At 40.1% G+C, this 115,343-nt stretch carries 69 protein-coding genes and 3 pseudogenes (1 of these 72 cut by a window edge); 52 read left to right on the top strand and 20 right to left on the bottom strand.

Annotation, left to right across the window (positions count from 1 at the left end; genetic code table 11):
- The 7 genes and pseudogenes from J4G36_RS10870 to J4G36_RS10840 all read left to right on the top strand — a co-directional run.
- Window positions 1-345: the 3' portion of a sugar transferase gene (locus tag J4G36_RS10870; protein WP_210470016.1), read on the top strand. It extends 330 nt beyond the left edge of the window; 345 of the gene's 675 nt are visible here — the last part of the coding sequence; the start codon falls outside the window, past its left edge; the stop codon is at window positions 343-345.
- Window positions 346-899: 554 nt separating this feature from the next.
- Complete coding sequence (locus J4G36_RS10865) at window positions 900-6,083, top strand: S8 family serine peptidase (protein ID WP_210470015.1); 5,184 nt, start codon at window positions 900-902, stop codon at window positions 6,081-6,083.
- Between the two features lie 101 nt (window positions 6,084-6,184).
- Window positions 6,185-12,091 carry a S8 family serine peptidase gene (locus tag J4G36_RS10860; RefSeq protein ID WP_246880481.1) on the top strand — a complete coding sequence of 1,969 codons (5,907 nt, stop codon included), beginning with the start codon at window positions 6,185-6,187 and terminating at the stop codon, window positions 12,089-12,091.
- Window positions 12,092-12,251: 160 nt separating this feature from the next.
- A pseudogene (locus tag J4G36_RS10855) lies at window positions 12,252-16,175 on the top strand (S8 family serine peptidase); the annotation flags it as partial.
- 256 nt (window positions 16,176-16,431) lie between these two features.
- Window positions 16,432-21,051, top strand: coding sequence for a cell wall-binding repeat-containing protein (locus J4G36_RS10850; protein WP_210470012.1), 4,620 nt, complete (start codon window positions 16,432-16,434; stop codon window positions 21,049-21,051).
- Window positions 21,052-21,129: 78 nt separating this feature from the next.
- Window positions 21,130-21,660 (top strand): BsuPI-related putative proteinase inhibitor, encoded by a 531-nt coding sequence (locus J4G36_RS10845; RefSeq protein WP_210470011.1) that lies wholly within the window; start codon window positions 21,130-21,132, stop codon window positions 21,658-21,660.
- Between the two features lie 194 nt (window positions 21,661-21,854).
- Window positions 21,855-26,450 carry a cell wall-binding repeat-containing protein gene (locus J4G36_RS10840; RefSeq protein WP_246880480.1) on the top strand — a complete coding sequence of 1,532 codons (4,596 nt, stop codon included), beginning with the start codon at window positions 21,855-21,857 and terminating at the stop codon, window positions 26,448-26,450.
- A 555-nt stretch (window positions 26,451-27,005) separates the two neighbouring features.
- On the opposite strand, the gene J4G36_RS10835 is transcribed toward J4G36_RS10840, so the two are convergent.
- Complete coding sequence (locus tag J4G36_RS10835) at window positions 27,006-27,269, bottom strand: hypothetical protein (RefSeq protein WP_210470010.1); 264 nt, start codon at window positions 27,267-27,269, stop codon at window positions 27,006-27,008.
- Window positions 27,270-27,496: 227 nt separating this feature from the next.
- On the opposite strand from J4G36_RS10835, the gene J4G36_RS10830 reads away from it, so the two are divergent.
- The 13 genes from J4G36_RS10830 (at window position 27,497) to J4G36_RS10770 (ending at window position 65,527) form a co-directional block, all read left to right on the top strand.
- A complete protein-coding gene (locus J4G36_RS10830) occupies window positions 27,497-38,341 on the top strand; it encodes a carboxypeptidase regulatory-like domain-containing protein (RefSeq protein WP_210470009.1) in 10,845 nt (3,614 codons plus the stop codon).
- Between the two features lie 83 nt (window positions 38,342-38,424).
- The gene (locus J4G36_RS10825; RefSeq protein ID WP_246880579.1) at window positions 38,425-43,572 is read left to right on the top strand and encodes a cell wall-binding repeat-containing protein; all 5,148 of its coding nucleotides are present in this window, start codon (window positions 38,425-38,427) and stop codon (window positions 43,570-43,572) included.
- Window positions 43,573-44,441: 869 nt separating this feature from the next.
- A complete protein-coding gene (locus tag J4G36_RS10820) occupies window positions 44,442-50,579 on the top strand; it encodes a cell wall-binding repeat-containing protein (RefSeq protein WP_210470007.1) in 6,138 nt (2,045 codons plus the stop codon).
- 80 nt (window positions 50,580-50,659) lie between these two features.
- Entirely contained in the window at window positions 50,660-51,085 is a 426-nt protein-coding gene (locus J4G36_RS10815; protein ID WP_210470006.1) for a hypothetical protein, read from the top strand.
- Between the two features lie 180 nt (window positions 51,086-51,265).
- Entirely contained in the window at window positions 51,266-55,213 is a 3,948-nt protein-coding gene (locus tag J4G36_RS10810; protein WP_210470005.1) for a S8 family serine peptidase, read from the top strand.
- Window positions 55,214-55,808: 595 nt separating this feature from the next.
- On the top strand, window positions 55,809-56,681 hold the full coding sequence (locus tag J4G36_RS10805) for a ComEC/Rec2 family competence protein (RefSeq protein ID WP_210470004.1): 873 nt from the start codon (window positions 55,809-55,811) through the stop codon (window positions 56,679-56,681).
- Between the two features lie 13 nt (window positions 56,682-56,694).
- Window positions 56,695-56,907 carry a DUF3006 domain-containing protein gene (locus J4G36_RS10800; protein WP_210470003.1) on the top strand — a complete coding sequence of 71 codons (213 nt, stop codon included), beginning with the start codon at window positions 56,695-56,697 and terminating at the stop codon, window positions 56,905-56,907.
- Window positions 56,908-57,164: 257 nt separating this feature from the next.
- Window positions 57,165-60,074 carry a S8 family peptidase gene (locus tag J4G36_RS10795; RefSeq protein ID WP_210470002.1) on the top strand — a complete coding sequence of 970 codons (2,910 nt, stop codon included), beginning with the start codon at window positions 57,165-57,167 and terminating at the stop codon, window positions 60,072-60,074.
- A 492-nt stretch (window positions 60,075-60,566) separates the two neighbouring features.
- Window positions 60,567-61,730, top strand: a complete 1,164-nt coding sequence (locus J4G36_RS10790) for a CDP-glycerol glycerophosphotransferase family protein (protein WP_210470001.1) — start codon at window positions 60,567-60,569, stop codon at window positions 61,728-61,730.
- A gap of 65 nt (window positions 61,731-61,795) precedes the next feature.
- A complete protein-coding gene (locus J4G36_RS10785) occupies window positions 61,796-63,502 on the top strand; it encodes a CDP-glycerol glycerophosphotransferase family protein (RefSeq protein ID WP_210470000.1) in 1,707 nt (568 codons plus the stop codon).
- 25 nt (window positions 63,503-63,527) lie between these two features.
- Window positions 63,528-64,217, top strand: a complete 690-nt coding sequence (locus tag J4G36_RS10780; protein ID WP_210469999.1) for an IspD/TarI family cytidylyltransferase — start codon at window positions 63,528-63,530, stop codon at window positions 64,215-64,217.
- Complete coding sequence (locus tag J4G36_RS10775) at window positions 64,214-64,918, top strand: SDR family oxidoreductase (protein WP_210469998.1); 705 nt, start codon at window positions 64,214-64,216, stop codon at window positions 64,916-64,918. Before J4G36_RS10780 ends, J4G36_RS10775 begins: the two co-directional genes overlap by 4 nt.
- Window positions 64,919-64,999: 81 nt before the next feature.
- Window positions 65,000-65,527, top strand: coding sequence for a hypothetical protein (locus J4G36_RS10770; protein ID WP_210469997.1), 528 nt, complete (start codon window positions 65,000-65,002; stop codon window positions 65,525-65,527).
- A gap of 63 nt (window positions 65,528-65,590) precedes the next feature.
- Here J4G36_RS10770 and J4G36_RS10765 read toward each other — a convergent pair whose 3' ends face one another.
- From J4G36_RS10765 to J4G36_RS10745, 5 genes are all read right to left on the bottom strand, one after another.
- On the bottom strand, window positions 65,591-66,931 hold the full coding sequence (locus J4G36_RS10765) for an Ig-like domain-containing protein (RefSeq protein ID WP_210469996.1): 1,341 nt from the start codon (window positions 66,929-66,931) through the stop codon (window positions 65,591-65,593).
- 217 nt (window positions 66,932-67,148) lie between these two features.
- Window positions 67,149-67,874, bottom strand: coding sequence for a WecB/TagA/CpsF family glycosyltransferase (locus J4G36_RS10760; RefSeq protein ID WP_210469995.1), 726 nt, complete (start codon window positions 67,872-67,874; stop codon window positions 67,149-67,151).
- Window positions 67,875-68,064: 190 nt separating this feature from the next.
- Window positions 68,065-68,544 carry a hypothetical protein gene (locus tag J4G36_RS10755; RefSeq protein ID WP_210469994.1) on the bottom strand — a complete coding sequence of 160 codons (480 nt, stop codon included), beginning with the start codon at window positions 68,542-68,544 and terminating at the stop codon, window positions 68,065-68,067.
- A gap of 60 nt (window positions 68,545-68,604) precedes the next feature.
- A complete protein-coding gene (locus J4G36_RS10750; RefSeq protein WP_210469993.1) occupies window positions 68,605-69,375 on the bottom strand; it encodes a hypothetical protein in 771 nt (256 codons plus the stop codon).
- Window positions 69,376-69,402: 27 nt separating this feature from the next.
- On the bottom strand, window positions 69,403-69,903 hold the full coding sequence (locus J4G36_RS10745) for a hypothetical protein (protein ID WP_210469992.1): 501 nt from the start codon (window positions 69,901-69,903) through the stop codon (window positions 69,403-69,405).
- 188 nt (window positions 69,904-70,091) lie between these two features.
- On the opposite strand from J4G36_RS10745, the gene J4G36_RS10740 reads away from it, so the two are divergent.
- Window positions 70,092-71,342, top strand: a complete 1,251-nt coding sequence (locus J4G36_RS10740; RefSeq protein ID WP_210469991.1) for a S1C family serine protease — start codon at window positions 70,092-70,094, stop codon at window positions 71,340-71,342.
- Window positions 71,343-71,387: 45 nt separating this feature from the next.
- Here J4G36_RS10740 and J4G36_RS10735 read toward each other — a convergent pair whose 3' ends face one another.
- The gene (locus J4G36_RS10735) at window positions 71,388-72,425 is read right to left on the bottom strand and encodes a C40 family peptidase (RefSeq protein WP_210469990.1); all 1,038 of its coding nucleotides are present in this window, start codon (window positions 72,423-72,425) and stop codon (window positions 71,388-71,390) included.
- Between the two features lie 320 nt (window positions 72,426-72,745).
- Window positions 72,746-72,931, bottom strand: coding sequence for a hypothetical protein (locus tag J4G36_RS10730; protein WP_210469989.1), 186 nt, complete (start codon window positions 72,929-72,931; stop codon window positions 72,746-72,748).
- A gap of 394 nt (window positions 72,932-73,325) precedes the next feature.
- Here J4G36_RS10730 and J4G36_RS10725 point away from each other — a divergent pair, with 394 nt between their 5' ends.
- From J4G36_RS10725 to J4G36_RS10705, 5 genes are all read left to right on the top strand, one after another.
- A complete protein-coding gene (locus J4G36_RS10725) occupies window positions 73,326-73,916 on the top strand; it encodes a nuclease-related domain-containing protein (RefSeq protein WP_210469988.1) in 591 nt (196 codons plus the stop codon).
- A 578-nt stretch (window positions 73,917-74,494) separates the two neighbouring features.
- The gene (locus tag J4G36_RS10720; protein WP_210469987.1) at window positions 74,495-75,346 is read left to right on the top strand and encodes a MurR/RpiR family transcriptional regulator; all 852 of its coding nucleotides are present in this window, start codon (window positions 74,495-74,497) and stop codon (window positions 75,344-75,346) included.
- Between the two features lie 121 nt (window positions 75,347-75,467).
- Window positions 75,468-76,355, top strand: a complete 888-nt coding sequence (gene murQ / locus J4G36_RS10715; RefSeq protein ID WP_210469986.1) for an N-acetylmuramic acid 6-phosphate etherase — start codon at window positions 75,468-75,470, stop codon at window positions 76,353-76,355.
- Window positions 76,356-76,376: 21 nt separating this feature from the next.
- Window positions 76,377-77,756 carry a PTS transporter subunit EIIC gene (locus J4G36_RS10710; RefSeq protein WP_210469985.1) on the top strand — a complete coding sequence of 460 codons (1,380 nt, stop codon included), beginning with the start codon at window positions 76,377-76,379 and terminating at the stop codon, window positions 77,754-77,756.
- A 57-nt stretch (window positions 77,757-77,813) separates the two neighbouring features.
- Window positions 77,814-78,881 carry a DUF871 domain-containing protein gene (locus tag J4G36_RS10705; protein WP_210469984.1) on the top strand — a complete coding sequence of 356 codons (1,068 nt, stop codon included), beginning with the start codon at window positions 77,814-77,816 and terminating at the stop codon, window positions 78,879-78,881.
- A 376-nt stretch (window positions 78,882-79,257) separates the two neighbouring features.
- Here the strand turns inward: J4G36_RS10705 and J4G36_RS10700 are convergent, their stop codons facing one another.
- The gene (locus J4G36_RS10700) at window positions 79,258-80,136 is read right to left on the bottom strand and encodes a LysR family transcriptional regulator (protein WP_210469983.1); all 879 of its coding nucleotides are present in this window, start codon (window positions 80,134-80,136) and stop codon (window positions 79,258-79,260) included.
- Window positions 80,137-80,285: 149 nt separating this feature from the next.
- Between J4G36_RS10700 and gltS the strand changes: the two genes are divergently transcribed.
- Entirely contained in the window at window positions 80,286-81,479 is a 1,194-nt protein-coding gene (gene gltS, locus J4G36_RS10695) for a sodium/glutamate symporter (RefSeq protein WP_210469982.1), read from the top strand.
- Between the two features lie 413 nt (window positions 81,480-81,892).
- Window positions 81,893-82,204 carry a DUF3784 domain-containing protein gene (locus tag J4G36_RS10690; protein ID WP_210469981.1) on the top strand — a complete coding sequence of 104 codons (312 nt, stop codon included), beginning with the start codon at window positions 81,893-81,895 and terminating at the stop codon, window positions 82,202-82,204.
- 559 nt (window positions 82,205-82,763) lie between these two features.
- Here the strand turns inward: J4G36_RS10690 and tagU are convergent.
- Window positions 82,764-83,693, bottom strand: a complete 930-nt coding sequence (gene tagU / locus J4G36_RS10685) for a polyisoprenyl-teichoic acid--peptidoglycan teichoic acid transferase TagU (protein WP_210469980.1) — start codon at window positions 83,691-83,693, stop codon at window positions 82,764-82,766.
- A 22-nt stretch (window positions 83,694-83,715) separates the two neighbouring features.
- On the bottom strand, window positions 83,716-84,534 hold the full coding sequence (locus J4G36_RS10680) for an SGNH/GDSL hydrolase family protein (protein WP_210469979.1): 819 nt from the start codon (window positions 84,532-84,534) through the stop codon (window positions 83,716-83,718).
- Between the two features lie 160 nt (window positions 84,535-84,694).
- Here J4G36_RS10680 and J4G36_RS10675 point away from each other — a divergent pair, with 160 nt between their 5' ends.
- The 18 genes from J4G36_RS10675 to J4G36_RS18945 all read left to right on the top strand — a co-directional run bounded on the left by J4G36_RS10675 (window position 84,695) and on the right by J4G36_RS18945 (window position 103,039).
- Window positions 84,695-85,432: a YveK family protein gene (locus J4G36_RS10675; RefSeq protein ID WP_210469978.1), complete on the top strand. Its 738-nt coding sequence runs from the start codon at window positions 84,695-84,697 to the stop codon at window positions 85,430-85,432.
- A 2-nt stretch (window positions 85,433-85,434) separates the two neighbouring features.
- Window positions 85,435-86,145, top strand: coding sequence for a CpsD/CapB family tyrosine-protein kinase (locus tag J4G36_RS10670; RefSeq protein ID WP_210469977.1), 711 nt, complete (start codon window positions 85,435-85,437; stop codon window positions 86,143-86,145).
- A 64-nt stretch (window positions 86,146-86,209) separates the two neighbouring features.
- Window positions 86,210-86,977 (top strand): tyrosine-protein phosphatase, encoded by a 768-nt coding sequence (locus tag J4G36_RS10665; RefSeq protein WP_210469976.1) that lies wholly within the window; start codon window positions 86,210-86,212, stop codon window positions 86,975-86,977.
- Between the two features lie 100 nt (window positions 86,978-87,077).
- Window positions 87,078-88,907 carry a polysaccharide biosynthesis protein gene (locus J4G36_RS10660; protein ID WP_210469975.1) on the top strand — a complete coding sequence of 610 codons (1,830 nt, stop codon included), beginning with the start codon at window positions 87,078-87,080 and terminating at the stop codon, window positions 88,905-88,907.
- Window positions 88,908-89,077: 170 nt separating this feature from the next.
- Window positions 89,078-89,722, top strand: a complete 645-nt coding sequence (locus J4G36_RS10655; RefSeq protein WP_210469974.1) for a sugar transferase — start codon at window positions 89,078-89,080, stop codon at window positions 89,720-89,722.
- Window positions 89,719-90,576 carry an NAD-dependent epimerase/dehydratase family protein gene (locus J4G36_RS10650; RefSeq protein WP_210469973.1) on the top strand — a complete coding sequence of 286 codons (858 nt, stop codon included), beginning with the start codon at window positions 89,719-89,721 and terminating at the stop codon, window positions 90,574-90,576. The genes J4G36_RS10655 and J4G36_RS10650 overlap by 4 nt, the downstream gene beginning before the upstream one ends.
- Before the next feature lie 21 nt (window positions 90,577-90,597).
- Window positions 90,598-91,809: a glycosyltransferase family 4 protein gene (locus J4G36_RS10645; protein ID WP_210469972.1), complete on the top strand. Its 1,212-nt coding sequence runs from the start codon at window positions 90,598-90,600 to the stop codon at window positions 91,807-91,809.
- Window positions 91,810-91,833: 24 nt separating this feature from the next.
- Window positions 91,834-92,859 (top strand): polysaccharide biosynthesis protein, encoded by a 1,026-nt coding sequence (locus J4G36_RS10640; RefSeq protein WP_210469971.1) that lies wholly within the window; start codon window positions 91,834-91,836, stop codon window positions 92,857-92,859.
- A complete protein-coding gene (locus J4G36_RS10635; protein WP_210469970.1) occupies window positions 92,856-93,719 on the top strand; it encodes an SDR family oxidoreductase in 864 nt (287 codons plus the stop codon). The genes J4G36_RS10640 and J4G36_RS10635 overlap by 4 nt, the downstream gene beginning before the upstream one ends.
- A gap of 16 nt (window positions 93,720-93,735) precedes the next feature.
- Complete coding sequence (gene wecB, locus J4G36_RS10630) at window positions 93,736-94,863, top strand: non-hydrolyzing UDP-N-acetylglucosamine 2-epimerase (protein ID WP_210469969.1); 1,128 nt, start codon at window positions 93,736-93,738, stop codon at window positions 94,861-94,863.
- A 15-nt stretch (window positions 94,864-94,878) separates the two neighbouring features.
- Window positions 94,879-95,904 (top strand): glycosyltransferase, encoded by a 1,026-nt coding sequence (locus J4G36_RS10625; RefSeq protein ID WP_246880575.1) that lies wholly within the window; start codon window positions 94,879-94,881, stop codon window positions 95,902-95,904.
- Window positions 95,894-97,369 (top strand): O-antigen polysaccharide polymerase Wzy, encoded by a 1,476-nt coding sequence (gene wzy / locus J4G36_RS10620; protein ID WP_210469967.1) that lies wholly within the window; start codon window positions 95,894-95,896, stop codon window positions 97,367-97,369. The genes J4G36_RS10625 and wzy overlap by 11 nt, the downstream gene beginning before the upstream one ends.
- Window positions 97,369-98,790 (top strand): lipopolysaccharide biosynthesis protein, encoded by a 1,422-nt coding sequence (locus J4G36_RS10615; protein WP_210469966.1) that lies wholly within the window; start codon window positions 97,369-97,371, stop codon window positions 98,788-98,790. The genes wzy and J4G36_RS10615 overlap by 1 nt, the downstream gene beginning before the upstream one ends.
- Window positions 98,787-100,004, top strand: coding sequence for a glycosyltransferase family protein (locus J4G36_RS10610; RefSeq protein WP_210469965.1), 1,218 nt, complete (start codon window positions 98,787-98,789; stop codon window positions 100,002-100,004). The genes J4G36_RS10615 and J4G36_RS10610 overlap by 4 nt, the downstream gene beginning before the upstream one ends.
- 32 nt (window positions 100,005-100,036) lie before the next feature.
- Window positions 100,037-100,903, top strand: coding sequence for a LicD family protein (locus tag J4G36_RS10605; protein ID WP_210469964.1), 867 nt, complete (start codon window positions 100,037-100,039; stop codon window positions 100,901-100,903).
- Window positions 100,904-101,518: 615 nt separating this feature from the next.
- A complete protein-coding gene (locus tag J4G36_RS10600; RefSeq protein ID WP_210469963.1) occupies window positions 101,519-101,908 on the top strand; it encodes a transposase in 390 nt (129 codons plus the stop codon).
- Complete coding sequence (locus J4G36_RS10595) at window positions 101,877-102,275, top strand: transposase (protein WP_210469962.1); 399 nt, start codon at window positions 101,877-101,879, stop codon at window positions 102,273-102,275. The genes J4G36_RS10600 and J4G36_RS10595 overlap by 32 nt, the downstream gene beginning before the upstream one ends.
- A 521-nt stretch (window positions 102,276-102,796) precedes the next feature.
- Window positions 102,797-103,039, top strand: coding sequence for a Mu transposase domain-containing protein (locus J4G36_RS18945; protein WP_483315897.1), 243 nt, complete (start codon window positions 102,797-102,799; stop codon window positions 103,037-103,039).
- On the opposite strand, the gene J4G36_RS10590 is transcribed toward J4G36_RS18945, so the two are convergent.
- The 5 genes and pseudogenes from J4G36_RS10590 to J4G36_RS18510 form a co-directional block, all read right to left on the bottom strand.
- The gene (locus J4G36_RS10590) at window positions 103,012-103,551 is read right to left on the bottom strand and encodes a hypothetical protein (protein WP_210469961.1); all 540 of its coding nucleotides are present in this window, start codon (window positions 103,549-103,551) and stop codon (window positions 103,012-103,014) included. The two genes, J4G36_RS18945 and J4G36_RS10590, sit on opposite strands and share 28 nt — an antisense overlap.
- Window positions 103,552-104,142: 591 nt before the next feature.
- Window positions 104,143-104,460: pseudogene (locus J4G36_RS18525) on the bottom strand (transposase).
- Between the two features lie 87 nt (window positions 104,461-104,547).
- Window positions 104,548-104,688 carry a hypothetical protein gene (locus J4G36_RS18520; RefSeq protein WP_246880479.1) on the bottom strand — a complete coding sequence of 47 codons (141 nt, stop codon included), beginning with the start codon at window positions 104,686-104,688 and terminating at the stop codon, window positions 104,548-104,550.
- A gap of 166 nt (window positions 104,689-104,854) precedes the next feature.
- Complete coding sequence (locus J4G36_RS18515; RefSeq protein ID WP_246880478.1) at window positions 104,855-105,076, bottom strand: hypothetical protein; 222 nt, start codon at window positions 105,074-105,076, stop codon at window positions 104,855-104,857.
- A gap of 39 nt (window positions 105,077-105,115) precedes the next feature.
- Entirely contained in the window at window positions 105,116-105,403 is a 288-nt protein-coding gene (locus J4G36_RS18510) for a hypothetical protein (RefSeq protein ID WP_246880477.1), read from the bottom strand.
- A gap of 707 nt (window positions 105,404-106,110) precedes the next feature.
- On the opposite strand from J4G36_RS18510, the gene J4G36_RS10580 reads away from it, so the two are divergent.
- Complete coding sequence (locus J4G36_RS10580; RefSeq protein ID WP_210469960.1) at window positions 106,111-107,307, top strand: DUF4062 domain-containing protein; 1,197 nt, start codon at window positions 106,111-106,113, stop codon at window positions 107,305-107,307.
- Window positions 107,308-107,514: 207 nt separating this feature from the next.
- Here the strand turns inward: J4G36_RS10580 and J4G36_RS10575 are convergent, their stop codons facing one another.
- Both J4G36_RS10575 and J4G36_RS10570 read right to left on the bottom strand, forming a co-directional pair.
- Entirely contained in the window at window positions 107,515-107,739 is a 225-nt protein-coding gene (locus tag J4G36_RS10575; RefSeq protein WP_210469959.1) for a hypothetical protein, read from the bottom strand.
- Window positions 107,740-107,979: 240 nt separating this feature from the next.
- A pseudogene (locus J4G36_RS10570) lies at window positions 107,980-108,147 on the bottom strand (glycine betaine ABC transporter substrate-binding protein); the annotation flags it as partial.
- A 45-nt stretch (window positions 108,148-108,192) separates the two neighbouring features.
- On the opposite strand from J4G36_RS10570, the gene J4G36_RS10565 reads away from it, so the two are divergent.
- Window positions 108,193-108,510 carry a hypothetical protein gene (locus J4G36_RS10565; protein WP_210469958.1) on the top strand — a complete coding sequence of 106 codons (318 nt, stop codon included), beginning with the start codon at window positions 108,193-108,195 and terminating at the stop codon, window positions 108,508-108,510.
- A 490-nt stretch (window positions 108,511-109,000) separates the two neighbouring features.
- Window positions 109,001-109,555 (top strand): competence protein ComK, encoded by a 555-nt coding sequence (locus J4G36_RS10560; RefSeq protein ID WP_210469957.1) that lies wholly within the window; start codon window positions 109,001-109,003, stop codon window positions 109,553-109,555.
- A gap of 187 nt (window positions 109,556-109,742) precedes the next feature.
- On the opposite strand, the gene J4G36_RS10555 is transcribed toward J4G36_RS10560, so the two are convergent.
- Both J4G36_RS10555 and J4G36_RS10550 read right to left on the bottom strand, forming a co-directional pair.
- A complete protein-coding gene (locus tag J4G36_RS10555) occupies window positions 109,743-110,285 on the bottom strand; it encodes a hypothetical protein (protein ID WP_210469956.1) in 543 nt (180 codons plus the stop codon).
- A 200-nt stretch (window positions 110,286-110,485) separates the two neighbouring features.
- Entirely contained in the window at window positions 110,486-111,385 is a 900-nt protein-coding gene (locus tag J4G36_RS10550) for a glycine betaine ABC transporter substrate-binding protein (protein ID WP_210470529.1), read from the bottom strand.
- A 567-nt stretch (window positions 111,386-111,952) separates the two neighbouring features.
- Here J4G36_RS10550 and J4G36_RS10545 point away from each other — a divergent pair.
- The 3 genes from J4G36_RS10545 (at window position 111,953) to J4G36_RS10535 (ending at window position 114,978) form a co-directional block, all read left to right on the top strand.
- Window positions 111,953-112,990 (top strand): hypothetical protein, encoded by a 1,038-nt coding sequence (locus J4G36_RS10545; protein ID WP_210469955.1) that lies wholly within the window; start codon window positions 111,953-111,955, stop codon window positions 112,988-112,990.
- Between the two features lie 192 nt (window positions 112,991-113,182).
- Window positions 113,183-113,359: a hypothetical protein gene (locus J4G36_RS10540; RefSeq protein WP_210469954.1), complete on the top strand. Its 177-nt coding sequence runs from the start codon at window positions 113,183-113,185 to the stop codon at window positions 113,357-113,359.
- Window positions 113,360-113,748: 389 nt separating this feature from the next.
- Window positions 113,749-114,978: a hypothetical protein gene (locus tag J4G36_RS10535; RefSeq protein ID WP_210469953.1), complete on the top strand. Its 1,230-nt coding sequence runs from the start codon at window positions 113,749-113,751 to the stop codon at window positions 114,976-114,978.
- Window positions 114,979-115,343: the final 365 nt, after the last annotated feature.

The raw sequence follows: 115,343 nt of genomic DNA, 5'->3' as shown, positions 1-115,343 counted from the left end.
GATGATTTTGATCCGAATGTAACAAAAATCGGGCGGTTTCTCAGGAAATCGAGCCTGGACGAGTTACCGCAATTTTTTAATGTAGTAACAGGGGAGATGAGCATCGTCGGACCACGCCCTGAAATCATTGAAATCACAAACTGTTACGATGCTGAGCAATTTCATCGTTTACGGGTGAAACCAGGAATTACCGGTTGGGCACAAGTAAATGGTCGTAGCGAGATGAACCACGGTCGAAAAGTGGCATTAGATTTGGAATACATTCAAAATCGAAGCTTCTTACAGGATGTAAAGATAATTATGAAGACGATTAAACAAACGTTTTTTGGTAAAGGTGCTATATAAAAAATGTAAATCCTAAAATAACCTACTGCTCAAAAAGTGGGTTATTTTTTATATTTTAAAATTTTTTCAAGGACTGAATTATAAAGGATACTAGCAATCGTAACGATTCATTAGGCCTAATTATGAGACTAGGTAACATGGCCTGTTATTGCTGTTTTATCGGAAAGAAGATTTGGTTTTCGTGGGGAAACAAATCGTAATAGTGAGTCTAAAAGCCCCTTTGTGTTTAAATTCACTGAAGTCAGACTAGGTAGAATAGGAGGACTAATTTCTTGACAAATTTTTCATAATAATCTAAGGTTTAGTCGTTCCTATATTTCTATGACAACGGGGGGGATTTGATAGTATTCCATACTAGTCGTAATGATAGGGGGGAAAAAAATTAAATAATAGCCAATCGATTGGAACAAACCGACACCTATGAACTTCACTATGGATATAGTATGCTTTTTAGGTTTTTTTGTATGTCAAAAAACACGCATCAGAAGTAGATTTGCACCTACATCACGGCTCGCACACGAAATTACAGTATAAATTCAAGGGAGGAAAATTTATTGAGGAAACAGAAGCAATCACAAAAGAGGGTTTTTAATATATTCGCCTCTTTTCTCATGATTTTTTCACTACTAGCACCTGGACTTGCTGCAGCAGAGTCATCTACCAAAACGCATCATTCAGTGAACGATACTAAAACTAGCGCCAAAGACAAAGTAAGTAAGCGTTTATTGAGTAATTTTGATAACAACGAAAAAGTAACGTTTTTAGTTAAATTCAAAGAAAAGTCAAATCCTGCAAAAGTTGCAAAGGAAGCGAGAACGAGTGCGCAGTCAAGTAAGCTATCTGCACAGGAAGCGAAGTTTCAACAGCGCTCTGCCGTCGTTTCTGATCTAAAATCCGTATCGATTGAATCTCAGCAAAATGTTACGGAATTTCTAGAAAATGAGACGAAGAATGGTCATGTTGAAAGCTTCCATTCGTACTATATCGTCAATGGAATGGCGGTTACAGCTACTAAAGAAGTTGCCCAAAAGATTGCAGCTTTTGCAGAAGTTGAAAAAATATTGCCAAACGAGACACGGGAATTACACGAAGCAACTGTTACAGACGAGGAAGCACCTCAGTCTACATTAGCAAACGTTGAGTGGAATGTTGAACGTGTAAACGCACCAGGAGCTTGGGCGCAAGGTTTTGATGGCACGGGAACTGTAGTTGCCAGCATTGACACGGGCGTTCAGTGGGATCATCCAGCTTTGAAAGAGAAATATCGTGGTTATAATGCAGCAACAGAAGAAGTTGACCATGCATCTAGCTGGTTCGACCCATCCGGAGGAAGCGTTACTCCACTAGATGATCACGGTCACGGAACTCACGTTACCGGAACGATGACAGGAAGCGAACCAGATGGATCCAACCAGGTTGGAGTGGCGCCTGGCGCGAAATGGATTGCTGCCAAAGTATTTGATGAAGCTGGTTTTACAACAGATGATATTTTACTAGATGCGGCGGAATGGATGCTTGCGCCGGGCGGAGATGTGAACAATGCTCCGGATGTCGTAAATAATTCATGGGGCGGTGGACCAGGTCTAGATGAATGGTACCGTGACGCAGTCATAGCTTGGAGAGCAGCTGAAATATTCCCGGAGTTTTCGGCGGGGAATACTACATTTGGTAATCCGGGCGGTCCTGGTTCAGTCGCAGTACCTGCAAACTATCCAGAATCATTTGCCACAGGGGCAACTGATGTCAATAATAAAGTTGCGAATTTCTCATTAAGAGGACCTTCTCCGTACGGCGAAGTTAAACCAGATATTATAGCACCTGGCGTAAATATTCGTTCAAGTGTTCCTGGTGGCGGTTATGAAGGCGGTTGGAATGGGACGTCAATGTCAGGACCAGCAGTAGCTGCGGTCGCGGCACTTTTACGTCAAGTGAATGCTGCAATTACCGTTGATGAAATGGAAGAAATATTGCTAAGCACAACAACACCTTTAACTGACAGTGAATATCCAGAGGTTCCGAACAATGCATACGGTCATGGTCTAGTAGATGCGGTTCTAGCGATTGCGGCACTTCAAGATGGACTCGGTACAGTAAAGGGACAGGTAACTATTGAAGGCGAAGATACTGAAGCACCTACTTTCGAACATAAAGCACCATCAAAAACATATAGAGGAGCAAATTTAAATTTAAACATCGATGTTACTGACAATGTTAGCGTCTCATCTGTCAAAGTTAATTATCAAGTGAATGACGGTGAAGAGAAAACATTGGATGCGAAACGTAAATCCGGGAACTATAAAAACGGAAATTATGTTGTAACCATTCCAGGTGGAGAAATTGACTTAGGTTCAATCACATACGAGTGGAAGATTAACGATTTTGGAAATAATGAAGTTACGAGTGATGAATATGAAGTGCTGGTGGAAACTGGTATTTCAATAGGTTACACGCAGGATTTTGAAGCAACTCCTGATGGATGGTCATCTAACGGAACGAATGATACGTGGGAATGGGGAGTGCCGACCACTGGGCCTGGAAAAGCGTTTTCAGGTGAAAAAGTCTATGCGACAAATCTTGATGGCAACTATGCACCAGAGATGAATGCAACGCTTTCAATGCCACCAGTCGAGCTACCTGCTGATGGAGAAGCTTATTTACAATTTAATCACTGGCATAGTTTTGAATCGTATGGTGGAGATTTTTCCTATGACTTTGGGTATGTTGTTATATCCACAGATCAGGAAAATTGGTCACCACTAATGACGGTAACAGGCTATACGGCCGATTGGGAAAGTGCTGAGATTAACTTGTCAGATTACGCGGGAGAAACAGTATTTATCGGTTTCAAAGCTACATCTGATCCAAGTTTTGAAGAAGAAGGATGGTATATTGATGATATTGCACTAACGAATACATCATTAAATCTTGTCAAAACGACCGATAAGAAAACAAAGGATTTATCAAAAGAACAGGCACTAGCGCTAGCGGAAAAGAAAAAAGCAGAAGAAAATAAAACAGTAAAAGAAGAAACGACAAAAGTAGAAGCCGAAAGAATTAGTCCGTCGGTTCTTCCATTAGGTGCACAAGTAAGTGTGATTGAAACAGGAAAGTCAGTCGCTACAAATCCTGCTGATGGATCCTACAAAATGATTCTCCCAGTTGGGGAATTCACACTAAAAGCAGGCGCTTACGGTTATGAATCTAAACAACAAACGGTAACGATTAAAGATGGCGAAGAAACAAACGCGAATTTCACTCTAGAAGAATCGGTAAAAGGTACCATTGAAGGCCTAGTTACCGATAAGAAAACAGGAAGTGCAATCGAGGGGGCAACGATACTCTTAGTTGAAGATGCAAACATTTTACCAGTAAAGACTGATACAGATGGAAGCTATTCAATTACTGCTTACGAAGGAACATATACCTTAAAAGTATTTGCACTTGGTTACCATGGTGAAGAAGTCGAGGTAACTGTTGATGAAGACGGTCTTGAAATCGACGTTTCGCTTGAGCCGCATTACACCTATCCGGGTGGCGAAATTGGCTATGACGATGGAACAGCCGAGAATGCGCGTGCATTTTACGACGGAGGAAATGGTTGGGCGGTTAAAATGTCTCTACCTGAAGGAAAAAATTCTGCAATCGTAACAGATGGCGTATTCCGTTTCTGGGATACTGAATGGCCAGTACCGGGTGGAACCGAATTTGCAGTCGAAGTTTGGGATGCCGGAGCAAATGGTAACCCAGGGAAGAAACTTGCAGGGCCAATCAATGCAACTGCATTACGAGATGGGACTTGGACAGTTGTTGACCTAATGGAACACAATATCGTCGTCGACGGTGATTTCTATATGGTTTATATCCAAACCAAATCAGATCCAAATGCACCTGGTTTGGGAACCGATGAAAACGGTCCGAATGCAGGGAGAAGCTACCAATATATTGACGGACAGTGGGAGAAAACACCAGCCGATGAAGGAAACTATATGATTCGTGCACGCGTGTCATATGAAATCGGTGCACCTACTATTACTTCACCAGTTGAGGGATTAATCACAAATGAAGCAGACATTACTGTCCAAGGAACAGCTTCACCGACAACGACAGTTAAATTGACGAATAATGGAGAAGCACAAGGTTCAGCCGAAATTGGAGAAGATGGCAAATTTGCGGTAAATGCTAAACTAACTGAAGGCATGAACGAATTGATCGCAATCACATCATCAAAGGGCGAAGATATCACTGAATCTCACCCTGTCGTCGTAACTTTAGATACGGTGTTGCCTGAACTAACGCTTGATAGTCCAGTAGATGGCGACATAACAAATCAACGTACAGTAATCGTCGAAGGAATTGTATCAGATGAACATCTAGATTCGGTTACAGTGAACGGCGAGAAAGCAAGCGTTGAAGAAAACGGTAGCTACGCTAAAGAGATTATCGTTAAAGAAGGCGAAAACGAAATCACAGTAGTTGCCGCTGATTTAGCCGGTAACACAGAAACGAAAACAGTTACAATTACTGTGAATCAGACAGCACCAGTTATTGAAAATCTGCAACCGTCAAAAGACCTGACAGTCAAACCCGGCGATGAAGTCGAAGTTACTTTTGAAAGTTCGTCAAAAGGCGGGGAAGCAAGCTTTACGATACAACTTCCTGGTCAGAAAACACCACAATCTTCAGCAGCAACTGCAATGGAAGAAGTCACACCTGGATTCTACAAAGGGATTTGGACTGTTCCAGAAGCAGCGTTTGATAATGCAGTCGTTATTGTAGAGTTAACAGACATTGCTGGCAATAAATCTACAGAAGAAGCTACAGGAACGATCACGATTGTTTCTGAAGAACTACCGGGCGAAATCGATCGGATATTTGGTCCAGATCGTTACCAAACAGCAATTGAAATCAGCCAAAACGGTTGGGAATCAGCTGATACGGTAATCGTTGCACGCGGCGATAATTTCGCAGATGCACTTGCAGGTGTGCCATTAGCACATTCAGTAGATGCACCGATTTTATTGACGCAAACTAAAAAATTAACAGATGGCGTTCTCGAAGAAATTGAACGTCTAGGTGCAAGTATCGTCATTGTACTTGGGGGCGAGAATGCAGTCAGTGAAATTGTTGAAAACAAGCTAACCAAAGCGAATTTAACAGTAGAACGCGCGGGCGGTGCGAACCGATTCGCAACAGCGGCAGCAATTGCGAACCTAATTGCGCCAAACGGATCCGATGAAGTTGTCATCGCCAACGGCATGGACTTCCCGGATGCACTATCTGTCGCATCACACGCAGCACAAGCAGGCACGCCGATTCTGTTAACGACAACAGATGAAATACCTGCCGAAACACAAGGTGCACTTGATCGTTTAGGTGCAAAGAACACAATCGCAGTCGGCGGAAAAACAGTTATTTCTGAAGCTGTCGAAGCTGAACTACCAAATGCGACTCGCCTAGGCGGAAAAGATCGGTATATCACGAACACGCTAATTGCAGAACATTACAATGTAGATAATGATCATCTCTACGTCGCGACTGGCACAGGATACGCAGATGCACTAACTGGGGCAGCACTAGCAGCCAAAGCGGATAGCGCGGTATTGCTTGTCCACGCAAGAGTTCCAGAAACTGTATCAGCTTATATCACAGATCAAGAAGTCAAAGATTTGACCATCTTCGGTGGAGAAAGCGCGGTAAGCGAAAAAGTATTCAACGAGTTGAAAAGATTGATTGATTGATTGATTGAAGTGAAATGAAGCGTAGAGCCCGTTAATTCGGGCTCTATTTTATGAGAACTTCACGCACGAAATACAGTTTAAATTCAAGGGAGGAAAATTTATTGAGGAAACAGCAGCAATCACAAAAGAGGATATTTAAAATATTCGCCTCTTTTCTCATGATCTTTTCACTACTAGCACCTGGATTTGCTGCAGCAGAGTCATCAAGAAGTAACCTACACGATTCTGTAAATGGCACACAAACTAGTGCCAAAGACAAGGTGAGTAAGCGTTTACTAGCGGAGTTTGAAGATAAGGAGAAAATAAGATTTTTAGTTAAATTTAAAGAGCAATCTGATCCTATGAAAATCGCAAATGATGAAAAAAACAGTGCAAAGTCAAATAAATTATCCGCGCAACAAGCACTGTTTCAACAGCGCTCTGCTGTCTTAGCTGATTTGAAATCAGTCGCTCTGAAATCTCAATATAACGTTGTTGAATTTCTAGAGAAAGAGACAGAACGCGGGAATGTCGACGACTTTGAGTCATTCTATATTGTGAACGGGATGGCAGTGACTGCGACGAAAGATATCGCTGAGAAAATCGCAGCTTTTGCAGAAGTTGATAAAATATTACCAAACGAAGAACGACAATTGCATGAAGCAGTTGTAAATAGGGATGAAGAAGCACCGGAGTCAACCATTGCAAACGTTGAATGGAACGTTGAACGAGTGAAAGCCCCTGATGCTTGGGCGCTCGGAATAGACGGAACTGGTACTGTAGTTGCAAGTCTTGACACGGGTGTCCAGTGGGATCATCCCGGATTAAAAGGAAAATACCGTGGATATGATGCAAGCACAGGTTCAGTAGATCATACCTATAGTTGGTATGACTCTTCAAGTGGACGAGCAGTTCCATATGACGATAACGGACACGGAACGCATGTAACCGGAACAATGGTTGGTGGCGAACCGAATGGTGCGAACCAGGTTGGCGTTGCGCCTGGCGCAAAATGGATTGCGACAAAAGTATTTAACGAGTCGGGTAGCACGACCGATGATATTTTACTGCGGGCTGGACAATGGATTATGTCTCCGGGCGGCGATGTGAACATGGCGCCGGATGTTGTAAATAACTCTTGGGGCGGCGGATCGGGTCTGGATGAATGGTATCTTCCGACGGTTAGAGCTTGGAGAGCGGCAGAAATTTTCCCTGAGTTTTCAGCTGGGAATACAACGTTGACGAATCCAGGTGGGCCGGGATCAGTGGCCGTACCGGCAAACTACCCTGAATCATTCGCAACAGGTGCAGTCGATGTTAATAACCAGGTGCCAGGTTTCTCACTAAGAGGACCATCGCCATACGGAGAAATTAAACCGGATATTACGGCGCCGGGTGTAAATATTCGTTCAACAGTTCCGGGTAGCGGATATGAAGGCGGTTGGAATGGAACATCAATGTCTGGTCCAGCGGTTGCAGCAGTAGCAGCAATGCTTCGACAAGTAAATGCCAACATAACTGTTGATGAAATGGAACAAGTATTATTAACCACAACAACACCTTTAACAGATTCACTGTATCCTATATCTCCAAACCATGGATATGGTTATGGATTGGTTGATGCATATGAAGCAGTTTCCTCCATTTTAGAGGGTTTAGGAACTGTAAATGGACAAGTAATGCAAGATGGAGAAGATATTGAAGCTCCAACATATAAGCATAGTGCTCCTGCAGAAACTTATTCAGGAACGGATTTAAGTTTATCAGTTTTTGCAAGTGATAACATAAGTGTTACAAGCGTCCAAGTGTCTTATAAAGTTAATGACGATTGGACAACAGTTGACGCAACACGTAAATCAGGTGATTATAGATCTGGTGATTACGGAGTAACAATACCAGGTGAAGACATCGTCGGAAGTTCATTTAACTACAAGTGGATTATTAAGGATTATAGTAATAACACTGTAGAAAGTGATGAGTATGTAGTTGAAGTAAAAGCTGGAATAACGACGGGATACTTTGAAAACTTTGAGAGTGAAGAACCAGTAGGTTGGTATTCCATGGGCGAAAATGATAAATGGGAATGGGGTGCACCTACTTCTGGACCAGGAAAAGCGTATTCTGGAGAAAATGTATACGCAACAAATTTATCAGGCAACTATGTTAACGGTATGAATAACATATTAGTTATGCCGCCAGTTGATTTACCAGAAGGACCTTCCTTCTTCCAGTTTAAAAACTGGCATATCTTCGAAGAAGCATCATCTGGAAGAGCGTTCGATTTTGGACATGTTGTTATTTCAAAAGATGGTGTTGAATGGACAGAAGTTCAGAAGTTTCAAGGAACATCTAAAGGATGGTTAAGTACAGAGATAGACTTATCTGAATACAGTGGACGCGTATATCTGGGCTTCAAGGTGTATTCAGATGTTAGTGGTTTAAGAGAGGGTTGGTATCTGGACGATGTTGCGCTTTCTGAAACATCGCAGTATAGCGATGATACTGTAGCGCCGACAATATACCACACTGCACCGACTGAAGTGTATTCTGAAATGGATTTAGTATTGAAAGCTCAAGTTGCTGATAATTTAAGAATATCATACGTGAAACTTAAATATGAAGATACGAATGGGGAATGGCAAGAAGTCCAGGCGACACAAGTCTCTGGCAACAATCGAGAAGGACAATTTAGTGCAAGAATTCCTGGTGACCAAGTATCAAGAGATACAATTACCTATAACTGGGAAGCTGGCGACTACGATGGGAATTTAGTTACTACAGATGATTACGTAGTTGATGTAGTACCAGGCGTAGGTTTGGGTTATTTTGTAGACTTTGAAGGTGACGTTTCAAGTTGGTACTCATTCGGAGCAAACGACACTTGGGAAATGGGCGTACCAACTTCCGGTCCAAATGGAGCAGCTTCCGGAGAAAACGTCTATGCAACAAATCTTTCAGGTTCCTATTCCTCAAATATGGATGCGACACTCGTTATGCCTGCAATTGATTTACCTGAGGGAGAAGCATACTTGAACTTTAAGAGCTGGCATAACTTTGAAGATTCAATATGGGGACAGTCTTATGATTACGGACGTGTAGTAGTTTCAACCGACCAAGTAAATTGGACAAGTCTTAAAATGTTCGAAGGTTTAACAAGCAATTGGACAGATGTATCAATAGACTTATCGGATTATTCCGGTCAACGGATCTATGTTGGTTTCAATGGACAATCCGGTGGTAGTGTTAATTATGATGGTTGGTATATCGATGACGTAGGACTATCAAATTCGCCAACAGTAACAGGCGAAAATGTAACAAATAAAGTTGAAAATATACCTTCAACTCTTCCGTTACGTGCACAAGTAACTATTTTAGAAAATGGAAGATCAGTCATTACAAATCCTGCTGATGGATCTTATTCACTAAGACTTTATGCTGGAGAGTATACAGTTGAAGCAGGTGCTTATGGATTTAAAGCAGCACAACGAATTGTAACAGTTGGGGATGGCGAAGAAACAATCGCCAATTTCAAATTGGAAGAACTGGAACAAGGTACTGTGGCAGGGCATGTCACAAATAAGGAAACTGGTACTACGATTAGCGAAGCAACAATACTGTTAATTGAAGATGCAAATATTGAACCAGTAGAGACGGATGAGAACGGAAACTTTACTCTGTCGGCGTATGAAGGAACATATACGCTAAAAGTAATGGCACAAAATTTCCACAGCCAAGAAATCGAAATTACAATTGGTTCTGATCCGATTGAGGTCAATATTGAACTCGATCCAATGTACACATATCCAGGCGGGGAAATCGGCTATGACGATGGAACAGCTGAAAACGCACTTGTTTTTCATGAAGGAGGAAATGGTTGGGCAGTTAAAATGTCTCTACCTGAAGGAAAAAATTCTGCAATCGTAACAGATGGCGTATTCCGTTTCTGGGATAGAGAATGGCCAGTACCAGGTGGAACTGAATTTGCAGTTGAAGTATGGGATGCAGGTGCGGATGGCATGCCGAGCACAAAATTAGCAGGTCCAATCGACGGCACGGCATTACGTGACGGCACATGGACGACTGTAAATCTAAGGGATCAAAACATCGTTGTCGATGGCGATTTTTACATGGTTTATATTCAAACGAAGTCAAATCCGAACGCACCAGGTCTCGCAACTGATCAAAGTAGTGCAAGTTCGGGAAGAAATTACCAATACGTTGGCGGAGCATTTACAGCATCCCCGGCAGAAGAAGGTAACTACATGATCCGTGCAATAGTTGATTACGAAATCGGAAAACCAACGATTACTGCGCCGGATGGAGATTTTCTGACAAATGAAAAGAATATTTCGATTGAAGGAACTGCATCACCAGCAACTACAATTCGGCTCAGCAATAATGGTGAAGAAGTTGGTACAGCTGAAATTGGTGATGATGGTGCATTTAGTTTTACAACTGACCTAACTGAAGGCGCTAACGAATTTGTTGCGGTCACACTAGTAGACGGCGATGCAGCTAGTTCGTCAGAAAAAGTGACAGTAACATTGGATACAGAAGCACCGGAATTGACAATTGATAGTCCGGTAGATGGGGATATAACAAATGAGAATACAGTTGGAGTTGAAGGAACTGTATCCGATGCACATCTTGATTCTGTAACGGTAAACGGTGAAGAAGCGGAAATCGAAGAGGATGGAAGCTACTTTAAACGTATTTCGATTGAAGAAGGCGCAAATGAAATCACTGTAGTCGCGACTGACCTTGCCGGTAACTCGGAAACGAAATCGGTCACAATTACAGTAAGTCAAGATGCTCCAGTACTCGAAAATCTACAACCTTCGGAAGATATAACGGTAGAAGCTGGCGATGAAGTAGAAATCTCCTTTACAAGCGAAACTGTAGGTGGGGAAGCAAGCTTCGCAATTCAGCTACCAGGACAAAAAGAGCTACAATCCGCCGGTGACAATCCGATGGTTGAAGTAGAACCTGGTATTTATGAAGGGACTTGGACCGCCCCGGATTTGGCAGTGGAAGATTTAATCGTCGTAGCTAAATTAATTGACGCTAACGGAAAAAGCAGTACAAAAGACGCTTCAGGAACAATCACCATCATTCCCAAAGAAGTCGAAGAACCAGCACTACCGGGAGAAATCGACCGGATATTTGGTTCAGATCGTTTCCAAACAGCGATTGAAATCAGCCGAAACGGTTGGGAATCAGCGGATACGGTAATCCTTGCACGCGGCGATAACTTTGCTGATGCACTTGCGGGTGTGCCACTAGCACATTCAGTAGATGCACCGATTTTATTGACGCAAACTAAAAAATTAACAGAGGGCGTTCTCGAAGAAATCGAACGTCTAGGTGCAAGTATCGTCATCGTACTTGGTGGCGAGAGTGCAGTCAGTGAAACTGTTGAAAACAAGCTATCCAAAGCGAATTTAACAGTAGAACGCGCGAGCGGTGCGAACCGATTCGCAACAGCGGCAGCAATTGCGAACCTAATTGCGCCAAACGGATCCGATGAAGTTGTCATCGCCAACGGCATGGACTTCCCGGATGCACTATCTGTCGCATCACACGCAGCACAAGCAGGCACGCCGATTCTGTTAACGACAACAGATGAAATACCTGCCGAAACACAAGGTGCACTTGATCGTTTAGGTGCAAAGAACACAATCGCAGTCGGCGGAAAAACAGTTATTTCTGAAGCTGTCGAAGCCGAACTACCAAATGCGACTCGCCTAGGCGGAGATGACCGTTATATTACGAACACGCTAATTGCAGAACATTACAATGTAGATACTGATCATCTCTACGTCGCGACTGGCACAGGATACGCAGATGCACTAACTGGGGCAGCACTAGCAGCCAAAGCGGATAGCGCAGTGCTACTCGTCCATGCAAAAGTTCCAGAAACTGTATCAGCTTATATCACTGATCAAGAAGTCAAAGACCTAACCATCTTCGGTGGAGAAGGCGCGGTAAGCGCAAAAGTATTCAACGAGTTGAATAGATTGATTGATTGAAGTGAAATGAAGCGTAGAGCCCGTTAATTCGGGCTCTATTTTTAATTCTAAGGCAATCGTGCTTATCGCCGCCTATTGACGAATTATGGAAATATTATTACCATAGAAACTATAGTCTCAATTATGGGAAAATAAAGCTGGATGCCAAGGGGGAAATGAAATGCAGAAAAGGCAACGCCGTCAAAAACAGTTTTTTAGTATCATAGCTTCATTACTAATGGTATTTTCATTGTTAACACCTGGATTTGCAAGTGAAAAGTCACTTGATACATACTTTCGCTACAATCAAACAAGCGACTCAGAGAAAATTAGCAATCGCTTAGCCGATGAATTTACGGAGGATGATAAAGTATCCTTTCTGATAAAATTCAAAGAAAAGGCAGACACGAAAAAAGTGGTGCAACAAGTTAAAGCGAATGCGAAAAAAAGAAAGCTTTCATCGCATAATGAACAGTTCCTTCAACGTTCAGCAGTCGTTACTGAATTGAAGGCGACAGCGCAGACGGAACAAGAAACTGTCCTTAAATATTTAGAGCAAGAAGAAGCAAATGGGAATGCCGAATCGATTAAACCATTTTTCATCGTAAATGGTATCTCGGTTACGGCAACGAAAGAAGTAGCAGATAAATTAGCAGCTTTTCCCGAAGTCGAGAAACTACTTCCAAACGAAAAGCGCCAATTGATAAAAACAACTGATAAAAGCCCTGTCACAGCTCAGGAAAACGTCGAGTGGAATGTCGAAAAAGTCGGCGCACCATCCGTTTGGGATATGGGAATCGACGGAAAAGGCGTCGTTATCGCAACAATCGATTCAGGCGTACAATGGGATCACCCAGCGATAAAAGACAAATACCGCGGCTACAACACGGAAACCGGGGAAGTCGATCATAACTTCAACTGGTTTGATGCAGTAACGGGTCAAACAACACCCTTTGACGACATTGCGCATGGAACGCATGTAACAGGAACAATGGTCGGAAGTGAAACGAATGGAACCAATGCAATAGGTGTCGCACCTGGTGCAAAGTGGATTGCTGTTAAAGCATTTTCAGCAGACGGTGGAGAAGATGCGGATTTATTAGAAGCGGCAGAATGGATTTTAGCGCCGAGAGATAAAAACGGAAATACACGTGTCGACATGGCGCCGGATATTGTAAATAACTCATGGAGCGGTGGTCCCGGGCTTGATGAATGGTACCGCGATGTCGTAACCGAATGGAGAAATGCAAATATTTTTCCGCTTTTTGCTGCCGGAAATACAACGATGTTCAATCCAGGGGGACCGGAATCGATTTCAAATCCCGCAAACTATCCTGAATCCTTCGCAGTAGGCGCCACAAATGTCAATAATTCGATCGCGAACTTCTCGCTGCGTGGACCTTCGCCCTACGGAGAAATTAAACCCGATATTTCAGCACCCGGCGTAAATATTCGCTCATCGATTCCAGGTGGAAAATATGAAGGTGGCTGGAATGGTACATCGATGGCTGCTCCAGCGGTCGCGGGAGTTATTGCGTTATTATATGAAGTCAATAATAGCCTAACAATTGACGAGGTAGAGCAGACATTGAAGGGCACTGCAACGCCGCTAACCGACAAAAACTACCCTGAAACGCCAAATAATGCCTATGGATATGGATTAGTAAATGCATACAAAGCGGTTTCATCCATTAAAGAAGGTCTTGGTACAGTTGCAGGAACAGTTTTAAAAACGGGTGATTCTGCGCTTAGCGGAAAAGTGAGTGTCCTAGAAAGCAGACAATCCGTCAATACAAATCCTGATGACGGTTCCTATTCACTTTCACACCGAACAGGAAAATTCACGATCCAGGCAGAAGCCTATGGATATTATCCGAAACAGCAAGCAGTTGTTATTAAAAAAGATGATTCTGTTGAAGCAAACTTTACATTAGATGAAATTCCGAAAGTTGCAATTAATGGAATTATTTCCAACGAAATAACAGGCGAAGCCATTGAAGGGGTTATGTTGCAACTCGTCGATGACGCTAATGTAACGCCCGTTGTCACAAATGCTGATGGCATGTACAGTCTCACTGCTTACGAAGGGAAATATACGCTAAAAGCGACAAAAAGTGGCTATCATAGTAAGGAAGTGGAGGTTACAGTTGCCACTAACCAAGTGGTTGATATCTCACTAAGTCCTATTTTCACCTATCCGGGCGATGAAATTGGCTACGACAACGGCAATATCGATAATGCCAGCATGTATTACGGAGGGGGTGCTGGATGGGCAGTGAAAATGTCCTTGCCTGACGACAAAAAGACTGCATTTGTCACGGAAGGCCTCTTTCATTTCTTGGATAAGGGATTTTCAGACACAATCGGTACAGAATTTAACGTTGAAGTTTGGGATGCAAAAGGGCAAGACGGACTTCCGGGTGAAAAAATTGCCGGGCCGTTTGACGCCGATGCGGTCCTTGATGGTTGGACAAGCGTTGATTTATCAGATTACGAAATCCAAGTAGACGGCGACTTTTATATGGTATACGTCCAAACTTTGGCGTATCCAGTCGCTGCGGGTCTAGGAACTGACAATGGAAATCCATATACAGAAAGAAGCTATCAATACCTTGACGGCGAATTCTATCCAGCATTTGTTGAAGATGGCAACTATATGATTCGGGCACGGGTAAGTTATGAAGTAGGCGATCCAGTCATTGATTCGCCGAAACAGCACGAAGCATTCGATGAGAAAAACATCACAGTCGAAGGAACTGCTTCACCGACGACGAAAATTCAATTATTGAACAATGAAGATGTGGTGGGATCTACCATAGTCGGGGAAGCCGGAACCTTTTCAATCCCTGCGGCATTAACAACAGGAGAAAATAAGCTTGTTGCAGTGTCCACATTAGACGGGAAATTAACGGGGAAATCTAATCTAGTAACCGCGATTCATATTACAGAAGAACCGAAAATCGAACAAATAACGCCATCTGAAAATCAATACGTATTGCCAGGCGAAAAAGTGAAAGTTTCAGTAAAAACTAATGTTTTGCACGGAGATGCCAATTTCGAAGTGAAGTTCCCGACGCAACAAACCGGCCAATTATTCAGTGGGAATAAGATGGTAGAAGTAGAACCCGGGATTTATGAGGGCTCATGGACCGTACCAGGAAACATTAACCTTCAAAATGTAAGTGTCGGGATTACGGTTACCGATTTACTCGGTAATCAAACAACAAAAGATGCAAAAGGAAAGCTTATGATTTCCCAACAGAAATTAGCACGAATTTCAGGGAAAGATCGCTATTTAACAGCAATCGAAATCAGTCAACAAGGTTGGACAAAATCCGACAAAGTCGTTCTAGCACGAGGTGATGGTTTTGCGGATGCTTTAGCGGGTGTGCCACTTGCGCATGAATTGAATGCACCAATTTTGTTGACCGTAAGTAGCAAACTGTATAAAGAAACATTGGATGAGATCAAGCGTCTAGGTGCCAAAGAAATTGTGGTTTTAGGAGGCGCGACCGCAATTAGCGAAACTGCTGTTAAAGAACTTGAAAAAGCAGGATTAAAAGTCGGGCGGATAGCTGGTAGTGACCGTTTCGAAACAGCTGCCAAAATTGCTTCATTCGTTTCGCCAAATGGAACAGCCGAAGCAGTGATTGTAAATGGAATGGATTTTCCAGACGCATTATCTGTTGCTTCGCATGCTGCAAAGAACGGATTACCGATCCTATTGACCCAAGCAACGAAACTACCAAAAGCAACAACAGACAAAATGGCTGAACTTAATACATCAAAAACAATCATCGTAGGTGGCCAAACTGTTGTATCGAATAAGGTTGCAGCCCAGTTGCCTCAAGTGACTCGATTGGCTGGAAAGGACCGATACGAAACCAACAACCAAGTCGCCAATTATTTCGGCGGGCAAGGTAAAAATGTCTACATTGCAACTGGAAAAGGCTATGCAGACGCACTAACTGGCGCAGTACTCGCCGCGAAAAACGACAGCGCAGTCCTGCTCGTCCACGACAGAATTCCAGAAGTTGTGACTGACTATTTAACAGAAAACGCCACAAAACGACTAACAATTCTTGGCGGTGAATCAGCAGTTAGTAAAAAAGTGGAAAATGATTTAAAGAAATTGCTTCAGTGAATAAATGTAACCCATCTTCGGAATATGGAGATGGGTTTTATATTACCTACGAAACAACTATTCTTAACAAATATTTACGAAAAATGGCAATAAGTCAGAATTTATATGGTATAGTAGTTTTGGTTTGTGAACTTTCATGCAAGTGTGCAAAGTCTGGGGGAAATTTAAAAAGGAAACTCATAAAACCAGTACTGCTACTAAATAAGGGGGATGTAAATTGATTAGAAAACTTAAAAGTATTTTTGCAATGGTCCTTGTCATAATGATTGCGCTACCAAATGTAATGATTGCGGCGCCCATTGAAGCTGAACTACCAAATTTACAAAAGGCTTTACTAGAAAGAGCAGAACAAATTGCCAAATCGGATGAATATCAAAAGTCGCTTATTAAACCCGAGACGGAAATAGACTTTGATAGCGAGAAAAAAGATGAGAAAGTTCGAGTGATTATTGAACTCGATTCCGATCCTGGTCTCGTTTATGCGAAAGCCAATAACATAACGCTAGATAAAGCGTTGAGTAAAATCGAAACAAAATTGGTGAATGAGCAACAAAAAGTACAAAATAATATCTCGAAGGCAGGAATTAACCTAAAATTCCTCTCAAATTATACCGCCACTATTAACGGGTTCAGTGGTGAAGTAAAAAACTCAGAAATCGAAAAGATAAAAAAACTAACGAATGTAAAAAATGTATATATTTCCAATGAATACGAAAGACCAGCACCATTAATGACGGATTCACATGGTTTAATAGGAAGCCAAGAAACGTGGGATATTGGCTATAAAGGGGAAGGCATGGTCGTTGCAGTCATTGACTCTGGCTATGATATCTATCACGATGATTTCAAACTTAGTGAAGAAACCGCTACAACACTTAGTGAAGCAGATATCAAAGAGCTAGATGTAGATGGGAAATACTATACCGAAAAAGTACCATATGCATATAACTACTATGATAAGAACCACACAATTAAAGAACCATTAGGCGCGAGCCATGGGCAGCATGTTGCAGGTACTGTCACAGCAAATGGAACAATTAAAGGTGTGGCCCCGGAATCACAATTATTGGCAATGAGAGTATTTTCAAATGATCCTTTTTACGCAACAACATTTTCTGATATTTATATCAAAGCGATTGATGATGCAATTAAGCTAGGTGCAGATTCATTGAACATGAGTCTTGGATCACCAGCAGGATTTACTCGTGAAAACAGCGCAGAAGATATAGCAATCAAAAATGCTGTCGAAAGCGGTATTGTTGCGGCAATTGCTGCAGGAAATGACCGAAATATCGTCTATAACAAATCAACAAAAGCATTGGCTTCTAATCCTGACGTTGGCGTAGTTGGGTCTCCAGGTCTAAATGAAGCAAGTTTTTCAGTAGCTTCTATAGACAATGTCGATGAAAATAGTGTGCTATTCTTAACCTATTTAGTGAATGGTGAAAAGAAAGAAGCTGAAATTCTTGTCGCATCTGAAAGCCCAAGTCCAAAAACTTTGCCGGCAAATAGTGAATTTGTTTTTGCTGGATTAGGTAAAGTAGAGGACTTTGGTAAGGTAGATGTAAATGGAAAGATTGCGCTCATAGAGAGAGGCGAACTTGACTTTACCGCGAAACTAGCAAATGCACAGGATGCAGGTGCAAGTGGGGTTGTAGTCTTTAATCACAGTTCGGGTGGAGAAGAGTTAATTAATATGGCTGGCGGCGAAAATGCTGAGGTTCCGTTCTTATTTATCGGAAATCGCGCAGGCGCAGAGTTGGCGAAAAGTGTGAATACAGAAACGAAGATTTCTTTCGAGAAAAGTGAAGATGCATATAATGGCCCGAAAATTAGTTCATTCTCATCATGGGGTGTAACGCCAGACTTGAGATTGAAACCTGAAATCTCGGCACCTGGTGGCGGGATTTATTCCACACAGAATGATAATACGTACGGCACAATGAGTGGTACTTCCATGGCAACACCGCATGTTGCGGGCGGTGCGGCATTAGTACAACAATATATTTCCGGGAATGATAAGTTCTCGAATCTAACAGTTGGAGAACGAACGGATCTTGCAAAAGTACTCATGATGAACACGGCGTATATCATTAAAGATGAACACGACAATGTCTATTCGCCTAGAATTCAAGGCGCAGGTGTTATGGACTTGGAGAACGCAGTTGAAACGACTGTTAAAGTTGTGAATACGAAGACAAACGAAGCTAAAGTTGAACTAAAAGAGCTTCAGTCCAAAAGCTTTACACTAAATTTAGCTGTGACGAATTTTGGTGACAAGGCAGTAGAATATGACGTTTCTTCTGTATTATTAGCCGATCAAGTAGAAAATGGTTATTTAGTAGAAACATCAAGAGAAGTTACACATACAACAACCGGTGCCGAAAGTTTCACAATCGAGCCAGGTGAGGTTGTCGAATTGTCTACGACGATTAATTTTGAAGAAGATGAACTGCCACTTAATAGTTTCGTAGAAGGGTTTTTAGTGTTAACAGGTAATGATTCAATCGATCTTTCAATACCGTTTACAGGGTTTTACGGTGACTGGACAAGCCAAAAAGTTCTGGACAACTTTATCGTCAATGATCCAGATGGTCCCACATTTTTCAATTTCGCAGGGATGATGGGAATCGGTGAACTTTGGTTTCCAGGCATGCCTTATCCGTTTCCGGAGTATTTCTTCTATGATACAGCGCGAATGGATATGAACCCAGGCGTTGAAATTGCTAAATCAGCAGGTACTGATGTAGTCGTACCTCATCTAACATTTATGAGAAATGCTGAAAAAGTTGAGTTTAATATTTTGGATGAAAATAAAAAGGTCTTAAGAACAATTGGATCAGAGGCGAATATTAGGAAGTATGCTGGTGCTGGCAGAGCGACAGCAGATACCTACGGATCAGGATTATGGGACGGCATGATTAATGGAAAACCGGCTGAAGAAGGCCACTACTTCTATGAAATCAAATCGACCATCAATTATCCTGGAGCACAGCCACAATCAAAAACAATGCCAATTTTAATCGACAAAACCGCACCAGAAGTATCAAATATCGAATATGACAAAGAAACAAAAACACTTTCATGGGATGCCATCGACAATGGTTATCCAACTGATAGTGTAGGAATAAGCTCATTTACAATCTCTAATTCAATTGAATCGGGAGATGGGGAAATCACAGTTGAAGCTCAAAAGAATGAAACTTCCTTCACGGTGGACGTTTCTTCATTAGTCGGTGACAATCCAGAAAACCTTTACATTTGGAGTTACGATAATTTATTAAACTCAGCCGTAGAAACAGTTAATGTGGAAGAGATTCCAACTGAAGCTGGAGAGCCGTTCATCTTCTTAAATTCACCTGGATTACTAGATTTTTATGGTGAAAAAGTGAACGTGCAAGGATATGTCGCAGGCTATGAGGGATTAGACAAAGTACTACTGGGTAAAGACGAAATCGAGGCAAACCTTGAATACAAAGAGTCTGTCACGATTTACTTTGGTAGTTGGGTTTACGAAGGACCAGCATATGAATTTACAAAAGAATTGACGCTGGAAGATGGCTATCATGAGCTATCCGTAAAAGCCATTGCCAAAGACGGTAGCGAAGACAGCATCATGAGAAGAATGTACGTAGACACGACAGCGCCAACGCTTGAAGTAACAGTTGAAGATCGTGATTTAGCTTCAAACAAAGCAACGCTTAAATTTGTGATGAAAGATAACTTCCCATTCTTTAAATTAACAGAGAATGGCAACGAGTTATATAAGTTTAACGGGTTCAATGATAGCATCATCGCAGGTCCAGATGAAAAAACAATTGAAAAAGAAATGTCCTTGGATGTTGGTGAAAATTCATTTACTTTCGTTTTAAGTGATATTCTCGGTCAAACTTCAGAAGTGACCTTAAATGTAAATCGAGGCAGCGTGGATGATTTATCCGAATCATATTCTGGCAGCGATCGTTATGGAACAGCGGTTGAAATAAGTCAGGCTGAATTCGAAAATGCGGATACAGTTGTATTAGCCAGTGGTGTGAATTTCCCAGATGCATTAGCGGGAGGACCACTTGCAACCGTATTAAATGCACCATTACTCTTGACGGGAGAAAAGAAAATTCCTGAAATCGTAATGGATGAAATCACTCGATTAGATGCGAAAAATGTCATCCTACTTGGCGGAGAAAATAGTGTTTCCGGACAAGTTCAAAAGTCAATCGAATCTCTCGGACTAAAAGTTGAGCGGATTTCCGGAGCGAATCGATACGAAACAGCGACATTAATTGCCCAAGAAATTAAAGCGATTAACGGTAGCAAGGAAGCTTTCGTCGTAAATGGAAGTAACTTCGCGGATGCACTAGCAATTAGTTCAGTAGCAGGTAGAGACGGTGTTCCAATTTTGTTAACTCAAAAAGATGTCTTAACAAAAGAAACATCTGACGCGATTAAGAAATGGAAAATTAAAGAGTTGACGGTCGTCGGCGGTGAAGCTGCTGTGAGTGCGGATGCATTACTCAATATTATTGGTTGGGGCGCATCTATTGACAGAGTTTACGGTGCAGATCGTTTTGAAACGGCATTAGAAATTGCGGAAACATTCTATCCGGATGCGACAAAAGCTGTATTCACAAATGGTTTAGATTTCCCTGACGCATTATCCGGCGCACCACTTGCGGCGAGAAACGATGCACCAGTCATTTTAACAAGAAGTACTGTTTTGGAAAAACCAATTACACCTTACCTAAAGGATAGTTCAGTAGAAGATGCAATATTCCTAGGCGGTAAAAATGCACTAAGTGATGATGTTAGACAAGAAATTGTCAATGTGTTGAAGAAGTAAACTATAGGGGTGCCTCGGCACTCCTATTTTGTTATTGCTTAACCTGCACTTACTGATAGAAAATTGGCGGTGAGTACGATGAAAAGAAGAGGATTACTAGTCCTTTCATTAGTAATGATTACGATATTGTTAACTTGGCTAGCCGTAAATAATGGTCAGCAAAAGACTGAGATAAATGGTGAGGGGGAAGAGAAGTTGAAAGAAGAAATTGTTAAAGTTCACAAGTTCGATCCAAATCAATCACAAACTAAAGGGAGCAAAAACGACCTCGTTTTTTCACTTGTCGAAGCGAAGGATTCTACAAATGCCAACAAAAAGGTGACCTATACTGTTAAAAATGAAGGAACTCGTAACCAGAAACTTTCATTTACGACAAGTCAAAGATACGACTATGAATTGAGCAGTAAAGAAAAGGGATTGATAGAACGTTTTTCAGATGGCAAAAACTTTCTGCAAGTATTAGGAGATGTAACGCTCGCTCCTGGAGAAGAAGTAAGCTATGACATTAAGCTTCCTGCATTAGAGAAAGGAAACTACATTTTAACGGTTTATTTAGCTGCATCTGGTATCAATTACGCTCACGAAACCCTTTTATTTACAATCGAGTGATACTAAACACATTCGTTTTTCAATAAGTATAAACTCATAAAATAATTTGACTATTCTAGGTATTAATACTACACTATTAATTGGGACAAGATTAAACTGATAGATTAGGAGGAGATGTGATAAAAAATCTAGCCTTACTCCGATAATATTGGAGAGTTTTGTCAGAAGAACACTATACTTAAGGGGGAAATTGATTGAGAATCCGAAGAGGTCTTGCCTTACTATTGACGTTTTTACTAGTTTTTTCAAGTAGTGCGATGGCGGCTGCCGGTCCAGTTCAATTGAAAGATGAACGGACAAAACCGGTAACATCGCAAGAGAAAATTAGCAAAGAAGACGAACAAACGTATAAAGCAACTGATAAAGTAAGAGTAGTTGTTGAAGTGAAAGGTGATCCTGCGATTACCTACGCGACAAACCAAGGGAAGAAGTTCAGTGATTTAGCTGAATCTAAAAAAGCAGCGTTACAAAAAACTGCACTAAATTCTCAAGAAAAAGTAAAAAAACAACTCTCTAGTAAAAATATAAATATGGAGTTTAAAGAAAACTTCACAACTGTATTCAACGGTTTTAGTGGAATCGTGGAATACGGTGAAATCGAGAAAATCACGAAAATCTCCGGTGTCACGAACGTTACGATTTCAACAGAATATGAGCGTCCAGATGCTGAACCTGAGATGAAATACAGTAAGGAATTAGTTGAAGCGCAAAGAGCATGGGATGAATACGGTTACAATGGCGAGGGTATGGTTGTTGGAATCATAGATACGGGTGTTGACCCAAGTCATAAAGATATGATTCTATCTGATGATGAGAAAGCCGCTCTATCAGAAACCGAAACCAATGCAACAATCGGTGAAAATGGCCTTCCAGGAACTTTCCATACTGCAAAAGTTCCATATGGTTATAACTATATGGATGAAAACCAAGAAATCCTTGACCTAGGACCTGGAGCATCAATGCACGGTATGCACGTAGCCGGTACAGTTGGTGCAAATGGTGATGAAGAAAATGGCGGCATTAAAGGTGTTTCTCCTGAAGCACAATTATTAGCGCTAAAAGTTTTCGGAAACGATCCGGGAATGGGTTCAACTTGGGGCGATATTTATGTTAAAGCAATTGACGATGCAATTATTTTAGGTGTAGATGTTCTTAACTTAAGCCTAGGATCGACTGCATCTTTCGTATCTCCAGAAGATCCAGAACAAAAAGCTATCGAGAGAGCAGTTGAAAATGGCGTGCTAATGTCCATTTCTGCTGGGAACTCAGCTAACTTTGGAAATGGATTCCATAATCCTTATGCATCGAATCCAGATATTGGTGTAGTAGGATCACCTGGTCTATCAGTCGATTCACTACAAGTTGCATCATTAGAAAACAGTTTTATGGATATGGATGCAGTAAACTATTCGTTTGACGGTCAAGAAGGGCAAGCTCCTTTCTTGTCAGCAGGTAGTGTCCATCCAGAAGATTTGGATGTAACAACATTTGGTGTTGAATATGCAGGACTTGGTGGAACCGAGGCAGACTTTGCTGGTAAGGATTTCACTGGGAAATTTGCATTAATTCAACGTGGAGAATTTGACTTTGTTACTAAAACTAGAAACGCACAAGCAGCTGGCGCTTCCGGGGTTATTATTTATAATAACGCAGACGGTTATGTAAGTATGGCGACAGAGCCAGATATTACAATTCCACAATTATTCATGTTGAAAACAGATGGTGATCTGTTAGCGAAACAAATTAAAGATGGCATCGCAGTTACACTTGAGTTCGCGGGCGAGAAAGCGACATCCGCAAACCCATTATCAGGTCAAATGTCAGGTTTCACTTCATGGGGTGTAACACCTAACTTGGATTTCAAACCTGAGATTACAGCACCGGGTGGAAATATTTTGTCGACATTCCAAAACGATCAATACGGAACGATGAGTGGTACATCAATGGCAGCACCGCATGTATCGGGTGGATCTGCAATTGTACTCCAACGTGTTGACGAAGATTTCGATTTAGAAGGAAAAGCTCGTGTTGAAATGGCTAAAAACATTTTGATGAATACGAGTCGCCTAGTAGAAGACAAAGGGTTATATAATAACCATTATGGATTGGGTAACCCGTATTCACCACGCCGTCAAGGTGCTGGTTTAATGCAACTTCATGCTGCATTGAGTACGCCTGTAGTTGTTACAGAAGTTGAATCAAATCTAGGAAAAGTTGCCTTAAAAGAAATCGGCGACAACGTTACGTTTACTTTGAAAGCAGAAAACGTGTCTGATAAAGCAGTTACGTATAATGTTGACGGTAACGTACAAACGGACTTTGTAATTGACCAGAAACATAATGAATTAGAAGCTGGCGGTATCTTCAAAGATGGAACAATTGAAGAAGGTTCACCGTGGTTAGGTGAGTTCCCAATTTCATTCAGTACTGATGAAATTACAATTCCTGCAAATGAAAGCGTAACTTTTGAAGTTACTCTTGATCTGACGGATGCAGTGGATTGGGCATACAATGAGCCAATTGATACATTCTTTGAAAATGGATATTTTGTAGAAGGCTTTGTTAAATTAACAGACCCTACAGATACGTATCCAGAACTATCTGTTCCATATGTTGGTTTCAAAGGTGATTGGAACGCAGCACCTGTACTTGACAAACTAGCGTATGACGGAAATGATTCATTCTATGAGCAGGCAGCAATGTTATTTGACTGTGGAGACGGATACTGTTACTTAGGTGTAGATCCATTAACAGGAAAACGCTCAACTTCAAAAATCGCAATTTCACCAAATGGTGACGGTGCGAATGATGAAGTTATTCCACTCTTATCATTCCTGCGTAATGCGAAATTAGCAGAATACAATGTGCTAGACGCAAACAAAAATGTAGTACGCAAGATTAAATCCGAGAACAACATTCGTAAGAACTATTTCGATGGTGGTTCAGGTGGAGCTTTACCATATAGACTGAATCCTTCTGTTGCTTGGGATGGAAAGATTAAAAACAAACCAGCTGCAGACGGCCAATATTACTATGAGATTGCAACAACAATTGACTTACCAGGAAAAGAAGCTCAAAAAGTTCAAATCCCTGTTATTGTTGATACTGTTGCCCCAGTAGTAACTGCAAGTCTAGATGGCAATAAAGTAACATTTGGAGCTACAGATGAGCGTTCAGGCATCGCTTATGCAGAATTACTCGTAAACGGTGAATCTGTTACCGCTACAAACGGTGAAGAGTCTGAACATACATTTGACAAAAAGCTTCCTTCCGGTACTACTATTTCAGTAGTAGCTGAAGACTATGCAGGGAATACAACAGAATATTTAATTAGTGGTGTGAACGATAATACACCACCAGTAATTTCGCCTACAACACCAGGAACTGGTGAAGTCTTTAACACAAATGAGGTTCAAGTAACTGGTACTGTTTCAGATAACTCTAAAGTTGTTGAGTTTAAAGTGAACGGTCAAGACGTTGAACTAGTTTGGAATAAAGAAAAAGGCAATTACAGTTACGATACAACAGTTACTTTTGATGAAGATGGATCGCACATCATTTCTCTTTACGCGAAAGATGTTGCAGGCAACGAAGCATCATTATCGAACAGCCGATTTGTAATTATTGACACAACAGCTCCAGGGCTTGAAGCCGATGCACCAGCTGTCGTAAATAGTGATACAACAAAAGTGAATCTAGTCGCACACTTGACGGATAACTTTGACGAAATCAGCTACTATGTTGATGGAAGTGAAGCATTCGCTCAAGATCAATCAGGCTACGACATGGTCGCATTCGACAAAGAAGTAACAACTGAAGTTTCCGTAGAACCAGGCAAAAACGTCTTTGAACTTAAAGTGATTGACATTGCTGGTAATACAACGATTAAGGAAGTAGAAGTTTACCGCGAAAGTGTTTCACGCGTTTCTGGAAGCGACCGTTTTGATACTTCAGTTGAAGTAAGTAAAAAAGGTTGGGAATCAGCAGAAACAGTAGTTCTTGCACGCGGAGATGACTACGCAGATGCTTTAGCGGGCGTCCCTTATGCGCATAAATTGAATGCTCCTATTCTTTTAACAGGAAGCAAAAAGGTTTATGACTCAACATTGGATGAACTTAAACGCCTTGGCACAAAGAAAGTTGTTCTATTAGGTGGAGAATCCGCCATCAGTAAAGCGGTAGAGACTCAGCTTGCAGCAGACTTTGAAGTAGAAAGAGTTGCAGGGAAGAACCGTTTCGATACAGCAGCGAAAATCGCTACCAAAGTTTCTCCAGAAGGAACAGATAAAGTAGTTGTTGTAAACGGCATGAACTTCCCGGATGCATTATCCGTTGCATCACATGCAGCACAAGAAGGCTTGCCAATTCTGTTGACAGAAGCGAAAAAGCTTTCAAAAGAAACTAAAGAAGCAGTCAAAAATCTTAACGCAACAAAAACGTATGTAATTGGTGGAACATCAGCTGTATCACAACTAGTTGAATTGGCTCTACCTAATACAACACGTTTAGCAGGCGAGGATCGTTTCGGAACAAATATCGAAGTTGCAAAACATTTCGGTGTTGAAAGCAACCACGTATATGCTGCGACAGGATTAACTTTCGCAGATGCTTTATCCGGCGCACCTTTAGCAGCTAAAAATGACAGCACAATCATTTTAGTCGGTCACTCCGTACCGAAAGCAGCGTCCAAGTTCATCACAGATCAAGACTTTGAACGCGTCACAATTTTCGGCGGCGAATCCGCAGTAAGTAAAAAAGTATCCGACGAGCTGACAAAACTAGTACAGTAAGTCAAAGTTTAATAAAGCTAGAATCCATTAGGAACATCTAATGGATTCTAGTTTTTTTGAATTCAATTAACTGCTGGCGAATTGCGCGCGATTGGGTGGGAAGTCCTCTCCCTGGTTCGTGAATTCCGCGTGATTGGGGTTGATGTCCTCTGTATTTTCGAATTGCGCGCAATTGCTTTTGAATTCCTCTCCCTGGTTCGTGAAGTCCTCGCAATCTAGGTTGAAGTCCTCTCCATTTTCGAATTCCGCGCAATCGGCTTTGAATTCCTCTCCCTGGTTCGAGAAGTCCTCGCAATCGGGGTTGAAGTCCTCTCCATTTTCGAATTCCGCGCAATCGGCTTTGAAGTCCTCTCCCTGGTTCGAGAAGTCCTCGCAATCGGGGTTGAAGTCCTCTCCATTTTCGAATTCCGCGCAATTGGGTGGGAAGTCCTCTCCCTGGTCCGTGAATTCCGCGCAATCGGCTTTGAAGTCCTCTCCCTAGTTTGCGAAGTCCGCCCAATCTCAACAAACCCCGACCCCGAATTACCCAAGCCCACTAAGTGCAAAAACCAAAACCTAAATCCCTTCTCCGCGCAATTCAGCATTATCTCCCCTTAATCTCAAGAAACCGCCAATTATGTCCGTTCTTTCCTCAAAGATGTCCGCGCAATCGCCGGCCCGCGCCCGGTTGTCCGCCCAATCTATCATTATGTCCACCCAATTAGCTAAAATCACGCATGATGTCCGCGCAATCGCCAAATATCTCCGCCCAATTTCAACAAACCCCGAATTACCCAAGCCCACTAAGTGCAAAAACCAAAACCGGAACTCATTCTCCACTCAATCCCCTCCAAAGCTAGATAATAATACACCCATCCCCAAAAAAACTAGGTAAAGTCACCTAAATATAGTAAACTAATATAAATATTCAAACATCTCGTAGATTAATAGGCAGAACTTTGTTACAATTATGACGGTTCCTGTAATAGGGAGAATATGACACAAGGGGGATTGTTTTTTTCGGTTCAATGGTAAGCGAACAAAAAGCATAGGGGGGATCATTGACAATGCATGAATCAAAAGCTGCAAAGAAAATGTTTTCAATCTTTATGATTTTATTGCTACTTGTACCTTTAATATTTCCACAACAAGCGGCAGCACAAACGGCTGGCACTTCGGACTTAACGTTTGATGAAGAAGTGAAGTTGGAAAAAGTGAAAGAAAAAGACATTGAATTAGAAAAACAACCAAATAACGATAACAAAGTAAACGAGTATAAAATACCAAGTTTACTTGATGATTTGTCTTCGGAAGAAAAACCAGCTGAAGACTTATTTGTGATGGATGGGAAAGTAGAAGCGACAGTCATGACAGTGCTGGAAAAAGAAGAAACAGTAGATGTCATTATCAAAATGAAAGATGCTGTTGATTTAACCAAACTGTCTAAATCACTATCCGCTAAAAGTAAAATAGACAAAGCGGAAACTGTCGTCGACCAACTTCAAACAGTTGCAAAATCATCTCAAGCTGACATGGTGAAACATCTGAAAACTTTAGAGAAATCTAAAGAAGTCAGTAATATTCAGCAGCTATGGGTGATTAATGGTATTGCAGCAACGGTTACGAAGGACGCACTAGAAAAACTTGCGAAGAGAAAAGATATAAAGAGCATTACTGAAGATATTGAAATTCTAATGCCAGAATTTGAAGCGGAGGAAACAAAACCGCGTCTGCCAGAGTGGGGGTTAGAGAAAATATTTGCACCGAGAGTATGGGGTGAATATGACCTGCAAGGTAAAGGAATCGTCGTCGGGATTATGGATACAGGCGTTACCGAAAAGCATGAAGCCTTGCGACATAATTACCGGGGACGTGATGGACAACATCAATATTCATGGATAGATGTATCGGGTAGTGGGTACCAAACGCCAAATGATGGGCACGGGCACGGCACGCATGTCGCCGGATCCGCAGTTGGTGGCGGAAATGGTGAACCGATAGGTGTGGCACCAGACGCAGACTGGATTGCTGCAAAAATATTCGATGATAACGGAAGAGCGACAGCATCCGGTATTCACCAAGCTTTCGAATGGTTTCTAGCGCCAGGTGGAGATCCAAGTAAAGCGCCAGATGTAGTCAATAACTCATGGGGAAGTGCCGATTCATATCGTACAGAATTTTTGCCAGGTGTACAAGCTTGGGTAGCGGCAGGAATTTTCCCATTATTCGCAGCTGGAAATGATGGGCCAGGACCGCAAACGGTTGGATCGCCAGGAAGCTTTATCGAATCGTTTTCAATTGGCGCGACCGATCGTCATGACCAAATCGCTTCATTTTCGAGTAGAGGGCCCGTATTCTGGCCAGATGAAAATGGTGAACGCGTTCGTCATGTGAAACCCGAAGTTTCCGCACCGGGACATCAAATTTATTCGGCAGTGCCAAATGGCGGATACGGTGTAAAAAGCGGAACGTCAATGGCTACACCGCATGTTGCCGGCGCAATCGCTTTAATCTTGCAAAGTCAACCGAATCTATCCATTGATGAAGTAGCTGACTTATTGGAAAACACAGCTAGAACTGAAAGTCATATGGGCAATTTACCAAACGACAGTTATGGTAAGGGGATAGTCAACGTTTATCAAGCAGTCACGGAAGCTTCATTCGCGGGGACGCTTGATGGAACATTGAAAGATGAAAAAGGAAATCCGATTCCTGGGGAACTATATTTTCCAGAAGAAGACCTTCGCGTATCGATAAAAGACGATGGTTTATTCAACTTCAAAATCCGGGAAGGGACGCACAAAGTCGAAATACAATCATTTGGTTACCAATTACTAAAGGAAACAGTCGAAGTGATAAAAGGTGAAGTATCAACGAAAAATTGGACTTTACAACAATCTGAAGTCGTTGATGTTACAGGAACAGTCACGTATGAAAATGGTGACCCAGTTCCACATGCATACGTTCGAATTAAAAACACGCCTATAAATACAGTACGCACAGATGATCAAGGTAAATTCAAATTAACGGATATTCCGATTGATGAATATACGTTTGTCATCAGTGGATCTGGTATCAAGCAAAAAACAGTTTCGATACCGGTAAATCAAGAAAACAAAACAATTTCAATCGTAGTCGAATCCATTTCGATTGATTCAGCAGAAGGTTGGGCAACCGCTCGAAATAACTATTCGAGAAACGCAGTAAGCAACGCGGAGATTGATGCAGAAAGTCTCACAGCTTCTTGGAGTTATGCATCTCCAGGCGCGATGGTGTTTTCTTCGCCAGTCGTATCGGACGGGAAAGTCGTGTTTACGACGGACCGCGGATATATTGTTGCAATCGATCAAGACAGCGGTGAAGAACTATGGGCTATCGGGACGGGGAATATGAACCGGTCCACTCCGACAATCGTAAATGGCGTTGTCTATGTAGCGGGCGGAGGAGATTATCAAGTCCACGCAATCGACCTGAATTCAGGCATGAAAAAATGGTCGACACGCTTAGCTTATCCAGCTATTTACGAATCGCCAATTTATCATGACGGTGTTTTGTACATCACATCTCATGCGCAACCAAATGCAAAAGTCATTGCATTAAATGCAAATACGGGTGGTGAAATCTGGTCGAAAGAAGTCGGTAACACAACTTATTTCGGAGGGGCGTTAGGCCAAGATTCACTATTTGTCGGAACCTATCAATCTAGAACATTAACTTCATTATCGCTTGAAAACGGAGAAGAACAGTGGAAAAAGACTGTCCAAAATGAAGGATTTGCTGCAAATCCAGTTTACGAAGACGGCGTTGTTTATGCGGTTTCCACCAATTTAGACGGGGGAAGAGGAACGTTACGCGCATTCGATGCAAATGACGGGACCGAGCTATGGACTGTTCCCAACATCGGAAATACCGAAGCGGGAAGTCCGATTGTTTACGATAATCTAGTCATAGTCGGTTCAGCAGATACGCCAATCATTAAAGCGTTTAACAAATCGAATGGAAAACTCGTTTGGGAAACGGATAATGGCAGTCTCATGCTGAATAGCGGATCGATATCCGGAAACGGAAATCTTTATATAACCGACCTTTCGTCTAACTTGAAAATCTATGACGTTTATTCGGGAGAGCTTCTCCGCATGATTAGCTTGAATTATTCAAGCACAAATGGTGTTGCCTTAGCGGAAGGACAAGTTATCGCCGCAGATGACACGGGTATTTTCAGCTTCGTTTCTGAAGGAACAATTTCCGGAAAGATTACGAATCGTGAAGGCGAGCCTGTGGCAGCAAAAGTTTCTGTAGTTGATTCGGAAAAATTCACAGAAGCCGACGAAAAAGGTGAATATGCCCTTTCAATGAGGCCGGGAACGTATACGGTGAAAATTGCAGCTTATGGCTACAAACAAATCACTGAGGAAATCACATTTATCTCAGGATTTAGCGAAATTAACAATTACGAAATGGAAGTTGCGGGCTATGGTTCAGCATCAGGAGAAGTAACTGATAAACGAACTGGAAACCCATTGGAAAACGTTTCGATTACAATGCTTGATTCACCCATTAAGACGAATACCGATGAATCCGGTGCATACACGTTTTCAGAAGTATCAGAAGGAACATTCGATGTATTATTCTCGCTTGCAGGATATGTCGATACAATCGTCCCAATGACAATCACGGCAGGTAAAAACACGGTCCTAAATTTTGAACTGCCGCCAGTAGACGTAGCCGTATTAGATGATTTGAACGGAGAAATCGTCCGTTTCTTAACAGCTAATGATATTGCCGCGGAAGAACGCGGTTGGGATATTATTGACGAGATTGGCAGTTATCAAGTGCTTTACCTAAACGGAGCGTATACTTCCAGCGGGAAAAAACCAACCGAAGCTGCGCTGGAGGAATTAATTAATGCCGCGGCAGAGAATGATGTCAGTCTAATATTTGCTGATACATGGGGGCCGAGCTATGGTAGTTTGCGCCAACTATGGGAATACCGTGGCGACCCGGCGAAATATGGCTCAGATACTGCAAACACGCATGTTCGTCTGAGAGCGGACGTTGATCATCCGATTTTTGAAGGAATCGAAAAAGGCGTCGGTTTAACGACAATTGAAAATGGTCACTTAGCTTGGTTCAACCAATATTCCGGCCGCCATCTTGCAACAGTCGGTACGGTCAAGGATGGCTATGAAGGGACCGGAATTTCGTATAAAGGCGTATCAGAAGCGAGTGGGCACTTGCTATTATCGACACATGCCGCATCACCATGGGCATCGCCGTTCAACGGATGGACATTCGCACAACAAAAAATATTGTTGAATGGTATTGAGTACATCCAGGACGTTCAATTCGGAAAGGTGTCTGGCTCCATTGAAGATTCTGATGGAAATCCACTCCAAGCGAAAGTCGAAGTAGCCGATACAGGCGTTTATACAAAATCAGCTTCAGATGGAAACTATGAACTTTTCCACGATGAAGGGTCTTACAAATTATTAGTCAGTAAAGAAGGATACGCAACGAAAGAAGTGACGGTTGAGTTTATCAACGGAGAACCAGTCGTTGAGAAAATCGTGTTAGAGGTTTCAGATAGCGGAACCATTTCAGGAACCATTACAAATAAACTCACAGGACAAGAAATCACTGAGGCTAAACTTCAGTTATTCGATGAAGAGGAAAACTTGATCGATGAAGCAGTCAGTAAAATCAATGGCAGTTACGAAATTACGGGGCTGAATGAAGGCAATTACGTACTAGAAATTACCCTGGATGATTTCGTGACACAAAGATTAGATGTTGATGTCAAGGCACACCCAGTAACGGTAGACGTTGAACTGTACCCTGCACCATCTGTAGGGATTATCGGCGATGGTTCTTCAAAAAATCTACGGGAGATATTAAGGGAAGTCGGAATTGATGATGCAGAAAATCACACATCCATTAATTCAATCCTACCAAAAATTGAAAACCTAGATGTTATCTTCTTCCTAACGCAGTCAACCAGCAGCGTGACATTACCAGTACTGCAGTCACTATTGGATGAAGCCGATAAACATGGCGTGAGTATCATTTTCGGCGATGACTATTACACGGGTTCGGGCATCAACCACCTCGTGAATAGATTAGGAGATCCTGAAGCAAGAACGCAGCATAGCAACACGACGAATTCGGCCGGGTATGTCGTCATTGAAGAAAACCCGATCTTTGGAAAGGCTGAAGTCGACGAATTCATTAACCTGCTTGTGCCAGCAAGAAGTAGCGTAGCTTCATTCGACGGCTATTCAGGTTATCCACTAGCGTATATAAAACATGAAAATAACGACAGAGTTCACGGTTTAGGTGCTGCTTATAAGCCGAGAACCGCTGACAGCATGGAACTTTTACTAAGTGGTCATGCGCTCGGACTTCTGAGAAATTCAGATGCTTATACAAAAGAAGGGAAGGAGATATTTGTAAATTCCATCCTTTGGGCATCGTATATCGAATTCAATGAAGTTCAAGGAACAGTGACAAATGAAGAAGGCGAGCCGCTTTTGGCTTATGTAGAAATGCCGAGCGAAGGCCTAGGAGAGTGGACGGATCCAGAAACAGGCGCATATAACTTCGGAAGCATCGACGGTGAATTCGAACTTATCGTGAACGCCTTTGGATACGAGACATATTCACAAGAAGTTACAGTCGATGAAAATTTAGAAGCGCTCAACATCGTCATGAACGTAAAAGACGACAATGGCTCCATCAATGGTACGTTCATCGATGAAAACACGCTGGAAGGGATTCATGAAGCACAAATCGAGGTCGTCGACTATCCACGGAGTGCGACAACATCGGTTAGTGGACAATTTACAATCGACCGCTTAGAACCAGGAACCTACACGCTACTGGTTGAAAAAGAAGGTTACGTCCTTCAAGAATTCGATGTCGAAGTGAAAGCCAGCGAAGAAAAAGTATTCGAACGAACAATGAAACCAACCCCTAAAATCGGCGTCGTCGTGGATGCTCAAGGTACTTCAACCCTTTCATTGAAGACATATTTAACTTCAAGGGGCTATGAAGTGGAGCAAATCCTTTATACAGATGTCGAGCGAATTCAAGAGTTCGATTTAATCTTTGCGAACTCAGATTACAACAATAGCTTGATGCCAGATAAAGAACAGTTTGCAAGCTTTATAAACGAACTAGATCGCACTGAAACATCCGTCATTTGGACGGGTAGTCACGGTCCAAGAGGGAGTATTCCTTTCTTGATCGAACATATGGGAATGCCAACTTCAGATGTGAAAGGGAACTTACCTTCAGCATCCAGGGAATTAACAGCAACCATTCTCGAAGACCACCCGATCCTTGAAGGTGTCGTTGTCGATGAAAACAATGCCTTCACATTCCCGACAACGTATTATTACGGATTCGAAGGTTATACAGGAAAGACCATTGCAGAAGCATCGCATGTCACACTTGGCGAATTGGGATCTTTCATTGCATACGGCGGACGTACGTTGAACAGTTCTGAAGTGCTCCTATCCACAATGGTATTCGGATCTGGATTTAGTACAGATGCCTATTTCGATAAAAATCGTGAAAGAATCGTCAACAACGCCATAACCTGGGCGCTGGACAATGAAGAACAGTATGTCGGTGAATTGCACGGAACGATTAAAAACAATATGGATCGAGGCGTTCAATCTACAATCACCGTCGAAGAAACAGGATACACATTTGAAACTGAATCCGACGGCTCATTCTTCTTTGCTGAAGATACAGGTACTTATACGCTGAAGATCAAAGCGTTTGGGCACCAAACAGAAAGCTTTGAAGTCGATATCGTGCGCGGAGAACAAACAGAAAAAACGTTAGTCATTACTTCAGGCGAAGCTGGCATCATAAAAGGCCAAGTGAAAGCTGAAGATACGAACAGCGGCATTGAAGGCGCGACGATCCAAGTACTTGGAACACCGTTAAAAACAACGACGGACACAAAAGGGAATTATGAAGTTCAAGTACCAGTCGGAGAGTACCAAGTACGCGTGACAGCGGCTGGTTATTCACCGCAAATCGTCACAGCATCAGTTGCAAATAACAAAGAAGTGACAGTGAACTTTACAGTAACCGTCTCAGAAAAAATCGCTTTCGTTGGTTCGACAGCAAATGGCAATCGAATGCTGCCATTCCTAGAAGCTGAAGGCTATGATGCAGACTTTTGGTTGAATTCAACGATTGACGCGTTAATGGCCGAGCTAGATAATTACAGATTGGTCATTCTAAACGACCGTCACAGCAGCTCCATGCCAGAAGCAAAATTTAAAGAGTTCATAGAACTGGCGGATGATTTGGGCGTCAGTATAATCTTTACAGGACAATACGCGAACGGGACAATTGTTGATTTACACAATTTCTACAATGATCCTGGGGCGCAAGCGAGCGGCTATGTACCAACTGCCTATGACTATGAAGTATTGGAAGAACACCCAATCTTCTTAGGGTATGAAGTAGGCGACAAAATAACTGTTCTCCAACATTCAAACCCAGCGTCAAACGTTCAATACAATGTATTCGAATCGTACAGCGGGACGACAATCGGAGATATTGTTCATGATGAACGCGGCAGAATCGGCGGCGGTGTTGCGTATGATTTCCGAACAACGTCAAACGTCCACATATTATTAGGTGGACTGCACGTAGGTTCTTACGGCCACCCTGAAGATCGTTGGGCTGAAGGCGGCAAACGGATCTTTACAAACGCGATTGACTGGGCATTGAATGCAAGCCTCGGCGAAGTGAACGGAACAGTTACAGACGCTGAAGGAAATCCAATTGAAGGCGCGACGATTACGATTCCAAGCCAAAGCTTGACGACAAAAACCAATTCAGAAGGTACGTACCGATTAGGCGTTGGAATTGGCGAGCATGAAGTTCGCGTTCAAGCACTAGGCTATATTTCCCAAACTGAAGTGGCGCATGTCGAGCAACTCGGAGATGTCGTCGAACTCAATTTCGAAATGGCCAAAACAGATCGAATGTCCGTATTCGGAAAAGTAGCAGATATGAACAAAAAAGGCATTGCGGACGCAAGCCTGACGTTAATTTCTCCGGAAAATAAGTTCGAAAAAGTGGAGATGACAAACAAAGAAGGAACCTATCAATTTGACCAATTGCTGGCAGGAGACTATGAAATCACACTCGAAGCAAATGGTTATCAAACAGTAAAACGGACTTTCATGCTTGAAGCCGGCGAAGAACTAGAACTAGACTTTACGCTAAGCGAATTCAATATCGCTGTATTGGGCGATATAAACAACGACTTAGAAAAATTCTTCGCGGACAATGAATTCCCAGCCCAAAGCCGTGCGTGGGACATCGTTGACGACGTCTACAATTACGACGTAATCGTCGTGAACTCCGGTAAAGGGACAACCGAACAAGTCAACAAACTTATCGCAGAAAGTGATAAACACGAAACAAGTCTTATCTTCGTCGACACTTGGGGCCCGGATGGATCCATGAAACTGCTTGAAAAAGCGACTGGAAATCCAACCCGCGCAAAACAAGGATACAACGAAGGCGCTGTATTCATTGAGGTAGAAAACCAACACGAAATTTTCGCAGGATTAAAAGACAACGTCAAAATTCATAGCGAAAAGAGTCCATACGCAACATTCGAAAACTATGAAGGAATCGAACTCGCATCGATGATTGTGGACGATGAAAACAAAGGAGCGGCAATTGCATATGACTTCAAAGGGAAAAATCACATGCAAGTTTTACTGTCTTCCTATGCAGTAACCAATATCATCGGACCAAATCGAGGATGGACAGAAGACGGGAAACAGCTATTCCTACAAACCGTTGAATGGGCGAGAGACGGCGTTCAACAACTTCCAGAGGTTCCAGCATGGACAGTTGAAAACGACATTCTGACAGACGGCGATTTCGAAGTTTCCGGAACTGCCGAATACAGAAGCACAGTCACGATTCTTCATGGCGAAGAAGTTCTCGCGACAATCGAACCAACAAAAGACAACACATTCGAAACGGAAATCACAGGTCTCGACCACGGTCAGTACGAATTAACCCTAAAGGCAAGCAACTTTGCCGGTGAAGTGACAAGCGAAGAAGTGCTTCACGTCTTTGTCGACACAAAATCACCAGAGCTAGAGGTTAGTTCGCCGACGGACAACTTCGTGACTGGAAAAGAAGTCGTTGAAGTAAAAGGAACCGTATTCGACGACAACTTGGATCGGCTGCTCGTAAATGATGAAGCGCTAGAAGTGAAAAATGGCGAATTCCTTAAGAAATTAATTCTTGAAGAAGGAACCCATACAATCACCGTAACTGCGCATGACGCACTTGGCCACGAAACAACGATTGAACGCCAAGTGACCGTGAAGCTAAGCGCGCCGATCATTACAGATATAGAACCAGCAACAGATCAAACCGTAAAACCGGGCGATCAAGTTGAAATTTCATTCCGTAGTGAAACAGAGGGCGGAGAAGCAAGCTTTACTGTACAACTTCCTGGCCAATCACAAACACAGGCCACATCAAGCAACGCCATGGAAGAAGTCTCCCCTGGGGTTTACAAGGGAACTTGGAATGCACCGGACATAAATCTAAAAGATGCCGTAGTGATTGTAGAGCTAATCGATACTGCTGGCAATAAAACATCCGAAGAGGCAACCGGTAAAATCACAATTATTACAGAAGAAGAAGTTCCAGAACTACCAATTATCAAAGATGTTCAACCAGCTACAGACATGACTATCGAGGCCGGTACAGAGATTGAGGTTTCATTCCGCAGCGAATCAGAAGGCGGAGAAGCCAAGTTCTCAGTTCAACTTCCGAGTCAAGCAAATGTCCCATCATCCTCGAAAAATCCAATGGTTGAAGTGGAACCAGGATTGTACAAAGGAACATGGACAGCGCCGAACATTGCACTAGAAAGCGCAGTCATCGAAGTTGAGTTAACTGACACTAACGGCAATAAAGTCACGCAAGAAGCTAAAGGTAAAGTAACAATTTTACCAGATGAAGTCGAAGAGCCAACTGGCGTAGATCGCATATCAGACGCGAACCGCTACCTGACCGCCATCGAAATCAGTCAAGAAGGCTGGACAAAGTCAGACACAATCGTTCTCGCAAGAGGCGATAATTACGCGGATGCCCTAGCCGGAGTGCCATTTGCGCACCAGCTAAACGCACCGATATTATTGACGCTACCGAATGATTTATACGAAGAAACCCTAGCAGAAATCGCTAGACTCGGCGCCAAGAAAGTTGTCATCCTAGGTGGCGAAAGCGCGATTAGTGCTAAAGTTGCAGGCGAATTAAAAGCCGCGGGACTTACAGTCGAACGTATCTCAGGCAGCGATCGCTTCGAAACAGCAGCAAAAATCGCATCTGAAATGGAAAGTTCCGATAAAGTCATCATCGCAAACGGCATGGACTTCCCAGACGCACTATCCGTCGCCGCACACGCAGCGAAATCAGGCATGCCAATACTATTGACGCAAGCTGATAAACTACCTGTGAAAACAGTGGAAGCACTCGAAAGACTAGGCGCAACCAAAACAATCGTAGTCGGCGGCAAAACTGTCGTGTCCGAAAAAGTAGTGAAACAACTACCAAAACCAACGACACTATCAGGCGCTGACCGTTACGAAACCAATATTGCAATCGCTGAACACTTCAACGTAACAAGTAAACACATGTACGTCGCAACCGGCCAAAACTACGCTGATGCACTAACAGGCGCAGTATTAGCCGCGAAAAACGACAGTGCAGTCCTACTCGTACACGCTAGAATACCTGATGTCGTGACAACGTATATTTCTGACCAAGATCTAAAACGTCTAACGATTTTTGGTGGAGAATCAGCGGTGAGTAAGAAAGTTGCAAATGAGTTGGAAGAGTTGCTTCAGTAAAGATATAATACTAGCTTTCCGATAGAGGAGGGGCACCATGCCTCCTCTATTGGTGGTTAGTTAATTAAGGGGGATTTTTATTGATGGAGAAGAAGGCAATTGTTATATCAAGTCTAATTCGTATTTCAATTATTGCTGTGTTATTGCTACAAATTATTCCATACCTTAATGTCTCAGCTCAAGCACCAAAACTAAGTTTCACTGCAAAAGATGGCAACCAAATTGAACAAAAGGTCGACAATGAATTATCAACCCAGTTCGAAAAGAATAAACAAGTGACGTATTTAGTGAAATTGAAAGAACAAGCAGATACAAAAGCTGCAGCTGAAGAAGCTGAAATGAAATTACAACAGAACAAAGGGGCAGTGTCCTCACAGCAAATAAAACGCGCTAAAGCATCGGCAGTCGTATCAAGTTTGCGTACAACAGCATATGAAACCCAGTCAAACATTGAAAACTTACTTAAAAAAGAATCAAAGACGGGTGCAGTGTCTGACTATCAATCATTTTACATCGTGAATGCATTCGCGATTACGAGCGATGAAAAAACAATGAAGCAAATCGCGGAACTTCCTGAGGTTGATAAAGTATTACCGAACCGAATCCGTCAACTTAATGTAAATGACGAAGTCGACAAAGAGATAGAATTAGCTTCAAATAATTTGGAGTGGAATATTGAAAAAATCGGCGCAGACGCGGTGTGGGACCAATACGATATTGACGGTACCGGCGTTGTCGTTGCTAATATCGACTCCGGTGTACAATGGGATCACCCAGCGTTAAAAAGTCAGTACCGCGGATACAAAGCTGATGGTACCGTTTCGCATGAATTAAATTGGTACGATGCTACAAATGGAAATTCAGTGCCATACGATGATATTGATCATGGAACACATGTAATGGGTTCCATGGTCGGCGCAGATGCAGCTAATGAAAATCAGATTGGCGTTGCGCCAGGCGCAAAATGGATCGCTGTAAAAGCATTCACGGCCTTTGGAGGGACTGATGTAGACTTACTTGCAGCAGGTGAATGGGTACTAGCACCAAAAGATCGGAACGGAACGCCGCATCCCGAAGCGGCTCCTGATATTGTCAATAACTCATGGGGGGGCGGAAAAGGGTTGAAGGAATGGTATCGTCCAATGGTTCAAAACTGGGCAGAGTCCGGTATTATTCCAGTATTTGCGGCTGGAAATGATGGACCCGAGGCAGGAACTATTAACTCGCCTGGGAATTATCCAGAAACAATCGCGGTCGCATCAATAAATCGAAGCGATGATTTAGCAACAACCTCATCCCGAGGACCAAGCCCATATCCGGGTGATATCAAACCAAATATTTCTGCACCGGGCGTTTATATTCGTTCTGCAGTCCCAAATAACAAATACGTGCCAAATAACGGGACATCAATGGCTGCGCCGCATATAACAGGAACCATTGCTTTATTGCTACAAGCAAACCCTTCATTGAAAATGAATGAAATTAAGAAAATACTTCACGAAACCGCAACACCGGCAACAAATGCGGACTTTACAAGTTCGCCAAACGATGGTTTTGGCTACGGAATCGTCGACGCCTTTAATGCAGTATCTTCCGTAACAACCGGAGTAGGAAAGTTAACCGGAATTGTTTTCAAAGAAGGTGATGGAGAGGATACACAAGCCCCATCAATCCAAGAAAATCATGTGACCGAGACGTACGAAGGTGTCCAACTGAAACTCACCGCAGAAGTAAATGATGACGTTAGCGTCGATACAGTTACGTTAACCTATCAAATTGACGGTCAAGAATCTCAAACAATCCATGCAGATTTGATTGCCGGAAATTATGAAAGCGGAACATATCAAGCCGTCATTGATGGAAATAAGATAGTTGGAAGTCAGCTGACCTACCAATGGAATGCAGTCGATTTCGGTACCAATGAAACAGAATCAGCGCAGTTTGAAATCGATATAATTAGTCCGCTGACAGTTGGTTATAAGGAAGATTTTGAAACAAAACCCGAAGGCTGGTTTTCATTCGGGAATAATAATTCATGGGAATGGGGAGAAGTCGAATATGGGCCGCTTCCATATTCGGGAGAGCATCTCTATGGAACAAATTTATCCGGTAACTATGACAACGATGCCAATATGACATTGGTGACTCCCGCGATTAAAATACCGGAAGGCAACACTTACTTACAATTTGCTTCCTGGTACATGATTGAAACATATTACGATTTTGGTCATGTAGTTGTTTCAAGGGATTTAGAGAACTGGGAACAGCTCGCCCGATACGACGGTAACGCGAATTACTGGCAAATAGAAGAAGTCGATTTATCCGACTATGCAGGTGAAGTCATCTATATCGGCTTTAATCTACTTACCGATGACGGTTTGACAAGAGTTGGCTGGTATATTGACGATGTTGAAATCACCGACCAATCAATCGGCGCTTCCAACGTAAAACAAACCTTAGATTCATCCGAATTAGTTCAAAAGAAAAAAGCAGTGAATCCTGATAAAATCAAACCAATTATTGAGGATATGCCAACAATCGACAATAACAGGATTAATTCACTGGTACTTCCAATCGAAGCATCAGTAACGGTACTAGAAACAAGCCGTTCAGGAAGAACGAATCCCGCGAATGGAAGGTACAATTTATTCCATAAAGCCGGAGAATATACAGTGGTCGCAGAATCATACGGCTATTATCCAAATCAAAAAACAGTAAATATACCGGAGAATGGGTCGCTAAGCGAAAACTTTAAATTAGATCCGATTCCAATCGGCGAACTTAGCGGAAAAATTATCAACGAACAAACGGGAGATCCGGTGGAATTGGCGAATGTTTTACTCGTCGAAGACGCCGCAATCGCACCAGTGAAAACCAATGCGAAAGGCGAGTATACATTGGATGTATTTGACGGTGAGTACACACTTCGCATCATGGCAAAAGATTTCTATTCCAAAGACGTGGAAATTACAGTCGTCGGCAATGAAATTACAGAAGTTGATATCGAACTTCAACCATACGTCGGTTACGAAGGCGAAATCGGTTATGACAATGGCATCCCGGTAAACGCCAGAGCATTCTATGACGCAGGTTATGGATGGGCAGTAAAAATGTCCCTGAAAGAAGGTCAAAATGCCGCCATGGTAACAGGTGGGCTATTCAATTTTTGGACAGCCGATTTCCCAACACCGGGAGGGACAGATTTTCAAGTAGCCGTCTATGATGCAACCGGCGTTGATGGATCTCCAGGGAACAAACTTGCGGGACCGATTGAAGCTACAGCACTGAGAACAGGAGACTGGACGCATATCGATTTGAGGTCCGAAGGGATTATCGTAAATGACGATTTCTTCATGGTCTATATTCAACCGAATCGTGGGGAAGAATCTTCTGGCTTATCATACGAAAATGAAGCACATACAGGACGAAGCTGGCAATTAATCGACGGCCAATTTAGTCGAACGCCTGCATCCGAAGGAAATTACATGATCCGTGCAGTCGTCAACTATGAAATAGAAAAACCGATCATCACAACACCAAATGAAGACTTGGTTACAAAAACGCCACATCAGCACGTAAAAGGAACTGCGACGCCAACGACAACCGTTCAACTCAAGAATAACGGGGAAACGTTCGACTCCGTCAAAATCGGAGAAGATGGGACATTCTCCTTCTTAGCCGATTTAACCGAAGGCGTAAATAGCTTAACAGTAGCTTCAACATATGATGGAGATAATTCAGTAGAGTCCGAACCAGTTACTGTAATTTTGGATACAATAAAACCTGAATTACACATCGAAAGTCCAAAAGACGGCGATATCTTAAATGAAAAAATAGTCATAGTAGAAGGTACGGCTAGCGACGAAAATCTCGATTCTGTTGAGATAAACGGCGAGATCGCATCCACAACTGACGAAGGAAATTTTTCGCAAGAACTGCAATTGAAAAAAGGAACGAATCGAATCGACGTATCCGCAGTTGACACAGTAGGAAATACCGAAACCAAAATCATCGTAGTGACCGTCGAAGAAGAAGTAGTGTTACCAGTGATCGAAAATTTACTTCCATCAACAGATCAAGCACTAACTCCTGGCGATAAAGTGAAAATTTCTTTCAAAAGCAACGCCTTGGGAGGCGAAGCCTATTACGAAATCAAACTTCCCGCAAACATCTCGACACAATCATCAACAAAGGTACCGATGAAAGAAGTAGAAGATGGAAAATACGAAGGAACCTGGACTGCGCCAAATTTAAACCTTAAGGGAGCAGTAATTGAAGTCGGGTTAACAGATGCTAACGGGAACAAAGTCGTGCAAGAAGCAACCGGAAAACTGTTTATCGCACCCGAGCCAACTGGCGTAGATCGCATATCAGACGTAAACCGCTACCTGACTGCCATCGAAATCAGTAAAGAAGGCTGGACAAAGTCCGACACAATCGTACTCGCGCGCGGCGATAATTACGCGGATGCCCTAGCCGGCGTACCATTTGCGCACCAGCTAAACGCACCGATATTATTGACGCTGCCGAATGACTTATACAAAGAAACCCTAGCGGAAATGGCTAGACTTGGCGCCAAGAAAGTAGTAATTCTAGGCGGCGAAAGTGCAATCAGTGCTAAAGTAGCAGGCCAATTAAAAGCCGCGGGACTTACAGTCGAACGTATCTCAGGCAGCGATCGCTTCGAAACAGCAGCGAAAATCGCATCTGAAATGGAAAGTTCCGACAAAGTCGTAATCGCAAACGGCATGGACTTCCCAGACGCACTATCCGTCGCCGCACACGCTGCGAAATCAGGCATGCCAATACTATTGACGCAAGCTGACAAACTACCTGTGAAAACAGCGGAAGCACTCGAAACACTAGGCGCAACCAAAACAATCGTAGTCGGCGGCAAAACTGTTGTGTCCGACAAAGTAGTGAAACAACTACCAAAACCAACGACACTATCAGGCGATGACCGTTACGAAACCAATATTCGGGTCGCTGAATACTTCGGCGTAACAAGTAAACACATGTACATCGCAACCGGCCAAAACTACGCCGACGCCCTAACCGGCGCAGTACTAGCCGCCAAAAACGACAGTGCAGTCCTACTTGTACACGCTAGAATTCCTGAAGTTGTGACAACGTATATTTCTGACCAAGATCTAAAACGTCTAACAATTTTTGGTGGAGAATCAGCGGTGAGTGAGAAAGTAGCAGACGAGCTGACAAAACTAATCCAGTAAGTAAAAGTGTAAAAGCTAGAATCCATTGGGTTACATCTAATGGATTCTAGCTTTTTTGACGTCTATAGTAACTGGCGAATTCCGCGCAATGAAGATTGAACTCCTCTCCATTTTCGAACTCCGCGCAATCGGCTTTGAAGTCCTTTCCCTCGTTCGTGAAATCCTCGCAATCTAGGTTGAAGTCCTCTCCATTTCCGAATTCCGTGCAATCGGCTTTGAAGTCCTCTCCCTGGTTCGTGAATTCCGCTCAATCTCCGATAATGTCCTCCGAATCCAATAAATTCGTCGATTATGTCCGCCCAATCCAGTATTATCTCCGCTCAAATCAAGTATGTCCGCGCAATCCACAATGATGTCCTCTCAATCGGCTAATTTCACCGATTATGTCCGCTCAATCCCACATTATCTCCGCTCAATTCAATGATGTCCCCGCAATCCGCAATGATGTCCTCTCAATCGTATAATTCCATCGATTATGTCTGCCCAATCCAGCATTATCTCCGCTCAAATCAAAGATCTCCGCCCAATCCGAACAACCCTCCAATTACAAAGCCCACCAAGTGCAAAAACCAAAACCTAGCCCCCTCCGAATCACCCCAACAAATCCTGCGTAATCCACCACCCACCACTAGTTTAAAAGACCTCTAATTACAAAAGCCCACTAAGGGCAAAGAACTATCCCATAAGCAATGTTAATAGTCCAAACCACCCTTGTTAATCAAACTAGTATAAATATTCACGCAACTCATAGATTCAGATGGAATTCTTTGTTACAATTATTGCGGAAGCAATTATATAAAGACAAACATATTACGACACAAGGAGGATCGTACCGACAAGTAAACTACCATAAAAATAGGAGCGTGCAAATGAAGAAAAAACAGGGGAAATTGATGTCGCATATTTCAAAATTACTTGCATTTTTAATGGTATTTACACTCATCGCACCTGCCACTGGATCCGCTTCATATAATGATAAAAAATCTCCAACAACCAACAACATCCACGAAGATCTTTCACAAGCATTTAAAGAAGAGGAATTCGTCAAATTCCTCGTATTATTAGAAGAACAAACCGACACAAAAAGCGTAGCGCTTCAAGCAGAAAAGAGCGCGAAAAAACAAAGTCTATCCAAAGTCGACACGAAAAAAATGAAACAAGAAGCTGTCGTCTCACAATTACTCAAAACTGCAGAAAAATCACAAAAGGACATTTCGACTGTATTAACTAAAGAACAAAAGTCCGGACAAGTAAAAGACTTTCAAAGCTACTATATCGTTAACGGTTTTGCCGTAACTGGAAACAAGAAAACTGCCGAAAAACTCGCCAGTTTACCAGGTGTGAAATCCGTTACGCTAGACGAGAAACATAAACTTTTACCAACGGACGAAAAAGATTTCACTATCAATAAAGCAGATCCACTTTCAGAAGAAGTAGAATGGAATATTGACAGAATTAAAGCTACTGACGTTTGGGAAAAAGGCTTTAAGGGAGAGGGCACTGTCATCGCGAGTATTGACAGCGGTGTAGACGGAAACCATCCCGCGCTTAAAAACCAGTATCGCGGCTATAACCCGGATGATCCAAACAATCCTTCACACGAATTCAACTGGTATGACGCCGTTTCAGGCAGACTCAGCCCAATGGATTCTGACGGTCATGGTACGCATACAATGGGAACGATGATTGGACAAGAGCCAGATGGGTCCAATAAAATCGGCGTTGCACCTGGCGCAAAATGGATTTCAACGAGGGCTTTTTTCCTTGGTGAAACACATGACTCCTATTTACTAAACGCAGCGGAATGGGTACTCGCGCCAAAAGATGAAAACGGCGTTCCACATCCGGAAATGGCTCCGGATGTTGTCAATAACTCATGGGGAGGCGGTCCGTTAAATAACGATTGGTTCCGTCCAGCTGTACAAGCTTGGCGTGCTGTGGAAATCGTACCGATATTCTCAGTCGGAAACGCAGGGTTATTTACAGATGCATCGCCTGGATCCGCGTCAGCACCAGCGAACTATCCAGAATCAATCGCAGTCGGTGCAACTGATGAAACTGATGATTTAGCATGGTTTTCACTTCGCGGTCCAAGTGAAAGAGGAGATTTAAAGCCGGATATTTCGGCACCGGGTGTTGCGATTCGCTCTTCGATTCCAGGTCCGACTTGGGACACATTCGACTATGGGCTTTTAAACGGGACATCAATGGCAGCCCCGCAAGTTGCCGCGACCGCATTATTTTTGCGCCAAGTCGATCCGACATTAACCGTTGATCAAATTGAAGCGATCTTGAAAATGACAGCGACGACAAAAGTCGATGACGAATATCCGACAGCACCGAATAATGGCTACGGATTCGGTTTTATTAATGCAAAAGCGGCAGTAGAAGCTGCCCAGCAAGGAATCGCAACAATTAATGGACAAGTGGTTGGAACAGGAACCGACGACGAAGCGCCAACATATAACCATGAACCGCGCGAAGTCATTTATGAAAGCGAAGATGCGCACTTTTCGATGCAAGCAATGGATAACACCAGCGTCGACAATGTAACGCTCACGATTCTATCCGATAACGATACAGAAAAAACTTATGAAACAAAACGCATTAACGGTGACCATAAAAATGGCACATACGAAGTAATCGTTCCTCCAACGGGCATAACAGGGGATTCATTAAAATATTGGTGGACCATCACAGATTTCAGTGGAACAACAACGGAAAGTGATCAATACGAAGTCACCATCGAACAAGGCGTGACAGATGGATACGTCGAGAATTTCGAAAGCTACCCAGATGGTTGGCATTCATTCGGGATAAACAACTCTTGGGAATGGGGCGTTCCAAAATTCGGTCCGCCAGGCGCTGTATCCGGTGAAAAAGTAATGGGAACGAACTTGCGCGGCCAATACGAGATGAACTCCGACATGACATTAGTCATGCCGCCCGTATTTCCAGAAGCGAACACAATTCTCCGTTTCAACCAATGGTACAGCCTAAGCTGGTTTGGTGAAGATATGGGCACGATTTACGCATCCACCGACGGCGAAACATGGGAACAACTTCACCGTATTACAAAAGATAACAAACAATGGCATGAAGTCGGTATTAATTTATCAAAATATGCCGGTCAAAAAATCTATATCGCTTTCAACCTGACTTCCCAGGTGAATCAATTCGAAGGCTGGTATATCGACGATGTTCGATTAATTAATTCAGAAGCGGCGTCTACTGAAGAATTAAGCAAGACAAGCGAGAAACGTAAACTCGCAACATCTGAAAAAATTTCATTCCCACAATCAACACAAGTCAAAAGAAAAGTTGCAGAAACAGATTTATTACCAGTCGACGCGAAAATTGAAGTCGTTGAAACCGGTTGGAAAACAACAACAAACGAACAAAACGGGAAATTCACGATTCACCATCCACCAGGCGACTACTCGCTCAAAGTCGATGCCTATGGGTTCGAATCGAAAATAGAACAAGTCACACTTACCGAAAAAGGAATAATCACGCCGAAGATCACGCTGGACGCATCACCAATCCAAACAGTGTCCGGAACAGTAAAAGACAGTTTCGGCGGAGCAATCAAAGACGCGACAATCTTTTTACTAGATGAAGAAAACGCACCACCGGTCAAATCGCAAGCAAACGGACAGTATAACTTGAATGTCTATGAAGGAACTTACACGCTGAAAGTCCATGCACCGGGCTACTACAGCGAATCCAAAAAAATTACAGTAAATGAAGGAGAAGACATCGATTTAAATATCGAACTTCGGACATTTATTGGCCATGAACCATCGGAAATTAAATATGACAATGGCCGATACAGTAAAAACTTAGCATTCGGCATGAAAGGCAATGGCTTTGCGGTCAAAATGTCAATCGATGAAAACGAATCTTCCGCAATGCTAACAGGCGCGAAGCTTCAATTCTGGGCAGGGCACGTACCGGTTCCAGGCGGTACTGATATTCATATCGCCGTTTACGATGCTACCGGTAAAGACGGGTCCCCGGGTAATAAAATTGCCGGGCCGATCAATGCGAAAGCAGATCGAAATCTATCCAGATGGACACAAGTCGATTTATCCAACCTAGGCATTGTCGTCGAAGATGATTTTTATATCGTCTATCTCCAAGCGGATGATTATCCATATGTTCCAGGATTTGTCGCAGACGGCGATCAAAACAATTGGGCAGCGAGAAGTTGGGATTATATTGGCGGCCAATGGGTTCAATCAACGAAAAGCCTTGGAAACTACATGATTCGTGCAGTCGTTGACTATGGTCAAGATTTGCCCGACCTAGTCAAGCCAGTCATTAACGAACCAGAAGAAGACATTACAAATGAAAAAGCAATTACAATAGAAGGAACAGCGACACCTTCAAGCACGATTCGTTTGCTTAACAACGGAATTGAAGCTGAAGTTGTCGAAGTCGGAGAAAATGGAAACTTCACGATTCCAACAACGCTAACTGAAGGCGACAACGAATTCAAAGCGGTAACTTTACACGAAGGCTCACCGGTAATTGCATCCGACACAGTCACAGTCGTGCTCGACACGATCAAACCGGTAATCACAATAACGAATCCTAAAGACGGAGACGTTACTGACCAAGAAACCATCACAGTCGAAGGAACCGTCGATGACGAAAACCTCGACACCGTAAAAGTGAACGGTCAAAAAGCAACAGTAACTGAAGGCAACTTGGCGCATGAAGTACAACTAGCGCTCGGTTTCAATGAAATCGAAGTAGTTGCCGAGGATTTAGCTGGCAATAAAGAGACAAAAATCATCACAATCGAGTTCAACGAAGATACGTATCCATTCGAAGAAATCGGATACGACGATGGAACAGCCGAAATGGCGCGCGTATTCTTAGGCGAAGGAAATGGCTGGGCAGTGAAAATGTCCTTACCAGAAGACGAAGAATCCGCCACGATTACGAACGGGCTTTTCCATATCGGTGATATCGCGAACGGCGACGAGTTCATGGTCGAAATATGGGATGCAACGGGCAAATTCAACAAGCCAGGTCAAAAACTAGCCGGCCCATTCGAAGCGATTGCAGATCGTGAAAATGAATGGATTAGTGTCGATTTAGGCGACCAAAACATCACAGTAGAGAGCGACTTTTACATGGTTTACATCCAACCGGAAGTAGGCCGCTACTCACCGTTCTTATCGACCGATTTAAGCAGTCCACACACAGGTAGAAGTTATCAATACATCGGAGGCGCGTGGGAAGAAACGCCTGAAGCAGAAGGAAACTACATGATTCGCACCCGAGTCATTTACAAGGATTCGAAGCCGGTCATAACACTTCCCGAAAATGACCTTGTGACCAATCAACCAAATCTTTCAGTAGAAGGAACAGCGACTCCGGAATCAACCATTAAATTATTCAACAACGACAAAGAAGTCGGCACAGCCGAAGTGGATGAAACCGGAGCATTCACACTGCCAGTTACACTAACTGAAGGCGAAAACAAATTATCAATCACATCAACACTTAACGGAACGCGCATCGGTAAATCTGACCCAATCGTCGTCACACTCGATACGACCAAGCCAGTATTAACCATCGACAATCCGAAAGACGGCGATGTCGTTGACCAACTAAAAGTCACAGTCGAAGGAACAGTTGTCGACGAAAATCTTGCATCACTTACAGTGAATGGTGATTCAGCAACCGTTACGGACGAAAGCTATTCACTAGAAATTAATTTGAAAAACGGTGTCAACGAAATCGAAGTCATTGCCAAAGATTTAGCCGGAAACACAGAAACGAAAACAGTGACAATCGAGGTAGCAGTATCAGCACCAATCGTTACAAATCTTCAACCAGAAAATGACCAACACGTCGGACTTGGAGATGAAATCGAAGTTTCATTCGAAAGTTTGGAAGGCGGAGAAGCCAGCTTCAGCATTACGCTCCCTGCACTTTCAACAGCAGGAGAAACAGCTAATGAAATGGTCGAAGTAGAACCGGGCGTCTACAAAGGAACTTGGACAGTGCCCGCAAACCTAAATCTCCAAAACGCCGTGATCCAAGTACAATTCATGGACACAGTTGGCAATAAAGTCACAGAAACAGCAAAAGGTAAAATAACAGTCTACGAGAACCAAGTAAACCGAATCTCAAACGACAACCGTTATTCGACGGCCATCGAAATCAGTAAAAAAGGATGGGCGAAATCCAATACAGTCATACTCGCACGCGGCGACAACTACGCCGACGCACTTGCGGGCGTACCATACGCACATCAATTGGATGCACCGATTCTCTTAACACTCACGAATGACTTGTACGAAGAAACACTAGCCGAAATCACAAGACTAGGCGCCAAAAAAGTCGTCATTCTAGGCGGCGAAAGTGCGATAAGTGCTAAAGTAGCAGGCGAATTAAAAGCCGCGGGACTTACAGTCGAACGCGTCTCAGGTAGCGATCGCTTCGAAACAGCAGCGAAAATTGCATCTGAAATGGACCGTTCCGACAAAGTCGTCATCGCAAACGGCATGGACTTCCCAGACGCATTATCCGTCGCCGCACACGCTTCGAAAGCTGGCATACCGATATTATTAACACAAGCTGACAAACTACCAGCGAAAACAGCAGAAGCACTCGAAACACTAGGCGCAACCGAAACAATAGTAGTAGGCGGTAAAACTGTCGTTTCGGAAAAGGTAGTGAAACAACTACCAAAACCAAAGACACTAGCAGGCGCTGACCGTTACGAAACAAATATATCGGTCGCTGAACACTTTGGCGTAACAAGTAAACACATGTACGTCGCAACCGGTCAAAACTACGCCGACGCCCTAACCGGCGCCGTCCTAGCTGCCAAAAACGACAGTGCAGTCCTACTCGTACACGCTAGAATACCAGACGTTGTAACAACGTATATCTCTGATAACGACGTCAAACGCCTAACTATTTTTGGTGGCGAATCAGCAGTTAGCAAAAACGTATCCGACGAGCTGACAAAACTAATTCAGTAAGTTAAAGGTAAAAAAAGCTAGAATCCATTGGATACATCTAATGGATTCTAGCTTTTTGATTTCAATTAACTGCTGACGAATTGCGCGCACTCGGTTTTGAAGTCCTCTCCTTGGTTCGTGAAGTCCTCTCAATCAAGGATGATTTCCTCTCCATTTCCGAATTCCGCGCAATCGGCTTTGAAGTCCTCTCCTTGGTTCATGAAGTCCTCGCAATCAAGAATGATCCCCTCTCCATTTCCGAATTCCGCGCAATCCCTTTCGAAGTCCTCCCAATTAAGTTCGAACCCCTCGCCCTCACAGGATGTCCGCTCAATCCAGCATTATCTCCGCTCAAATCAAAGATCTCCGCCCAATTCAGCATTATCTCCCCGCAATCTCAAAAATCCGCCAATTATGTCCGCTCTTTCCCTGAAGATGTCCGCCCATTTCAACAAAACCCTAATTACCAAAGCCCACTAAGTGCAAAAACCAAAACCAATTCCTCTCCCACCTCCATAGTCAATTAGCCCCCTCATCCCCAATATAAACCACCAAATATCATAAAATTGATAGCCAATACTACTCAATTCACCTAAACTAGTGAAAACATTCCGAAAACCGATAGAGTAATAGTAAAAACTTTGGTAAACTTATCAAGTACAAAGGAATCGTAATAATTCAACAACAAGAAAAAAGGAGGAACTCACATGCACAAAAAGCGAAAAATCAACATAAAAATTTTCAGCATTATCGCATCACTACTCATGATTTTTTCACTACTAACACCCAGTTTCACTAACGCAGAATCTACAAAAGTAATCTATGATTCTGAAGCAAACACATTACAAGAAAAGGTAAGCAACCGTTTGCTCACCGATTTCAAAAACAACGAAAAAGTAACATTTCTCGTCAAATTCAAAGACAAAGCAAACACCACGAAAGCCATCCAAGAAGCCACCAAACTTTCCAAAAATCAAACAGCATTCCAATCCAAACTAACAAAGCGATCTGCACAAGTTGCAGAACTTAAAACAGTCGCCGAGCAATCACAACAAGACGTTCTCCATTACCTAACCCAACAATCGAAAAAAGGAAACGTCGATAAAGTCACGCCATATTTCATTGTCAACGGAATGGCGGTAACAGCGACGCAAGAGGTCGCCGAACAAATCGCGACTTTCGATGAAGTAGAAAAAATCCTTAAAAATGAAAAGCGACAACTCGTCACGGAGATAAATCCCAAAACACTCGAAAACAACACAACGGAAGTCTCTAACGTAGAGTGGAACATCGAGCGCGTGAAAGCGCCAGAAGTATGGGATATGGACATTGACGGCACAGGCGTTGTCGTGGCAAGTATCGATACGGGCGTTGAATGGGATCACCCTGCGCTAAAAGAAAAATATCGCGGTTACAACACCGAAACAAACGAAGTGAACCATGACTTCAACTGGTTCGATGCAACAGCGAACCAAAATACGCCATATGACGACAATGGCCACGGCACGCACACCGTCGGAACGATGGTAGGTAGCGAACCGGATGGAACAAACCAAATTGGTGTCGCACCTGGCGCGAAATGGATTGCTGTAAGAGCATTCACGAAAGACGGTGGCACCGATGAAGATTTATTGGCGGCAGCGGACTGGATTTTAGCGCCGACTGACGCGGAAGGAAATACGCGAGTTGACTTGGCTCCAGATATCGTCAATAACTCATGGGGCGGGGGACCGGGACTTGATGAATGGTATCGCGATGTCGTCATCGAGTGGAGAAAAGCCAACATTTTCCCAGAGTTTTCTGCGGGTAATGTTTCAAGTAGCAACCGCGGTGGACCAGAATCGATTGTTTCACCAGCAAACTATCCCGAATCATTTGCAACAGGCGCGACAGATATCGCGAATGACCTAGCAGGTTTTTCACTCAAAGGACCATCCCCTTACGGCGAAATTAAACCGGATATTTCAGCACCGGGACAAGTCATTCGTTCGTCAGTACCAGGGGGGAGTTACTTCGAAAACAGTGGAACATCAATGGCCGGCCCTGCAGTATCAGGCGTGGCGGCATTACTTCGTTCCGTGAACGCAACGATTTCTGTTGATGAAATGGAAGAAATTATACTCGGAACAGCCATTCCATTAACCGATGAAGAATATCCTGAATCACCAAACAACGGCTTCGGGTATGGATTAATTGACGCATACGGCGCTGTATCCGCAGTTACCGAAGGCGTCGGAACTGTAGAAGGAACCATAAAAACGAACGAAATCCCGCTAAATGCGCACGTAAGCATCGAAGGACGCGACCGATCCGTGAACACGAATCCGAATGACGGAACGTATGCGTTAAAATATGCAGGCGGAGATTACACACTCATCGCTGAAGCGTATGGTTACGAGACAAAAGAAGCACCTGTAACAATCGAACGTGACGAAACAACAACCGTTGATTTCACATTGGATGCAATTCCGCAAGCAACCATCAGCGGAAAACTCACCGACAAATCGACGGGCGCACCAATCGAAAATGCGACATTACTATTAAAAGAAGATGCAAATATCGCACCAGTGAAAACCGACGCAAAAGGCCATTATGAATTCACAGCCTACGAAGGAACATACACTGTGAAAATCACGGCCCGAGGCTTCAAGAGCCAAGAAGTCGAAATCACGATCGATGGCGATCAAACCATAAACCACCAATTAACGCCTTTCTACAGTTACGCTGAAGAAGAAATCGCCTACGACGATGGAACTGGCGAAGGCGCAAGCAGATTCAAAGATGCAGGCCACGGGTGGGGAGTCAAAATGTCCCTTGCACCTGGCGAAGAAAAGGCGATGGTAACAGGTGGAAAATTCCTGATAAACGTACGCACAAGCGACCACTTCCAAGTTGAAGTCATGGATGCATCGGGTCCTGGTGGCTCACCAGGCAAGAAAATCGCCGGACCGATTGACGCGAAGGCTTCAGCAACCGGATGGACAACGGTCGATTTACGCGATGAAGGCATCATCGTCGACGGCGACTTTTACATGGTCTACATCCAAACTGAAGACAGCACAACGTCCACATCGCTTCAACAAGACAAAAGCAGTCCATTCCAAAGCCGTAGTTGGGAAATGTACAGCGGTTACTGGTACCAGCTAGAATCCAGTTTCCTTGTGGGCAATAAAAGTATCCGCGCACTTGTCGAATACGAACTCGATCAACCGATTATCACTTCACCAAAAAGTGAGGACGTCACAAATAACGAAGCGATGATTATAGAAGGAACTGCGCCTTCAAATGCAACCGTTAAAATTATAAACAACAGTGAAGAGGCAGGTTTTGGAACAGCCAATGCCGACGGAACTTTCGCAGTCCCAGTCAAATTGTCCAATGGGAAAAACAAACTTGAAGCCTTCGCCATCCTGGACGATAAAACTGTAGGCGAATCAAACCCAATCATCATCACGCTAAATACTGAAAAACCGACAATTGACCAATTAACACCGAAAACCGACCAATATGTAACGCCCGGCGATGAGGTAGTCGTCTCATTCAACAGTAATGTAACCAGCGGGAAAGCAAACTTTGAAGTAAAACTTCCTGGCACATTAAATACGAAATCCACTTCCGAAAACGATATGGAAGAAGTCGAACCAGGGAAATACCAAGGAACTTGGACAGTCCCATCAGCGACCGAACTTCAAGGCGCAACAATCGAAGTTAAAATCACTGACGACGCGGGCAATCAAACAACAGCAGAAGCAAACGGCAAACTATTCGTTTCCCAAAAATCAATCGACCGACTTGCAAACGACAACCGCTACTCAACAGCCAATGAAATTAGCAAAAAAGGCTGGGCACAATCAGACACAGTCGTTCTAGCACGTGGCGATAATTACGCAGATGCACTAGCTGGTGTACCATACGCCCATCAACAAAACGCACCCATTTTATTGTCACTAACGAATGATCTATACGAAGAAACCCTAGCAGAAATCACAAGACTAGGTGCCAAAAAAGTAGTCATCTTAGGCGGCGAAAGCGCGATAAGTGCTAACGTTGCAGGCCAATTAAAAACAGCGGGACTCACAGTCGAACGCATCTCAGGTAGCGACCGTTTCGAAACAGCAGCGAAAATCGCGAGCAATATGGAAGCATCTGATAAAGTCGTCATTGTAAATGGCATGGATTTCCCAGACGCATTATCCGTAGCCGCACACGCAGCAAAAGAAGGACTTCCGATACTATTAACACAGTCCGACAAGCTACCAACGAAAACATCTGATGCACTTGAAACACTCGGCGCAACCGAAACAATCGTCGTCGGCGGAAAAACAGTCGTATCCGAAAAAGTAGTCAACCAACTACCGAATCCAACGACATTAGCAGGCGACGATCGTTACAAAACCAATAGCGCAATCGCCGAACACTTCGGTGTAACAAGTAAACACTTATACATCGCAACCGGCCAAAACTATGCCGATGCCTTAACCGGCGCAGTCTTAGCCGCCAAAAACGACAGCGCAGTCCTACTCGTACACACGCGAGTACCAGAAGTCGTGACTGAATATATCACCGAAAACGGCACCAAACGCCTAACAATCTTCGGCGGCGAATCAGCAGTAAGTAAAAAAGTTGCCAATGATCTTGAAAAGATAATTCAATAAAACAAAGCTAGACTCCGTCAAACGATGGAGTCTAGCTTTTTAATATTGTGCAAAAAAGATGTCCGCGCAATCCAACTTTATCTCCGCCCAAATCAACAACCCCACGCATTCGCTCTCGCAGTCCTCTCATAGAAACAAAACCCCAATTACCAAAACCCACTAAGTGCAAAAAACCACACCCGAACTCCTCTCCAGGCCCCGCGAATTCCGCGCCCTCCACGAACTCCTCGCAACCGCTCCCGAACTCCTCTCTCGCCCCGCCGAATTCCGCGCAATCCACAAATTTCTTCCAATCCCAGCATCCAAACTATTTATATTTTATAAAAAATAGTTCTATAGAATCTTTTAAACACGTGCTACAATATACTTGTATTTAGGTAAAATATGGAGGACTTGGTATCTTCCATATACTCATGCTAAGGGGGTAGTAGACTGAACTATTGAAGAGTTCTCGCGTAGTAATGAGATAAGAAGTCTATCTATTAGCAGTAGTTCGAATAAACTCCAATTAGATTTAGCTCATGGAAAATGGTTGTACGGATAAAACATTTTAATAATAGAGCACGGATTATTTTTATCCTAAAGGAGATAAAAAATGAAACATAAAATTGGGATTTTAGGGATTGTCGCAGCGTTATTCATTTCACTGTTATTTGGAACGCAACACACAAACGCAGCAACAAAGGATTTAGTCGTCCATTTTATTGATGTCGGGCAAGGTGATTCAATCTATATTAAAACGCCTAACGGCAAAAACATCCTGATCGATGGAGGGAACAAAGCCAAAGGACATGACGTAGTCACCTATCTGAAAAAGCAAAAGGTGAAAACGATTGACTTCATGATTGCGACACACCCAGACGCTGATCACATCGGAGGTCTTGATGAAGTACTCGATGCCTTCGTGGTGAAAAATGTATACGCCCCAAAAGTTTCGCACACAACACAAGCCTATAAAGACTTCCTACTGGCTGTAAAAAGAGAGAAATTGAAAATAAAAACTGCGAAAATCGGCGTTGATCTACCAGTAGGCGACAAATTAATCGTCATGAAATTTCTCGCGCCCGTAAAAAGCTATGCCAATAGCGATTTAAACAACTGGAGCGCCGTGCTGCACTTGAAATACAACAAAAATACTTTCCTAATCACCGGCGATGCTGAAACACGATCCGAAAATGACATGATTGCCAAGAAAGTGCTATCAAAAGTTGATGTGTTAAAAGTTAGCCACCATGGCTCGAAAGGATCGACAACAGAAAAGTTTTTAAACGCGGTGAAACCCAAATATGCAGTGATCAGCGTAGGCAAAAGGAATCGATATAAACATCCGACACCAGAAACCCTAAAACGTCTCAAGAAAGTTAATGCACAAGTATATCGCACGGATACACAAGGAACGGTAAAGGCCACTTCCAATGGAAAGACAATAAAATTCCAAGTGACGACCAAACCTAAAAGCGTGAAATAAGGAAGGTGTTTTCATGAAAGGAATCATTGATCGATTCGAACATAAATGGGCAGTTGTTGAAATCGATGGTGAAACTCAAGATTTTGAAAGAGCCATCTTTCCAACAGAAGCAGTTGCCGGAGATGTTGTGAAAATTGAAGGCAATAAAGTAACAATCTTAAAAACCGAAACGAAACGACTTAGAAAAGAAATCGAAGAACTCATGGATGAAGTATGGGATGATTAAGATAGAATTACAAAGACCAACCAGCCAGTAATAATAGCTGGCTGGTCTTTTTTTCCTACAATCCGCTAAGAATCTGCATGTGCCCAATATGTCGAAAAATATATATTCCCACAGTTAAGAATAGCTATTTACTTCCATAAATTACATGCGATAATATTCTAAAGCGTATAAAAAAGAGAGGAGATAGGGTGCGCTACTTTATGATTATTTAAAGCAAAAAAGATTTCGTGTTTTTCCAAAATTAGGGGGTCAGTTGCATGATGAAGAAAAAGATGAATAGGCTTGTTGTAATGCTTCTAGTTTTCACATTATCTTTCAGTTTATTTTTACCCGAAATGAGTTTTGCCCGTAATGTAGTCAGTAATGAGTCGATAGATAATCCTACATTACTAACTCAAGGAGAAACACTGAACCAAACTTTCGATCAAACGGAAGCTGTCCACTGGTATGAAGTCACACCTTCAAATAATGACATTACTGTGAACACGCATATGAGACTGACAGTGTCTGGTGAAGCAGAACTTGAGGTCAAGATTTATCCGAGCAAGGAAAAAGCGAGCCAGGATGACACATTTGCAAGGTATGAGGCATTCAGTGCAGGGGACCAACATGCTCAACTGGATTTTCCATTTGCTTGGGAAGGCCCATACTACATCAAAGTAACGCATCACGGTGAATTGGATCCAGAAGAATTCCAGGAAACAACCGATTACCAAATAAACTTTGAGTCTGTAAATCTTCCACCATCCGGTTTACAAGAGGAGACTTGTCCTGTGGAATTAAGTACTTCCCAGAAAAAGTCTGCCACTGAAATCATAACTGCGCTACATCAAGTCAGGGATGGTTTACTGAAGAAATCAGACAAAGGAAAAGAATTAAGCACGCTGTATTACAATGCCGCGCCATTTTTAGTTGCCGATATGATATTTGATAAAAAGACAAAGGAAGAAGTCTATCAAAATCTCGTTCAATTGAAACCGTTGTTTAATGACTTGGCTAAAAACGGAGAAAAAACAACCTATCGATTAACACTTAAGGATCAGCAAGCAATACAGAACTTATACGACATTACCATAAAATCTGTCCCTAACACTTTGGATAAGAAGATCAACCAGATTGCCACAGAAAAAGAGCTCTCACAGCTTGCAGGAAAAACGCTAAAAAGTATACTGAATGAATTCGGTCTACTCGATACAAGTGCAGAGACAAACAAATTGATTATTAAAATGAAAAAAGGAAAGAGCATCAAATCGCTTTCAAAAATAATAGATGCTGGAAGCTTTGGAACAAAAAATGTATCAGCATTAACATCAAGCACCGAGTTAATTAACGATAGCGATATATATGTGGCTAATTTAAACGCCGGGTCAAACAAGGCTTTAATCGATCAGCTGAATAAGTTACCCGAAGTTGAATTTATCGAGCCTGTCAGAAAGTACCAGGCCTTATCAGATGTACAATATCCGTACCAATGGTCATTGAATAATACGGGGCAAGAGGGCGGAAAAACCGCTGCAGATATCCAACATGCTCCACTGCAAAAATTGTTAAAACAGCAGAATTTAAAAGAAACATTGATTGCGGTGGTTGATACAGGTGTAGACGGCTCCCTAGCGGATTTAAAAGGGAAAGTTCGTACAGACCTAGGGAAAAACTTCGTTGCACGTAATCAGGATGCAAATGACGACCACGGACATGGCACGCATGTTACTGGCATTATCGCAGCGGGTATAGACAACGGCTACTCAATGGCAGGAATCCACCCAAATGCAAAAATAATACCAGTTAAAGTACTGAATGAATCAGGTGAGGGAGAAACAGATCATGTAGCCTTAGGGATTATGCATGCAGCAGATCAAGGTGCAAAAGTGATCAATCTCAGCCTCGGCGGATATTACAGCCGAACGATTGAGTATGCGCTACAATATGCAGCAGCTAAAAACGTCACAATTATTGCAGCCAGCGGAAACGAAGGGATGGGAGGAGAATTATCTTATCCAGCATCCTCTAAGTACGCGATAGCTGTAGGTGCAACAAACAGAATCGACATTGTAGCGGATTATTCCAATTATGGGGATGAACTAGCACTTGTCGCGCCAGGTTCAGAGATTCCAAGCTTACTTCCTGATGGCAATGTCACATACATGTCTGGAACATCTATGGCAGCACCACATGTCGCAGCCGTTGCGGGAATACTATTGTCACAAAATACTAAGTTAAAGCCGCAAGATATCAAGAAAATTTTAGTAGACACAGCAGATGATGTAGCATTTGAAGGAACCGACAATAACGAGAGGGAAGAATGCTACGACGAATACTATGAAGCGATTCCTTGCCCTACACAACCTGGACATGATTATGTATCAGGTGGGGGAAGACTAAATGCCTTCAGCGCAGTCAGTGCCGTTGAATTGCAAGTAAAGGTCAATACGTTAAAGGATAATCAAAATACTGTAACAGGTACTGCTAAAAAAGGTTCACTTATTGAAGTGAAAAAAGGTAAGGTAGTATTAGGCAAGGCCAAAACGGATGCCAACGGTAAATTCACCGTAAAAATCAGCAAAGTACAAAGCGTCGACAGCCTGCTTCACGTAACAGCATCAGATGCGAGCGGAACAGCGAAGACAGCGTTAAAGATTGTTGTGAAAAAAGGAACACCACCATCGGCACCAAAAGTAAATGCCGTGAGCAATAAATCAACAGTTGTCTCAGGGAAAACAGTTGCAGGTTTACAAGTAAAAATAAAAAATAAATCTAATAAAGTCATCGCTTCCGGGACCGCGAACAGCAAAGGTGACTTCAAAATTACCATCAAGAAACAAAAAGCTGGCACAGCACTATATGTCCGGACAACCGATCTAGCGAAGAGAGAAAGCAAAGCCACTAAGATCGTTGTAAAAGACAAAATTGCACCAAATGCACCAAAAGTAAATGCCGTAACAAATAATGATACGGTGGTAAAAGGAAAAACCGAAGCCTATGCGACAGTGTTAGTCACACATAAAGGCAAAAAACTTGGTTCAAAAAAGGCGAACAGCAAAGGCGAATTCAAAGTGACGATTAAGAAACAAAAAGCCGGATCCAAAATTTCGATATCAGCCACAGACAAAGCCGGAAACAAAAGCAAGATAACAAGAGTGACCGTCAAGAAGTATAAAAAGAAATAAGTAATTGCATGAATGCAGGTTGCCACGACACCATATTTAATTGGTGTCACGGCAACCTGATTTTTTAAATGTCCGCGCAATTTCAATTTATGTCCACCCAATCGAATAAAACCACCGATTATGTCCACTCAATCCAGTATTATCTCCTCTCAAATCAAAGATGTCCGCTCAATCGCTCAAGATGTCCGCTCAATCGTTAAAAACGGCCAATTATGTCCACTCAATCCCAAATGATCCACGCCCATTCAATGAAAACCCAATTGCCAAAGCCCACTAAGTGCCAAAACACACACCTGAACGCCTCTCCCGCCCTTACGAATTCCGCGCAATCCACGAACGCTCCTCCATCCATGAAAGAAACCCCAATAAATTGGTTAAACTAACCATAAGTTAAAGGACTTTCCGCCCCCCGCGTCGAAATGAATAACACGAACTAGGAAATAGCCACATCCGTTACAAAAACACCCACATGACAGGAGATAAAAGTGAAAAGTGAAAAGCAAACTTAAACTACTCATAACAATCATGCTGAAATTCACTTCAATAGTGACTTATCGGATCCTGTGTTTTTTAGTTGCTCATAAGAAAAATCGCATTGTCTTCATGACACCGCGCCATGCCGAGTTAAAAGACAATCTCTATTACTTATATAAAGAAATGGTCGCGGAGAAACCAGAATTTGAATATATAATTTTAACAACTGAAAATCGCCAATTGGTGAAGCCCATTCGGAAAATGATCAAAGAGTATTACTACTTGGCGACCGCCAAAGTATTTATTCTAGATGATTATTATTTGCCGCTATACTTAATACGTGTGCGCAAAGAGACAAAAATCGTTCAACTTTGGCATGCATCGGGACCGTTAAAGCGCGTCGGCTATAGTTTGAGAGGCTATCCCGATGGTCCGAACGAGCGTTATACAAAAGTGGTTCCGATTCACAGTAATTATGACGTAGTTGCTGTGAATTCAGATGCTGAAATCGGCTACTATGCAGAAGCATTTGGAATGGAAGCGAATAAAGTTCACGCCATCGGTTCACCAAGGACGGACATCCTTTTTGCGAATCAACACAACAAGACAAAAAAACAACAATTCCTAACAAAATATCCGCAATTTAAAAATAAAGAACTCATTCTTTACGCACCAACTTTTAGAGGAAGAAGCACAGATCCAACCCCATACGTCCCACAACTAGACTTGCTTAAACTTGTTCCACATCTTCAAGCAAAAAATAAGGCATTACTATTAAATCTACATCCCTACATGAATGAAAATGAAGCGTACATGGAAATTTTAGATGAAAATACAGTGTTCTGGAATCGCAACGAATACACCATAGAAGAACTTCTCATGATATCTGATGCACTAATTTCGGATTACTCATCCGTCATTTATGACTTCGCAATTCTAGAAAAACCCATCGCGTTGTATTGCTATGATTATGAGACATACAACAAACAACGAGGATTTTATGTCGATATTAAGCAATTGCTGCCAGCCACTTATTTTGAAAAAGAGAACGATTTAATCGACTGGATTATCTCAGATATCAAAAACACAGCTGAAGTAAAGCGATTAAAAGTGAAAAACTTCAAATACCAGGATGGACAAGCATCGAAGAGAATTATTAAATCAATTTTCCAGGAAAATTGACCAGTCAATTTTTTCAGGGAATTTGACTCATTAACCATCTGGTAAATGAAATGGGGGAAAGGTTTTTGTTCAATCCAGACTATAATCTCGATACGTCTCAATATCCTATGAAACTAGTATCCATTAAATGGGAACGTATTCAACTCAATTTGACATTATCAATAGGAAAAGCACCATCCGACAACTTAGACTTCTACTTATTTCACCCGCAAACAGAAAGGACGGTGTATTTTTCTCAAGTCGAACAGATAGAGGAGTTCATTCACCTACGCATCAATCTATCAGTCGCCTGGGAAAACCAAAAACCAGTCCCTTCAGGAAGATGGTTGATCGTTGCAGAAGACCCTTCCACCGAAACGGTTTCAATCGCGACAACCGCGACTTCACTCATCGATTTCGTCACGACCAATCGTGATCACAATATGAATCATTATCGAAAAACCTTTAATCCAAATTCCGCTAACCATTACAGTGTCCGCCCGATGGCCAACGATGGAAATCAACTATTCTATCTTGCAATCTATAACAAAGCTGAACATCTAAAGACAAAACACGAAATTTCTCGGGAAATATATCGAAAAAAACGGAATGAACAGAGCTTAAAGGTCAGGCGAAGAATCTTCGAGTTAATTTATAAGCTATCAGGGCGAATTTTTGGGATAAAAGACAATCGAATCCTGTTCACATCGGATTCAAGAGCGGTGATAGGGGGGAATCTGAAGTTCGTTTACGATAGGATAATTAAGCGGAAGTTAGACGGAAAGTTTGACCTGAAAATGCTGTTTAAAGAAAATATTACCCGACGACGAAATTTCCTAGACAAGTTCAAGCTTCCTTATTATCTTGCTACATCGAAAACAATTCTGTTGGATGATTTTCACCCGATGCTTTACAACGTGGAATTTGATAAGACGCAAAACATCATCCAATTATGGCATGCATCCGGACCATTTAAAACAGTTGGTTATTCGCGAGTTGGTAAACCAGGGGGACCAAGTATCAATGCCCACTCGCATAAAATATACACAAGTGCAATTGTCGCGTCAGAACATTCGATTCCATTTTATGCAGAAGCTTTCGGCATGCAAGAAGCCGATGTTTATTCGACCGGCATTCCAAGAATCGATCCTTTCTTCGACGAGGCATATAAAGAGAAGATTAGAAGTAAAATGTATAAGGCGTTTCCAAAGGCCAAAAACGCAAATGTGATTTTATTCGCGCCAACATTTCGAGGGAGTGGACCGAAAACTGCTTATTATCCGATGGTTCAAATCCATTTAGAAAGGCTCGCGAAGTATGCCCGGGAAAATAATACAGTCATCATCTTCAAGCTGCACCCTTTCGTCCGGGAAGAAATTGAAATTCCAGAAGAATATGAAGATGTATTTATCGACGCATTTAATTACCGGGAAATAAATGATATTTTACTAATTTCAGATGTTCTCATTACGGATTATTCATCGGTTGTGTTCGAATACGCCTTATTAAATAAACCGATGATCTTCTACGCATTTGATTTCCATCATTATATTTCAAGTCGCGACTTTTACGAAGGGTTTCAAGATTTTGTTCCGGGAAAAATCGTCATGAATTTCAACGAGCTTATGAAAGCATTGGCGGAAAAAGATTATGAGATGGAAAAAGTGCAGCAATTCCGAGACAAGTATTTTAAATACCATGATTCAAATTCGACTGACCGTGTCATTGACTGGTTAATATTAGACGAGTTTCCGGAAGATATACCGAGGGGACCTAGACAAAAGCTTATATGAGGAAAATGAGAAGGGGTGGACATATATGATTTCATTAGTTCTGTTATCCAGTGGATCAGGTTCAAGAATGGAAAATAGTGTTCCGAAACAATATTTAAGCCTAGGCGGTAAACCGATTATCATTCACACATTGGAAAGAGTTGCCCAAGTGAAAGAAATTAATGAAGTGGTGATTTGCTGCACGGAAGAATACATGGAACACATCGCGCAATTGATCAAAAACCATTGCCCGCAGTTGAATTATAAACTTGTCAAAGGGGGCAAAACACGTCAAGAATCGACTTGGAATGGCATACAAGTTTGTGAGAATGCGAGTGTCATGATTCATGAAGCAGCGCGGCCTTTCGTGAAAATTAAAGAATTCGAGCGATTGGCGGCTGATGAAAATGAAAATGCCATTTACGGCATTGAAATTCCATTTACTGTATTAAAAGGCAATGGACAAATCGACGAAACATTAGATCGCGAGCAACTCGTAAATGTTCAACTGCCGCAAAAATTTAATCGAGATAAATTGCTGGATGCTTTTGAGCAAGCACATGTCCAAAACAAAAGTTTTACCGAAGATGCCAGTCTATTTTTCGAATACAATCCAAATGATGCCGTGAAGATATTAGAAGGCACAGTTCATAACTTAAAGCTAACGTACCCAATGGACTTAGTGATTGGGGAAACCATTTACCGTGAATACGTATTGGGGAGTGAGACGAATTGACAACAGCTATCGTAACGGGGGCGAGTCGTGGAATTGGTCGAGCCGCAGCGATTGAGATGAGTAACAATCCAGAGGTAGATAATATCGTATTAATCGCGCGTGATGAAGTAAAACTTTCAGAAACAATCGGCTTATTAAATCCACGGGTACGCGCACGTGCAATTGTCTATGACTTTTCATCGCAAGAAGGAATTCCAACGATGGTGAAAGAAATATACCAAGAATTCGGGTCAATCGATTGGCTGCTCAACATAGCAGGGTATACGGATCCCAAATCCCTTCTAGATACTACGCTAGCAAGCATGGAAAGAACCTATAAAATAAACGTTTTTTCCCTTGTCGAAATGACGAAAGAATGCGTAAAATATATGAAACAAAACGGACAATCAAAAATCCTGAACGTCGCGTCAACAGCAGGCATGACACCGAGGCCTGGATGGCTTTCTTATGCGTCTTCCAAATCAGCAGTCATCAGCATATCAGAAACACTCGCTCAGGAGCTATCGGAGTATAATATCCTCGTGTATTGTATATCACCAGGGCGTGCGGCAACCGATTTGCGAAAAAAGCTAGCACCCGAAGAAGATCCGACTACAATCATGCAACCTGCACATGTTGCCAAAGTAATCGGCAATCTCATGCGAATGACAGAACACTGTTTAGACGGGCAAAATATGGTTGTGCGGAAACAAGTGAAATAGTCAAGCACGCATACTAAATGAATGAAGAAATCAGCATTGCCTACCGCAGTGCTGATTTTATTATCGAAAGAACGGTGAAAAATGGTCATTATTGATCTCGCATTTTTTATGTACATATTGATATCTTTGATATATATACTGGTTAAAAAAGCAAAAAGTGAGGATATTCTGGAACGTTATTTATATTTCATTATGATCACTTCCTTTGCCTTTGTCTTTATCTTCAAAATTGAAATTGAAATTCTATGGATTACGCTTATTTGTGCAATCGGATTACTTTTGCATGCGAAGTCACCAATCAAAAACAAAGTCATTTTGTTGGTGTTTGCGGTTTTTGTTTTTGCAGTATTCCGTGTTCCTACACATCCGTCGGCGGAATTTGAGCAGTACTTAATAGACAAACATGGAATTTATTGTTCAGCTTTGGATTGTGTGGAGGTTGTTGAAGTTGAAGATGAGGACATGCGTCAAATGCAAACGACCAAATATGCAATTCAAGGTTTATCTTCTGACTGGTACTTCATTTATGCACGCAATGAACTCGTATTGGACAATAAAACAATAAAGGTAATCAATATTGCCGGCTTTTGGATACAATTAAATAATTAAACAGCCCGCTAATTCATATGCGAATGAATTAGCGGGCTGTTTTTTATAATATAATCAATTAGATTACTTTACTTTTGTAGTAACTTTTCTCGAATTCTTGGCTTTATCGGAAACAGTTACAGTGATTGTTGTGTTTTTCTTTTGGCGTTTGATGGCGATTTTAAAATCACCTTTAGCGTTTGCTGTTCCGGAACCAATGGTTGTTTTACCGACCTTGAAAGAAACTTTCGCGCCTGCTTCTGTTTTACCTGTAGCTGTTTTGGTAGTGGAGTAGATGTTTTTCACAGTGATGCTCGGTGCAGTCTTATCAACAACAGTAACAGTTTTTACTTTACTTACATTGCCTGCAGCATCTTTGGCAGTGAAGGTCAATTTCGTTCCAGCTTTCACAGATTTGATGGTCAGCTTAAATTTGCCTGATTTATCAACTTTAGGCGAACCCAGTATTTTTTTACCGTTCTTTACAGTAACAGTGGAATTCGCTTCGGCCGTACCAGATACTGTTTTATCATTGTCATCGACAGCTTTCACTTTAGGAGCGCTTGGCGCCGTCTTATCCTTAACTGTGATAGTCGTAGATTTGCTTACATTGCCGGCTGCATCCGTTGCCGTTGCAGTGATTTTGGAACCAGCTTTAATTTTTTTGACGGTCAACTTGAAGTTGCCGCTACGATCGGCTTTCGGCTTGCCCAATACAGTGCTTCCGTTTTTGATGGTGACAGTTGAATTTTTCTCCGCTTTTCCGGAGATGGAAGTATCATTATCATCGATTGCATTAACTGTAGGCGCGGAAGGGGCTTTGGTATCAAGCATCTGTGCCATAAGCATATAAAGCTCATTGCTTCCAAACTCATAATAATCCATTGCAAGGATATAGTAATCACCAGGCTTTACAGGTACAAGCAGATGGTAGATGCCGTCCTCATCGTCATATTCATATAGTTCCGGATCAATAAAGTTTAAGTCGGAATCAAATACGCCATAAGCAAGTTCCATATACGGATAATCGTCAAAAGCGGTGCCTAACACAAGCATATAATCAGTGGTTGTTACTTTCACCTTATAAAAGTCAATATCTTCTTCCCATTGAAAAGCGCCCACCATGCCTTTACCCATTGGTAGGTTATCCGCTAATTCTGGATAATCATTCGGCTCTGCTTCATATAGAATATCACTATCTGCATCGAGGCTGTTAGAGAAGCTGCTTACTCCGTTTTTATTGAGGATTTGAGGCAATTTAAAATTATCAGTGTTGAAGTTGCGGAATTCCTTACTTGGTTCTGCCGTGCCTGGTAATTCGATTTGATTCTTCAAGGTATCATTGGAATCGGCAAAAACGCTTCCTGAGAATGCAGTGGTTATTAATAGGACAGAAGCAAGGACACTAGTAATTTTCTTTTTCAAATAAAACCTTCCTCTCACGCTATATTGGGGTGTTAAGTGGTACTATATTCCTTTAAAAGGGCCGTGTCAATCGGTAAATTGAACTATTCAAAATTCTTTTTCTAGTTTGTGAATGTTGATGCATAAGCAAATTAAGGACCGCTAATCCATTCGCGGATTAGCGGTCTGTGTTATACATAAATTTGCATTTTCTTTCACTAAACTGAATGGTTCTAATTCACCTAGAAAACCGTTCTTTCACAACATGCATCAAAAACTGTGGAATCTTCAGCATCCGCTTTGCTCTAGTAGGCTGCGTGATCAACCGGTAAAACCATTCCAAGTTATTGTTTGTCCAGAACTTCGGCGCTCTCTTCACGTTCCCAGAGAGCACGTCAAAGCTTCCACCTACCCCGACCAATACCGACGTTGGAAATAGATCCTTATACTTCGCAATCCAACGTTCTTGGAGCGGAGCACCCATCGCAACGAAAACGAAATCTGGTTCAGTTACAGCAATTTCATTTGCAACCAACGGCCCTTTATTTGTATAACCGTCCATGAAACCCGCCACTTTCAATCCGCGATATTCAACCTTTGCATTCTTCGCAGCTTGTTCGGCCACGCCAGGTTTCGCCCCGAAAAAATAGACGGTTTTCCCGTGCCGATTCGCATATGCTAGAAAGTCATGCATTAACTCATAACCAGGCAATTTTTCACGAAGGGGAGCGCCAAGTATTTTCGACGCTATCAAGACACCAATCCCGTCGGCAAGAACATAATCTGCAGACGTAATCGCTTCTTTATAAGAATTTGAACTTTTTGTCAGCATAATGATTTCAGGATTTGCCGTAACAAAAAACAAATTCCCACCAGGCGTTTGAAAGTGATCGTCTATATCTTTTAGTAATTCTGCTTTATTTATATTTGAAATTGGAATATCCAATATCTCTATTTCATCCATTGTAAAGATCTCCTTTTAAAGGGAAGTATTAAGCTCCCTATAGTTATAACATATATATGCCTCTCAAATCGACCCTATCTAGTTAAAAAGGCAAGAGAATATTAAGGTGAGTAGGGGAATGTGTTAATGACGAAATAAAAAAAGGCGTACTCAAAATTGCTTTGTGAGTACGTCTTACGTATTTTCAATCCTACTCTTCATCTTCAACCTCAGCCGTATCATCCGGTTCAGCACTTGTGGTTGTCGCAAGCTCATTCATTTGTTCAAGCGCTTGTTCATAAATCGCATTCAAAGCTGCGGAAGTCTTAGCTTGTTCATCGCTATTATCAGTTTCCATATTCATAAGCAGCTCATCTGCATAACTTCGTAGCTCGCCAATACGAAGCGCAATTTCATCCTGTGTAAACTTAGCCAGTTCAGCTTCAGTGAGTTGTATTTCTTCCTGCAATCCTTTTTTCAACTCCACCATCAGTAAATCTTTTTCAATCGTGATAGCCTCGTCAATTTGATTAATCGATTCGGTCTTTTTAGCATTGAACCAATTAGTTAATAAACTATTAATATCTTGACCTGCAAAAGCGGATTTTACGCCGCTGCCAATGCTAACGCTTAAAAATAATGCTCCGAATACCATCAATATTCTTTTAAGTATCGTTAGTTTATCTATCATAACTAATCCTCCATTTAAAAGAATAAGGACCTCTGGAAAATGAGGTCCTTATTGTGTATGTTACTTATTGATTCCATTGATTAAATCATTCATATCCGACTGGGCTTTAGTCAGCTGCGCCGCTGCGGCCGTTTTAATAGAATCTTTCTGTTCATCAACCATTTTTTTTGTTTCAGTATTAATAATCCCACGTAGCTCTCCGACTTTAGCATTGATCAATCCAATAATCTCGGCTCTGGTCGTAACTACTTTTTGGCCAATTTGATTTATAATCTCCGATTTTGCAACTGTTATTGCCTCTTCAATATCAGAAAGGGCTTGCTTAGTCGTATCATTTAATTCCGCGTTTAAATTTTCAAGCGCTTCTTTACCTGCAGAATCTGTGTGTGTACCTAGATCATCCTTAGCGTACGTGAGAGCTGCCTCACCAGCTTCATTAATTCCTTTTTTTGCATTCTTAACAATTTCACTAAATTGCTCATCCATATATTTATTAATTTCTTCATGTTTTTCTTTAATTGCACCGATGTGTTCTCCGGCTTGGTTATTAATTGATTTGCTTGTAGTGCCAGTGGCATCTTTTCCAAACTTATTAATATCTGTTGCAGCAGTATCTTTAATCCCTTGGTATTCATTTCTTAACTTAGGCATTAACCCATCTACATGATCATTAACCCCAGTTTCAACCATTTGAGCATGCTGATTAAAAAGTTTGTTATACCAATCTTGTAGCTTTTCTCCTGCATTTGAAGCACCGAATGCCGTTCCTCCAGCTAGTAATAAAACTGCTGCTACGCCTGCGACTACTTTACCTTTTATAGTTTTCAACATAATAATTTCCCCTTTTTGTGCTTTATTTTATTCACCCAGAATTTCTGCCAAAATAGTTGTAACATCCTGTTCAATTTCATCTTCAATATTCCGGCTGTTAACAATCCCATCAAGACTTTCTTTTTCTAAGTCAGTCACGGTTTGATCGATTTGCTCTTTCAAGCCAGTCACTAATGCCTCAATATTGGCTTTTGATTCGTCTAGCTTTTTTTTACGAGATTCCTCAATTTCAATAGAAGCATCTTTTTTTGCTTCTCCCATGAACGCCCCTAACTGCTTGAAGCTTGTCCAAATCCCAGTCTCTACAGTTGAACTTATTTCTTCCTCCTCCTTTTGAAAATTGTCGGTATACCAATTTGAAAGCGTGGAGGCTGCTTGGACGTTTGCGTAAAGAAATCCTAAACATAATGTGACAGTGATGAGTAGTGAGGTACTGAGCCTTTTTTTTATGAAAACCACTCCAATCGAAATCTTATACGCTATATATACTAATTTAAGTATAAAAGATAGATAGCTATATTTCGTCACTCCAAAGTGGGCTTAAGAAGTAGCGAAAGTCTACTGACCTATACTACTTTCGTCTACTACTCATAGTTTTTTGTTTAAAACATTACCACCAAAAAATCTGCTATACTATTCATATATATTGTTGAAACTAAAGTAGATACTCATACGTCAGTATCATTAGAGAATTCAAGTAGAATTGAGTTGAGATTATGAAAAATAAAAGAACGCTCTTTAAAGGAGTCATATTACTAGTATTAGTCGCAGTTTTATTTAGCCTTTTTGGTCAACTCGGGCAAATTAAAACAGCATCCGAGCCGGTCTTAAAGCCGGATTCTTTTGAGAATATCGCATTAGAAGGTATGGAAATCGATCCAGAATTGATACCTGAAGAAGAAACCGAAACCGAAGAGGGTTCTGTTGAAGTAACAGCAGTTGAAGAAAAGACGGAAGTGATTGTAAAAATAGAAGTTCCGGTTGCTCCTGAAACAGATTTATCGTCAACCATCGCGAATGCGAAATCATTCGTCTACACGATTGACTCTGATTTGCAGCAAGGCTCAGGATTTCTATTTAATGAAAAAGGGGACATCGTAACGAATGCCCATGTCGCCAAAGATGCGGCTTACATAACAGTCACGAATAGTAACGGCCAACAATTTAATGGGCACGTCATCGGGATTTCAGACAAGACAGATATTGCACTTATACGCGTTCTCGATTTAGCAGGGAAACAACCGATGGAAATGGAGCTTTCGAGAGTTCCAGTTGGCACGAAAGTCTTTGCTTTAGGGAGCCCTGAAAACATCGCGAACACGTCAACCGAAGGGAAGATTACAGACTTCGGAAAAAGCTTCTTCGATGACTATGACTACAAAAACCTGTACGAAATGGATGCCACGATCAAGCAAGGCTCCAGCGGTGGTCCATTAATCGATGCGAGCACGGACCGAATCATCGGTATCAACTCGCTAATCCTTGAAAATAATCCAAACATTGGGTACGCGATTCCTATCTACACGGTCATCGATCAATTGAACCAATGGGCAGCAAATGTGAAAGAAATCGTTGATGAACGAGAAGACATTGAAATCGAAGGCGCCTATCTGGACGATGAATTGCTCAGAAGCTTCATCAACAGCTATTACGAATTAATCCCGTACTCACTTAACGACAAAAAGCTAGAATACTACTGGACTTACTTATTACCAGAAAGTCAAGCTGCAAAAGAAGGCGTTCGTCAAGTAGAGGAATTGTACGGGGAACATAAAGTTTATGAAGAAGTAAAATCTGAAATTACCAGCGTTGAGATCGGCGAAAATGAAGCAATCGTAAAAGCGAATGCAACATTTACTTATCACGACACGGAAAGTGATGAAGTCAAAACAATCGATTACGGGGCAACATTCACTGTCGTCATTGACGAATACGGAGATTACGCCATTAAAAATATTGAACAATAAAAAATGCACAGTCGAGTAAATCGACTGTGCATTTTCTAATTCTATTTAGAAGCTTCTGTAACTGTGGAAGTACTTGCTCCAATAAGGATCGCTCATGCTACGAACGTGTACGTTTTTTCCACCAGAATGGATGAACTGGTTATTTCCGATATAAATCCCAACATGCGAAATACCTGCTTTGTAAGTACCAGCAAAGAATACTAAATCGCCTGGTTGAGGATTTGAAACTTTTGTCGTTGCTGCATATTGTCCAGTTGTAGCGCGAGGAATGCTTTTCCCGGATTGCTTGAATGCATATTGAACAAATCCACTGCAGTCAAAACCGCTTGTCGTCGTACCACCGTAACGGTAAGGTACACCGCGAAGTTTCATCGCATTTGCGATTAAGTCCGTAGAGAACGTGCTGTTTGAAGCTTTTTTCGTTTTCTTAGCAGGGGCTTTCGCTTTAGTCGCCTTCGCCAATAAATCACTGGAAACCCAACCTGTCTTACCGTTAGCTTTTACTTTATACCAAGTTGTCTTACCGACTTTCTTCTGTGCAGATACAGTAACCTTAGTACCTTTTTTAGCAGTTGTTACAATTTTATTATTCGTACCCGCATTTGAACGGATATTTGAATTATATTTTGTTGTGTATGAACCACTTGCTGCTTGAGTTGTTGCTTTCGGAGCCGCTTTTTTTGGTGCAGCCTTTTTAGCAGGCGCTTTAGCCGCTGCTTTCGCTGGAGTTAGCAATGTGCTTAGAACCCAACCAGACTTTCCACTAACTTTAACTTTATACCAAGTTTCTTTGCCAACTTTTTTCTGATGAGTTGCAGTTGCAGTCGATCCTTTTTTCGCTGTAATAACAATTTTGTTCTTTGTTCCAGCGTCTCTGCGGACATTCGTATTATACTTTAATTTGAAACTACCAGATTTAGCTGTTGCTTTAGTAGACCCTACTTTCGTTACTGTCTTATATGTGTAAGATGACTCTGATTGAACACTGACTTGTCCAACCGGTTCAGTGGCGTGTGCGTCAATTGTGGCAGTGGTAAATAAAATAGAAGCCGCAGTTACTAGTGAAATGACAACTTTTCTCATTATTTCTCCCCTAACAAAGTTTTGTTTTTTTATATATAATCGTGACTTTACGGTTAATTCTTCCTGCTTATCACTTTATAGGGAATATAACCAGATAACAACGACATTTGCGTTACATATATATTACAGTTGTATTACAAAGGGTGAATTTGGAATGAAATGCGGGGAAGGTACACGGATTTGTGCAACATCCACGCTAGTTCCGCGTAATCACTCATTATGTCCTCTCAATCTCGTAAATCGGCCAATTATGTCCGCTCAAACTCAAATGATCTCCGCCCAATCACACCCGCTGGCCATGATGTCCGCGCAATTCCTCATTATGTCCTCTCAATCTCGCGAATCGGCCAATTATGTCCGCCCAAACTCAAAAGATCTCCGCCCAATTCCTCCCGCTGGCCATGATGTCCGCGCAATCGCTCATTATGTCCTCCCAATCTCGCGAATCGGCCAATTATGTCCGCCCAATTCCGCCCGCTGGCCATGATGTCCGCGCAATCCCTCATTATGTCCTCTCAATCTCGCGAATCGGCCAATTATGTCCGCTCAAACTCAAAACATCTCCACTCAATTACGCCAGCTCGCCATGATGTCCGCGCAATCGCTCATTATGACCTCCCAATCTCACGAATCGGCCAATTATGTCCGCTCAAACTTGAAAGATCTCCGCGCAATCACGCCAGCTGGCCATGATGTCCGTGCAATCCCTCATTATGTCCTCTCAATCTCCCGAATCCACCATTTATCTCCGCTCAATCCCAAAAGATGTCTAACCACCACACCAACTACGCACCCAACAACCCCCTCAAAATTCAATCTTCCCCCACATCTTGTCCCCACACGCAATACCTGCTATATTAAATTTAACAATTCAGAAAGAGGTTGATAGCTATCAAAATAATGCCAAGAAAAGAACCGCCATTATTAAGGGCAATCCCAAGATTAATCGCGCGACTCCCAAAAGATTCACCGCATCTTAAAAAACTTGAAAAACAACTATATAGAGTGAGCGCAGGCTACGCTGGCGAACTCGAAATAGATCAATACTTGGCTACACTTGATATCCCCACATCAATGACGGTACTCAAAGATATCCAACTTTCTCATTCCCCCGGTATGACATTCCAAATCGACACCCTAATTTTGGCCGAGAAATTCATCTTGATAATTGATGTCAAAAATATAACTGACAAACTTCGTTTCAAAACAAATCCAAACCAGCTAGAACAAGAAAAGCAGACAGGCGAAATCATACGAATGGATTGCCCACTCGAGCAACTTCATACGCATATTCACAATCTACAAAATTGGCTTGCCAGAAGGGAACTACAAGTCGACATCATCGGTCGGGTACTTCTATCAAATCCCAATTCCCATGTCATAGAAGAAGCACCGAACGCCCCGATCCTCTATAAAAAAGGGCTGCCCGTCTTATTGCGCAATCTACCAAAAAGCAATCAATGTACAGCACAAAACTTATTAAACGCATAGAAGAACTAATCCAAAAACACCGAATCGACTACGATCCATTCCCACTCTGTAACTACTTTTCAATTGACCCAGATAGCCTAAAGAGGGGACAACTATGTACAAAATGCGGTGATGCCATGCACTACGTGAGCCATAAACAACGCAGATGCATCGAGTGCGATATCACAGCGCCCAATAATTACAGCGAAACATTAATTGATTATTTCACGCTAATTAACACATCAATCTCAAATCGGGAGTGCAGAGGATTTCTACAACTAAAAAACAAAGACGCAGCCCGTTACGCCATTAAATCACTTCCTTTGAATAAAACCGGAAATTCCGTCGCAACGAGATACGTGTGGCGAAAAAACTAACCAAAGCTAAATACCAGAAGAAAAGGGATGCCGCTGGCATTCCTTTTCAAGTGCCCTTAAAAAACCATTTATAAATTTCACAAAATACCAATTGAAGTCCTCTCCCGACACCCGCAATTCCGCGGAAGCCGCAGGCCTCCCTTTGCAACCCCCCACAAAAAACTACCCCAAAAACCCATTCCATGCGATAATCATTTTACAAACCGAGAAAGGGGCCACACCATGCCAACCCTAATAAGATCAATCAAACAACAACTAGAATCCCTATCCGCAGCCGAAAAACAAATCGCCAAATACATCATTCAAAACCCAGACCTAATCCCGAACATGACCACAAAAGAACTATCCGCAAAAACCGGCGTATCCGAAGCGAGCGTCGTCCGTTTCTGCAAATCAATCGGAGTGGGTAGTTTCAAATCATTTAAACTCGCACTCGTCAGAGACCTAACGATTGCTGAAATGAATATTACAGACGTCACAAACTTACAAAAAAACGATTCACCTTACGATCTGTTCCAAAAAGTGATTCAAGTAAACAAATTCGCCATCGACTCTTGCACGGACTCGATGAACAAAAAAGAACTCGATAAAGCTGTCACAACCATCAAATCAGCAAAAAGGATCGTCTTCTTCGGCGTAGGGGGATCATCAATTGCTGCGGTGGATGCGCATTATAAATTTACAAGACTCGGCTATCATTCCATCACAAGCACAGACTTTCACCATTTACTAACCGTGATTCCATACCTAGAAAAAGGGGATGTCTTCATCGCTATCAGTACATCTGGAATGACGAAAGATGTCATAGAGCTTGCGCAGTTCGCACAAAAAACAGGGGCAACCGTCATAGCCATATCCAATCTAGATGACAAATCGACCCTGCATAAACTCGCAGACATCAATCTCTCCACGCCGAATGTCGAACGAGATTTCAGAATCGGAAGTATCCCGTCACGCATGACGCAACTGACAATTATCGACACGTTATACATGAGCGTTTTCCACCAAATCGGTGACAAAGTCATTAAACATTACCACGAAGCAAGAAAAGAGATGGAACAGCTCCGACGCTAATGGAGAAACTCTTTTTTCACTTAAATGAAATTTAGTTTCATGAATAACGGAAACACCATTGACATATAATTTCATAGGGGTACAATAAAACTATAAAAGAGTTTACCAGAGAGGTGATTGAATGCTCGAGAAATTAGCAACCGAAACAAGAAACCCGAACACCATGCAATTAGATGAAATGTCGCCAAGAGAAATTCTGATCGCGATGAACCAAGAAGACAAAACAGTTCCGGAAACAATTGAAAATGAGATCGACAGCATCGAAAAAGTAGTGAAAGCAGTAATTCATTCATTCAATAACGACGGACGTTTAATCTACGTCGGCGCAGGTACAAGTGGCAGACTTGGCATCCTGGACGCAGTCGAATGTGTACCAACTTTCGGCGTTTCACCAAGCAAAGTTCAAGGTTTAATTGCAGGTGGAATGAAAGCGTTTACAGTTGCGGTAGAAGGTGCCGAGGATAGCGCAGCACTAGGCGCAGAAGACTTGAAAGCCATTAACCTGACAGAAAACGACATCGTCATCGGACTCGCTGCAAGCGGCCGAACGCCTTATGTGATCGGTGCACTAAATTACGCGAAAAAACTAAACGTAAAAACAGCATCCATCTCTTGCAATAAAAACGCAGAAATGAGCAAACACGCTGACATGGCTATTGAAATCGAAACCGGTCCAGAAGTCTTAACAGGTTCCACGAGACTCAAAGCAGGTACTGGACAAAAACTCGTCCTCAACATGATCTCAACAGCAGCGATGATCGGCATCGGGAAAGCGTATGAAAACCTGATGGTGGACGTACAAGCGACCAATGAGAAATTAGTAGAACGCTCTAAACGTATCATTATGGAAGCAACCGGAGTTGACTACGAAACGGCCGCAAGTTATTACGAACAAGCACAGCATCACGTCAAAACGGCCATTGTTATGATTCTATTACAATGTTCATATAATGAAGCGGTAGAAAAACTAACAGAATCAAACGGCTTTGTCCGACAATCAATAAAATAACTTACAAAGTGGGGGATTGAAGTGAAGAAAGAAGAACGCATGGCCACCGATATATTTGAACATATTGGCGGCAAAGGGAACATTCAACGACTATCGCATTGCATGACCCGTCTACGCTTGCAACTAAAAGACGACAGCAAAGCGAACATCGATGCACTCAAAAAAATCGACGGCGTCATGGGCGTCATTGATGACGACACGCTACAAATCGTCGTCGGTCCGGGAACGGTCAATCGAGTCGCTGCAGAAATGAGCAAAGTCACGGGACTCGCGATTGGCGAAGAGGCCAATCCAGACGACGATGATCTGACATTCAGCGAAAAAGCGGCGCGCGACAACGCAAAACGAAAAGAGAAGAACAAAACACCATTCAAAATGCTATTACGCAGAATCGGTAACATCTTCATTCCACTCATCCCTGGTCTTGTCGCATCGGGATTACTGAACGGGGCGGCGAACTTCGCCAAAAACGCAGAAGTCGATGTAACAACATCTTGGATGCAAATCCTTCTCGTCCTGGGTAGCGGGGTCTTCATGTACCTAATGATTTTAGTCGGTTGGAACACAGCGAAAGAATTTGGCGGAACCCCGGTTCTCGGTGCCATCGCAGGGGCTACATTATTCCATCCAGGACTCGGGGATATAGTGATTTACGGCGAACCATTAGTCTCAGGTCGCGGCGGATTATTCGGCGTCATTTTTGCAGCATTTCTCATGACTGTCGTTGAAAAACGCGTTCGTAGAGTCATGCCAGCTGCAGTTGATATTATCTTTACACCATTACTCACGTTATTAATTGTTGGATTCTTTTCACTATACGCAATCATGCCAGTTGCTGGCGTACTATCAGATGCCATCACATCAGGCATCAACTCGCTTCTTGATGTAGGGGGAATCGTAGCAGGTGCAGTTCTTGCAGGATTCTTCTTGCCACTCGTTATGGCAGGACTCCACCATGGCCTAACGCCAATTCACTTGGAGTTAATCGAAACGTTAAGCTACACAGCATTATTACCAATTCTCGCAATGGCAGGCGCAGGTCAAGTCGGCGCAGCAATCGCGATCTTCGTGAAAACGAAAAACAAACGCTTACGCAACATTATCAAAGGTGCACTTCCAGTCGGATTCCTCGGAATCGGAGAGCCGCTACTGTACGGGGTCACGCTTCCATTAGGTCGCCCGTTCATCACAGCTTGTATGGGCGCAGCAGTCGGCGGTGCATTCCAAGCCCTGATGAAAGTCGCAGCAACAGGAATCGGCGTTTCCGGGATTTCACTAATCCCACTCATCGCCAACAACCAATACCTATACTATTTCATAGGCTTGGTCATCGCATACACTTTCGGATTCCTATTCACCTATCTATGGGGATTCAAAGAAGAGATGGCAGAAGGCATCTAATGGAGAGGGGGAGGGGAAACCCTCTCCTTTTTAAATTAATTAAGGAGTGACATAAACATGCTAGGCCTATCAGTTTACTTAGGAAACGACAACATCACCGATCTCGAAACATACATAACCAAAATGCAACACGCAGGATTCACAGCCATCTTCACATCGCTACACATCCCAGAAGACGACCCAACAAAATACACAGAACGTCTAAAAGCACTAGGCGCAGTCGCAAAACGCAACAACATGGAACTCATGGCCGACATTTCACCAAAATCCCTCGGCCACCTCGGCTTCACCTGGGAAAACGCCGCAGGACTCCTCGAATGGGGCGTCACTGGACTAAGACTAGACTACGGCATCCCAGAAGAAACAATGATCAAGCTATCTAAAGAATTGAAAATCGCCCTAAACGCCAGCACACTAACAAAAGAAATGCTCGAAAGATTAAAATCAAACGGCCTACAAACCGATTCCGTAGAAGCATGGCATAACTTCTACCCAAGACCAGAAACTGGCCTCGACAAAATTGAGTTCCAAAAAGTGAACAACTGGCTCAAAAAAGAAGGACTAACCGTCATGGCCTTCATCCCAGGCGACGCCGACCTAAGAGGTCCCTTACATGAAGGCCTCCCAACACTAGAAGATCATCGACACAGCGCACCATTCGAAGCCCATCTAGACCTAATCACAAACTGCGCAGTCGAAAAAGTCCTAGTCGGAGACCTAAACCTAACCGAAAAAACCTTAGCACAATTCACAGCCTATCAAGATGGAATCCTAAAACTACAGGCAAAACCGTTCGCCGCGAATCAACAGCTAAGTGATATATTATCCACCATCCAAACCAATCGTTGGGACGCAGCTAGAGACTGCATCAGATCCATGGAGTCAAGAGAATACGGACTAATCGGAACCCGTCCAGTCACAGCACAAAATACTATCGAAAGACCAATTGGCTCGATAACAGTTGATAACGAGAGATATGGACGATACCAAGGTGAGATACAAATTACGAAACGTGATTTGAAAGTGGATGAAAAAGTAAACGTCATTGGTAGAGTTATTGAAGAAGACCAGCCGCTACTGCAATACATAAATGGTGGCATGAAATTTCAGATTGAATTTGTGTAATCAAAAAGGGATGCTGCAGCATCCCTTTTCACTTTCAATAGTACGATGTCCGCGCAATCCTTGATGATGTCCTCTCAATCTAATGAATACACCAATTATGTCCGCCCAATCCCAAAAGATATCCGCCCAATTTCAGGTAGCACGCACGTTGTCCGCGCAATTTATGATTATGTCCTCTCTATCTCATAAATTCGCCAATTATGTCCGCTCAATCCCGAAAGATGTCATCCCAATTTCAGTCGGCACGCACGATGTCCGCGCAATTTATGATTATGTCCTCCCAATCTCATGAATTCGTCAATTATGTCCTCCCAATCCTGAAAGATGTCCGCCCAATTGTCCAGCATCTCACGATGCCCGCCTAATTCCAAAACCGTCAAAAATGCCCCTCAATATCCTCAATCAACTCTCGAATCGCAGCAGGAAAATACCGCTGCTTCATATAAGTCAAATACACCGTCCGCGTCAAATGAGCAGAATCCACTTCCTTAACCACTACCCGAGAACCACGAATATCCTTCACATAACTCTCCGGCAGAAATGCAATCCCCAAATTTTCCTCAACCAGCTTCCAAGCAGTTTCAAAACGTTCGATTTCAAACATAATTGAAGGCTCAACCCCATCAGCTTCAAACGCTTCTAATATATTAACCCTCGTTTGATATCCCTCTTTACTAATGATTAAAGGCTTATCTTTCAAATCCTCTAACGACAAATCCCGCTTCGAAGAAAGCTCATGATCTTCATGCATAATTAACAAAAATCTCTCTGTATAAATGGGAATGAATTCAATATCCTCTTCTTCAACAAGCTGATTCGTAATACTCAAGTGAGTCTCATAACTCCTAAGTGATTGGATCACATGCTTCTTATTCGTAATCTCTGTGAAATGAATTTTCATCGTCGGATACGTTTGTTTAAAATTTTTAATCACTTTGGGAATCCAATTTTGAGTGGACTCAATAATGCTTAAGTGCACCTCGCCTTTACCCGTTGCATTTAATTCTACGATTTCTTTTTCGACAATTGATAAATTTAACAGCAACTTTTTGGCACGATCATACAGAAGTTGTCCACCGTCTGTGATTTGCATTCCGCGTGTATTTCGTTCAAAAAGTTGCGTATTTAATTGTTGTTCGAGCGCTTTTATGGACAGACTTAGCGTCGGTTGAGAAATATGAAGTATTTTGGCAGCCTTTGTAAAACTGTTTTCTTCAACAACAGCGACAAAGTATTTCAATTGCTTAAGATCCATGTCAAAGGCACCCTTTCACTTATTAGTAAAACCAATAAGTATATAGTTTTTCGATATTAGAAATTATAAATCAAGCTCTATATAATGTAAACAATAAGAAATGCACACATATAGCGCTTTCACAGCGTTGACATAAAAGGAGGAACACCATGACAATTGAACTCAACCAAGTTACGACAATATTCTTGTCCGTTGCACTTTTCGTCTTAGGGACATTACTCGTCAAAAGAGTAGGTATATTACAACGTTTTTGTATTCCAGCTCCAGTAGTAGGCGGGCTTTTATTCGCAATTGTTGCGGCACTCCTCAAACAACTGAACTGGGTTGAAGTTGCGCTGGACACTTCCTTGCAGGGCATGTTCATGCTCGCGTTCTTTACGACTGTTGGAATCGGTGCCAGCTTCAAGTTAGTTAAGCTTGGTGGAAAATTATTAATCATATACTGGCTCGCATGTGGATTTTTAGCCTTAGCACAAAACGTCATTGCGATTTCACTGGCAAAAGTATTCGACATTCACCCTTTACTCGGTTTAATGGCTGGGGCAATTTCTATGGAAGGCGGACACGGAGGCGCAACGGCATTCGGTCAAACGATTGAAGGTTTAGGCGTAGCTTCAGCACTTCCAATTGGAATTGCAGCCGCTACTTTCGGCTTGATCGCCGGTGGACTTGTCGGTGGACCCATCGCAAAACATCTCATCACGAAATACAATTTAAAATCTTCGGAAGATGCAGCTGAATCTACAGAAATCGAGGAAGTAGTGAAAAACATCCCAATAGACTCAAATCGCTTTTTCACGCAACTTTTATTAATCACATTTTCAATGGCAGCGGGTTCGTACTTAGCGGAACTGTTCTCCGCGTCAACTGGATTCGTGCTTCCGAGTTACGTCGGGGCGATGTTTGTCGCAGTAATTGTACGAAATGTTGTCGATAAGATTAATCCTGAAATCGTAGACATGAAGAGCGTGGAACTAGTCGGGGATATTACATTAGGCGTATTCCTATCAATGGCGCTTATGAGTATCAAGCTGTGGGAACTGACAGGGTTGGCACTTCCAATCTTAGTCATCGTATTCGTCCAATCACTTTTCATCGTGTTTTTCGGGATTTTCGTTCTCTTCCGTTTACTCGGAAAATCATTCGACGCGGCAGTTATGGTCGGTGGATTTGCAGGTCACGGATTAGGCGCAACGCCAAATGCTATGGCGAATATGGCGGCAATTACAGGGAAGTTCGGCCATTCTAGAAAAGCCTATCTAGTCGTACCAATCGTAGGCGCATTCTTAGTTGATGTCTTTGCTATGCCGATTATTATTACGACAATTAATATCTTTTCCTAAGGCTAATTGAGAGTACTCGGTTGAGCGGTACAAAACATAAATAAAACACACTATTAGAGTCCAAATTCGCATATGAATTGGACTCTTTCCTTTTGCCTATGTATCGGCACCCTACTGACAAGCCTATTAGCAGGATTACAATTTCTATTGTAGGTCAGCTAATGTATGTATTAATACCACTGTTAACTCGTATGTCCAAACGCAATTTTATAAATAGGAGTGATCACATTGAAACTGATTAAATTGTGGGATAAATTAAATATTTCGAAGGTCTCGTTCGGTATCTCTGGTATAATAGAGAGTATGAAATGAATTTGACACTTCTACAAACGGTCGTTTTATCGATTAGCAGTAGCTTTAAAGTGAAATAAAGTCTTTTACGATAGCCAGAAGGAAAGTTAGGTGTTCTGTGTATGAATATAGGTCCAGTAATAGTTTGTCTTTTTACTAGTGCTCTTCTTTTCTTTTTTAGTTACCTGATATGGAAAAAACAAGAATTCACTCTCATTGCAGGTTTTAATGAGAACACTTTTCGGGGAGATAAAAACAAGTTAGCTAATGCAGTAGGTTTATTCCTTATGATTAGTGGGGTACTTATTCTTATTTTGCCGTTAGGTATTGGAAAAATAGGATTAGTAGCAGGACAAGTGATTTCTATTTTGATTATATTAGGCATTGTTATACTCGTATTTTACATTAATCGACTAAGTAAATCGGATGCTTAATAATGTCTACCGTAATTGAGCGCAGTTGTTGAATAAGGACTGTGCCTCAATAGGGCCATTATGGGGGGGGGCAACAAATGGGCAAGCGTAAAAAAAGTAAAGAGTATAGTATCGTTTTAGACGCGGCTGTGGAGATAATGCTAAACGTTCTGCTCTACCTTCCAAGGTTAATTATTAATTTAGTTAGATGGTTATCCTGAAGGTCAAATTTCATCTAATTGATGCTCTAATTGGATGCTATTTGTGGTGATAAATGGTGTGTTAATTCACGTTTTGTACCAGAGAACTCATGGCCACCTGGAACCCCATTTCGATAGGGAGGGGATGCCCCGGCATCCCTTTTTATCAAGAATATCGTCGCAATCGACAAAAATGTCGTCTCAATCTTTCATAATGTCGTCCCAATACGGGAATGTCGTCTCAATCTCTCAAATTGTCATCGCTATAACTCATAATGTTGTCTCTCTCACAAGTAATCTCGTCCCAATCCTCACGGATTCCAAATCTACATAAAAAAAGGTCCCTGTCCGGCACAGCCGGACAGGGACCCACTCACGATTTACAACTCCAAATGCTCTTTCAACTCACTAGTAATTCCATTTAACTCTTCATCATTCATAATGTAATACCAAATATTATTCATCTTCTGGCCTTGTCCTTTTTCAATATACAGCTGATCCACTTTACCAGCTGCATCCTTGTAATTCTTCTGAACCTCAACCATTTCATCAAACGTCATATTCGTCTTCACATTACTACCAATCGCACCGAATATACTCTTATAATTCAACAAACTACTAACTGATGCGCCTTCACGCAACACAGCCTGAATCACTTGCTTCTGACGATCCTGTCTTCCAAAATCTCCACGTGGATCTTCATAACGCATTCTTACAAAGTCAAGCGCCTCGTCACCATTCAATGAAATCTGCCCTTTAGGATACGTATGGCTTCCAACTTTGAAATCCAAAGTGTTATTAATCGTAATCCCGCCAACAGCATCTACAATATCTTTAAAGCTTTCCATATTCACTTGTACTACGTAGTCTATTGGAATGTCTAGTAGATTTTCTACTGTAGCCATCGACATTTCGGTTCCACCGAACGCATATGCGTGGTTAATCTTATCATTAATGCCTTTACCAACAATTTCCGTATACGTATCACGTGGAATACTTACCATTTTCGTAGACTTCGTTTCAGGATTCACCGTCATCACGATCATCGTATCCGAACGGCCGCTATCGCCTTCGCGTTCATCAACACCCAAAACTAACATCGAAAAGGGTTCAGCATCTTTAAACACAACAGGTTCCTCACGCTTTTCAGATACAGCACGCTCAATCGGCTCGTGAATTTCTTTCGCTGTATCTGTTAAATTCTTAACGATCATCGCACCGTAAACAACTACACCTAAAACTAATACGCCTATAACGCCGACAATCCAAGGCCATTTCTTCTTTTTCTTGCGATTTACTCTACTGTCCATCGAATCCTTCTCCTCCATCTATCTATTCAGCTATAAAATACGTAATCAGTGCATTCGCCCAAAGTTCGGCACCTTCGGGATTCGGCCAATTATCTTCATCTAAATACTGAACTAATTCTTCCGAGTTAACTTCTGGCCACTCAGTCCAATGGTCGATATAAGGGATGTTTTCTGAATCAGCATAACCCTTAACGGATTGAACCTGGGCTGGATAGTTCATTGCACGACGTAATAGTTGCGCAGGATGTAGGACAACTACTGCATCATCGACTTCATCTTTCATTCGGTCAATAAACATCCCGATATGTTCGTGTTGCGTTTCTGGAAGAATGACGCCGCTACTGTTAAGTGTTAGTGGTTCGAACAAGACGACATCATAACCAACATCAAAATCTATTACATCATCCATCCCATTGATGATTGAATCCGTTGCCCCATCCAATACAATCGTTGAAACGTTCACTGCCTCGCCATATGACTCTTGCAGTGAAAGCTGCAAACGTTCTGCGTATCCCGGATCGCCATAATTCATCGATTCAGATCCGACAATTAAAAAGTCAACAACCTCATCTGCTTCCAAGCGACTCCGGAATACAGACGATACAACCTTGTCCTGATTAGAAGTCAATGATAGTAGACGTTCAACATCCACATCAGGTTTCACAACTTCTGCCTTTTCCTCATCCTCATCTACAGAAGAAGAACTAGTATCCGTTACCTCTTTCAAAGTGGATGATTCCATCCCCTTAGCAGAATCAATTTTGTCCTGCCATTGCATATAACTAAAGATTAACAAAATAAGACAAATAACTACAAGAATAATAGATAGTACTTTTCTCATTTGATAATTACTACTCCTTTCCTAGTAAAACGTGTCGAATATTTACATAATAGTTTAATTATCGCATATATCAGTCGAAAATAATATATCAAAAATTGTCGAATCATGTTATAATAATCGCTATGTTAATTATTTGAATTTAAAAGGAGTAATAATAAATATGGAAGAAACGATTAGTCTTCAGGACTTATTTAAGACATTAAAAAAACGTTTAGGCTTAATTGCACTCATAACAATTATCGCAATAACGATTAGTGGTGTCGTCAGTTTTTGGCTTCTAACGCCAATCTATCAATCATCCACACAAATACTTGTCACAACATCAAAAACAGATCAACAACAACAAAATAACGCGCAAGATATCCAAGCAAACCTACAATTAATCAATACATATAACGTTATTATTAAAAGTCCGGCCATACTTGGAATCGTTAAAGAAGAATTGAACTTGGAACGATCGGTAGGCGCATTAATCAATCAAGTGACAGTGAACAGCGCCCAAAATTCACAAGTCGTTAATATTCAAGTTCAAGACGAAGATCCTAAAATGGCAGTCGAACTCGCCAATAAAATCGCGACAGTTTTCCAAAAAGAAATACAAGTATTAATGAATGTGGATAATGTGAACATACTAACCCCAGCAGAACTTGGGGCTAACCCGTCACCTGTTAAACCAGATCCGAAACTGAATATGGCAATCGCAGCCGTTATCGGCCTCATGCTCGGTGTAGGCGTGGCATTTTTACTTGAATACCTAGATACAACGATGAAAGACGAACAAGACGTCGAAGAAATATTAAACTTACCAATCATCGGCTTAATCAGTCCGATACCAGATAGCGACATCGCGAAAATGAAAGTCGAAGTTAAACAAAGAAGAGGAAGGGGGAGAAGGTAAAAATGGTGAGAAAAGCGAGAAAGAAAAAAACAGTCCAAACAGCGGCGCGTAAAGTCGTTACAAGTGTCAACCCCAAATCAGTGGTATCCGAACAATTTCGTACAATGCGTACCAATATCAACTTTTCACTACCCGATGGTGAACTTAAAACATTACTCGTAACTTCCGCATCCCCTGGTGACGGAAAGTCGACAATATCAGCAAACACTGCTGTCGTTTTTGCGCAAGAAGGCAAACGCGTTCTGCTTGTCGATGCTGACATGAGAAAGCCGACCGTTCATTACACATTCCACTTGACAAACACAGTAGGTTTATCAAACCTTCTTACACGCCAAGCGGACCTTTCTGAAGTCATCAACCCTAGCGATACAGAAGGGCTTGACATTATTACATGCGGACCGATTCCGCCGAACCCTGCAGAACTGCTCGGATCGCAAACGATGGATAAACTAATGGACCAGATGAAAAACAAATATGATGTGATTATTTTTGATGCACCGCCTGTATTATCAGTTACTGATGCGCAAATCATGTCGAATAAATGTGACGGTACTGTACTCGTATTAAGTGCCGGCGAAACTGAAAAAGAAAATATCATCAAGGCAAAAGAAGCGCTTTTCTCTTCACAAGCGAAGATTCTCGGAGCTGTATTGAATAACTTTGAATTAGATAAAGATCATTATTACTACCAATACTACGGAACGGGAGAGTAAATGGGTGTAATTCCCTGTTTACTCTTTTTCAAATCGAACACTTAATGCCAACGGAGGGATTCAAATGGTAGATATACATTCACATATTTTACCCGGAGTTGATGACGGGCCGAAAACTGTTGAAGAATCTGTTCAATTACTAGAAATGGCAGTAGCGGAAGGAATTACAGATATCATCGCTACCCCTCACGCCTACAGCCCGCATTTTGACGTACCCAAAGACACAGTTTTACAAAAGACGAGCATGTTGAACGAAATTTGTAAAGAAAAAGGTTTATCAATAATCGTGCATGCAGGGCAAGAATTACGCATAAAAGACTTCATTGTTGAAAAGTTGAAAACGAAAGAAGCTTTGACACTTGCGGACTCTAAATATGTCTTACTTGAACTACCATCAAGCGGAATCCCAACCTATACGGTGGACATCATCCAAAGCATTCTAAGTATGGATAAAGTACCAATCATTGCACACCCAGAAAGAAACCGTGCCATCGCTCAAAAGCCTGAACGACTGGCGAGATTGATTAACCACGGTGCACTTTCTCAAATAACAGCGGGGAGTCTTGCTGGGCATTTTGGCAAACAAGTTCAAAATTTGTCTTTACGACTCGTTGAAGCGAATTTAGTACACACATACGGGTCTGACGTACATAATCCAGTCAACCGTCCATTCCATTTTGAAAAGGGACTCAACTTTTTAGATAAACGAAAACTACATGACTTAGCAGACATATTGTTGGAAAACAATGATAGAATTTTAACAAACGAAGATTTCATTTTATTGGAGCCGAATGCACTAGAAACGAAGAAATGGTGGAAGTTATTACCTTAAAATGCTATAATGAACAATCGTAAACTAGTAAAAAGTATCTATTATGAGAGAATATAACAAGAAAAGCTGTGTAATAATTACTAGAAAGGAGAATGCCCTGTTGTCAGTTAAAAAAAGAACGACCTATTTAGTTTTCGTCGACTCCTTGATTGTCCTATTCTCTATATACATCGGATTTTATATGTTGCATCCTACGACCAATATATTTATGAGTAAAACGTTACTCATGAGTGTCGTGACAATCCAAATCGCGCATCATTTCTTCGCATGGCATTACGGACTTTACCGTAAAGCATGGGCGTATGCATCCATTGGAGAATTAAAATCAATCTTCAAGGCGGTAACATTAACGATAGCTGTTGTCGCGGTTGTCCAACTTGTTGTCGTGCAAAATATATACATACGCGCGCTCATCTTAACTTGGATGCTACATATCCTGCTTATTGGAGGATCAAGATTATCTTGGCGACTCATGCGTGACACCGTGAATCATCATAACGGAAACGCAACAACAAGAACCATGATTGTCGGTGCTGGACAAGCAGGAACAATGGTAGCTCGTCAACTACTAAACAATCCTGATTCTGGCATGAAACCTGTCCTCTTCGTAGATGATGACCAATCAAAAAACGGTCTCGAAATATTCGGTATTAAAGTAGCCAGTGGGGGCAACAACATACCTGCATTGGTAGCGGCGAATAATATTGAGAAAATTGTCATCGCGATTCCATCCTTACCGAAGCAAGAAATGGCTGACTTATCGAAGCTATGTATTGAAACAGGTATTAAAACTCAAACAATGCCACGTATCGAAGATTTAATGACAGGAAAAGTATCCGTCAATGATATGCAAGACGTTCAAATAGAGGACTTACTTGGCAGAGACGAAGTCCAACTTGATTTAAAAGCAATTGCGGATAAACTTACCAATAAAACCATACTAGTCACAGGGGCTGGCGGTTCGATAGGTTCCGAGATTTGTCGACAGGTAAGTGAATTCCGTCCGAAACGATTGATTCTATTAGGGCACGGTGAAAGTTCTATCTATAGTATAGACATGGAACTGCGGCAAAAAGTTTCACCTGACACGGAAATAATTCCAATCATTGCAGATGTTAAAGATCGAAATCGTATATTTGATATCGTTAGCGAATATAAACCGGATGTTATGTATCATGCGGCGGCACATAAACATGTACCTTTAATGGAAGCTAATCCGATGGAGGCTGTTAAAAATAATATCTTTGGTACGAAGAATGTTGCGGAAGCGGCGGACATTTTCGGCGTGCCTTACTTTGTTCTGGTATCTACTGACAAAGCAGTTAATCCTCCGAATGTTATGGGGGCGACGAAACGCTTTGCGGAGATGATTATTCAAAATCTAGCGAAGAAAAGCGAGACGAAATTTGCGGCTGTTCGGTTTGGGAATGTTCTTGGATCTAGAGGTAGTGTTGTTCCTTTGTTCAAGGAGCAAATTGCCAAGGGGGGACCGATTACGGTGACTGACCCGGAAATGACGCGTTATTTTATGACGATTCCGGAAGCATCTCGGCTTGTTATTCAGGCAGGGACTTTGGCTGCTGGTGGGGAAGTTTTTGTGCTTGATATGGGCGAACCTGTTAAGATTGTTGATTTGGCGAAGAATCTTATTAAACTATCAGGGTTTAGTGAGGATGAGATTGGGATTAACTATTCAGGGATTCGTCCTGGGGAAAAGTTGTTTGAGGAGTTATTGAATGAGAATGAACGGCAGAGTGAGTATGTGTTTCCTAAGATATTTGTTGGGAAGGCGGAGCCGATTAGTTTGACTGAAATGAACTTCGTCCTCGAGAAATTACCGGATATGGATAATGTTGAAGTTAAAGACACACTTGTTGGGTTAGCTAATCGGAAGATTGTAGAACTGCAGGGTAAAACCACGGCTATCTAAAAGGTCCAGGTAGCCAGTTTTATCTCGGGAAAATTGCGCCTAGTGTACCTATGCGTTGAAGTAAGCATTTAGATTAATTAATACAGAGTTTAATTGCTGTCTAAGAATAAAAATGTTAAAGGCGAGTTCTATAATTATTAAAAAGGTTACGATGCCGGAGGTTACAATTTATGTTTTACTTGAAGGTTAAAAGATTTATAGATTTCATTTTATCATTTATAGGGTTGGTTATTTTATCTCCGATATTCCTAGTACTCATTGTTGCGATTAAACTGGATTCAAAAGGTCCAATATTATTTAAGCAAAAGAGGGTCGGAATACATAAAAGTTATTTTAACATACTTAAATTCCGTACAATGAAAATAGATGCACCAAAAGATACCCCTACACATCTCTTAGAGGATCCAGAACAGTATATTACTAGAATGGGGAAATTCTTACGAAAAACATCACTTGATGAACTACCACAAATATGGAATATATTCGTTGGTCAAATGAGTACTATTGGTCCGAGGCCAGCATTGTGGAATCAATATGATTTAATAGCCGAAAGAGATAAATATAGAGCAAATGACGTGAAACCAGGTTTAACAGGTTGGGCACAGATAAATGGAAGAGATGAAGTTCCAATTGAAGTCAAGTCTAAATTAGATGGTGAATACGTTGAGAAATTAGGGCCGTGGATGGATATTAAATGTTTTTTCGGAACCATAGTTAGTGTTTTTAAGAGTGATGGTGTGTTAGAAGGTGGAACTGGAGCTCAGGATAAAGTAAAAGTCTCTAAATCTACAAGCAAGGAGAACATTTCGAAATGAAACAGATACTTATTACTGGTGAAAATAGCTATGTAGGAAATGCATTTGATACATGGCTTTCGAATAATCCGGATTTGTATTCCATTGATAAAGTTAGTATGCGAGATCGCTCTTGGAAGAAAAAGGATTTTTCTCCCTATGATGTTGTTGTCCATGTTGCTGGGATCGCGCATGTTTCTACAGATCCGGATATGGAAGAAAAATATTATCGAGTAAATCGAGATTTAACAATTGAGGTTGCCGAAAAAGCTAAAGCTGATGGAGTGAAGCAATTTATATTTTTAAGCAGTCTCATTGTTTACGGAGAAAACATTACTAACAACGGAATAATTGATATGTATACAACACCAGCCCCGAGCAATTTTTATGGGGACAGTAAGCTGCAAGCTGAAAATCAAATTAAGTCTTTGAATGAAGACAGTTTCAAGGTAGTCATCCTTAGACCACCGATGATTTATGGTAAAGGGTCAAAAGGTAATTATCCTAAACTTGCAAAAGCAGCCCGAAAACTTCCGGTTTTTCCAAATATCGATAATCAGCGGAGTATGTTGCATATCGATAATCTTTGTGAGTTTATGAAACTTATGATAGATAATCAAGAAAGTGGGATGTTTTTTCCGCAAAATAAAGAATATGTTAATACTAGTGAAATGGTCTGTATTATTTCAGAAATTCATAATAAAAAAATTAAGTTAGTCAAGTTATTTAATCCCATTTTAATATTAATGCAAAAAAAAGTTGGCCTTGTTAATAAAGTGTTTGGTAATATGGTTTATGAAAAATCGATGAGTAGGTATAAAGAAGACTATCAAATTAGAGATTTTCGTGAGTCAATCAAGTTGACGGAGAGATAATTGGGAAGGTTGGAAATTTGATTGAAAAAGCATATATTAGTAATTGCGCAGTACTTTTATCCTGAACAATTCCGCATAAATGATATCTGTACTGAATGGGTAAAAAGAGGATATAAGGTAACAGTGATTACAGGGATACCTAATTATCCACAGGGAAAGTATTATAACGGATACGGGTTATTTAAAAAAAGAAAAGAAATCTACAATGGAATTGAAGTTATTAGAATACCGCTTATTCCTAGAGGAAACAACTCAATAATGCTCGCCTTAAATTATTTATCCTTCGTTGTTTCTGGATTTTTTTGGAAAACATTCACGAAATTAAAGGCCGATTATGTTTACATTTATGAAGTTTCACCAATGACTCAAGCATTGCCTGGAGTATGGTTTGCGAAAAAAAGGAAAATTCCATGTTATTTATATGTCACGGATTTATGGCCCGAAAACGTGGAAATAATTACTGGAATTAAAAATAAATACTTTTTGAATACAATAGGAATAATGGTGGATTACATCTATAAAAATTGTGATAGAATATTTACCTCGTCAAAAAGTTTTATATCCGCGATAAATCAAAGAGGTGTTAAACTTGAAAAGTTGGAATTTTGGCCTCAATATGCTGAAGACTTTTATATACCTGTTAGTAAAGAAGAAGTGGTAGTTAATGATATTCCTCAAGATGATGTTTTCAATATTATTTTTGCAGGAAATATTGGAACAGCCCAGGGCTTAGAGATATTGCCTGAAGTAGCAAGTTTATTGCAAATTGAAAGCACTAAAGTTCGGTTTAACATAATTGGTGATGGCCGCTTTAAAAATGAGCTGAAAAGATTGGTAAATGAATTCGATGTACGGGAAATGTTTAATTTTATACCTAAACAACCTGCAACAAAGATACCCGAATATATGGCATTGTGTGATGCCTCATTAATAAGTCTAGCAAAAAGTAAAGTTTTTTCAATTACTTTACCTGCAAAAACTCAATCATGTTTAGCTTCCGGTTTACCAGTTATTGTTTCAGCTGATGGAGAAATACAAGATGTCATTCATGAGGCTAATGCGGGTATTTGTAGCGATGCTGGTGATGTACAAATGCTTGCTAACAATATAATTGAATTAACTTCAATGTCGGAAGAAAAACGAGAAAAAATGGCTATCAATGCTATTAATTACTATAAGAATAACTTTGATAAGAGTAATTTATTAGACAAAATGGATGGCTGGTTCAGTTAATTTTATATAAGGGAGATAATATATATGTTTAAAAACAAAACATTGTTAATTACAGGTGGAACAGGCTCATTTGGAAATGCGGTAATGGAAAGATTTTTAAATACAGATGTTAGTGAAATCAGGATTTTTTCGAGGGATGAAAAAAAACAAGACGATATGCGTAAATTATATAAAAATGAAAAATTGAAGTTTTACATAGGCGATGTGAGAGATATTAATAGTGTGAAAAATGCAATGTACAATGTAGATTATGTTTTCCATGCTGCTGCATTAAAGCAAGTACCATCTTGTGAGTTTTTTCCTATGGAAGCAGTAAAAACAAATGTAATTGGTACAGAAAATGTAGTAAATGCTGCAATCGACTTTAAAGTTAAAAAAGTTATATGCTTATCTACTGATAAAGCAGCTTATCCCATTAACGCAATGGGGATATCAAAAGCTATGATGGAGAAAGTTTTTGTAGCAAAGTCTAAAAATGTAAATCCAGAGGATACTTTAATATGTGGAACTAGATATGGAAATGTAATGGCATCACGCGGATCTGTAATTCCTTTATTTATTGAACAGATAAAAAAAGGTTTACCTATTACTATTACAGACCCAAATATGACTAGGTTTTTAATGAGTCTTGAAGATGCTGTTGAATTAGTAGTGTTTGCTTTTAAGAATGCTGAAGCTGGAGATATTATGGTGCAAAAGTCACCAGCAAGTACTATTCAGGATTTGGCATATGCTTTACTAGAATTATTTGAAGTAGAAAATGATATTAAGATAATTGGTACAAGGCATGGTGAAAAATTGTATGAAACACTTTTAACTAAAGAAGAAAGTGTCGTGTCCGAGGACTTAGAAGGATTTTACAGGGTGCCTGCTGATCAAAGAGATTTAAATTATGATAAATATTTTGTAGACGGTAACAAAGGTCTAACTTTAGTAGAAGAATATAATTCACATAATACACACCGTTTATCAATCGAAGAAATCAAGCAAAAATTAGTTGAGTTGAAATATGTAAGAGAAGAATTGAAATTATGGAGAAATGTCAAATGAGAATATTAGTATTAGGTGCAAGCGGAATGGCTGGACATACAATTTCATTGTATTTTATAGAGAAAGGTCATCAGGTTACAACATTAACTAGGAAGCCTTTCAATATCGGAAATAATATTAACCTATCCTTAAATATTAACAATGTTGATAAGTTAAAAGAAGTAATTGTAACGGGCGAATTTGATGCCGTAATTAATTGTGTTGGTATCTTAAATGAAGATGCTGAATACAACCGAGATTCTGCAGTATTTTTAAATAGTTATTTGCCGCACTATTTAAGTAAAGTTACAGTGGACTCCGTTACTAGAATTATTCACATGAGTACCGATTGTGTCTTTTCTGGCGATACGGGAAGTTATACTGAAAGTTCTTTGAGGGATGGTTTGACATTTTATGATCGCTCAAAAGCTTTAGGAGAACTTAATAATAACAAGGATTTAACATTTAGAAACTCGATTATTGGACCCGATATAAATGAAGAGGGAATTGGTTTATTTAATTGGTTTATGAAACAAACAGGGAAAATAAATGGATTCGATCGTGCAATATGGACTGGTGTCACTACATTAACTTTAGCAAAAGCAATGGAAGAAGCGTTAAATCAAAAATTAACAGGACTATATAATCTGGTTAACAATGATATGATTAATAAGTTTGAACTGCTAAACCTATTTAAAGATGTATTTAAAAAAGAGGAATTGCTTATTACTCCATTTTCAGATGTTGAAGTAAATAAATCCTTAATTAATACAAGGTTAGAAGACTTTGATTTTAAAATCCCTTCTTATAGAACAATGATAGAAGAAATGGAAGAATGGATTGTTAAACACAAAAATATGTATCCCCACTATTTCAAATGAAGATGGAGTGAATTAATTGGAAAAGTTGAAAGTTATGACAATTGTTGGGACAAGGCCTGAAATCATTCGTTTAAGTGAATCAATAAAAAAAATGGATAAATATTTTGATCATTTATTAGTACACACAGGTCAAAATTATGATTATAATTTAAATCAAGTGTTTTTTGATGACTTAAATATTCGAAAACCAGATATATTCCTAGAATCAGTAGGGGAACATTTGGGAGAAACGATTGGAAATATAATTTCATTATCATTTGAAGTATTAGAAAGGGAAAAGCCTGATGCACTTCTAATATTAGGTGACACGAACTCGTCACTTGCAGCAATACCTGCAAAAAGGTTGAAGATTCCTATTTTCCATATGGAAGCAGGTAATAGATGTTTTGATCAGAACTTACCCGAAGAAATTAATAGGAAAATAGTCGACCATATTGCCGACGTTAATTTACCATATACAGAACATGCCAGAAGGTACCTAATCTCCGAAGGTTATCGCAAAGAGCATATATTTGTAACAGGCTCTCCTTTAACAGAGGTAATTAAGGCAAATAGAGAAAAAATTAACAAAAGTAATGTCTTGGAAGAATTAAATTTAATAGAGGGTAAATATATTTTAATCTCAGCCCATAGAGAGGAAAATATAGATAATGAAAAAAACTTCTTTTCACTTATGAATGCAATAAATCACATAGCTGAAAAATATCAATTAACTATTATATATTCAGTCCATCCAAGGAGTAAAAAATACATTAAAAATCGTAACTTTAAATTTCATCCGCTTGTTAAACCTTTAGAACCATTTGGTTTCTCAGACTACAACAAATTACAAATGAATTCATTTTGTGTTCTATCCGACAGTGGAACGGTTCCAGAAGAGGCCGCTATTTTAAATTTTCCCGCAGTGTCGATTAGAACGTCTACGGAAAGACCGGAAGCCCTTGATAAAGGTGGAATAGTTTTAGGTGGGATTAATACAAAAGACATTGTGCAATCAGTGAACTTGGCCAGAACTATGTGGGAAAACCAAGATAATGGGATACCTGTTAATGATTACAAAGATACAAATGTCTCGGTTAAAGTTATTAAGATAATACAAAGTTATACAAAAATAATAAATCGAGTAGTATGGAATAAGGAGTAAATTATTGTGAATATAATGGTTTTTGATGTGCCTGCGGAAAGTGTTGGAGCATTATCCATATTAGAAGAATTTTATAATGATGCTTTGCTAGATAAAAACAATAATTACTTTTTTATAGTAAGTAAACCGAAACTAAAATCTAAAGAAAATGTAAAAGTTATTCGTTTTCCATGGATCAAAAGAAGCCCTGTTCATAGAATATATTTTGAATTATTTATTGCTAATAAAGTTACTTCGAAGTATTCTATTGATAAAATAGTTTCATTGCAAAACTTGATTATTCCTCGGGTGACGGTTAAGCAGGAAATATATATTCATAATGCAATTCCATTATCAAAAACAAAGTTTGATTTGATTAAATTTCCCAAATTATGGTTTTATCAGAATGTTTATAAACACTTAATGCAGTATTCTATTAAAAAAGCCGATAAAATTTATGTTCAAACTAAATGGATGAAAAGAGAAATTGAAACATTTGTTAAAGATAATAAAAAAATAATAATTAAAGCGCCAAATATTAATAATAACTTAATTACCAATAGCCACACAACGATTAAGAATAAGGGTAAATTGTTATTTTTCTATCCTTCAAGTGGGTTTGTTTTCAAAAATCACGAAGTAATATTAAAAGCTTGTTATTTTATGAATAAAAGTCTATTTAATCATTTTGAAATAATCTTCACTTTAGATCCAAATGAAAATAAATATACAAAACGTTTGTATAATTATTCAATTTATAATAAATTACCTATTGTTTTTACAGGCATGCTATCAAAAGAGGAAGTATTCAATTATTATGGAAAATCAATATTGATTTTCCCTTCCTTGATAGAGTCATTTGGACTTCCTCTAGTAGAAGCTATGTCTAAAAAATGTAAAATAATTGCAGCCAAGTTACCATATTCAGAGGAGTTATTAAGTAGTTATAATCATAAATCTTTGTTTAACCCGTTGGATGCAAGTACTTTAAAAGAAATATTGGAAAATGAGGTTTCACTTTATTTAAAAGATTTAAAAGAGGATGATGATATTGAGGATTAGTGAAAGTTTAATTGATAATAAAAATATTCTTCTCTTTATTATTAATACTCTATTATCATTATTAATACTTTTCATTTCATATAATATTTATATATCGCCTGATGCTATAGCTAATATAAAATTATTTTCAATAATATCGTTGATATACTTTCCGTTAATTATTACTATTTGGGGTTTAATGACCAAAGAATTATTTAATATATATAATATTATTTTATTATTTTCATTTGTGTTTTATTTTGGTCAACCGATAGCATTTCTTATAGATAATAATTCAGGCAGCTATGGGGTAGTAACTTTTACTAGGATTTCATTAGAAGCAATAAATTATTCACTCTTGTTTATAATCTGTTCATTTACAATAATTGATTTTTTTGTTAAGGCTATTTATTTATTAAGGAAGTCTTTAATTGTAAAATCAAAAAATGATTATCGTATACCTATGAAATATACAGGATATATCTTACTCTTAATTTCAATTGTTCCTACGATGATAACTTTTAGTTCTAATATTTTAGTTGCTTTACAAGGCGGATATTCTGATCTATTTTCTTCAAATATTTATACTAGTTCAGGATTTTCAGGAGGATATATCAGAGTACTTTCGAATTACTTAGAACCTGCACTTTTGTTATTAATAATAAGTAATATAGATAATAAAAAAAGCAGGAATAAATGGATCTTATTATCTTTTATTTATATCTTGTTAAACTATTTTGTTGGAATTAGAGGTCAAAGTACTTTATACATTATCAGTCTTATTTTAATCTATCATTATTTAATAAAAAAAGTGACCTACAAAAAGTTGGCCTTTGTTAGCTTATTTGGTGTTTTTTTCGCAGTACTATTAAGATATCTAGCTACTATTAGGAACATTAGTAGACAAGATAAAAGCCTTTTCCAAATAGTTGAGGATTCTTGGAGTCAATTTATTAATGATTCTCCATTAATATCGACTCTTTATGAGTTTGGCCAAACCTTAGTTTCAGTCGGAATTGTTTTTGAAAAAACTCCCGATACTATTCCTTATAATTATGGTTTTTCATACATTAATTCTTTTTTTGCAATGTTTCCAAACTTGTTTTGGGATGTTCATCCTGCTGTAAAGTCTGGAAGTATGGATAGTATTTTTTCAGGATTTGTAACGGGTTATGGTGGGTTAGGAGGTTCATTTATTTCAGAGGCTTATTATAACTTTGGTTTATATTCTCTAGCTTTTATGTCAATTATAGGAATCTTTATTGCTTTCCTTTATACGAATATTGTTAAATCGGCATCGAGAAAAGATTTACTTGTTTTCTTTATATTCATATACATTACTAAGTTTATCTTATGGTATATTAGATCTGAGACATTTAGTTTTTGGAGAAACACCCTTTATTATGTCCTGATTCCTTGCTGTCTTGTATTAATAATTAATAGTTTGTTAATTAACTCAAATAAATATAAAAAGAGGATTTTCTAATGGGAAGTCTATTTCAAAAAGAAAGTATTACAAATACAATTTACATTACTCTTTCCCAACTCATTTCATTGGTTCTTTCTATTTTATTAACCTTCATATTACCATTAATTATTTCGATAGAAAATTTTGGGTATTGGCAAATTTATATCTTGTATGTTACTTATGTTGGAATACTAACACTTGGTTTTAACGACGGAATATATCTAAAATATGGTCATCTAAACATTGATCAATTACCCTTCAAATTAATTAGAACATCAATGTTGATATATTTATTAGTATTAATAATAGAAACATTGATTTTCATAACGTTAATTATTCTTTTTGAATCCAATGAAAAGTTATTCATATTTTATATGGTAGGTATTAACATAATTATAATGGGTTTAAATGGAACATTTTCAATGATATTATTAACTACTAATCAAATGAAAAAATATTCTTTGACAATAATAGTGAATAGGGTTCTATTATTTTTCCCTGTAATAATATTGCTATTATTTAAATTCGATAATTATAAAATTATTATCTATGGAGATATATTTGCTAAGATAGTCGTATGTATTATCAGTGCAATTTTTTTAAAGGATATAATTAAAGGTTCTTATAAAGTTACTAAAAAAAGTATAAAAGAATACTTAAATAATATAAGTGTAGGATTTTATTTATTGTTAGCCAATTTATCAGGCATGTTGATTTTGGGGGTAGGAAGAATATTAGTGGAAAGGTTTTCTACTATTGAACAGTATTCTATTTATTCATTTGGGATTTCTGTAGCAAATATTATATTAGTTTTCATTTCTTCCTTAAGCTTAGTATTATATCCCACTCTTAAAAGATTGCCAAATGAAAACTTAGGAAAATACTTTGATCAAGTTAATATAATTTTAAGAATTTTGATATTTTCCTCATTTTTTTTGTATTTTTTTGTAGATATATTTATTGTAAAATTATTGCCAAATTACGTTCAAATATTCACATATTTACCTTACTTGTTTTTAATAATCAGTTTCCAATCAAAAATACAACTTTTAAATAACACATTTTATAAAGCATTAAGAGAGGAAAAGTCAATGTTTAAGGCTAATATATATAGTTTAATATTATTTATTAGTATTGCTGTTCCTGTCTTTTATTTTACAGAGTCAATTATATTATTAGTTTTTATTACTTTGATAATTAATTTATTAAGATCATATAGCTCTGAATACTATTTATCAAAAAAACTTAATGTGTTTAGATTTAAAAACTTTTTTTGGGAAATCATTTACATGACTACCTTTTTAGTTTCAACATTATTATTTAGTAAAAATATTGCAATTACAATTATGTTTATAGTTTATATGATATTTATTTATTATAATAAAAAGGTTTTCAGACAAATTTCAAAGAAAATAACGGGAAAGATGGTGAAAAATTGAAACATATTGTTTTTATCTTAGGGAATTACTATCCAAATCCCTCGGCCAACGGAAAGTGTATAGACAATGTAATTAATGAATTGAAAAAAAGTTATCACATCTCTATATTGAGTTTGGAACAATCTGATAAATCGAAATTAAAACTTAATGGAGTTAACTTATATTTTTATGAGAAACCAGAATTGAACAATATTTTTAAAAAGATACTTTTTAGAATGAATTTTATTTTTAATAAAAGTAGTATTAATCAAAGTCTAACAAAAAATCAATTACATATGATTAGAGAAATAAATGAACAGGCAAAAATAGATTCATTAATACCAATTTCTCTTCCTTTTGAAAATATAGTTTCGAGTATTGAGTTTCAAAAAAACAATCCAAAGTGTGAGGTCATTCCATATATATTTGACCCATTTTCTGATAACTCAGTTCTCCATCGTTTGAAAGTTATAAAAAAATTGAGAATGAAAGTTCATAAATATATCGAAGCGAACGCATTAGAAAATGTTGAAAATTTAATTCTAATGAAACACTTGGAAAACACAAATATTCATAATATTGCAAGGAAGAACAATAAAGTTATCCATTTTGTTGAACACCCTTTATTAACTGAAAATGAGTTAAAATCTTATGATGTAACGACTGATGTAACGACTGATGTAACGACTGATGTAACGACTTTAATCTATGCAGGTGCATTTTATAAAAAAATCCGAAATCCAAAATATTTACTTAATGTTTTAACTGAACTTACCAAACGAACTAATATTAAGATTAACTTTTTTTCCTTTGGAGACTGTGAAAAAATAATTGGGAAATTTGCAAAAAACAATCCAAAACACATAATTCAACATGGTAAAGTTAATAAAGAAGTACTCGAAAAAGAATACTCGAAAGCATCAATTTTAATAAGCGTAGGAAATACAATAACTAACCAAACTCCAAGTAAAGTTATTGAGTATATATCTATGCTTAAACCGATTATACATTTTGTTAAAAACATCGATGATCCAATCATTCCCTTACTTGAAAATTATCCGTATTCCCTTTGTATATATGAAAACAATAAAGATTTAAATACAAATTTAATGAAAATTGAGGAATTTATTGAAAACATGACTAGTACTAAAGTTATAAAAAGTGATATTTATTCTGCATATTATGAGGCGGTCCCTTCTTACACTGCTAATATCATCAAAGATATAATTGAATAATTTTATTATGGATAATATAAGAGGTGGAAAACTTGACAGTTTTTGAAATGACTGATGAAAATTTAAGGTTACTTCAATTAAAATGCCTTGATATTTTACTAGAGATTGATAAGGTTTGTAAACAAAATAATATAGATTATTCATTAGTAGGAGGTTCAGCAATTGGAGCAGTTGTACATAAAGGTTTTATTCCATGGGATGATGATATTGATATAGTTATGAATCGCACTAACTTCGAGAGATTTAAAAGTTTATCAAAAAAAGAGTTGCCTAGTAATTTAATGCTTAAAGATTTTGATTCTGATAATAATTTTAATTTACTTATCGCAAAAGTAATTGATCAGACTACCACTTGTGTAACAAAAAGTCAATATGGCGAGAGAATTGTTAGTGGAGTTTTTGTTGATATATCTGTGTTTGATATAGTTCCATCCAATAAACTTCTTGCGTTAAAGCAACTGTTTTATTCAAACTTAGCATTGCTATTTATTAACAAAAGACCTCCTGAAAATAAAGGGAAAGTTGTGAAGTATTGTTCCCTAATTGCACAATCAATATTACCTGAAAAATATCGATATAATGTTATTAAATATAGTGAAAAGAAAATAAAGGCATATTCTAATTCTAAAAAAGGTAATCTTTCTGAACTCGTTTTTTTTAATACGAACAGGATTCATTTCCCTTTGGATTTATTAGATAATATCATAATGGTTAAGTTTGAGAACTATCAATTCCCAGTGATGAAAAATTATCATGATTACCTCTCGTTAAGATATAATAGAGATTATACAATATTGCCTGATGTTGAGGAAAGGGTTCCTCATCACAATATTGTTTATCTAGATTTAAATGAAGGTTTTAATTCATTTAACTTTAAACAATTAGATAATAATATTTGATTTTATTATGTATTAGTTATTATTTACTTTTCCATATCACTCTCATTAGCACATTTCATGTAGTTTCACGGCTTAAAGTTGATTTTAAAACGAGTCAAGAAACTATACCAAGGTTGGCGACCCATAAAAGTTATAGTTTTTATTATGCAGCTGATTGGCTGGATTGAGTTCGGTATTCGATCGAGCGCATTCCAGTCAATTTTACTTTTAATAGAAGTGAATAAATGTAAATTACCCTAAAAAAGGTAATAAATTAAATAGATTAATAACTTTCTGAAACACAAAAAAGCTCCTGATGTTAGGTAAGGAAACGACGAATAAATCAGTTCCCTACACTATCAAAAAGGAGCTCCACCATGACCAGTGTAAACCAAAATTTAGTCTTTCGTCAATACTTATCTAATTTTCCAACAAATATTTTAGCATGTCCACTCATGAACTATTACGCCAAGAAACTAACCGACTTTTCAGTCGTGAAAATATTTATTATGGCAAGTCTTTGCAAATGGGAATCCCTAAGGGAAATCGATACAGTTATTCGTTCTAAAATATTTTCGCAAAGAAATTGGCGTCGACTCTATTAGTCATTCTCAAATTAGCCGGCGTTTGATTGATATGAATACTGTCGATTTAGCTGATTTATTAAGTCTACTAGCTGAACAATATTGGACATTGAAAGGTAACGCTAAGGGGATTAATAGCAACGTGGGACCCTTACGAATCATTGATGGTACCTATGTTAAGTTGCCAAAAAACGCATTAAATTGGACTGCAATCTCCAAGGATTCCTGCGGAATCAAGTTGCATGTACGTGTCGTTGTTGCTTCCGCAAATAGTATATATCCTGAAAAGATGATTCCATCAACCGGAAATGTCGCTGACTCAGACGCTGTTAATCACATCATTGATGCAGATGGTGCCTTATACGTTATGGATCGTGAGTATGCCCATAAAACAAAAATGGGTGGATGGATTGAAAGATGTACAATTTCTCGTCCGTATTAGAAAGACCTTTAAGATGGAAACGTTAAAGTCTTACGAACCTACACATCCTAATGTTACAAAGAATGAATTGGTATCAATAATAATGCGGGAAGAACCTGTTCGTTATATCGAATTCATTGACGATGACGGGAATCCTTATCACTTGATTACAAATCGGCTAGATTTAACAGAAGAAGAAATTTTAGAGGCTTATAAAAATCGTTGGTATATCGAACTGTTCTTTAAATGGTTAAAACAGCATGTGAAAGTTAGCCATTTATTCAGTCATTCTCCTGTTGGAATCTGGAATCAAATGTACATTGCATTAATTACCTGCGCATTAGCTGAAATCATGCGACTTATCTATCAACCGACTAAAAGTGGTTGAAATTCTTAAGGACAGTGCAGCAATTTCTGTTCGAGTCGATTTAAACGCTCATGAAGGACTTCAACCGAAGGTTGCGAAAGAGTAAGGGACGGCAAAAAGTACCGATAAAAAGTCTGATACCATACGGTTTGGAGAAGATTTTGCCATTGTTAGTCCAATTACAAAAAAGCATTTTACCGACAAAGCAAGAGAAAAAAGCATCTAAAGAAAAAGTAGGATAAGACAACAAACAACATATGTAAAAAATGGAACTGTTTCCTTATTGTGAATATCGGTGTTAAAATAATCAATAATAACGGTTTAAAATTCCCCAATCTTCACGGATAATTTATTTCAGATAGAGATAGATTGGAAGTGTGGGAATGTCGTTATTGTTGGAGGATTTTTTTATGATAAGAGAATTGAAACAGAAAGGCTGGACGATTAGTGTAATCGCAAGGGAAACCGGATTTGTTTATGGCATTATAGAAATGTAGAAAACGGCAGCTAATTTATGTATATAAAAAAAGCCACTTGCCAACATCCTAAAAAATACATACAAACTGCCGGGAAATGCCTATAAGTGCGTACGGTTCGAGCGTGCAAAAGCAGATAAGTACGGTTTTATCCGAATTGATCAAAAGCAATATTCCACATCCCCCCGGTTTGCAGGACAGGTGGTTATGGTTAAGGTTTCTTTTGATACCGTGACTATCCATTTTGACTTCCCTGACGGGCTGGAATACCTTATCTGTAATCATTTCCAAATGCATTTAGAAATATAATCTTGCTTACTTGCTATCGCTTTATCACTGTTTTTGCCTCGCAATTTTAGTATTCCATTTGCTTCTTCTTTCCCAATTCTATTGGTACCCTCTATAAGTGTCGATGTTTTTACAGTATATTTGACCTTATTATCTTTTAATAATACATCATGCGGATACCTAACTGAAGCTGTTAGTTTAAGCGAATCTTTTACGCTATAATCATCCCGTTCTTTTTCCTTTTTATTATTAAGTGTATATTTTATTTCATCTAAGTCTGCTTCAAGTTCATAATTATATAATTCCAATTTAAAAATCATAAGTTGTGTATCTCTATCAATTGTTACGGCTGTCAAATTTGCATAATAGACAGCTAGAGCAATGTCTTTAGTCAAATAGACATATCCATCACTTGTAGGCATAATATGATTTTCATCATACACCCTATTAATATTTTTTGCTTTAATTTTTCCATCAGCTAGTATGTGAGAACCTCTTTCTTTTGATGTTCCATGATACAAAGTAATTTTCATCCATATTTTCCTCCCTTCTTCATCATACTACAAGAAAGGAATAAATTGGGTGATTGCGCAATAAGATATTCATATTAATTATATTATTTCGGGTACCAGTGCAAGACAATACACTACAATTGCTGAAAAATAGAAAGGGGATACCGACTATCTAGCACTTTATCGATATCCCCTTGTTTTTTATTCAAAAACCATGAATAGCCACAATTGCACCTGACACAGCGTTTAATGTGAAATAAGTCAAGCGCTAAGAAAACAGATTTTTGGCCGCACGAAACTACAGTCTCTCAACAATCACAGAACAATATAATGGTGTTTTTCCGCAACGTGAAAGGTCTTGCGTTTCATCCCACAGGGATACATCCTATTAAATACAAGCTCATTTTCTTTAACGTTTTATTCGTATTTGTAGAACAAGACCCATAACGAACAATGTGGTCTACGTTCCGGGAAAACGCCTTTGTTTATTCCTAAATGTACTACTTACAGCCTTTCTTCTTATAAAAATCGTTGATTGAACAACTCTTGTTTTACCGTATTTCTAAGTTTTCCAGCGATGACTTTTTCAAGACAATAATCCAGTTGACTGCTCTAATAAAGCTTTTGGTCCTTAATCATGGCGATGGCGATCCGTAGAATCCGATTCCCTAGAGCGATATAGGCCTGACCTGGTTTCTTACCCTTATCCTTCATCGCAAGGTAGCGTATCTTCATGTCTGGATTCTGAATCGAAACATTTTTTTCTACCTGATAGACGACGTTTCGGAAAGCGGCTCTGCCTTGTTTGGATATGCGGTAATGATTCGCACGTTTCCCTCCGGATTGTCTAACAATCGGATATGTTCAGGCCATCTTGATGAGTTGCCCCGCGTGTGAAAAGTCATGAACATTCCCTATTTCAGCAGTCAATTCTGCAGCTGTAGTGATACCCAAACCCGGTACACTCGAGAGGATACCACCGTCTGTTTCCAGTAGTTTCTCTTCAATTATAATTGCTTAATTTGACCGTGATAACTCATATTCATCAAGCTTAAGTTGAAGTAAAATCAACTCACTATCAAGCATGAACTTGGGTTTGGATATCGAGTTTTGAGCGTAATCCAAAAGCCTATCGATTGCATCTTCACGGAGCTTCAAGTTATTTTCTATTGAAATTTTTCTTAGTCCGATTTTACCTATAGTCAAGATATCCGAAGGATGTGGATAGTTTCTTATAAAGAATAGGGACATTTTTGAAACGAACTGATCCAGGATTTTTATGACTTTATTTTCACCATCAACCTTTACATTTTTACCCTGGAATTCACGGAAGATATGATCCATATACATTCGCAGATGATTGATTATCCACGAGTGCACGTCTGGCTCTCGTTAATGTTTTTAACGACTCTAACTCCTGTAAGGAGTCCACGCTCGTTCCACCCCGTCCATGAAGTAAGGACTGGACAATTGCCATCAGGTCCACACGGTCATTTTTTGTGTAATTTAACACAGTTTCTCTTTCCCCTAGCGGTCGTTGCCGCATTCAATATCCGGACGATATATCCCTCATCCATGCATAGTCTTATAAGGTCTTCATAGTAGTGCGCAGTCGAATCACTTGCGATAGGGAGTAAGCCTTGCATGTCGCATCAATGTATTTCTTCATTAATTGGTAACCCGTCAGGCACGCGTCGAACTCAAATGGCTCCTGTAAAATATCGCCGTAAATTGTGCAGAACATCGCTGTGTTTACAAACTTCGCCGCATCAGTCGCTACGATACAGTATTCCTCTGCTTTTTCTTCCCGCATTAAGCGGTTCCAATGACTTCCACTTATCCCCTTGATTTGATTAAATAATAGTGTAACCATTGTTTTCAGCTCCTCCTTTTTGGTGGGGGCGTATATTGGAAGTTCTGTGATTGGTACTTCCCCTATACCCTGAAAACAATGGTTTTTTCACTTACCATCAATCTATTTAACATTATAGGTACCTTTCATTAAGGTGGAAAATATCGAAGTTGTCGTATATGAACCTGCACTTACAGAAGAATTCTTTAATTCACTTATCATAACTTAATCGTTGCAAATCTATTGTCAGATGATATCAAGGACGTTGCGGATAAGGATTATACGAGGGATTTGTTTAGGAGGGATTAATTTCAGGTACCTGTGCTAGAAGCTATTCAGTTTATTAACTACAATTGCATAAAACGAGAAAGGGGATATCGTCTGCATAAAGCTTTGTCGATATTCCTTTGGTTTTTTTCAAAAACCATGAATATTTGTTATTGCACCTAGCACAGGTATCTTTCACTCTAATATTGACCATGGCTCATCCAACACAAAGATGTATCCGCTAATGAATTTACGAGGAAGAGATATGATATATTGGGACGTTGTAGAGTTATCGGTTGGTGCAGGGATTGTTTTGAGTTTTAACGCTTGAATCTTGATCACCTCCTCCAACAGCCTCGATATCTATGGGAGTTATTAGTGGAATTTAGAGGATTTTAATATCTTTTGTCGAAGTCAGGAGGGGATAGAAGGGGATAGAACAAACTGGAGGAGATAAATGAATGGCTGGTTTAAAAGTATTTGTATCATCGACTTGTTACGACTTATCGATTGTTAGGTCCCAATTAAGAACATTCCTAAATGCGATGGGATATAACCCAATAATGTCGGATTATAATGATGTATTATTTGATCCGAGGATTCATACTCATTCAAGTTGTATAGATGAAGTCGGTAATAGTGATATGCTGATATTAATAATTGGTTCAAGATTTGGAGGTAAAGGTGTACCAGAGGCAGTAGAGAAAGTAGATACCGGTATTATAAAAGATAATACTTCTACTCCCTTATCTGAAGTGCGGGAAAACTTATCAATAACGCAATTAGAAGTACTGAAAGCGATAGAAGAATCTATACCTATCTATACTTTTATTGAACAACAGGTATGGCATGATCATGAGTTATATGAAAGAAATAAAGATAAGGAAATCATAGATCAGATATATTTTCCGTCTATAGACAAGCAAGATACTGCAAAGTATATATTTAATTTTATAAACTTTGTTCGCCAAAGAGCCAAAGGAAATAATATTTTCATGTTTAGCAAGATCCAAGATGTTGAGGAGGTTATCAAAAAGCAATGGGCAAGTTACTTTCAGAAGCTTTTGAATGAACAACGTTTTAGAGAAATAGAAGTAAAACGTATTGATAACCTAACAGAACAATTCGAGGACTTAAAAGCAGCTATATTAAGTTCCGTGAGTTCTAACAGAGAAAGAGAAATTGCACAAGGTGTAGTAAAGTATAGAAAATTGATTGATTTTATAATGGTTTTAAATGTTAGTGATTTTAATTTTGTAAAAAGATCAACAGGAAATTGGTCGGATCTTTTAGCTTTTACTGAAATAAAGGAGATAATAGACGTTACGGAAGTCGATTTTGATAAGAGAAGCATGGGTAGAGCAAGGACAATATTATTAAGGAATGACGAAACTTTTTTTGAAAGCAGACTTCCCTTATCACATATTCAAGACCTCTCGTTGGATTGGGGTACATTTATTAGCCTTACGCCAGAGTCGAGAGATATTATTGTAGATACTTTGATAGATTTATCGCCTAGAAGAAATATGAGTTTTAGGTATATTCCCGAAAAGTTTACTGAAGTCTGGAAAGATGCATTCAAACAGTTAAGAATTGATGTAGTACACGAAAAAATGGATTATATGACAAGACCAATCGATAAAAAGAAAAAAGTATAAAGAGTTTAGTTTTTTATTGGCACCTTAGTGTAACCAAGCACATTATTCCAGCTTCTTCTTTTCACTTTAATTCCGGGTACGCACTAGCGTTGCATAGTATCCAGTATAAACAATATATTGAATTTTTTACCATTACATTCAAGATGTTATATTTAAAAAGGGAACAGGTCCTCAAAGACCAACCAGTTCCCTTTTTTTGACAAATGATTATTGTTTCATTTTCATCTTTCTCTCTTTTTCTTTTATTTTTCCGTTATCCAACTTACTTTTTTTAACTTCAAGCGCTTTTCCACTAAAAACAGCAGTCGCTTCGGATAGGGCTATATCTGCACGGGGGGGCATACATGAACATGCCGCTGTAGGTACTGGTTTAACAAACACGACTAGAAGCACCATAAACAAGAACGGAATTAGACGTACGCTCTTTTTCATCAGAATTCCTCTTTTCCTTTGTTTTATGATTAGTTCGTTTTACGAGGAAACTAGTTTTAACGTTTTAAAAATAAAGTTGATTCCTATAGAGGTTATTCAGTCCATTAACTACGATTGAATTTGACGGCACACTACAATTTCAAAAAAATCGAAAGAGGATACCGACTAGACACTTTGTCGATAGCCTCTTGGATTTTTTATCCGAAAATCATGAACGGCACCTAGCACCGATACTTTTCACTAGTTCTTTAAATCTTCTATGGAACTCAAATCTTCAATATAGGTTGGCACAACTAAGCTTTGTCTAACCTCTTCTATGTTTGCCCCAAGGTTATCAAATTGTCCTTCGTATTTCTCGACATAGTCTTTGTGTGTGTAGGGTAGCCAAGCAGCAAGTGATACATCTGCTCCGCCACTTGCGGGTGACTTGTTATCACTTTATCTTTTTCTCTTTTGAACGGAACTTCCGGAGGTAAGAGAGCTGCAAAAAAAGAAGTGAAAAACCTGATTACTTATAAACTTGAAAGAGAATATTCGAAGAAGATGCTTCGTTCAATTTCTTTTAATGATATGAAAGCAGATAAAGTTGGAGACTATGTGTACAAAGTAACTGGAAATGTAGATTACAAGATAAAATGGGAAGATACAAAAGAATTAAGTGAAGATGGTTTAATCTTTATTTATTATATGGAATATTGGGATGGAGAGTGGTCTATAAGTAGACCTGAACATAATGGAGATGGTGGCGGGACTATTTTATTCCATAAATAATCTTTTATCCAAGAACACAAACCACATAGAGTGAGAAAGAGGATATCGACTATATAATGTCGATATCCTCTTAGACTTTTATTTTGATTCGAGGGCGTCCAAGGTGGATCAGGAGTTGGAATAAGATTACTGGCGATTTATGACGAATTACCTAACTTTATTAAACTTTAAAGTGATTTAATGAAAAATTTGACATATTTTAATAGTTATATATAATTAAAACTAGGTGATATGATGGGTGTCATTTAACCTAGTTTTATTATTTTAAAATAATTGTCGTTTTTTCGGTGTGAAATGCTTTAAGGATTCTGGATGAATATAACAGGTTTTAAATTAAGGAGGTGAGTAAAATGTGAAGAAAAAATGGACATTAAAAATCCCCGAGTGAAATAGTCTGGCGAGACCCCACCCGAGGAAGAAGATTGGTGTATACCAACCTATTGTTGAGTATACTCCTTTTTATTAAAAACATCAAAAAGGGGGAATTAAAATGGTATTGCTAAATGAATTTATCGTAAAATATGGAACAATTATGTTCTATCCTGAAAATGATGAAAATGGGAATTTACACACATGTATATTCGATAATTATAGTGTCTATCAAGTGGGAATGTGTCCGTTGGAATTAATAGATACGAATCTGAAATATTACGGTTCTAGCCTAAAAGGTGCTAGAGATGGCGCTAGTATGATTTTAGGCGGCAGAAATATGACGCCGATTGTCGTGAATGCAAAAGGCGGTATTTATTGGTTCCCTAGTAAATCGCCATCAAGCAGGGATTGCATCTGGTTTGCGCTTCATCAGATCAAGCATTATGAAAAGATTGACCAAGGAAGAACCCTTGTGACATTTTATAATGAAAGTACGTTTGAATTAGATGTAAGCTATTATTCATTCGATAAAAGAGTTAAAGAGGCTTATAAACTTAAGTGTAAAATAGATGAAAGAACGACTGAAATCCCTTTTCAAGTAGCTGAAACAAAAGAAAAGTTTCATTTCAATAAAAATAATCATAACTTGAACTATGGTGTGATTAAGGTTTAGGTAACAGTGAAACGCACTTCAATTGCATAATATATGAAAGGGATACCAACTAAACAGTGGCTGGTACCCTTTCGTATTATCACCGTTCCTTTAAAACACTGATTCTTCGAAAGTAACCTGTAATGCATCCCTTGATTTCACTAGCAGCTGTGATAAAACTATCCAATTCATAATTGGCCAAGCCACATTATCTCTTCTTAAGTCGTTTCCAAATGAATAGGCCAACCACTCCTCCAATAATAACCAGTATTCCAGCGTATAAGTAGTACAGGTTATTTTGTGAAGTGGGCGTTTGCTCTGGAATTTGACCTTCTCCAATGAGTGCAAGATCATTAGCGGCATTCGCAATCTCTGCTGTTCTGTCGCAAAGTGTAGTTGATAGAATGGTCTTTCCATTCCAATCCAATGTATGAGCGTATACTAAATACTCTTTTCCAACTGCAAAATCTATACCACATGATGCTGAATCATTGCCAGTAAATACGGAAACAGTTGCGCTATCGAGCCCTTTCCATATCTCTCCTACTTTGAAATGAATTGTTTTTCCGTTGTCCAGCTTACTTTTTTTAACCTCAATTGCTTTTCCACTAAAAACAGCAGTCGCTTGGGATAGGGCTATATCTGCAGGTGGCGGCGCCATACATGAACATGCCGCTGTAGGTATTGGTTTAACAAACACGACTAAAAGCACCAGAAGCACGAACGGAATCATACGAACGCTCTTTTTCATCAGAATTCCTCTTTTCATTCGTTTTATGATTAGTTCGTTTTATAAGGAAACTAGTTTCAAGGTTTTAAAAATAAAGTTGATTCCCATAGAGGAGAAAAAATATAAAGAGGATACCGACTAGACACTTTGTCGATATCCTCTTGGATTTTATTCGAAAATCATGAATGGTGCACACTCGCAACTAGCACAGATACCTTTCGCTAGTTCTTTAAATCTTCTATTGAATTTACATCTTCCATATAGGTCGGCACAACTAAGCCTTGTCTGACACCTTCCATGTTTGCCCCGAGGTCATCAAATTTTCCTTCGTATTTCTCGACATAGTCTTTGTGTGTGTAGGGGAGCCAAGCAGCGAGTGATACATCTGCTCCACCACTAGCGAGTGAGGAGAACAATGGTCCAGGTTCTACAGAAGATAGGGTAACTTTATGTCCCATGTCTTCTAGAACGAGTTTCATCATGTTGTGGCTGGCAATTTCACTGTCCCACGGTGAGTAAACGAGTGTGATTTCATCGCCATCAACTGACTCTACACCTTCTGTCCATTCCGCGATTTTGTCATCATTTTTATCGATCCAGTTACGGGACGCATCTTCTGGAGCGATGCCGTCTTCTATTTCAATCATGATTTCGCCCATATCTTCAGGTGTCCACTGGAAACGTTCCAAAATTGTATACGCTTCTGGTAAGTCCTCTTTTAAGCCAAGGCGTGCGTACGTGTGGATTTGTTCCACATCCCCGTAAACTAATTCCGGATCATCCAGGAATTTCAAATCGAACGTGATAAATTTCCAATGTGGATTCCAACCTGTGACGATAATCGGTTCTTCTTTGTCATACGCTCTTTTTAACGCAGCAGTCATCGCAGCACCGTTTGCTGAAGTGAGTTCCCAATCAGACAATTCATATTCTGCCAAGACTCTTTCAGTAGCTTGCATATGTCCTGAACCAGGATCGATTCCTGTAATTGTATAATCGACGGATTCCCCGATAGATTCTTCTTCTTTTTCCGCATTTGCATTTGTTGAATCACCACTACAAGCGGCAAGACCTAATGTTAATAGTGCGGCAGTTCCAATTCCTGTTAACTTTTTAAACATTGTCATTGATACGTTTCCTCCTAAATTAGTTAAAACTTACAAGTTAAATTAGATGATTAAATCGTTGACCCAAAGAGAAGATGTGAGTCAGAAGAAATGAAGTGAGTATTGAATAAGAGTGAAGACTGCTTTGTAAATGCAGCTAATGATGAATTTTACATGAGTTGTTTATACAACTATACACGTGATTAGAAAGCTCCCATCTTATCTCGTCTTGAAGAATGATGGTGACGAGTTATTGAAAAAGTGATGACCTATTCACCGTAACATAGCTTTGGAATGAGTAGGGCGATTATTAAAAAAACTATACTTTAGTATTGTTGGTTCGAATGGACTAGTTATGGTGGCATTAAATATGAACTGATTTGAGATGTGTAAGAACTTAAAAAGAGTTATGTAAGAGGTGTATCCTATACTAGGTAAAAGTAAAGAGAAACAAGGATACACGATAAAATGGAGGTTTGTATGCAGCTTTCCTAAATTTAACCTCATCTTAACTTTCATTGAATAAGATAGCTTTGAGTGTTTCGATAAGCTTTTTATTTAGCGAAAGGATATGAAGATAAAATGAAGAAGATCAGTGCACTGATAGCGATTCTTTTTATGGGCGTTTTACTTGGTGGTTGTCTATCGATAAATCTTACTGATGGTGGCAAGTTGGAGGTTTCTGGCGATGGGATTAAGGTGGTTGAAGATGAAGGCACAGAGGGGAATGAAAATGACGGAAGTCTTGATGGAGATACGGGTGGGAGTGGGAAAGGGGCTCCGGTGCAAGGGGAAGATGATGAGGGAGATGTAACCCCTGAAGACACTGAAGGAGAAGTAGATGAGGGCGAAGAAGAAGAAGAGTTTTTGACGGATAAAGGATTTCCGGGATGTGAAAAAGCATTTTATTTATTGCAAAATAGAATTATAGACGGTTTTCCGCTCACACCTTGTCCAGAATTTAGAATGCTTGAAGTGAATAAGGGTGGCAATGAGCGGATTGTGCTTGCGAAGTACGATGTCCACGTCGACCTATATTCAGAGTATGGTCTTTACGTGGATTTTTTTGAAGGGAACGGTTATACCTTAACGAATGATCATCTTAAGGTGCAAGTTGGGATAATGGAAGTAAGTGATCAGAATATGCAGATGAATTTGGGACTTACCGCTATTGACAAAGGTATGTATTATGGAGCGACGGTGGATATGACCTATAGCGAGTCACCTGCCCGCGATCATCCGATAGTGGATTCAATCGTGAATCAGGATGATACAAGTGGTTTTGGAAAATGTGATGATGAGTATTATGTGTTGCAAGATCATTTAATTGCAGGCTTTCCATTTGATGAATGTGTTGAAATTAGTTTTTTAAGTATCGTTTTTGATGGTGCAATTCCAAATGTGAATGCGGTGTATACAACGTCTGGCACGATTGAAGAGTTGGCAGCTAAGTACGCGGAGTTCTTCGGTAACAACGGGAATGTATGGGAAACCAGCTATGAAGGGACAGACGATGCAGATGCAACAACGATTGCAAATGTAAACGGGATCCACTTGTCGATTAATTATGTAGCGATGGCAAACGGAAAAGTTGGGATTCAGCTGTTCTATGAAGCTTAGAAAGAGTAGTTATGTTGTTTAGTATATAAACTACGAGAAAAGCTGTCGTTAAATCGGCAGTTTTTTATTTGTATAAAATGTGCATTTATCCCTTGTCCCGCTCATGGGACAACGTATCTTATTAAGAAGGGGAATTGGTGTGAGAACATTATCGTGATGACTTTCTCACATAAGTGTAAAGGAGGTATGGACATGTCATTATTTTTTGAAGATGAAATCCGAAAAGTAAAGGCCAAAGCCAGTCCGTCGGAGTTACAAGAAATTTATGCACAAGATCCGCGCGCAAATGGTAAGCTTCAAAGTAGAAATAGACAAGTATTGCTGGAGCCTAGTGCGCGTCAGGATGATTCGCGGAGAGAGCGGCGGTAGTGTTGGGTGGGGGAAGTGCTAGCTGGGATGACTATTTGTTTTCAGTCAATAGCGCGCCAATAATAAAGTTGGAGGGGGTACCGGGTGTTTAACACTTTGTTGGTAGCCCTTGTTTTTTATTTGGAGTTGTGTATCGACATGTGTGGACCGTGTTTAGAAGGAAAGGTATTGTGGAAGTGAAAGATGCTATTTTTGGTTGTGCTTATTGCTGGTAGCATGGAATTGTGATATTCAGTAACTTTAGTGAGTATCAGTATAAATATCAAGGTGCATTTATAATATGAATTGGTATAATAGGCTTACCTGCTATGATACTTGAACACTAGGAGTATCGGATTATGACGCATCGAGGGAAAGAATGACGGATGCCATGAAGAGAGGAGATTGTAATGAAAAGGATAATATTTAGTTCATGGATCATAGGCTTGGCCGCGTTTTATTTAAGTGTATTAATTATACTTCATACGTTTGAATTTTTGGGATTTGCAAAGTTGTCTAAGGAATTCTTCGATTTATTTAAGTTTACAGAAATCTCCAAAGCAACAAATTTTACAGCTCAATTAATGATGATTATTTCTGTGGTTTCACTTATACTTTACCGGTTCTTCAAAAAATGTTTATTTTACATACCAACTTTAAAAAGTTATAAAAAATTCTATTACTCAAATTTAAAGAATATAAATTATTATTTAACATTTTTTGTTGTTTTACTCGGATTATTTCCATTGCTCATATCCGTAATTGAATTAGAAAGTGAAGAATTGACAAAGAGTCTAAATGGATTTTTATTAAGTATCGTTGTAGGCTTTTTATTTCCGTATCTAAGTGTCTTACTCGATTTAATTGAGCAGGAAAATATTTCAGGCGGCGTGGAAAGAGGAAAACTAAAGGTGCAAAAAAACAAAAAAAATAGCTATTTAGTAAATGACATTTCACATATGTTTAAAAATGTTTTAATTGGCTCCTTATTATTAATTAATTTTGCATTGATATTGTTTATATTGTTCAGTGGCTTATCAATCGAAAGTTTGTTGATAAAAGGAAAGTTTATGGGGTTAGGTGATGGTTTTTGGGGTGCTCTCCTAGGTGCTACTGTCACTGGCTTTATGGCTATTTGGATTAGCAATGGAGAGCAAAATAAAAGAACCAAAGAAAAGGCGGATGAATCGAAAAAGGTTTTGTTACTTCTTAAGGAATACTCTAGTGGATTAATAAATGAAATTACGAAAATGGTTGAAAGTATTAACTTAATTAAGGAAACGGATGATCCTTATGCAGAAGTCGAGGTTGATTATGTTGACAATGAAGGTAATCAATACTATAAGAATCTACCAACAGACCCTGATCTTGATAAGTATGATTCAATTGTCCGGCCATACAAAGGGAATTTAAAAGAGTCAAATGAAAAAATACTAGATTTATTAGATAAAATAAAACTTGTGGAAATTAAAGAACTCGACTTAGAATCATATCAAAGAGTATTAACTTTTAAACAGAGAAGTCAAAAGAAAATTGAACCTAGGCTAGTACATATTAAGGTAAAGGGTGGAATAATTGGCAAAGAAGAACTCGAGGAAATACGCGAAATAATAATCGATTTACACAACACTGTTTCATAGATATTATTTCGGCTTAAAAGACAGTATTCTAATATAAAACAATTCGTCGATTATCAGCGCATTGGCTGAATCATGCGACATACTTGTTAACTGACTAAAAATAGTTGGACATTCTTAAGTATAGCAATTTCTTTTCAATTCCATTAAAAATTATATTGAAGGACCTCAATCGAAAATCCTGCCAGAGCAAGGGATGTAAAGAGTACCAATAACTAAGTCTAATACATGTGTCTAGGAGAAGATATCACAATTTCTTCCAATGAGCATTTCATCGATCAATTGTATAAAAAAGGGATACTGATTGTGTAACACTTTGTCGGTATCCCCTAGGTATTTTATTCATAGTAGTGAATTGGCATATTTGC

The sequence above is a fragment of the Sporosarcina sp. 6E9 genome (assembly GCF_017921835.1).
Lineage (GTDB): Bacteria > Bacillota > Bacilli > Bacillales_A > Planococcaceae > Sporosarcina.
Note: the sequence above shows the minus strand (reverse complement) of the source record. Positions and strands in the feature narration are given on the sequence as shown.

What these genes read in the sequence shown, in the direction of transcription:
- J4G36_RS10780 (WP_210469999.1), top strand. Translation starts at nt 63,528, where the DNA reads ATGATTTCATTAGTTCTGTTATCCAGTGGATCAGGTTCAAGAATGGAA.
- J4G36_RS10640 (WP_210469971.1), top strand. Translation starts at nt 91,834, where the DNA reads ATGTTTAAAAACAAAACATTGTTAATTACAGGTGGAACAGGCTCATTT.
- J4G36_RS10720 (WP_210469987.1), top strand. Translation starts at nt 74,495, where the DNA reads ATGCCAACCCTAATAAGATCAATCAAACAACAACTAGAATCCCTATCC.
- J4G36_RS10760 (WP_210469995.1), bottom strand. Translation starts at nt 67,874, where the DNA reads ATGGATGAAATAGAGATATTGGATATTCCAATTTCAAATATAAATAAA.
- J4G36_RS10545 (WP_210469955.1), top strand. Translation starts at nt 111,953, where the DNA reads ATGAAGAAGATCAGTGCACTGATAGCGATTCTTTTTATGGGCGTTTTA.
- J4G36_RS10820 (WP_210470007.1), top strand. Translation starts at nt 44,442, where the DNA reads ATGAAGAAAAAACAGGGGAAATTGATGTCGCATATTTCAAAATTACTT.
- J4G36_RS10705 (WP_210469984.1), top strand. Translation starts at nt 77,814, where the DNA reads ATGCTAGGCCTATCAGTTTACTTAGGAAACGACAACATCACCGATCTC.
- J4G36_RS10800 (WP_210470003.1), top strand. Translation starts at nt 56,695, where the DNA reads ATGAAAGGAATCATTGATCGATTCGAACATAAATGGGCAGTTGTTGAA.
- J4G36_RS10755 (WP_210469994.1), bottom strand. Translation starts at nt 68,544, where the DNA reads ATGATAGATAAACTAACGATACTTAAAAGAATATTGATGGTATTCGGA.
- tagU (WP_210469980.1), bottom strand. Translation starts at nt 83,693, where the DNA reads ATGGACAGTAGAGTAAATCGCAAGAAAAAGAAGAAATGGCCTTGGATT.
- J4G36_RS10700 (WP_210469983.1), bottom strand. Translation starts at nt 80,136, where the DNA reads ATGGATCTTAAGCAATTGAAATACTTTGTCGCTGTTGTTGAAGAAAAC.
- J4G36_RS10600 (WP_210469963.1), top strand. Translation starts at nt 101,519, where the DNA reads ATGAATACTGTCGATTTAGCTGATTTATTAAGTCTACTAGCTGAACAA.
- J4G36_RS10680 (WP_210469979.1), bottom strand. Translation starts at nt 84,534, where the DNA reads ATGAGAAAAGTACTATCTATTATTCTTGTAGTTATTTGTCTTATTTTG.
- J4G36_RS10750 (WP_210469993.1), bottom strand. Translation starts at nt 69,375, where the DNA reads ATGTTGAAAACTATAAAAGGTAAAGTAGTCGCAGGCGTAGCAGCAGTT.
- J4G36_RS10845 (WP_210470011.1), top strand. Translation starts at nt 21,130, where the DNA reads ATGAAAAGAAGAGGATTACTAGTCCTTTCATTAGTAATGATTACGATA.
- J4G36_RS10770 (WP_210469997.1), top strand. Translation starts at nt 65,000, where the DNA reads ATGGTCATTATTGATCTCGCATTTTTTATGTACATATTGATATCTTTG.
- J4G36_RS10730 (WP_210469989.1), bottom strand. Translation starts at nt 72,931, where the DNA reads ATGAGGGATTGCGCGGACATCATGGCCAGCGGGCGGAATTGGGCGGAC.
- J4G36_RS18510 (WP_246880477.1), bottom strand. Translation starts at nt 105,403, where the DNA reads ATGGTTACACTATTATTTAATCAAATCAAGGGGATAAGTGGAAGTCAT.
- murQ (WP_210469986.1), top strand. Translation starts at nt 75,468, where the DNA reads ATGCTCGAGAAATTAGCAACCGAAACAAGAAACCCGAACACCATGCAA.
- J4G36_RS10560 (WP_210469957.1), top strand. Translation starts at nt 109,001, where the DNA reads ATGGTATTGCTAAATGAATTTATCGTAAAATATGGAACAATTATGTTC.
- J4G36_RS10550 (WP_210470529.1), bottom strand. Translation starts at nt 111,385, where the DNA reads ATGTTTAAAAAGTTAACAGGAATTGGAACTGCCGCACTATTAACATTA.
- J4G36_RS10725 (WP_210469988.1), top strand. Translation starts at nt 73,326, where the DNA reads ATGCCAAGAAAAGAACCGCCATTATTAAGGGCAATCCCAAGATTAATC.
- J4G36_RS10830 (WP_210470009.1), top strand. Translation starts at nt 27,497, where the DNA reads ATGCATGAATCAAAAGCTGCAAAGAAAATGTTTTCAATCTTTATGATT.
- J4G36_RS10825 (WP_246880579.1), top strand. Translation starts at nt 38,425, where the DNA reads ATGGAGAAGAAGGCAATTGTTATATCAAGTCTAATTCGTATTTCAATT.
- J4G36_RS10590 (WP_210469961.1), bottom strand. Translation starts at nt 103,551, where the DNA reads ATGAAAATTACTTTGTATCATGGAACATCAAAAGAAAGAGGTTCTCAC.
- J4G36_RS10635 (WP_210469970.1), top strand. Translation starts at nt 92,856, where the DNA reads ATGAGAATATTAGTATTAGGTGCAAGCGGAATGGCTGGACATACAATT.
- J4G36_RS10675 (WP_210469978.1), top strand. Translation starts at nt 84,695, where the DNA reads ATGGAAGAAACGATTAGTCTTCAGGACTTATTTAAGACATTAAAAAAA.
- J4G36_RS10540 (WP_210469954.1), top strand. Translation starts at nt 113,183, where the DNA reads ATGTCATTATTTTTTGAAGATGAAATCCGAAAAGTAAAGGCCAAAGCC.
- J4G36_RS10650 (WP_210469973.1), top strand. Translation starts at nt 89,719, where the DNA reads ATGAAACAGATACTTATTACTGGTGAAAATAGCTATGTAGGAAATGCA.
- J4G36_RS10535 (WP_210469953.1), top strand. Translation starts at nt 113,749, where the DNA reads ATGAAAAGGATAATATTTAGTTCATGGATCATAGGCTTGGCCGCGTTT.
- J4G36_RS10810 (WP_210470005.1), top strand. Translation starts at nt 51,266, where the DNA reads ATGCACAAAAAGCGAAAAATCAACATAAAAATTTTCAGCATTATCGCA.
- J4G36_RS10735 (WP_210469990.1), bottom strand. Translation starts at nt 72,425, where the DNA reads ATGAGAAAAGTTGTCATTTCACTAGTAACTGCGGCTTCTATTTTATTT.
- J4G36_RS10805 (WP_210470004.1), top strand. Translation starts at nt 55,809, where the DNA reads ATGAAACATAAAATTGGGATTTTAGGGATTGTCGCAGCGTTATTCATT.
- J4G36_RS10655 (WP_210469974.1), top strand. Translation starts at nt 89,078, where the DNA reads ATGTTTTACTTGAAGGTTAAAAGATTTATAGATTTCATTTTATCATTT.
- gltS (WP_210469982.1), top strand. Translation starts at nt 80,286, where the DNA reads ATGACAATTGAACTCAACCAAGTTACGACAATATTCTTGTCCGTTGCA.
- J4G36_RS10690 (WP_210469981.1), top strand. Translation starts at nt 81,893, where the DNA reads ATGAATATAGGTCCAGTAATAGTTTGTCTTTTTACTAGTGCTCTTCTT.
- J4G36_RS10670 (WP_210469977.1), top strand. Translation starts at nt 85,435, where the DNA reads ATGGTGAGAAAAGCGAGAAAGAAAAAAACAGTCCAAACAGCGGCGCGT.
- J4G36_RS18515 (WP_246880478.1), bottom strand. Translation starts at nt 105,076, where the DNA reads ATGCGGCAACGACCGCTAGGGGAAAGAGAAACTGTGTTAAATTACACA.
- J4G36_RS10795 (WP_210470002.1), top strand. Translation starts at nt 57,165, where the DNA reads ATGATGAAGAAAAAGATGAATAGGCTTGTTGTAATGCTTCTAGTTTTC.
- J4G36_RS10555 (WP_210469956.1), bottom strand. Translation starts at nt 110,285, where the DNA reads ATGAAAAAGAGCGTTCGTATGATTCCGTTCGTGCTTCTGGTGCTTTTA.
- J4G36_RS10615 (WP_210469966.1), top strand. Translation starts at nt 97,369, where the DNA reads ATGGGAAGTCTATTTCAAAAAGAAAGTATTACAAATACAATTTACATT.
- J4G36_RS10575 (WP_210469959.1), bottom strand. Translation starts at nt 107,739, where the DNA reads ATGAAAAAGAGCGTACGTCTAATTCCGTTCTTGTTTATGGTGCTTCTA.
- J4G36_RS10740 (WP_210469991.1), top strand. Translation starts at nt 70,092, where the DNA reads ATGAAAAATAAAAGAACGCTCTTTAAAGGAGTCATATTACTAGTATTA.
- J4G36_RS10665 (WP_210469976.1), top strand. Translation starts at nt 86,210, where the DNA reads ATGGTAGATATACATTCACATATTTTACCCGGAGTTGATGACGGGCCG.
- J4G36_RS10625 (WP_246880575.1), top strand. Translation starts at nt 94,879, where the DNA reads ATGGTTTTTGATGTGCCTGCGGAAAGTGTTGGAGCATTATCCATATTA.
- J4G36_RS10580 (WP_210469960.1), top strand. Translation starts at nt 106,111, where the DNA reads ATGGCTGGTTTAAAAGTATTTGTATCATCGACTTGTTACGACTTATCG.